Here is a 115,343-nt window from a genome sequence, read left to right as displayed (position 1 = left end):
TTACTGAACCAGCTATATATGGGGTTACTATTACAAATAAAAAGGTATTTGCATCAACTTGTATTGCTAGTGGTATAGGTGCAACAGTTATAGGGTTAATGCAAGCTAAAACTTATATTTTAGGTGGAATGGGTGTATTTGGATTTATGAATTTTATTAGTCCAGATGATTCAACTTCTATTGTAGCAGCAGTAATTGCAGTTATAGTTTCTATGGTAGCATCATTTGTAGCTATTTGGTTCTGGGCATATAAAACTGAAGAAAATGTAGTAGAAATGAATGGTGTAGAAAAAAGAAATAAAATAAATTCTCCAGTTGAAGGTACTGTTAAGTCATTAAAAGAAGCTTCAGATAAAACATTTGCAGAAGAAATGTTAGGAAAAGGTGCTTTAATTATTCCAAGGGAAGGAAAGATATTCTCTCCAGTAGATGGAACGTTAGAAACTTTATTTCCAACAAAGCATGCTATGGGATTTATCTCAAATGATGGGGTTGAAATTTTAATACATGTAGGAATGGATACAGTTAATTTACAAGGTAAATACTTTAAAGCTCATAAAAATGCTGGTGATAAAGTAAAAACAGGTGAATTAATTCTTGAATTTGATATTGAAAAGATTAAGGAAGAGGGATATTCATTAGAAACTCCTGTAGTAGTTACAAATTCTAATAGCTACAATAAGGTAGAACTATTACATGAAGGAATAGTGACAAAAGATCAAGAACTATTAAGGGTAGAGTAGGTTAAAAGACGTAAATTTTAATAAGTAATTTTAGTAGAAATCCTAGTAATGATTTTAGTATTTAATTTTAGTAATGAATTTTAAAATTGTAAGAGGTGTTTTAATGAATAATAATTATAATAAATTCCCAGAAAACTTTTTATGGGGAGGAGCTTTAGCAGCTAATCAATGTGAAGGAGCATATCAAGAAGGGGGAAGAGGTTTATCAACAGTTGATCTTTGTCCAATTGGTAAGGAAAGATTTAAAATTTCTTTAGGGAATCTTGAAAACTTTAAACCTGAAGAGGGTAAATATTATCCATCACATGAAAGTATAGATTTTTATCATAAATATAAAGAGGATATAGCATTACTTGCAGAGATGGGATTTAAATGCCTAAGAGTATCAATTGGATGGACTAGAATATTCCCAAATGGAAATGATATAAAACCAAATGAGGAAGGGTTAAAGTTCTATGATAATCTATTTGATGAAATGATTAAATATGGGATTGAACCCATAGTAACTATATGTCATTTTGATACTCCTGTAAACTTAATAGAAAACTATGGTGGATGGAGAGATAGAGCACTAATTGATTTCTATTTAGAGTATTGTAAAACAATATTTAATAGATATAAGGGTAAAGTTAAGTATTGGCTTACATTTAATGAAATAAATATGATATTACACTTGCCATACATTGGTGGTGGAATTACCTTTAAAAAAGGTGATAACAAATTGCAAGTAAAATATCAAGCAGCTCATCATCAACTTGTTGCAAGTGCATTAGCTACTAAGTTAGCTCATGAAATAATACCAGGATCTATGATTGGATGTATGTTAGCTGCAGGAAATACTTATCCATATACATGTAATCCAGATGATGTACAAAAAGCTATGGACAAGGATAGAGAAAACTTCTTCTTTATTGATGTGCAATCAAGAGGGGAATATCCAGCATATGCTAAAAGGGTACTAAGAGAAAATAATATAGAAATAAAAATGAATAATGATGATAAAGATATATTAAAGAATAATACAGTAGACTTTATTGGATTTAGCTATTATTCTAGTAGATGTGCAACAACAAATCCTGATTTATTAAAAGATATTACAGATGGAAATGTTTTTGCAACAGTTAAGAATCCTTATTTAAAGGCTTCTGAATGGGGATGGCAAATAGATCCTAAAGGCTTAAGAATAACATGTAATACCTTATTTGATAGATATCAAAAACCATTATTTATTGTAGAGAATGGCTTGGGAGCTGTTGATAAAGTAGAGGATGATGGCTCAATTAATGATGAGTATAGAATTGTATATTTAAGAGAACATATTAAGGAAATTAAAGAAGCAATAGCAGATGGAGTTGATTTAATAGGTTATACTCCATGGGGATGTATAGATTTAATTTCTGCATCAACAGGAGAAATGAAAAAACGTTATGGATTCATTTATGTTGATAAGGATAATGAGGGTAACGGAACTTTAAAAAGAAGTAGGAAAAAGAGCTTTTTCTGGTATAAAAATGTTATAGAAAGTAATGGAGAAAATATTTAAATTAGTTTCAGGGAAATTTGGTTATTATTTTAGGATAGGCGTAAAAGTCTATCCTATTTTTTTTGGTGAAGGAAAATGATCGATTCCTTTATTAAAGCTGATATTATATATGAATAATTCCCACTATTTTAGGAAAAGGAAAAAACATTTCTTGGGAAATAATACCAAAATTTATATAAAACTTCAGGAGTATTCAGTTGAGAATGGGGTTGTAGTGACGCGGTATTATGGTTTTAGATTAGGAAGTTAGGAAACTAACTTCCTTTTTATTTATGTCTAAGAATGAGTGTACACTAATTGTTGAAAGTGTGTGATCTTTTGAAGAATTAAAAGTCAATTAAGTATCGATCAATTGATTGGTGAGTATTAATAATGGTATCACTATTTAACTTACGTTGTCTTAGAGTCTTATCATCTCTTAATAATAATCCATAAATCAAGTCAATTGTGAATAATAACATCAAGCTATTAGATAATGCAAGCGAGTTATTAGCTATAATCTTATCAGGGGTAATTAACTTAACATCAACTATGTCATTAAACTTAGGTGAGTCAGTACTTGTTATTGAGATTATTTTAGCCTCACGATCCCTAGCCGTAATTAAAGATGGATAAATATCATTACAAAGTAATGTTGGAACAATTACAATTAATAAGTCCTTAGAGGAAAGATTAGAAGTACATAAATGAATATCTAATTTATCTATATGTGTTTTTACTTTTAGTCCTATTAATGATAGTTTAAAGGCTAATTCATTTGCAATGAAGGAGGTATTTATTAATGAAATTACATGAATTGTTTCAGCATTTTTTATTAATTCTACACTATTATTTAATGATTCCTCGCTTAACATAGCAGAAGTGTTTTTTATAAGTTGCGTATAATCAAGAGACATAGATTCAATAATGCTAGAGTCTGCATTTGAAGAATTCTCCTTTTCCATATTACTATAATAACTATTTTGAGCTAATGCTATTTTAAAATTATTAAAGCCTTTATAACCAACCTTTTTACAAAAACGATTAATACTAGCCTCTGAAGTACCTATCTTTTTTGCTAAATTAGTTATTGTATTAGTTATTACAAAATCTGGATTGTTAATTACAAATTGACTAATTTCGTTTTCGCTTACTGTAAAACTCGATTGCAGTGATATTATTTTAGAAATAACAACTGATGCCATGTTATGCCTCCTATATTTACCTATAATCTTCTACATATATAATATCAAAGTTTTCAAATATAAACAATATATACAAATATCAATAATATATATATGTATTGAAAAAAAATTTCAGATTATATCAAAGAAATTGATTTTTACTAGATAAAATGGATAAAAATGTGATATATTTTCAAAAAGTATGAAATGTTTTGAAAAAAATATTCAAAATCATTGACTGGCTTTGAATAATATGGTAAAATTTGATTAAATGTTAACGTTAACAAATATAAAAAATTACACTTAAATTCCAGTATTAACTTTATCTAGATAAATTCATATGGAGGAATGCTTAATGGTAAATATTAAAACTAATAGTAAGGTGTATGATTTAATTGTAGCTGGAGGAGGTATTTCAGGTACAGTTTCAGCTATCTCAGCTGCCAGAAATGGTGCGAAGGTTTTGATTGTTGAAAAGAACGGCTATTTAGGAGGTGCTTTAACTGCGTGTGGAGTAGGACCAATGATGACCTTTCATGCAGGAGAAAAACAAGTCATCTTAGGAATTGGCGAAGAAATTGTGCAAAATTTAAAATCTAAGGGATATTCACCAGGTCATATTCGTGATACTACAAACTATATCAGTTATTTGACTCCTTTTAGTAATGAAGGTATGAAAATAACATTAGATGAGATGGTAAGTGAAGCTGGATGTGAGGTTCTATATCATTCTTTTATTACTGATGTTGAATTTGAAGGAGATGAATTAAAATCCCTTTATATTTGCAATAAGGATGGATTAACATCATATAAAGGAAAAGTATTTATTGATGCAACAGGTGACGCCGATATTGCTAATCTTTCTAAGGTGCCATGTGTATTAGGCAGGGAGTCAGATGGGGCAATGCAACCAATGACAATGAATATGAAGTTATACAATGTAGATAGTGAAGAATTAAGAGTCTATGGAAGAGCACATGCAGAGAAATTGCCTAGATTAAATAAGGATATAACATTATTAGATAAGGTTGAAAGATTATCCTTTGTAGGTTTTGATGAAGAATTTAAGGAAGCAAAGAGAAAAGGTGAATTATCAATACCTAGGGAGGACATTCTGTTTTTCGAAACATCTGTGCCTGGTGAATTTATTATTAATACAACAAGAATTATTGAACATAGTGGAGTAGATGCAAAAAGTCTTTCAGAGGCTGAAACAATCGGACGTAAGCAATGTGAGGAATTATACAGGTTTCTAGTTAAAAAAATACCAGGGTTTAAAAATGCAAAAGTTGTATTGACAGGACCTTCGATTGGAGTAAGAGGAAGTAGACAAATATGTGGTAGGTATACATTAACTGCAGATGATATTTTGGATAAGAGAAGATTTGAAAATGTAATTGCTCATTCAGCTTATCCAATTGATATTCATAATCCTAAAGGAGAGGGAACCATGAGTATTCATGCTAAATCTTTTGATGATTATTACAGCATTCCATATGATATTATGGTCGTTAATGAATTTAAGAATTTATTAGTTACAGGAAGATGTGTATCAGCAACTTTTGAAGCTCAAGCAGCAATTAGAACAACTCCAACATTGACAGCATTGGGACAAGCAGCTGGAGTAGCTGCAGCATTAGCAGTAAAAAGTGGTGATACTAGAAATATAGATATTAAGAAATTACAATCTTTATTAATTGAACAAGGAAGTTATATTGAAATATAGGAGGGATTAATTATGGATAATACAATTCAATTAATTTTAATTCTAGTGGTATTCGCAGGGTTAGTAGGTTTGATGGTAGGAAGAAAGATACCAACAATTCTAGCATTACCAATTATGGCAATAGCAATAGCTTTTATAGCTGGTATACCGTTTCTTTCGGAAGATCCAGAAAAGTTCACAATAGCAAAAAATGTATTAGAAGCAGGGTCTATGAGGATGGGGACAGCAATTGCTGGTCTTATATTTGGATCTTGGTTTGGTAAAGTTTTAAGTAAAGTTGGTATTACAAATACAATTATAAAAAAAGCTGCTGAACTTGCAGGGGATAAACCATTACCAATAGCGTTGGCTTTTTTAGCAGTATCTTCAGTAATATTTGCAGCATCTAATGGTCTTGGTATGGTAATTCTAGTTGGCACTATTATTATACCAATTATGATATCAGCAGGATTAAGTCCATTAGTTAGTGGAATAGTTTTACTACTTGCAAATGGAATCGGAGTAACATTCTCAGTTGGTACATTAGGCGTTTACATTGATGTTTTAGGGTTATCGCTTGAAACAGTTACAAAGTATTCGTGGTTATGTGGTATACCGTTAATAATTGTGTCAGTTCTTATGATAGTATATTTTGTTAAATATCAAGGAAAAACAAGAAAAGCTTGGGCAATGCCTACAGGAGGACAATCAGTAGGAACAGAAAAAAATGTTAGAACTATTGCATTAATTAGTCCAGTTATTCCAGTAATATTAGTATTTGCCTTTAAGTTACAATTAGTACCAGCTGTTTTAATAGGTATCATAATAGCAATGGCTTTATCTACTCCTAAAAATCCTATACATGTAGCATCAAGTGCATTTGTAGAAGGTATTCAAGATGTTGCAGGTGCTGCAGCGTTAATGATTGGTATTGGTATGTTATTAAATTCAGTAATGGCACCAGAAGTTGCAATAATACTTCAACCTGCTATTAATCTATTAATACCATCAAACCCAATTATGTATGTTTTAGTATTTGGTTTGTTATCACCACTTGCAATTTATCGTGGACCTTTAAATGTATGGGGACTAGGAAGTGGAATTATAGCTTTACTTGCTGCTGGAGGAATGAATCCTATAGCTGCTATGGTAGCTTTACGTTTAGATTCCAATGTACAAGCTGTATGTGATCCTACTAATTCTCATAATGTATGGGTTGCAGATTTCGTAAAACAAGATGTAAACGAAATAATTAAGAAAACAATGGGGTGGATTTTTGTATCGACAATAGTTGGATTAATAGTAGCAGCATTTATACTTTATTAGAATTATATTTTATCTAGGCTTCCACCAAAAGAGATGGGAGCCTTAGATTAACTATTATAGGATAAGATAAAATTAGGAGGAATAATTATGAGCAAAGTTAGAATTGGCATAGATGTTGGTGGAACATTTACAGATGCTGTAGCAATAGATAATGAAACATATGAATTAATAGCAAAAATGAAAATTCCAACTACCCATGAAGAAGGAGTAGCTATAGGAGTTGTAAAAATAATAAAAGCAATATTAGAAGAGAATAATATTTCTCCTGATGATGTTGTATTCATAGCACATGGAACAACACAAGCTACAAATGCTTTATTAGAAGGTGATGTAGCAAGTGTTGGTATTGTGGGTATGGGAACAGGTTTTGATGCAAGGAGTGCCAAGAAGGAAACAAACTTAGAAAATATTGAATTAGCTCAAGGTAAATATTTAAGATCAGAACATCTATTTATTGATTCAAAAGATGTAAATGATAATTCAATAAATGAAGCAATTAATACTTTAATGAAGGATAAATGTGATGTAATTGTTGCTTCAGAAGCTTACAGTGTAGATAATCCTGAAAATGAGCAGAAAGTAATTCAGATAGCAAATGAAAAAGGATTATTTGCAACAGGTGGACATGAAATTTCTGAGTTATATGGATTGAAAATGCGTACAAGAACAGCAGTAGTAAATGCAAGTTTAATACCTAGAATGATGCAAACTGCAAATATGACAGAACAGGCTGTAATAGATACTAATATAAAAACAAACTTGATGATTATGCGTTGTGATGGCGGTGTAATGAGTATAAACGAAGTTAGAAAAAGGCCTATTTTGACTATGTTATCTGGACTTGCTGCTGGAGTTGCTGGTGCACTTATGTATGAAAAGGTTTCAGATGGAATATTCTTTGAGGTAGGTGGAACAAGTGTTGATATCTCTATAATAAAGAATGGTAAGGTAATGATTAAATATGCTCAAGTTGGAGGCCATAAGACCTATTTAAGATCCTTAGATGTTAGAACATTAGCAGTTGCTGGTGGTAGTATGATACGTGTTAAGGATAAGAAAATAGTGGATGTTGGACCAAGAAGTGCTCATATTGCAGGAATTGAATATGAATGTTTTACTGATGAAGGGAAGTTTACATCACCTAAAATCAAATTTATTTCTCCTAGAGAAGAGGATCCTAAGGAATATGCAGTAGTTGAAAGTGGAACTGGAAAGGATTATTCATTAACCTTAGCAGGAGCTGCAAATATTTTAAATTATGTTCCAGAAGGAGATTATGCAAGAGGTAATGTTGACAGTGCAAGACTAGCTTGGGGGGCTTTAGCAGAATATGTGGGCTTAAGTATAGAAGAAGCTGCAAAGGAAGTAATGAACATTGCAATGAATAAACTAGCTGTAGTAATTGAAGAGTTAATTCAAGAATATGAGCTAGATAGAAAGTTTATAACACTTGTAGGTGGAGGAGGAAGTGGTGCAGTTATAGTAAATGCACTAGCTGAACATTTTAATTTCAAATGGAAGCTAGCAAAAAATGCACCATATATCTCAACTATAGGTGTTGCGCTTGCAATGGTAAGAGAGCAGATAGAACGTACTATAGCTAATCCTAGTGAGGAAGATATTAAGCGTATACGTGCGGATGTAATTGAGAAGATTGTTAAATCTGGTGCTAACGAAGAAACAGTAGATGTCAACATAGAAATTGATAGTCAAAAGAATATTGTACGTGCAGTAGCAACAGGTGCTACTGAATTTAGAAATAAGGACTTAAATGCAAAGTCACTAAACAAAGAAGAATTATTAAAAATTGCTTCTGATGCTCTAGGTAGCAACTTAAATAATGTGTCTTCTATTTTTAGTACAGGAAGATGGCATTTAATTGAATCAAGGGTTTCTGAAAGTAAGCTATTTGGATTGATAAAAAGGAATAGAAGTAGTTGCTGTGTAATAGATCGTGAAGGTGTAGTTAGGTTTAAAAAGGAAAAAGTTTATTATATTAAATTCCCTAAGTCTCAAATCCATGGTAAGTTTCATGAGTTTGTTGATGAAAATACTACATTCTCTGATGCAAATGCAACTATACCTAAAGTATTTCTATTCTATAAGGAAAAGATGATTGATTTAACTGGTATGCAAAATTTAGAGCAATTATTATCAATCACTGATTTAGAAACAGAATTTCTAGGGGATAATGATGAGATTATTGCTGTAGCGTATAAATAATTTTGAAATGAGGGAATATCATGACAAGAATTGAGAATTTAGACCAAGTGCTAGCCTTTGGTGAAATATCTGAAGATTTACTTTTTCATAAGATAGAAAAGAGTAGGGTAAAGAATTATATATTGAGAAGTTTAGAAATTGGACATGAGGTAGCTGATAAATATAAAGACAAGGATATCTTCAAATTATATAAGGATAATGGAATAGATATTGAATACTCACAAAATAGTGGAAGTTTTTATAAAGTTAAATTTAGAGCACAATTTGAGTGGGGAAAAGGCAAAAAAAGCAAAGTCATAATTTATAAAGATTCTATAAAGGAATTAGCTGATATTAGTGGTATATCAGAAGATTTATCTTTAAAGATTCACCTTTGTCATGAATTTTTTCATTATCTTGAGTTATCAAATAATAGAGTGGTTTCAGAGGAATTGGATTCTGTTGTTACAATGAAGTTTATATGTTTAGAGCGTAAGGCTAATATTAGTAGATGTAGTGAAATAGCAGCTCATAGTTTTACTAAAAGGTTACTAAAGCTAGATTATCTTCCAAACATTTATGATTATAAGTATCTTATGAAGATTGGGGAGATGAAAGAAACATATCTAGATGAATTAGCTAAGATATACAAAAGTTATTGTATATCTTAGCTAAGATTATATGAGGTTTTTACTAATGTTAACAATACTAATAATGATTTGTAAAGAATATTGAAAAAATCTAAAGGAGAGAAATATGAAGAAAAGTATTTTTAAAAGAGCAAGTATACTTTCCCTTGTAATAATGATATTTTTTAATTTTACACATGTTTATGCTTATAACATTGGACAACAGGATGTATGGAATATAATAAATAAGAACATGTTAAACTTAGGTGATTGGAGAACTATTGGTGCAGGTGATGGTAAAGTAGAGTTTAATCAAGAAGAGGGGGTTGCGAATATCTCCAAATCAACCTTAGCTGAGGATGAAAAAGGAAAATACTTATGGCTTGCCTCACCTACAAAACTAGATTTGCCTGATAATGGGGCTTTTACAGTTAAGGTAGAAGCAAGAGTTCCAGCCGATGTAACTGGTATTGGAAGTGAAATATCAATAAGGGCTAAGGGTATTGATAATAATGAGAATGGAAGAATCGCAAAGATATTTTTAACCTACGGAGATAAAAATACAGGTAAGGTTACAGCAATTAATGGTAATGGCGATGATCTTACAGTTAATATAGATACTTCTATTTGGCATGAATATACATTTCTAGTTGGAGAACGAGATAAAACTACTGGAGATAGAGATTTTACTTTATACATTGATAATAATAAAGTATTCGAGAATGTATCTGCTAAAAAAATGAAAGATGGAGATTTAATAAGGTTAGGAGCAGATGTGGGAAATCTTTGTAATTTAGATGTTAAATCAGTAAAAGCAGGGACAGGCCTTATCGAACCAGAAGAACGTAAAGAAATATCAGAGATATTGCTTTCCTCTTACAATCATAAAGAGGGAAAGGAAGAGACTATAAACACATCAATTAAAACTAATTTAATTGATGATGGTACAGTTTTTGAAGCTATACTTGTAGATTCAAAAAATGTACCAGTTAACGGAATAAGAAACACAGGAACTATTATGAATAATAAAGGTGAGGTAGATTTAACTTTGCCAGCTTCCCTTTCAAAAGGAAAATACTATGTACAAGTTAAAGCTGATGGTCTATCAAGAAATTCTGATTTATATACAATATCTGAAAACTTGGAAGCACCAGTTTTTCCAAAGTTCTATTCAGTAGATGAGATTATAGAAATGGAGGATTATAAGTATAATCCAACAGAAGAATTTAACTTTCCATCAATTGTAGATACAAAAGTTCATCCAATAAAAAATCCAATAGACCGTTACTATATGTTCTATGCTCCACATGATGCTCCAGCAGGAATATGTTTAGCTACGGCACCAACTTTAGATGGTCCTTGGACTGAATATGAAAGTAATCCTATTATTTCTAAGAGTTGGAAAGATGAAAGTGGAAAATACTATTATAATGTAAGTCATGTTTCGTCTCCAGATGTAATGTGGAATTCTACTTATAATAAGTATTTTATGTATTTTCATGGAGAGAATACAGTAACAAGATATGCTACATCAGATGATTTAGTAAATTGGACATATGGTGGGGAAGCAGTGAAAGCTAATGATTTTTCACCAACAGGTACAGGATTGACAGAAGCAAGCTATGCACGTGTTGTAGAACACGAAATTCCTGGCTTAGGTAATAAGTATATCATGACAATTATGGTGAATAACAAAGCGAATATGAGAAAAATCTATTATGCTCATTCAAAGGATGGAATAAATTGGACTGCTGTAAAGGAACCATTGGTATCTCCAGACAGTGATCCAAATATGAATTATGCTAACAATGTATCTGGGGCATATTTTATGGAATGGGAAGGTAGATATTACGTAATATGTCATGGAAGTACAGGTAATATATATTCAGTTGAGGTTGGAGAGAGTCTAGATAAAGAAATTCATTGGGGAGTAATGTATGATTCATCCGATGATTTCCCAGACTATACAAGAGCTGGTGCACCTGTATTTATGAAAGATGATAATGGTGTTTGGCACATGTTTTATGAGGGAGGCAAGCGTCTTCATGCCAATATAATTCATGCAAAAGAACTAAGTGATGAAGAGAAAAAAGAAATTAAATATGTTTCTTTAAAAATCAATAAGCCAAGTTTAGTAGCTGGTGAAACTGTAAAAGCACAAGTTGAAGTATTATTAAAGGATAATAGTATTTCAGATTTAAAAAATGTGGAGCTTAAATTTAATAGTAGTAATGAAAATTTACTAAAGTATGAAAATGGGAATTTAATTGCTTTGGCTCCAGGAACAGTGGAGTTATCTGTTACTGCAACTTATAGTAATAAAAGCGTAACTAGTGATGTATTAACTATAGAAATTTTTGAGGATGTAGATTTACCTGAATTTGAAACTGGTGAAATAATTTTAGATAGTGATGAATTAACAGGAAGAACAGGAACAAATATTGAGCTTCCTTCAGTAATTAAAGCAGAAAAATATTTTGAAGAACCTATTGATAAATATTACATGTATTTTAGCTATGCAAGTCAAAGTGGAGGAATTGCTCTAGCTACAGCTCCAAGCCCTGAAGGACCATGGACTCCATATAATAACGGAGAACCAATTATAACTAGATCTTTAAGTGGTGACTTAAGTGGAGAGGTGACAGGTGCAGCTCCAATATGGAATAAGATGACTAATGAACTTAATATGTACTATAGTCATGCTAAGAATTCAGTAATGTTGGCTACTTCTAAAGATGGTATTAACTTCAAATTTGAAAAGAAAGTTATAGATTTAAGTGATTTTAATGGAAAGAGTAGTCAAGCTTATCAAGTAAGCGTTTATGAAAATGAAATAGCTAATAATGGAAATAAATACACAATGCTAATAACCGGAAACAAAGGCGGAAAGAGACAAGTTAATTATGCAACTTCTAATGATGGATTAGATTGGGAAGTAAATGAAGAGGCATTAATCACACCAATAGATAAGGATAAAGGGAATATTGCATCACCAAGGTTAATGATATGGGATAACAAAAAATATATTGTATTTCATAATTCAAAAGGAGATATAGAGATTCAATCTATAAGTGATGATTTCAAAACGTCAAAGAGAATTGGTACACTATATGATTCAGTTATAGAAGAACCTGATTTAAACAGATCAGCAGATGCTTGGTTTTATGAGGAAGATAATACCTTACACATGTATTATACTGCAGGAGCTAATAATGGAGGAGGATCAAAACCTAGCTCAAGGATTGCTCATACTTCAGTTAAGATGGATGAGAAGCCAACAGATCCTGACGTAAAACCAATAGATCCTGATGATGAATCAAATGAAAATGTAGATACACCCAAAACAGGTGATACAGTATCAACACTACCTTATGTATTAAGTATGTTTGCAGGATTTGTAATACTTTTCCTTGGCAGAAAAAAGCCTATAAGTTTAAAGGATAAATAAATTTAAATGAAAAGATCATATTAAGAAGATTTAAGTAACTTCCTAATATGGTCTTTTTTAAGGAGGAATATTAAAATGAAGCCTCGTTGTACAATTATTAGTAAACCATTAAGCCCTTCAGTTTATCAAAGAAATAGTGAAAATAAAGCTATAATACCAATAGAGGTTATTTATATTTGGAGATACCTTAACAAAAAGTAGTGATCCTAGAGTTTTATCTTTGAACCCACAAATTAACAGGTGGGTTAATTGTGAGGATCCGCAACCCTGTGATATTGGACCTGAGGTGGATATGGGAGTAGGAGCCTCGGGTAATAGCAAATGTTGCTTATCATCCAAAGGCACAGACTAATAATGAAAAAGTTATACTAAAGGCTCAAAAAAATTGTTGTAATTGTACTAATATTATATTAGGACCTAATACAGATGAGCTTCTTGGGGATAATCGTATAACAAATAGTGCTCATTTTACGAAAAAAGGGTTAGAAAAACATGGAAAATTTTGGCTTTTAACCTTAAAAAGAATATTTTTTAATTTCTAGGAGGGAAATGTTTATGTTATATACGTTAAAACTAAATGAATTTACTGCCATAGTGGATTCATTTGGGGGTGAACTAATATCTTACAAAGATGGAGATGGATTAGATTATTTATGGGGAGGTGACAAAAAGTACTGGATAGGTCGTTCTCCTCATCTTTTCCCTATTATAGGGACTTTGAAAAAAAATGTGACTAAGATAGAAGGAAAAAGTTTCACAATGAATAAGCATGGATTTGCTCGAAATAGTGATTTTACAGTGGCTGATAGAGGAAGCAACTATATAGTATTTTTACTTAAAAGTAATGAGGAAATTTCTAAAGTGTATCCTTTTGAATTTGAGCTATATATAAAGCATGAGTTAATAGAAGATGGCTTTAAAACCTCATATTGTGTAAAGAACATAGATAATAAGCCAATTCATTTTTGCATTGGAGGTCATGTGGGATTTAGAGTACCTTTAAAAGAGGATGAAAGTTTTGAAGACTATTCTATTATATTTGATAGAGAAATTAGGGGGGAAGCCTTTAATCCTCCTAATGATGAAGCATTTGATAAAGGGTCAGCTATACATTATTTAGAAAATACTAATATATTGCCACTGAAATATGAGGACTTTGATAAGGGGGCAATCATATTTGATAAAATAGAATCACACTTGATTTCTCTTAAACATAACAAAAAAAATCAGGGAATTAGATTTTGCTTTGATAAATTTCCAGTATTAGCATTATGGACTTTTCCAAAAAAGAAGGCTCCTTATATTTGTTTAGAACCTTGGCATGGATTACCTGCCATGACTACAGATGGAGAAGTTTTTAAGGACAAGCCATATATAATAACTTTAGATAAGAACCAGAAATTTGATATTGGCTATTCTGTAAGCATAATAGGAAATTAAGTTGAACTTAATATTTCATGTATGAGTTTTTAGAAGGACTAAATTATATCAAAATTTAATTGATAGTCTAAGTTTAAGGCAATGTATAAATGTAATTTGTTTTTAGATAGAGAAGATTTGAAATTGATTATTATAAAAATTATGTGTAGGAGGAAGTTATGAGTTATTATTTAGGTATTGATATAGGTGGAACAAACTTAAGAGCAGCTCTTATAGATGAAGATGGAAAAATCCTTGAAAAGTTTAAGGTAGATAATGAGGTTATTAAGGGGCCTGAATATAATATAGATAAGCTGGTTTTAGGCATTAAGGAAAGATGGGAAAATAAAAAAATAAAATCCATAGGCCTTGGATGCCCTGGTCCATTAGATATTAAAAGAGGAGTTATTTTAGTTACTCCGAACCTTTCATCTTGGGAATATTTTAATATTAAATCCTATTTAGAGAGAGCCTTTAATTTGCCAGTTGAAGTAAATAATGATGCTAATATGGCAGCATTAAGTGAAGCTTTAATTGGAGCTGGAAAAGGCAAAGAATGTGTTTATTATATTACACTTTCAACAGGTGTAGGAGGCGGCTTTATCTATAAAGGAGAAATTATAGGTGGAGCAAATAGTATTGCAGCAGAAGTAGGTAATATGATTATAAATGATGATAAATATAAGCATTCTAATATGAATTGTGGTGGAGTTGAGGGGCAATGTAGTGGAGTAAATATTGCTAGAATAGCTAGTGAAAGATTAGGAGAATATGTTACGACAAAGGAAGTGTTCCAGAGAGCGAAAGAAGGAAACAAAATTTGTGATAATGTATTAAAGGAATGGCAAGTAAATGTTGCTAAAGCAATGTCTAATATAATTACAACAGTAGATCCTGATGTAATTGTTCTTGGTGGGTCAGTTATAATAAATAATCCTGAATATTTATGTGGAATTATTGAAGAAACTAAAAAGATGGTTTATGATGGAGTAAATGTTGATATAAGATTAGCTCAAATAGGTGACGATGCAGGTTTAGTTGGAGCAGGATTATTAACAAAAAATAAATACAAAGATTAAGATGGCTAATTGTAAAATGAAATTGAACTAATAAAAAATCCATAGTTGATTATTCTGTATTATGATTTAATCGTTAAACAAAAACATACACGGAGGATAATCACTATGGATCACTCAAATATTAACTTAAGTAACTTCAAGTGTTTAAATCATAAATACAGAATAGTTCAATTTGTTATTGCAATTTATAAAATTAAAAAAATTATCGTCATGGGCTGTATCAGAATAATTTATAGTTTTGATACAGCCCAGTTATTTTTATTCTAATTAAGTATTTATTTATAATAGAAAAGTATTTGAAAGTATTTACTTCTAATGGCATCATGTGGTATAAAAAATAAAGAAAAATGTTAGGATGTTATGAAAATTATAACAATAATTTTATATAACTTAACAGATAATATCACGTGAGGAGGCGAATAAGATTAATAAAAAATTGACACAAAAGAGTATTTCTATTTTTATGGCATTTATTATGGTATTTCAAATGAATACACTAAAGATATATGCTATAGAAGATGAAAAAGAAGTACAAAATACAATAGCATCTTATGATGAAAGCTCAGATAAAATAAAAGAAGAACTTTCACAAAATGGAAATGTAGTTACTCAATATAAAAATGAAGAAGATGGAAAATTAAAGACTATCATTTGGACAAAAGGTATCAACCCACCTAAAATGGGGGGGACAGATAGTGAATTTCGTAAAGAGACAACTAATGTAAATGGAGAGGTTGCATATATTGAGTACAAAGCTCCTTATAGTGCAGGTAAAGGATGGTATGATGTTAATAAAACTGAAAACAGAGTGCAAGACTTAAATCTATGTTTTGCAGCAGCAGCTTCAAATGCACTTCACTGGTGGCTTGCTCAGAATTCCAATTATATTGATAAATATTTAGCTGAAAATCCAGATTACTCTAAAGCTAAAGAACTATCTAATCTTAGAGATTCATTTAAAAGTCAGCAGGATAGTGAAGTATACAAACTATTTCTTAAACAATTTGCATACAAAAAAGAAGGATACTGGTCTGATATATTGGAAGATCAATTTATAAATGGTTATTATCCCAAAACAAATGGAGGCACAAATGACTCAGATGCTGATAGAGAGAAGCTTTTAACAAGTGGCCCAGATCCAAGAGGGGGATTTTTCTACGATATATTTGGAACTACTTTGTTGACCCAAAGACGTAATTACAGTTGGAGTTATGACACTTTAGCTAAGGATTTAAAACAACTTTTTCTAGAAGGAAATATAGTTCTTATGGATTATAGTATGGGAAGAATATCACACGTTGTTACCCTTTGGGGAGCAGAATTTGACTTAAATGGCCAAATAAGTGCTGTATACTTATCTGATTCAGATGATGATAAAGGTCAGGGAATGGTACGATATATGGTTAGAAATTCAGGAGGAAAGCCAGTAATTTCTACTCATGTTAGTAGAGGAGGAAGTGTAATAGAAAACTTGCAAGTCCTATCATTGGGAAAAGAAATATGGGAGGACAAGCTAAATATATCTAAAAAGGCAGTTGATCTTGTATGGGGAGATACTGATTTTACATATAACGGCAAGGCACAAAAACCTACAGTTACTGCAACAAATATAGCAGAGGGTGATGATGTAACAGTTTCCGTAAAAGGTGAGGAAACAGATGCAGGTACTTACACTGCAACAGCAGTTTTGAGTGGGTCAGCAGCTAATAAATATGAATTGCCAAAGGAACATACTAAGACATTTGTTATTAAGAAAGCACAACCTAAACTTAATCTTAGTTACCATACTCAGTCTGATAAAAATAGCAATACAGTAATACTTAAAGCTAATGTATCTGGCTTAAATGATGAAAAGCCAGATGGAACCATTACATTTAAGGATGGAGATAGGGTAATTGCAAGTGATATTAATGTATCAGATGGTGAGGCAAGTTATTATTGGACCAACCCTAGTGTAGGAAACCATAGTGTTACAGCTGAATTTTATCCATCAACTGAAGGTATAGGTAAAAATTATATGGACTCTATCAGTGATGTATTAAGTGTAAATATTTCTAAGATTGACCAGAGCAAACTTTATATTAAGCCAGTTACAGGTAAAAAGTTTGGTGATGGAAGTTTTACGCTTGAAGTAACTGGAGGTAGTGGTAATGGTGAAGTTATCTATTCTTGTGATAAAAATGACGTGATTTCTATAAGTGGAAATAAGGCAACTATTGTAGGCGCAGGTACAGCAACTATTACAGCAACTAAATTAGGTGATGAAGTATACAACAGTGCAACTGCAACATATGAGATTAATATTCTAAAGGCACCAGCTCCATCTATTAATTATCCAACTGCAAGTAATCTAATTTATGGTCAGAAGCTATCAGATAGTGTTTTAACTGGAGGTAGTACACAATATGGAAGTTTTAAATGGGATAATGAAAATATTGTTCCAACTGTAGAAAATAAGGGTTATAGTGTAGTATTTACACCAAATGCTTATACATTGAAAAACTATGAAACAATTCAATCTAGAACAAGCAATGTAAAAGTTAAAGTAACTAAGGCTAATACTAAAGTAAATTTAACTTCAAGGATTTCAGATGATATAGGTTCTAGTAAAATAGTTTTAACTGCATCAATAGATAAAGTTGGAAATGGAGATAATGTCACAGGTACAGTAAGGTTTGTCAATTGCACAGATGGTATTGATTCAGATATTGAAGGTGCAACATCTGTTTCTATTAAAAATGGAGTGGCAACATATACTTGGACAGGCATGCCTGAACAGTTGTATAAAGTAAAAGCAGTATATAGTGGAGATAAAAACTATAACTCAGCATTTAGTGAAGAAATAAGTGTTGATATTAGTAAGAAGACTCAAGAAAATTTTGCAATTGATCCAATTGGTTCAAAAATATATGGTGATAAACCATTTACTCTTTATACAAAAGGAGGAAATGGTAGTGGAGAAGTGATATTTGAAAGTTCTGATTCTAGTATTATTAGTATTTCAGGAAATATTGCTACTATTCATAAGGCTGGAAATGTAATAATAACTGCAAAAAAGCATGGAGATGAAAATTATAAGGAAGCAATATCATCTATTCCAGTAGAGGTAGATAAAAAAGTATTAACAATTACAGCAGAAGATAAATTAAATATTATAAAAGGTTGTGAAATTCCAGAACTTACTTATAAAGTAGAAGGTTTAGTAAATGGTGATAGACTTATTTTAGAGCCAACAATGACTACTTCTGTAAAAGATACAAATGAAATTGGTGAGTATGAAATTATAATTAGTGGTAGTAATTTAACTAACAGTGAAAATTATAATATTGTTTATGTAAGCGGTAAGATGACTATTATTAATAAAAAATATGAAGCAATGACGGAAAATACTATAGTAAGCTCTAATGATTCAAATAGTACAGATAATGAGACTATACAAAAAGATTCTAAAGAAGAGCAGATAGATGAAAATAAAAATGAAAATGGAAATAATAAAATTCTTTTAAAAATGTTATTAGCATTTTCTTTTGTCTCTATTTCTATTTTTCTTGCTGTTTTTTATTTGAGAAATCGAAATAAACTTAAAAATTAAATATAATAACAAAGATACTAAAAGTAAGTGCTAGGAAGTTAGGAAACTAACTTCCTTTTTTACTGTCTAGGAAATTATAAAGTTTCAATTAGCTATAAATCAAAGGTATTATTACATTTTCATATTAAAAAATATAAAATAAAGGATAGTAATTTTATAATTTCCTTACCTTTAGTAGGGGTGGGGTGGATATTTGTTTTGATGTGACTTGGAGCTTGCGACGGAACAAGCAAAATAAATATCCACCCCAACTTTTTTATACAAGATATTTGGAAAATAATAAAATATTTAGGAGGAATATGGGATTATATATAGAATTTTAATAATAAAAATAAGGTATAAAAGGCAAGTATTAGCTTATGGGGAGAGTAGGCCATTATGAAGAAGAAAAAGCGTGAATTATATCTTGAACTGAATGTAAGAATGTTTGGAGAGTTTCGAATATCAAATGAAAATGGCATGTTAAATACAGAGAGTATTCGTTCAGAGATGCTCACAAGGTTATTTACTTATATGTTATGTAATAGAAACAAAAGAATAACAGCTCAGGAACTTATAGATAATCTATGGTCAGAAAATGAAAGTGAAAACCCAACTGGAGCCTTAAAAAATTTAATGTATAGACTTAGAAATTGCTTAAAAAAAGTATGGGGTGAGTATGAGTTTATATTAACAGGAAAGGGTACATATACCTGGAATCCAGAAATTATTTTAAATGTAGATACAGAAAAATTTGAATATTGCTGTAAGAATATGATTAATGCTGAAAGTGTAGAAGAACAATTGTGCATGGGAAAAAAGGCAATTGAATTATACCAAGGAGTATTTCTTCCTAAGTTATCAGAGGAATATTGGGTAATATCTATGGCAACATACTATCATTCTATGTATTTTGATACAGTAAAAAAGTTATTAAGACTTATGGAGGAAGAAAAGAGATATTCAGAAGTGGAAGAGATATGTCAAAAAGCTTTAAAGACAGATTCATCAGATGAAGAAATTCATTGTTTTATGATGAGAGCTTTAATTGCCAATAACAAACAAAAATTAGCTTCAGAACATTATAAAATGACATCAAAATATTTATATGATGTAATAGGGGTACGCCCTTCAAAAGAAATGCAGGAGATTTATGAAAAGCTACAACAGATACAGCATGACCATGAAAGTAATATAGATGTTATTAAAGAAGAATTGAAAGAACAAAAACTTCCCACTGGAGCATTTTTGTGTGAATATGGAGTATTTAGGAAAATATATATATTAGAATCACGTAGTGGCAAAAGGATGGGAATTTCTATTCACCTGGCATTAATTAGTTTATATCCTAATTTTCAAATATCAAAAGAAGATGAGAAATATATTAGTGTTATAAGAGAAGATATGGATATTTTAAAAACAACCTTGCTTAGTTGCACGAGGTCTAGTGATGTTATTTGCAAATATAGTGTGAATCAGTTTTTAGTAATGCTTCCAGCTTGCAAATATGAAGATGCCAAGGTGGTTATTGAACGGTTAAAGGATCAGTTTTATAAAATGGAAAAAACAAATAAAGTGATATTACAATATAGTATTTGTGAAATTGATGATATATAAATTAATAATATTATTATTTAGAACTGGAAATATTCCAGTTCTTTTTTTGATGTGACTAAGCAAAATAAATATCCACTTCACCTTATTTGTGACCGTCATGTGACTTTTTGCTAATATATTATATCTATAAAAGTTAAAAATGTAATTGTTTGTTAGGGTTTAATAAATATTGAGCAAATAGAAAATGATTGGGGGAAAAACCATGAAAAGTAATAAGATGAAAAGAATATTAGTAGCCATACTTTGCATGGTAGTGATGTTGTCTGGTAGTATTTCCGTGTTGGCAGAAGGAAAAGGTGATATAGCAAGAACTTATGAACATTATGGAGAAAACCCAGATTTATCATTAGGAATTTATCCAGAGGGTTATAAAATTTGGAGAGATGAAACTAACAGAGATCACTCAAATGAGGGGGAGCTAAATAGATATACCTTTGGTGATTTTGGTGAAAGCTACGATATATTTAATATATTAGCTAAATATAATGCCTTTACATTTGATTCTTATGTAGGTACACATATTGTTGGTCCAGTTGCAGCTGGGGGAAAGGTTAAGGTTTCTATAGGTGGAACTACACCAAAAGGTGGAACTACACCAAATGTAGTTTATCCACATACAGTTCCTTGTTATATTGGGGGGAGCGCTGAGAATGGAGAGACAATTAAAACAGAGTCTAATATGCCACTGTTTATTAATGGAAACATAGAAGGGAACCAGAAAAAAAGATACATGGAAGAATCTGGTAATACGTATTACAATTATTATTATACAAATGATAATTATAAATATATTGATATGGAAGTAGCAAAAGCAAAAATTACTCAGCAAATTCAAGACTTAAAAGATTTTCAAGGGATTGATGTAACAGGACATTACATGAAGAAAATTGCAATTACTGATAAAGATATAGAAGAAATGAAAAGTTTACCTAAAGGTGGAGTTGTTGAAAAAGAAGGATATACCTTGGAGTATTATGGAGGAGAAGGTTTTAATTATGGAATTCGTTTAAAGCTTGGATATAACTTCGAAATTTCTTCAGTTAAAGATATTAATTATATTATTTATGATTATGAAAACTTAAATGAAGTAGGTAATATGACAACATTTATAAGTATCTTAGATGCTGGAGAATTTAATATGCCAGCTATATTTAAATCAGTTTCTGATAAATTAGGAGATGATTTAGCTATTAATGGAGAAGGAAATATAAAGCCTGCTTATCAATTTGATTCTATTGAGGTTGAAGAGGCCTTTAATATTGTTGGTTTTTTCCCTAATGCAACTAAGATTGATGTGGTGGGTGGTCTTAAGAAATATGTTGGACATTTAGTAGCACCCAAAGCTCATGTTCAAATAGGTACTGGTGATTATAATGGTACTATGATTGCCAATAGTATTACATCAGGTGCAGAAGGACATATGTGGCCATTTAATGTTAAGTCTTTATTGGGATTTAGAAAAACAGTAAATGGATCAATACCAAATGAGAAGGAAGTGTTTAAATTTAAAATAGAAAATATCTCAAAGCCTGAAACTGCAGGGAATATTCCAATTCAGTATGCTGAAAATACTTCAAATGGTTTAGTTACATTTGATCTTTCAGGTTTAACAGAACGAGGGGAGTATATTTTCAAAATTTCAGAAGAATATACCAACACTCAGTACATTAAAAATGATAATGTGTATTATTCTAAATTTAATGTTTTACCATCAACCAGCACAGTAGGTGGTGTTAATATGTCAGCAAAGCTTGAAGGCTTTTATGATGATAAGGAATGTACAATAAAGCATGATATGAATGGTAGTGATGTATTGTATAACAATTTTCGAGATCTTAAGGTTCAAAAGAAGTGGACTGACACAGAAGGAAATGAGTTGGACAAGCAATATTGGAAGCCAGTATCAGTTGAAATTCATAGAAAAGCAACTAAAGATGAAGCTTTTCAGCCAACTGAAGGTACTGTTGTAGATAATGTAGACATTAATGATTTAAAAAATAATACCTTGGTAGAAAAGGTTACACTAAATGAGGAGAATGACTGGAAGCAAACCTTAATAGGAAATCAATATTTCTCATCAAAAATCCTAGAGGAAGATGGAAAGATAGTAAAATATGACTTTACTTATTATGCAAAAGAAATAGATGTACCAAGCAATGCTACTGTAAGCTATGAAAATAATAATGGAATTATTCTTGGGTGCATCACTGTTAAAAATCAAGTGGACTCAGTAGACTTGACTATACAGAAGAAGAGTAGCACTGGTAATAATGACTATCTATCTGGTGCAGAATTTAAACTATTTAAATCAAGTGATTTAAATGCACCATTAAAATTTACATTAAATAATGGTTATTATGTATTTAATGAAAATGGGGACAAGGAAACATTATTAACAGATGGTTCAGAAACTGGTAAAGACAGTGTGGGATTGTTAAAAATAAAAGACTTGCCTATTGGTGATTATGTTATACAAGAAACAAAAAATCCTGAGGGGTTTGTAATCAATAGTGAATTTATATTTATTCATGTTGATAGTAATGGAAGCTATTATCAATTAATGGGTAATGAAAAAGTTCCTAATGATAGCATGGAGAAAGTAAACATTAATCATACATCTACTGATTCAAGTATTCAGTTAGAATTTGCAATTGAAAATACGCCTAAAATTGATGTTCCAGAAACAGGTGGAACACCAAATGATAGATATAAAAAAATGGGGTTCTTACTTACTTGTTTAGGGCTTGTAATGTTAACAGTATATGAAATCAAGTGTAAGAATAATAGAAAAAAAGTATGTTTTAAGTAAGAAAGGGAGGAAAATAAAATGAAATTATTAAAAAAGGTAAGTGTATTAGTGGTATCTGTGGCTATGATGGTAGGCATAATTTCACCTACATTTACAGCTGCAAGTGTAGTAGGAAAGGGCTCTTTACAGATAAATAGAGAAGGAGCTACATATGAGCTATACAAAATTTTAGATTCTAAAACAGAAACAATTGGAAATGAGGATATTGCTATTTATTCAGTAAATGATAATTTTAAAAATTTATTTAATGGAAGTAAGGGTTATACCTTTGAAAGTGATAAAGGTATTTTAAAAGATGGAACAGTAGTTATCTCTTCTGACCAATTACGTACAGATGATAGCAAAGATGAATATAAACAAAGTCCAGAAATGCAAGATCTTACAAAAGCACTTGCTGAGTTTATTTTAGCAAATAAAATCTCTGCTACAGAATTAAGTGGTAATACTAAATTAGAATTAGATCAAGGATATTATTTAGTATTAGAAAATGAAACAACAATTACACCTAATGGAAATTCAGGGCGTGTACCTTCACAGGCAATGTTAATTAATATCACTAAAGATGAAAATGTAAGTATTTTCCCTAAGGATTCTGAACTTACACTTGATAAATCAGTTGAAGAAGGAAATGATAATATAGCTCAAATTGGTACTGAAAAGAACTATAAAATAACATCTTTCGTACCTACTTACGCACCTAATTATAAAGACATAACTTATAAAATAACTGATACAATGTCAAAAGGTTTAACATTAAATGAAACTTCAATTAATGTTGTGGTTGGGAATACTCCTGTTATAGAAAATGGTGTGAAAAAACCAGAATATTTTAAAACATTTAATATTGCAAAGAATACAGATGGTACTACTACAACTACATTTGATTTTAATTATGATACATTAAAATCAGCTGCATTAGTTGGACAACCTGTTACAATTACTTATACAGCTAAAATTAATGAAAATGCTTTAGTTTATGATCCAAATACAAACCAAGCTAAGTTGGATTATACTACATCTCCAGATGGAAGTACTACAGGTGGTATTATTACAGACGAAACAGAAACTTACACTTATGGACTTGATTTGCTTAAGCTAGATGGTAGTAATAAGACAACAGTATTAGCTGGTGCTAAATTTGAAATAAGAGATAATGCAGGTAATGTAGTTGGAACTGTAACAACTGATAAAAATGGTAAGGCATCATTTGTAGGTTTATCAGAAGGTACTTACACAATTACTGAAATAGAAGCACCTAACAGTGAATATGCCCTATTAGATGGACCAATTACTATTAAAACTACTGCTGATGCAAAGAATAAAGCAAATTGTAAAGTAGAGATTATAGATGGTAATAATGAAATAGTTGATAATGTAACAGTAGAAAATGGAACAATTTCATTTAATGTATATAACTACAAAGGTATCAACTTACCAGAAACTGGAGGAATGGGTACAACAATCTTTATGGTTGGTGGAGCAGCACTAATTCTATTAGCAGGTGTAATGTTAGTAGTTTACTCAAAGAAAAGTAAAAATGCTTAAAATAAAATTGTAAATGTGTATAAGAGCCGATGAGGAATCATCGGCTTATATGGTAGTTTTTATGGGAGTGTGCTAGTATGAAAAGACGTTTAATCATGGGATTTATTATTTTGATTATGGTTTTGGGTATAGGCTTAATGGCTTATCCAAGCTTGGCTAATTTTATTAACAATCAATTTTCTATATCTACAATAGGTGATTATAACACCAAGGTAGAAAAATATAATAAAGAGGAAATTGATAAAATAATGAAAGATGCTTATGATTATAACAATTCATTACCTGGTGCATTCCCTGCAGACCCCTTTAGTGGAAAAAATATTTCTAGAAAATCCATCAGTGATTTTAAAGATTTCTTCATGGTACAAGAAGGGGCAATGATTGGATATATAGAGATTCCTAGTGTGGATATTTACCTTCCAATATACTATGGAACAAGTGATGCAGTGTTAAAGAAAGGAGTTGGATTAATTAAAAATTCATCCTTGCCTGTTGCAGGAGAAAGTTCACATGCTTTGCTTTCTGCACACACTGGATTACCTTCCCAAGAATTGTTTACTGGAATAGAAGAGCTAAAAGATGGAGATGTTTTCTTTATTCACACTATGGATCAGGTTTTTGCCTATAGAATAAATCAAAGGAAGGTAGTTTTGCCAGAAGAAACTAGTGATTTAATGATTGAAGAGGGAAAAACATATATAACATTAATAACATGTACACCATATGGCATTAATACTCATAGATTACTTGTCCGTGGAGAATATGATCCTAATTTTGATTTTTCATCTGAGGAATATTCTTTCACCTATGAAAAGCATAAAAATGACTGGTTATGGATGATACTTGTTAGTGGATTTGTTGTTATTGGCATTGTGGGCTTTATCATCTTTAAGAAGAAGAAAAAAGAAAGCAAAAAGGAGGAAAACTAAGAAAATGAAGAAACAAAATAGTGTGCATATAAAGTTATTAACTGTTGTATTAATGTTCCTTACTGCATTTTCATTGCCAGTTAAAGCAGCTCATAAGGGCTCAATTACAATAGTTAATAAGACCTATGAAGGAAAGCTATTGGAAAACATAGATGTTCAACTTTATAAAATTGCATATTTTACTGATGATTCAAGAAGGGAAATTGTCATGGAAGATGCATTTAAAGATTTTGAATTAACCATTGATAAATTGGTTTACTCTGATGCTTTAGAGGATAGTGCTAGTCTTTGTAAGAGTTTTATTGCAGAAAATTCTATTCAGCCTCTAGATGTTAAAGCAACAGATGAGAATGGAAAAGCTGTATTTTCAGATGTAAGTGATGGTATTTATTTTGTTATGCAGAATCAAATAAATTCTCATGAATATACAGTAACTTCTGTACCATTTTATATACAGGTTCCTTTTGAAGATAAGGATGGAAATTCAAATTATCAAGTTACAACATATCCTAAAAATGAAGTTTTATATCATAAGGAAATGGATGAATTATCTGTTGTGAAGATATGGAAAGATAATAATAACAAAGACAAAATGCGTCCAGATTATATTGAAGTGGGCTTATATGGAAATGGACAGCTGAAGGAAACAGTGGAGTTAAGTAATCTTAATAACTGGTCATATACTTGGACTGATTTATCAAAGGATGTTGTTTGGAATGTAGAGGAGATTAAGGTTCCAGATAATTATCTTATGACAAGTGAAAGAAATGGAAATCAGATTACCATTACCAATGAGTTTCATAGTGATGGAGATAGTTATGACATTGCAGATACAGGGGATAAAATGAGGATAGGATTTTATTTTATGTTATTTGCAGTTTCTGGGGTGTTACTTCTGATTTACGTAAAGTGTTGTAGAAAAAGGGATTAAAAATAAGGGGTAAATAAATATATTTTAGATTAGGAAGTTAGGAAACTAACTTCCTTTTTTAAGGTCTAGGGAATTATAAAATTTCTGGAAATTCATAAGATATTTAGAGGAATATGGAACTGTATGTAGAGTTTTAAAGATATGAATGAAATGTTAACAAACAACTTTTAAGAGACAGAAGAGTGGGAGATGAGATTTATGATTGAGGCTATGGAACAGCAGATGGTTAATTAAGATACTGGAAGTGAGTAGATGAAAAACAAAAGTTTTACTGCAGTATGCATAATAGAAATCAATTAAAGGAGCCCCATTATATCTATAATTTAAGTATTTAACATATTCTTATTTTGTAGTTGGAGCATCTTTTGATGAAGTATTGATATAAGATGCTGTGTTATCATCACCACAGCCAACAAGATCTAACATTAATACAGATAATGCGATTAGCAGAATTGATTTTAGTTTTTTCTCATTTGCTTTGCCTCTTTAATAAAATTTATATTTATAGTTTGCTTAGAATAAAGTTTTATATTCTAATTTGAATCTTATTTGTAATATACAATAGACTTTTTATGTGAATTCGTGATAAACTATAGATATTATTTCACAGCAAGTTGTGAATTTTAAAAGAAAGGGAGAAATATGATGGGGCATAATGAAAGAAGAGAATGGATAAAGAAAAAGATAGAAACAGATAAAAAGATAGAGATAGCAGCTCTTAGTAAAGAGCTTAATGTTTCTGAAATGACCATAAGAAGAGATGTTGAGTATTTAGAAAAGGAAGGTATACTTACAAAGGTTTCAAAAGGGGCTATATTAAATTCTGTAAGAAATAAGGATGATATAGATGACACTTTGAATTCTAGAAATCTTCAAAATGTAGAGGAAAAGAAGGTTATAGCAAGGTATGTAAGTGGACTTATAGAAGATGGGGATGTAATATTTATGGATGCTTCTACAACAGTATATGAATTATGTCCATATATAATAGATAAAAAATTGACCATTATAACAAATTCTATAAGAGTAGCACAGCATTTCAACATGTCTAAAAATATAACACTAATACTTGCTGGAGGAATTTTAAGATATGCTACACTTTCATTAATAGGTGCTGATGTAGAGCAGCTTATTTCAAAATATAATACAAATAAGATTTTTATATCAGCCAAGGCTTTATGTCATGATAATGGACTTACAGACATAAATATGTTTGAAATAGATACTAAAAAAGCAGCCATGAAAAATACTCATGAAGTAATAGTCCTTTTAGACCATACGAAAATCAATAAGACATCTCTTACAAAGGTATGTGATATTAAAGATATCTCTAAGATTATTATAGATGAAGAAAGCAATCTTTCAGATGAGCAGAGAAAAGATTTGAAGTTAATTAAAGAAGAAAATATAGAAATTATATTTGCGAAATAGAGAATCTATTAAAAGTAGTTGATACTTTTAATAGATTTTTTTCACATGTTTGTGTAAAAAAATAACATAAAAGTAAAAATAAAGAAAGATAGAGCGTTTTATTAAAAACACGAGGAATATAGGGATAAATTTCTTTAAAACATAAATGAAAATGTTTGCAAAAATAACGTATGGATTATATTATATAAACAAGGGTGTTGATAAAAAACATTTTTGTGTTAATAAAAAACATGTGTGTTGTTAATTAACATGATGAAAGATTGTAAATTGGAGGGGTTTTTATGAATGGATACAAAGAAATGACAAATGAAACAATTGCTGAGTACATTAAGAAATTAAAATTATTTCCAGAAGGTCATAAACTTTCAAGTAAGGAAATAGGAGATGGAAATTTAAATTACGTTTTTAGAGTTAAGGATGAAACAGATGATAAAACAGTAATTGTTAAACAAGCTTTACCTTATTTAAGAGTGGCAGGAGATGGATGGAAATTAACTCTAGATAGAAATAGAATTGAAGCAGAAGCTATGAAATGTCAAAATCAAGTGCACCCTAACTCAGTTCCTAAGGTTTATCATCATGATGATGTTTTTGCATTAACAGTTATGGAAGACCTAGGAGATATGAGCGTTCTTAGAAAAGGTCTAATGGAGATGAAGAAATATCCGAATTTCCCAAAACAAATAGGAAAATTTATGGCTAGAAACTTATTCTTAACATCTGACTTTGGAATGGGACCAATGGAAAAAAAGGCTAATGCATCTAAGTTTATAAGTCCAGAACTTTGCGATATAACAGAAAGATTGGTTTTAACAAATCCATACATGGATGCTGAAGATAATGATATAAATGAATATATAAAAGATTTTGTAGAAAAAGAAATTTGGTTATCAAATGATATTAAGCTTGAAACAGCAAAACTTAAGACAATATTTATGACTAAAGGTGAATCTCTTCTTCATGGAGATCTTCATACAGGATCTATTTTTATAGATGATACTAAATCAATTGTATTTGATACAGAGTTTGCTTTCTATGGACCTTACGGATATGATGTAGGATTATTATTTGCTAATATAGTTTTGAATTATATTTCATGGGAAGGAAGAAAAGATAAGACTCAAGAGGAAATAAGAGAATATAGAAAATACTTATTACAGCTTTGCCAGGAAATATGGGATGAATTCTATAAGAATTTAGATTACCTATGGAATAATGAATCTAAAGATGTAATAACAAAGGCTGAAGGATACGAAGCATATTATGTAAGAGAGCTTTTACATGAAACTGTAGGTTTCTGTTGCTGTGAAGTTATGAGAAGAATAATAGGTATGGCCCATGTTCCAGATTTAGATGCTATAGAGGACCTTAAAGATAGAGCAAAGGCTCAAATCTTTGGATTAAAGCTTTCTAAGAAGCTTATCGTAGAAAGAAACAATATGAGTTCATTTAAAGAATTTGTAGAAATAATAGATGGTGAAACAAAATAGTTAAGGGGTTGAGAGTATGTCAGAAGAATTATTAGCAATACAGTGGAATGAAGAAAAGGACGAGCTTATTTTATTAGATCAGACAAAGCTACCTAATGAAATTGAATATATAAACTATAGTACAGTTGAAGGTGTATATGATTCTATAAAAACTATGATAGTAAGAGGGGCTCCTGCTATAGGGGTAACTGCTGGTTATGGAATGTACTTTGCAGTAAAGAATGCGCCTGAAACATCATTTGAAGAGTTCTATGCTCAAATAAAGAAGGATGGGGAATATTTAAATTCTAGCAGACCAACAGCTGTAAATCTTTCATGGGCAGTTAAGAGAATGCTTAAAAAAGCTGAAGAAGTTAAAAATCTTTCTATTAAGGAAATAAAAAAAGTTTTAAGAGATGAAGCAAAATTAATCCATGAGCAAGATATTGAAATATGCAAAACTATAGGGGAAAATCTTCTTACATTATTAAAAGATGAAATGGGAATATTGACTCACTGTAATGCTGGTCAGCTTGCAACTTCAAAATATGGTACTGCAACAGCACCGATGTATCTTGGAAAAGAAAAGGGCTGGCACTTAAAAATATATTCTGATGAAACAAGACCTAGGCTTCAAGGATCAACACTTACAGCATTAGAGTTATATATGGCTGGTATAGATGTTACTACTATTACTGACAACATGGCTGCAATGGTTATGTCACAGGGTAAGATAAATGCAGTAATAGTTGGTTGTGATAGAATTGCAGCAAATGGAGATACAGCCAACAAGATAGGAACTTTTGGAGTTTCAATTTTGGCAAAATATTTTAACATACCAATGTATATAGCAGCTCCAACTCCAAGTATAGATCTTAACACTTTAACAGGAGAGGGGATTCCTATAGAGGAAAGAGATCCAGAAGAAGTTACTTGCAGATTTGGAGTGTGGACAGCACCAAAGGGAGTAAAAGTGTACAATCCATCTTTTGATGTAACACCACATGAAAATATAACAGCAATAGTCACAGAAAAGGGAATAGTATATCCACCTTTCAAAGAAAATTTAGAGAAGCTACTAAAAGAAGACTAAACTATACAAATTAGGAAGATGCATTTGGGAATCCTGCGTCTTCCTAAAAAATAGAGTACAGCTTTAGAATAAAACTAGATTTAAAAGGAGAGAAAAAATATGGGGGACATAATACAATATATTTTAGACCTAGGTGCTGCTGTGTTTTTGCCATTAATTATGATAATAATAGGCTTAGCAGTAAAGATGAAACCTAAAAAAGCAATAATATGTGGCTTGACATTGGGAATTGCTTTTACAGCAATAAATGTTGTACTTACTTTTATGTTTGACACAATAAGTCCTGCAGCTAGTGCATTTGTAACTAACACAGGAATTAATCTTAAAACCGTAGATGTGGGCTGGTCTCCAGTTGCATCAGTATCATGGGCTTGGCCATATGCACTTATGGTTTTCCCAATTCAAATAGGAATAAACCTTCTTATGTTAGCATTTGGATGGACAAGTTGTCTAAATGTAGATATGTGGAATGTATGGGGAAAGATATTTACAGCAATTCTTGTTGTATCCTTAACTGGTAGTGTGCCATTAGCACTTATTGCAGCCGCAATACAAGTTATATTTGAGCTTAAGAATGCCGATGTTGTAGAAAAATCAGTTTCTGATTTATCAAAGATACCTAATGTCACTTGTGCCCACGTAATGAATTTACAATGTGTACTACTAGCTCCTATAAATAAATTATTAGATCACATACCAGGCATTAATAATATAAATCTTGATGCAAATAAGTTAAAAGAGAAGATTGGTGTATTTGGAGAAAATAGTGTAATGGGATTCCTTGTGGGAGTATTTATAGCAGCACTTGGAAAATGCAGCTTAAAAGTAATACTTCAAACAGGAGTAGGAACAGCAGCAGCTTTGGTTCTATTTCCAATAGCAGCAAACTTTTTTATAGATGCGCTTGGACCAATAGCGGAAGCAGCAGGTAATTTCATGAAGAGCAAATACAAAGGAAGAGATTTTTACGTTGGAGTTGACTGGTCAGTACTTGGTGGAAGAACAGAATTATGGGTTGTATCAATACTTTTAGTACCGGTAGAACTGCTATTTGCTATACTTCTTGCAAAAGTAGGGGTAAACAGCGTGCTTCCATTGGCCGCAATTATTAATGTAGCGGCTACAGTTCCAGCATTAATTGTTACAAAAGGAAATATACTTAGAATGTTTATAATGGGAGTAGTGACAACCCCTATATACTTAATGGTTTCATCACAATTTGCTCCTATGATAACTAAGCTGGCTATTGCACAAAATACATTAGATGTTCCTGCTGGACAGCTATTAACATATTACGGTGCAGAAGGACCAGAGTTTAGATGGGCTTTAATTCAAGCTTTTTCTGGTAACAATAAGTTATTAGCAATATTGCCTTTCGTTGCTTTTGTAGCTCTTTTCTTATGGTACAAGAGTTATATGAAGAAAAAAGATGCAGAGATGACTTGTGGAAAACATTAAGGGATGCGTTAAAATAGAAGAGAATGAATAAAGATATAATAAGCAGCAAAGGGAGAAAAAAATATGTTAGAGGGATTAAAAGTTAAACTCACTGGAATCGCGAAAAGAGCAGATGCTGATGGATTATGCAAGCATAAATCAGGAAATTTCAGTATAAGAGATAAAGCTACAGGATATATATTAGTTACACCATCAGGAGTATCTAGAGAAGAACTTACAGCAAACCATATCTGTGTTGTAGATATGGATATGAATTTGATAGAAGTTAATAAGGATGTCCGTCCTACTAGTGAACTTCTTATGCACATAGAAGCATACAGATGCAGACCTGATGTAAATGCTATAGTACACACACATTCAAAATTTGCTACAGCTTTCTCAGTGCTTAATAAGGAGATACCACCTATAGTTTATGAGATAGTGAATATTGTTGGAGGAGAAGGTATAATAAGAGTTGCACCATATGAAAGACCGGGAACAGAGGCTCTGGCGAAGAGCATAGTAAAACCTATTGAAATTGCAGATGCATGTTTAATGGCTAATCACGGAGTTTTAGCTGTGTCTAAAGAAGATATAGAAGATGCTTTTTTAAAGGCTGCTTATGTGGAAGAGGTTGCAGAAGTTTATTATAGAGCTCTTCTTATAAATGGAGGAAAAGAACCAAACACAATACCACAAAGTGAACTTGGCAAATGGTCATATCCAGAGCAGATAAAATTAAATAACAAAACTAAAAAGTAGTTTCAAAAAGGTATTTCTCAATTAAAATGGGGGAGTACCTTTTTTATTTATGTGAAATAATTTGTAACATAATAAAGTATTTGGAAGGAATATGGAGACGTGTATAGAATTTTATATATGAATAAATTGTTAAAAGGTTAAGTGAGATATGGATAAAGAACTTATTAGGAATATAGCAGAAAAAGAGATAGCCATAGGGGTAGATGTTCCCTATAGCAGAGAAGTAGATTACATAACTTTTTCTAGAGTTTTAAAGGATGATAGAGTGGTTGCTAGTTATAAAATGTATTGGCTGCTAGCAATTTTAGATGAGGTTCAAGAAGGAAATATTGAAATAGAATTTAGAAAACTAATAACTAGAATGATTGCCTATGCATGGTATCCTATATCAAAATTCAGACTATACTTTGGAGCATGGGATAACCTAGGAAAGGTTGTTAATTATATTTCAGATACCTATAATTTGAAACCAAACATTAATAAAAGTGAATTAATAGATTTTATTTATAATTCCAATGATAAAGAATTAAACAAAATGATAAAAAACTTAACATATAATGTACCACACAAGTTTTTATCACCATTTTATGATGGTATAGCTAAGGAGCCTTCTTTAAAGACTGTAATGATGCTTTCTAAGGAGCATAAGAGATGGATATATGAGATTTATAGAAATAGTGATGAAGAAAATTGTATCAGAATTAGAGAAGGTTGGGATGATTATTTAAAGTATAACTATAAGATCATTCAAGGATGGGTTTATTATAAGTTGGTTTGTTTCTTGCAAAAAAGGAATCCTAATGTTCCAGGAATTGCAATGAAGCTTGAAGCACCACTAAATAGAAATCTTACCACTCAAACAAAGATTTGGACTAGCATTATTGAAAGAAAAAATATCATTGATTTATATACAGGACTACCATTTACACAGGAAAACTATAAAGAGCATGGTAACTTAAGCATGGATCACTTTATACCATGGAGCTTTGTACTTCATGATCAAATGTGGAATTTGGTGCCTACCTTTAAAAATATAAATAGTAAAAAAAGTGATAATTTATTTAAATATGAAGATTATATAGAAGGTTTAGCTAAATTGCAGTATGATGCTTTTTGCTTTGTGGTAGATGAGAATAAGAAAGAGGAGATTGAGGAATATAGGGGCATTTTAAGAGTTCCAGATGCAGTAGCTTTTAAAGCTGAAGGAAGCTATGAAGAGTTCTTTAAAAGGTATAAGGATGGGACATGCCCTATTTATAACATTGCTGCTAACCAAGGATTTAAGGTGGTTAATGGGATTTATATAAGAAGTTAAGTTTGAACAGGAGAAGAATTATGAAGGAATATAATAAGTTAGTAAGAGATAAGATTCCTGAAATTATAAGAGCTGATGGCAAGGAATGTGAAGTTAGAATAGCTGAAGGTAAGGAAAAGTGTGAGTTACTTGAGAAGAAACTTATGGAAGAGGTTAATGAGTTTTTAGAAGATAAGAATTTAGAGGAACTTGCGGATGTTATGGAGGTTCTTTTTGGACTAGCTAGAGAGATTGGATATAGTGAAGAGGATTTGATTAGGAAGAGGGAAGAGAAGAATAAGGAGCGTGGTGGATTTAAGGATGGAGCTATATTGAGGTATGTAAAGTAGAATATGGAAAGATATTATAAGATTCGATTATAGTAAGTATTGGCATCAGTACCATCTTGCCTCTACCATGAAACCCTTGACAATACAAATTGTGTTGTCGAGGGTTATTGTTGTATTTAGAGAACCACAGGTTATACCTGTGGTTCTAGATAGCTTTTAACGGTGAGTAGAAAAATAAAACTTCCAATGTAGAATTATAGTAGGGTTACTGAACACTACATACAAAGGATGTTAATCTAAAATCGATAATAGTAGTTTAGTACATAGAAAGTGGAATTGTAAATATCACATAGTATTTGATCTAAAGTATAGAAGACAAATAGTATATTGGAAAATAAATATATATAAGTATTGTGTTTTAATACAGCATATTATAAAATGAAATGAGTTATGCTGTATTTGGAGATGTTTTATGAATAATGTTGATGTAATAAAGAATAAAAAAGATATAGAAAAAATTAAAAAAACTCTTATAATGGGGGATTACAGAAATTATCTTATGTTTATTATAGGGATTAATACTGGATTGAGAATTACACAAATATTGTCATTAAAGTTTTCGGATTTAATTGATAATGAAAATAATATCCTAAGTAAAATTTACTTTAATGGGATTGAATACAGAATAAATGACTGCATTAAAGATGCTCTTAGAATTTATATATGTACTAGTGGAGTTAAAAATAAAAATACATTTATTTTTAAAAGTAAAAAAGGAGAAAATCCAATAGAAAGAACACAAGCTTATAGAATATTAAAAAATGCCTGCAGGAAAGCTGAAATAAACTTAAATTTTGGAACACATACTTTAAGGAAAACATTTGGATATCATTTTTATAAACAATATAAAGATTTAAAGTATTTACAAAAATTATTCAATCATTCATCGATAAATATAACTATGGAATATATAGATTTAGAGAGCAAGAATGATGAAGTAAAATATAGTTCGTTTAATTTATAACTTAGGAAAAGAGGTAGAATATATGCTAAATGTGATAGATTTATTTTGTGGATGTGGAGGGTTGAGTCTTGGGTTTAAACTTGCTGGATATAACATAGTTGGTGGAGTAGATATAAACAAAGAAGCAATTGATACATTTAATGCTAATTTTTCAAATGCAAAAGGTATCTGTTTTGATTTGTTAAAAATGGATAGCGATAATATAGTTAAAGCTTTTGGAGATTTGAAAAATATAGATGTAATTATTGGAGGGCCGCCTTGTCAAGGTTTTTCTTCAGCTAATAGATATAAAAAGGAAGAAGAGGATGATAGAAATAAATTGTTTTTTGAATTTGTTAAGTTTGTAGATTTAGCAGAACCTAAAGCAATAGTTATTGAAAATGTTAGGGGAATAGTAACAAGCAACAATGGATATGCAAAAGATAGAATTTATGAGATATTTGAAAGCAGAGGATATGAAGTTAATCATAAAATTCTAGATGCATCATTATATGGTGTTCCTCAAAAAAGACTTAGAAACTTTTTTGTAATTACAAAAGGAGTAAAATTCGATTTTGAATTATTAAGAAAAAAAGAAAATATTGTAACTGTAAAAGAGGCAATAGGAGAATTATACAAATATGATAAAGAATCTGGGAAAGAATTTTATAAAATCGACACGGTAGCAGAAACTGAATATCAAAAGTATTTAAGAAATAGAGAAAATATAATTTATAATCATGAAATAAAGTATCCTGCAGAAATTGTTCAAAAGAGAATGTCATTTGTACCTCAAGGTGGGAACTGGAGAGATATTCCACAAGAGTTATTTGAAAATAATAGAAATAATAGACATTCATCAGCTTTTAAAAGATTAAATGAGAAAGATACATCAGTAACTATTGATACTGGGAATGCTCACAGTAATTATTTTCATCCATTGTATAATAGAATACCTACTGTTAGAGAAGCAGCAAGATTACAATCATTTAATGATACGTTCATATTTAAAGGTTCTAGAACAGCTCAATATAGACAGGTTGGAAATGCAGTTCCCCCATTACTGTCTAAAGCAATAGCAGACGCATTAAAGGAGGTACTAGGGGATGAATAAACCAAAGATTTTAGATTTATTTTGTGGTTGTGGAGGATTAAGTTTAGGTTTTGAAAGTGCAGGTTTTGAAGTGGCTTTAGCTATTGATATATGGAATGATGCTATTCAAACATATAATAAGAATCATTCTAAACCAGTGGCTATATGCAAAGATATACATGAATTAGATAATAATTATTTAAGGGAGTTTTCTCAAAAGGAAAATATAGTAGGAGTAATAGGGGGGCCACCTTGTCAAGGATATAGTACTGTAGGGACTAGAGATGTAAATGATCCTAGAAATCATTTATATTTAGAATATTGTAGGGTTGTAGAAGCTATAAAGCCTAAATTTTTTGTTATAGAGAATGTAAAAGGATTATTGACATTAAACAACGGAATGTTTAAAGATGATATTATAGATAGATTTAGTAAGTTAGGATATAATATTTCTTTTAAAATTCTAAATGCATCTAATTATGGCGTACCCCAAAATAGGCAAAGGGTATTTTTTGTAGGACTTAAGGAAGATGAGTTTGATTTCCCTATAGAGAAGAACTATAAAGTATCAACTTTTGAAGCACTAAGTGATTTACCATCATTAGATTTGATGGAAGAATGTTTAGAAATATATCCATATAAAGATGATGAAGTTAGTGAATATCAAAAGCTAATGAGAAAAGATAGTGATATGATTTATAATCATAATGAAACTAAGCATACAGAACAAACAAAAAAGATTATTTCGATGATTAAAGATGGAGGCAGAATATCTGATTTACCAGAAGAATATTGGGGAGTAAGAAAATATAATAAAGCTTTTCAAAGGATGAATAGTAAAGAACCATCCCATACTATAGATACAGGTCATAGAAATTATTTTCATTATAAAGAAAATAGAGTTCCGTCAGTAAGAGAATGTGCTAGAATACAGTCATTTCCAGATAAATTTATTTTTGTAGGAGCCAAAACAAGTCAATATAAACAAGTTGGAAATGCAGTTCCACCATTATTGGCATATGAAGTAGCTAGTGCTATAAAAAAACAATTGTGTTATAATATAGAAGAAGATTGAAAATGCAAAATGGATGTAGTATACTACATCCATTTTATTAATATTGTTTTTAGTTATTTTTAATATATGAAAGGAAAGTCTAGTAATAATTAATATTACTAGACTAGAATAAGGTGTAATAATGAATATAGTAATTGAAAATTGTTCATCGCCAGGAGCTAGTTTTACAGAAAACACCAATAGTGTAATTCTAAAATGTTATAGTTGGATTCAAGAGCATCCTAATTGTAAAAAAACGTTTAAGGAGTTTAGACTTGACTTGCAAAAGGAAAAGGGGATTAATGATAATAATGCACGAAATATATACCCATTTTTAAAAAATTGTGGATTTATTAGATATAATAGAAATGAAATTGTGAATTATAACAATTTTTTTACCAATAATGGGTTGGCATATATTAGAGTATTAGAAGCTATTAAATTGCTTAAGGATGAAGGGTTAAATAGTGTTGAAAAGAAAGAAGCACATGAAAAGTTAATTCTTATCAAACAAGATATTATTATGGAAGGTTTAAAAAAACTCTTAAAAGTTCCAGATAGTAATTATAAAATGGAATATGTATCATGCATAAGGTTTTTATTAAAATTTGAAAGGATAAATAAAATAGAATTTGCTTATTTATTATATGAGAAAAATCATGATATGATTTCTTATTTAGATAATATGAATAATAATATTTTATCATACAGAAATGGAGATATTGATATTGAAGTAAGTATTAGTGTAAGAAATGATATTAAGTTAAGAAAGGAAACTGGTCGAGAGCGAAGATTAGAAACAATCAGTTTTTTAACAGCTTATACATATATATTAGGAACATTAAATCAAGCTGGAATAGTAAAAAAACATAATAATACTTTTGAATTTAATGAAAATAAACGTACTTGGGTAGAAGAATTATTAATGGAGGTCTTAAAAAATGAGTGATATTAGTAGAAATATTGCAACTGATATTGGGGGGAAGATGGAGGAGATAAAAAAGCTACTTAATATATGTGATGATGGTAATAAAAAAAAGGATAATAAAATGTTAAATACATATAATAGAATAATTTTTGGAGCACCTGGAACAGGAAAAAGCTTCAAAATTAATAAAGATATTGAAGAGAATGAATTAAAAAAGTCATTTAGAAGGGTAACATTCCATCCTAATTACACATATGCACAATTTATAGGATCATATAAACCAGTAAGTAAATTAAATAAAATTACAGGTGAAAAAGAAGTGTTATATGAATTTGTTCCTGGACCATTTTTAAAAGTTTTAGTAGAGTCATTAAGGGATGAAAAAGAAGGAAAACCTCATCTATTAGTTATAGAAGAAATTAATAGAGCAAATCCTGCAACTGTATTTGGGGATGTTTTTCAATTATTAGATAGAGACGATAAAGGTAAAAGCTGCTATACAATATCTTTATCTATGGAATTAAAAGAGTTCCTTGAAAGCGAAGAAGGACTAGGCAAAAGATTTGCTGAAATATTAGGAGAGGGTAGTGAAGATATATATATACCTAATAATATGTATATATGGGCAACTATGAATAGTGCTGACCAAGGAGTTTACCCAATGGATTCTGCTTTTAAGAGAAGATGGTCATTTGAATATATAGGAATTGATAAAAATGAAGAAGAATTAAAAGGTAAGGAATATGAATTTATTAGTTTAAAGGATAAGGGTAACACTTATTCTGTATATGAATGGAATACAGTAAGAAAAGCTATCAACAAAAAACTTAAAGTAGATGGGAAAGTAAATGAGGACAAGCTTTTAGGACCATTTTTCTTAAGTAAGACAGAGTTGTTAAAATGGAAAGAGAACCAAGAAGAATTTGATGATATATTTAAAAGCAAGGTATTAATGTATTTATACGAGGACATATTGAAGTATAAGAAAATAGATTTTTTTGTTGAAGGTGTACAAACATTATCAGATATAATGAATGCATATGATAATGGAAAAGTATTCAACTTTGAAATAGAAAAAATACAACTAGAAAGTTTAGACGACGATTTTAAGGCTGCTGAGGAGCAAAGCTCATATGAAACAAAGGAGTAATTTGAGCTATGATATTGTTGAAAGAGCTTAAGGCTTATTCTGAAAAAGATTTAATGAATAAGCTTGAAGTAGGAAATGAAGATTTACAAAAAATAATTAAAGTATTATATGAGAAAAGAATATTAAAATATAATTATAAAGGTGAAATACAGTTTTCATATGTTGGAATAATCATAATAAAAGGGAAAAGTATTTTCGTTTTTCCTAAGTATATAAAGAGCGAAAACGAAATAAATCAAAGGCAAGTGGTAAAGCAAGTTATAAAATTATTAAATGAATTTAGTGAAAGAGAAAAATTAGATAAGAATAACTTAGAGAGTTTTTCACTTGAAAAAGAAACGTTAGAGGATAATTTAATACCTATAATTTGCTTTTTATTAGATGATTATATTGCAAATAATATATACGAAAATGAAATAAGTTCCGACGAGTTAAATGGTGATGGTGAAATTAATTGGGATAAAACGATAGAGTTAATTGACCCAATAGTAATAAATAATCAATGGTTTTATTCAGATTTAATTACTAATAGAACTACAGTTGATACTGGTAGATATATAACTAGATTGCATGGGGCAGTAATAAATGAATGCATGACTTTTTTAGATAATACTGGATTAAATTCTATTTTAGCATATAATGTGGAAAATATAGAAAACTCTCTTGAAGATCTAGATGAAGTAGATAGAATAGATAGAGAAATTGAAAATGAGATGACGGTACAATTTAATGATAGAAAGAAAAGAGTACTATATGCTATAAAGGCATATTTAGATAAGCGAAGTGATACTGGTGAATTAAATCTATTATTATATGGGACAAGAAACTTTAAATGGGTTTGGGAGGTAATATGTGGATATGTTTTTCATAATGAATTTGTAAGGTGTGGGAATAAAGATAAGTATAGTATTTATGAAATAGAGTCTCCAAAGTGGTATATAGATAATAGTGATAAGTTAGAAAATGATGCCTCGAGTGAGTATGAAATGAAAAAAAACAGGTTGACTCCAGACATATTAAAAGTAATATTAAATAATGGAGAAAAAGTTTTATTAATTTTAGATGCTAAATATTATAATATAAGAGTTCAAGATAGTATGGTAAAAGGAAATCCAGGCATAGAGGATATTACAAAACAATATTTATATCATGCTGCACTAAAGAAGTATATAAGTAAAAATAAAATAAATAAAGTTTTTAATGCATTTTTATTTCCTAGTGATTTAGAAACTCATATACAGGGAGTAGTTGTATTAGAGTTTATGAGGATTTTTTCTGACATAGATATAAATTTAATCCAACTAAATGTAGAGGAAGTTATAAAGTTGTATTGTAATAATAAAAGATATAATTTAAATGAGTTCGTATCACTTATAAATGGCTATACTAATAAGGAGAAACAATTGAATATATAAACAATGACAGACTTCATATTATTGTTATGAATATATAATGTTTATAACAATTCAAGGAGTTAAAGGGATAAGTTGGGATTTATACTAGATTAGTCTGATTAATAATTCAAGTATAGAGTGATTTGGAGATAATAATTAAAAATCATTAGTGCGATTACATAGGAGAAACATTAATATTATTGATTGCATTATAAAACTTAATTTAGACACTTGAAATTTATTACTACATATAGTAGAGAAGAATGATTTGAAAAGACACTTAGGATACTAGGTGTCTTTCATTATGTCTATATGAGAAAGTGGAGTAAATATATAAATAATAATATATCCTCTTAATAGTTCTATTCATTAAATTTTAAGCGATAAACACAAAATAATATGGAAAGTAATAAGTGGTATGGAAGGAAAAACAAGTTATCTATAGAATTTTAAATTATAAACAAATTATTAAATATGAAATTGGAAATAAAGAATTTAGGGGGATACTATGGAAAATTAGATAACCATTGGGTTTCCTATAGTAGAGAATTAGATTACATTTACTGAAGAAAATTAGAAAGGTTTTTTTTATAAGTGTGAGTGTAAGTAGATAATAGAAATGTATTCAAAGTGATAACTAGAAGATTACTTGATAGAATTTATTATAAGTAAATTTATAAAAGTGTATATAAAGGAGAAGAAAATGAGAGAGTTATTTGAAAAGTGGTTATATGATAACACTAATTTAAAAGAAGGAACTATTAATTCATATGGTTCTGCTATAAATTCTGTTACAGAATTTATAAAAGAAAACAAAATTATAGATAAAGATATTTATAGGATTAATGAAATAAATGAATTGAAACAAGTTATTAACATAATAAATAGTTCAGAATTATACAAAAAAAGAATGACGAAACACATAAAAGATGGAGTAATGCTATCGATAAATACGAAAAATATATGGAGGGTAAATCTAATAATAAAAGTAGTATCATTAAAAAAATTAAAGAAACATATGAAAAATTAAAGGATGAAAAGAAATTATTAGATATAAAAGAATTAGAAGAAGGATATAGAAAATTTTATGATAGATTCAATCCTGAAAAGTTAAGTATGCTTGAGGGAGAAGAGTTAGCGGAGACAATTTTTAATATTAGTAATAAGGATAGTTTAGTTTATTGGTTAGAATTTAAGAATGATGACGAATTTAAGACAAGTACGAAGAGTTATGGAAGTATTTCTGGTGGAAGTTCATATAAATATATACTTTATAAGAAAAGCAGTGAGGATAAATGGATAACTGGAAGTCCACACAATTCTATAATATTAACTAAAGATCAAGCGATAGATACTGCTGAAAAAATAAGAAATGAATTAGTAGAAGGTGCAAAAATAATTGGAAAATTATCACCTGATTCTGGAGTTGAAGAATATAGAATTTTACAAAATAAATTAGAAAATGTTTTATCTGATAATAATATGTGTAGCTTAGGATGGGTACATAAGTATTATCATATGATATATCCTGATAAAATAGATACATTTCATAATACTAGATGGCAGAAGCATGCATTAATTTCTTGTAATATAAAACCTGAGAAGGATAAATTGTACGTAATGGCAGGGCAGTTGATGCAAGTTGTTAAAGAAATTGGGATTCAAACAAGTTATGTAATGATTTCAATGATCGAGTTATTTGGAGAGCCTTTGAATTATTATAGAATTAATACAACTTCTATAAGTGGTGATAAAAACTGTTGGGATGAGATGAGGAGTAATAGTTATGTATCAATTGGATGGTCAGAAGTTGGAGACCTACGAAAATATGATAATCAAGATATAAAAGAAGTAAAAAATAATATATCTTATGTTTTAGAAAGTAAATATAAATACGAGTCACCTGTAATTGGTAGAATTTCTAATCAAATAAAAGTTTTTTATAAAAATATTGAGGTTGGAGATATAGTTGTTGCGGTAAGGGAAGATATAGTACTTGGAATTGGACAAGTAGAAGGGAAATATGAGTATTTAGAAGACAAAGATTTTCCACATATAATAAGAGTTAATTGGATTAATTTAAGAGAAAATAGGTTACCTAATTCAAAAGAAGGATATGGAACAACAGTATATCAATATAGAGATATAGATAATATTTTATATATAAATCAATTAAGTGAAGTAAAATATGTAGATATGGTAAGTAGCGATAGGAATGATAGTGAGTGTGCGAGTTGTAGTAATTGCGAAAGTAAGAATCAAATATTATACGGACCTCCAGGAACAGGAAAAACTTATAATGTTATAAGTAGAGCATTAGAGATAATTGATAAAGAAAAGTACAAGTCACTTATAGAAAATGAAGAAAATAGAGATGAAGTTGTCTTAGAATTTAATAAGCTTTTAGAAGAAGGACAAATAGCCTTCTGTACATTCCACCAATCCTATGGTTATGAAGAATTTGTGGAGGGTCTTAGAAGTGATGAAGAAGGAAAAGGATTTGTAGTTCAGCCAGGTATATTTAAATTAATTTGTGAGAAGGCATCTGCAAAGGCTCAAGAGTGGTTACCTAAATATGATTTTGATGAAAATAAGATAAACTTTTATAAGATGGCATTAGGAAATAAGTTAGATAATGATGAGTCTATATACAATTACTGCATTGATAATAATTGTGTTGCACTTGGATGGGGAGAAAATATAGATTTTTCTAAATGCAAAGCAGATTGTGATGTTAAAGAAATGTATAGTGGTGTAAGTGGTGGAGCATTATCAGCTGTAAAATGTTTTGTTACAAGCGTTAAAAAAGATGACATAGTTATTATAGGGGATGGTATGAAAAAGGCAAGAGCTATTGGAAGGGTTATTGGGGACTATGAATTTAATGAAGATACTCCAATAGGATATAATCACTTCAGAAAGGTAGAGTGGTTATATAAAGATGGTAATTTAGATAAGACAGATATATTAAAGTCAAAGAGTTTATCTCAAGGTTCTATATATAAGTTTAAAACTGAGGATTTAAATTTAAGCAGAATAAGAGAATTAATTTCTCATAAAAGTGAACAATCAGAAAATGTTAAAAATTATGTTCTTATTATAGATGAAATAAATAGAGGAAATATATCAAAGATATTTGGGGAATTAATTACTCTAATTGAAGAGGATAAGAGGCTTGGTGAAAAAAATGAACTTAAAGTAACATTGCCATATTCCAATGATAAGTTTGGTGTTCCAAGTAATGTTTACATTTTAGGGACAATGAATACAGCAGATAGGTCAATTGCATTATTGGATACAGCCTTAAGAAGAAGATTTACTTTTAAAGAGTACATGCCTGATGTAAGTAAGATAAGTGTTGATGTAGATGGTATTAATGTTGGTAGATTTTTAGATGTTATAAACAAGAGGGTTGAGTATTTATTTGATAGGGATCATACTATTGGGCATGCTTATTTTATGAAAGATAATTTAACTTTTGAGGATTTAGTATTAATTATGAAAAATAAGATAATACCACTTCTTCAAGAATATTTCTATGGTGACTGGGAAAAAGTTGAACTTATTTTAGGTGGGGCAGGAATAAATAATGATTACTTTATAAATAAAAAGAAGGTTAATGTAAGTGGATTATTTAAAACAAATATTATAGATAATTATCAAGAACAATATATTTATTCAATAGTAGATAATCCAACTAAAGAAGCATTTCTAAATGTTTATGAAGGAATAACTGAATGATAATGAGGAGTAGTAATATGAGGCATATAACTATTCAGGAGTGTTTTGAAAGTTTAAAGATAGATAATAATGTAGATTGTAAAACAATAAGCCAAGAAGAAGCAGATGAGCTTAGTGAGTATATAAAAAGTAACCTTGATAGAGATAATTTTATATGGGATAGGAATACAATTACTATTATTAATTACGTTGGATACATTAAGTTGTCAACTGTTGATATAGAAATATTACCAAAGGTAAGTATAAATAATAATAGTCCTGAAGAGGAAAGAAAAGCGCTATTAAATATGCTTGCTAGATGCGGAATTATAAAAGTTAATTATTCAGAAATTAATCATCTTAATATGTATAAAATGAGTTTAGATGAAATACTTTCTTATCTTTTTGCAATAAAGCTTCAAAAGGAACTAAGTAAGGGACCATATCAGGAGTATATATCTACAGAGGAGAATATAGGAACATTAAAGGGGAAGCTTGTGGTTAATCAGCAGATTAAGAATATAGCTTCTGCAAAACCAAAGGCTTTCTGTAGATATGAAGAGTTTTCGATAAATAATACTTTAAATCAGATTTTTGTATATTGTATAACAAATCTAATTAAAGGAATAAGAAATCAGCAAACTATAAAAATTCTAAGGCATATGCAAACTTACTTTACTGAAGTTACAGAAAGAGAGATAGGTAATTTAGAAGTTAATAATTATAAATTTACTAGATTAAATGATAGATTTGAGGAAGCATTTATTTTAGCTAAAATGCTACTTAGGGGATATTCATCATTAGGAAGTAGGGGAAATGATAAGGCATTTTCTATATTGTTTAGGATGGATGAAGTTTTTGAAAAGTATATAACTAAGTTATTGTATATTACACTAGAAGATGGAGTGATTCACTCTCAACATTCTAAATATAAACTTCTTGTTAGTGAAAATACTAATAAAGGAATATTTCAGTTAAAGCCTGATATTGTTATTGTGAAGGATGGTAAAGAGCAACTTATAATGGATACAAAGTGGAAAAGGATATCTAGTGCCTACAATAGGCATGGTGTAAAAAGGGAGGATCTTTATCAAATGTATGCCTACCTTACAAGATATAAGGATGTACATAATGTTATTCTATTATATCCCCATAATATCCTTGTGTCAGGTGAGGAGAATATATATCATGAATCATGGTTTTTAGAGGATGACAATAAAAAGAAAATTAGAATTTATACTATTAACTTAGAAAATGAGAAAGTAACTATTGAAAATTTAAGGGGGATTATTCAGTCAATAGAAAATTGAATTATAGGGGGTGAATGTATGGGCGGATTGATAAATTTTGTACAGATTTTTGTATTAATTATTGGTGGATTATTTGCAGCAACTTATTTAAGAAGAGTGATTGGAGAAGAGAATATTAGTCCTCGTTATGGTATATTTGGCGGAATATTAGTAGGAGCTTATTTCTTTTGGTCAATATATGGATTAATGTTCAAACTTTCAGGAATAGAGTGGATAGAGAAATATTCAATTATTCCAGTTTATATATTTATGCATTTAATTATTTTTGGAGGTTTATTTTTTATTTTTACTTATTTAATGATAGTGCCTTATGAAATGTATTATTTAAGTCAGGATAATATTATTAGAAGTTTAATAGAAAAGTTAATGAATAAGGTTATCATTTTTTTTAATAATCATAGTAAAGCAGAAAAGTTTTTAAAGATACTAAATAGAATAATGAATCCTTTTAGAAAAATAGGTGATAGCGCAAACATAAATTTAGCTAAGTGGATAAAAACTTTAATGTTAATAAGTTATTTAATATCAGGGGTTATTCTATTATCTTACTTTACGAATCAAATGGAAGCAAATGGAGCAGTATTAGATGCTCAGTCTTTTAAGCGTGATTATGAATTATATAAAACTGTGTTTGTAACTAGTTTGATTCCTTTTACTATTAATTACATAAAAGATATAGGTAAGGAAGCATCACAACAATAAAACATTAAAAAGTAATTAAACTACTTCTAAATAACTAGGAGTAGTTTTTTATATTTTCACAACAAAGCATAGAAACGAAACCAGATGACAGGAGTTGGTCTAAATAGGTATAAATATGGCAATAGACAATTATATTTTAAGGAATATTATGTTAATACAGTAGTTAGAAATAAAAAAAGTTATACAAGAATATATAAAAAATCAAATACAGGAACATATAGCATATGAACAAATGAGTTTAAAAGAATATATCTACCTCTTGATTATAGAGGTAGTATAACCACTTTCAATTGGCTTAATTAATTCAGTGAAAAATTTAGGTTAACAATTCATGTATTTCTTTTTAAACTCATAATATTTAAGAGTAAGAATTATATAAGGAGAATACAAATTGAAGATTATTTCAGTAATAAATTATAAGGGAGGAGTTGGAAAAAGTACTTTAGTATCAAACCTAGGTGCACTCTTATCTGAAAAATATAATAAAAATGTTCTTTTAGTTGATTTAGATCCTCAAGCTAGTTTAACTTTTCTACTAATGTCTGTTGATGACTGGAGAAAATATTATAAAAATGAGCGTACAATAAGGACATGGTTTAATAACTCAATAAATTCCAAAAAAGAGTGTGATATAAATGAGTTTATTACGTATGATTTAAAAGTAAATAGGATACTAGAAGAAAGAGGTAAAGGATCTATAGCATTGATTCCATCTCATACAGATTTATATAGCATACAAATTGATCTTGCAAGAAACATAACAGGAAATAAACCTAGAAATACCGCTAGAAGTTTCATGAAATGTATATCAAAGTTAAATAATGGTTTTAAGGGGATAAAGGATAATAAGTTTGATTACATATTACTAGATTGTCAACCAAGCTTTGATATAATTACTCAAAGTGCAGTTTATTCAAGCGATGCATTTATAATTCCGACAAAATTAGATTATTTATCTACAATTGGAGTACCTACTTTGCAAGAGCATGTAAATACTTTATTTAATAAAATAGAATATTGTATACAAGAGTATGAATTTAAAAGTTATAAGACAGGTAGAGCTAAGTTACTTGGTGTGGTAGGTACAATGGTTAAATTCAGAAGAAATAGAGAAGTAATATTAAATAGGCAGTACAGGGATCAGTTACAAAAACAGGGTATAAGAGTGCTAAATAATAGTATTAAAGTATGCGAAAGAGAAATAGATAATGATATTCAAATCCCTTATGTTATGAAAAGTGGAAATCTAAAGAATGATGAGCTATATAAGGAATTTGAAGGGGTATTAGAGGAGATATTATATGAGCTATAATATGGATAAAAATAAGGTGATTAAAATAAGTAAACTTGTATTTGACTATGTTTTAAATATGGATGATAAATCAATAGATAAGCTACTTTATGGGCAAGCAAAGTTAGAAATTAATGAAAAGGAAAAAAAAATAAAAACTAATGAAAAAAGAATAAAGATAAGTAGTTTTATTAATATGGTAGTGGAACTAAGTGATAAGAATGATGTTAGAAATTTAATTAATAAAGAAAAACTCACAGTTAAAGAACTAAAGGATATTGCCAAAGCTCTGAATATATCATTAAGAAGTAAGGCTGTTAAAAGTGAAATTATTGATAAAATAGTTGAAGGAACAGCAGGAGCAAAAATAAAAATGAATATATTAAAAAATGATAATTACTAAATTCTAATTTACAAAGAAAGAATAAAGAATATATTAACTACTTCTAAGTAATCAGGAGTAGTTTTTTTATTTTCACCACAAAGCATAGAAACGAAATCAAATGACAGAAGATAGTCTAAAGTTACAAAATATGGTATAATTTTGAAAAAAGTATTTACTACTGGGGGGATAATATGTCTTTTATAAAGAATTTGTTAGATATTAGGGAGATAAAAGGTCCAGAGTTCTATAAAGATTTTGAAAGTGAAAATAAGCAATTATATGATCTTGAAGAGCTCTTTTCTAGAGTAAAAAGCGAAAAAAGAAAGAAAATACAACGAGACATAATAAATCTAAAGATAGGTCTAGAAGGGGAAAGGGCAGTAAGCTATGAGCTAAAAAATTCTTTTATTCCAATGATTTGTTTACATGATATAAGAATTGAAAATGCTGGTTATGTTGCTCAAATGGACTATATCTTGATTACAGAATATTTTATTATGGTACTTGAAACTAAAAAACTTAATGGAGATATTGTAATAAATGAAGCAGGAGAGTTTATAAGAAGATTTAAAACTAAAGAAGGAAAGGTCTTTAAGCAAGAGGGAATGTATAGCCCAATTGCTCAGAATGAAAGACATATAAGAATACTAGAAAATTTCTTAAAGGGTAATGGAATAATTAAAAGAGTGCCAATTTATTCTACAGTAATAATTGCAAATCCTAAAGCTATTATAAATAGAAGTAAAGCACCTTATGCTATAAGAAATGGCATTTATAAATATGATCAAATAACAAATATGTTAAAGAAAAAGATAAGTAAATGCCAAAAGGATGGCAAGATGTTTGAAAGTCACATGGTTAAAATAGCTGAATTCTTATTAGAGAATAATAAGGAGATAACTTTTGATTATAATGCTAAGTATGGATTAACAGAAGAGGATTTTAAAGAATCTATAGTTGAAGAGGCTTCTGAGGTTTTGGTAGATGAAGAAGTCATTGCTAGTGAAGCAGTTGAAAATGAGCAAGTAGCAGATAATGCAAGTGATTTATATGAAGAGATAAGAAAGTATAGATATAATAAATCAAAGGAAGAAGGAAATAAGCCATATTTTCTTTTCAATAATAATACCTTAGATTTATTGGTTAAGGAAAGACCAAAAACAAAGGAAGAGCTTTTGAAAGTTCAAGGCTTTGGACAGGTTAAGGTAGATAAGTATGGTGATGATGTGTTAAACATAATAAATAAATATATAAATATGTAAATATGTAAATAAGAAAAAAATCCCTTTAGATTTATCCAAAAGGGATTTTTATATTTAAATTTCAAATTCTATTTGAGCCATTTGATTAACTGCATCTATAATTTGATAAAAACCTAATCTATTTATTTTAAAATGTCTATAATTATATATTTGAACTATATCCGCCTTGTTTGATGTTGATAACTCTCCAACGCTTGTACAAATTAGAGGGAAGTTCATTTCTTTTTGCTTTGTAATATATATTTCTATATAATGCATAAGATTAAATTCTTGATTAAAATTAGTTCTAAATGGAGTTCCCATATATACACTTATTTTACTTCCATCTAATCCTTTTAAATCTAAAAATATTTCATCTGAATAGATTCTAATTCCATCAATAATTCCATGAATTTCTTTAAAAGTATTAATATCTTTTGAGGAAATTTCAGCTACCTCCCTCTTATAGATAAAAGGTTCCTTTCCCTCAATTATATTTTTTCCTTGTCCAGTTGTAACAGGAGTACCAGATAATTCAATAGAAGCAGCTAATGTATTATCTTGAATTGAAACTATCTTCTTTTTTCTCTTTATCATTTGAGTTGTTTTATCTTTGGATGGATATAACTTATTGAGAAATGTTTTATAAGCATCATCAAGTACTTTTTGAATATGAGATTCTGAGATGTTTATATCATCCCCGCCTATATGAAGCACCGGCTTTTTACCTTTTTTATGTTTAATCTCATTAGGACAGCCCTTTTTATGATTGCTTCCTTGTAGGGTACTAAAGTATCTTACAAATTTACCTTTCTGTCTTTCATTAAATACTAACTGAGCATCACAATCTTCTTGTTCACAATATAGCTTGCCACGATAAGTTCTTTCATACTGTTTTGGTGTAATTGACTTTGCTTCTATTAAAATATTCTCCTCTGTAGATATATAACGTGCTTTTTTCATATTATCTCCTTTTTGAAAATATTCTGATAACTTAAGGGTAAAACAATAAAAATAAAATGTCAAATATTTGAAGATTTTTGGTGAAATATAATATGGATTTTTCAATATAGTAGAATATAAGTTAAAATGGTAAAATATAGATGTAAAGTTTATATTAAGGAGAAAGACTGTGGATATAAATAAAAACCTAATAATGGTTAAAAATAAAAATGGAGAATTTGAAGACAAAACCCAAAAGATAAAATGGATTAATGATTATAAGGACACGTGGAAGCGTAAAGTTACATATACAAATGATAAATCATACACTTACAACTATGACAATGTGAAATGGTTTAAAGATCCTACGGAAATAGATTCCAAATCTAATGTAGTATTCCACAAAGGAGAGCCAAGAAATGGAGCATTAAAAATCCTAGATTTTAATGAATATATAAAACTCTTTTTCAAAAATGATTACACTGAAGTTTATAAAAAAAGATACATAAGAATAGAAAAGTCATCTCTAGACAGTGCAAAATCTAAAAACTGTTTTAAGTATTTAAAGCAGCTATCCTCACTAATAAAGATAGAAGAAGCAAGTTTCCTAGAAAAACAATATGAAAAAATAGACTTTATAAGTCCTAATAGTGTTTTATCAAAATATCTTCATGGTGAAAATCCAAAGGAAAGAAAAAAATATGATAGTTTTATATATCCCTTTGGATTTAATATAAGTCAAAAGGAGGGGACAGAAAAGGCTCTAAATAGTGAAATTAGCATAATTGAGGGGCCTCCTGGTACAGGAAAAACTCAAACAATTTTAAATATTATATCCAATGCAATAATTAATAATAAAACTGTAGGAGTTGTATCAAACAATAACTCTGCAACCTCAAATGTTATAGAAAAGCTTGATAAATATGGTGTTGGCTTTATAGCTGCCTTTCTTGGAAATACAGAAAATAAAGAGAGGTTTATAGATAGCCAAGATGGATCTTATCCTTCTATGGAAGGATGGTTCCTTAATTTTAGTGATGAAAAGGAACTTAAGAACAAGTTACTTCAGGTAGAAAAAGATTTAAACCAAATGCTAAATAGAAAAAATGAATTAGCAAAGCTAAGGGAAGAATTAGATGGAATAGATGTGGAGAAGGAGCATTATTTAAGTTCTACTGAAAAGTCTAATATACTTCCTTATAGGAGCTTCTATAGAAAAACTCCAGATAGAATACTTACTTTATGGAATAATATCCAGTATCACATAGAAAATAAGGGTGATTTTACTATCTTAGATAAGGTTAAGTATTTAATTAAGTTTGGTATATATTCCTTTAAGTTTTATGATAACCCTAGTGAAGAGGTGGTTTTATTATTACAGAACTTATATTATGCTATGAAAATTGAAGAGGGTGAGAAAAGAATCACTGAAATAAGCAAGTCCCTAGAAAGATATAAGTTTGAAGATAAGATGAAGGAGTATACAGACCTTTCTATGAAGTTATTTAAATCTAGTTTATATAAAAGAAAGGGAAACAATAGCGTAAGAAACAAGTTTTCTAAGAATGATTTATGGAAGAACTTTGGAGAGGTGGTTAGGGAGTATCCTGTAATTTTAAGTACCACTCATTCCTTAAGAAATTCCATAGGAGAAAACTATTTATTTGATTATGTAATTATAGATGAATCCTCACAAGTTGATATTGTTTCAGGGGCTTTAGCCCTATCTTGTGGAAAGAATGTTGTAATTGTTGGAGATGAGAAGCAATTGCCTAATGTTGTACCTGAAGAGTTAAAAATGAAAACGAATGAGGTGTTCAATAGCTATGATTTAGATGGGGCTTATAATTATAGTGAAAAGAGCTTGCTTACCTCTATAAAAACATTGTATCCAGAGGTTCCTTACACTCTTTTAAAGGAGCATTATAGATGTAATCCTAAGATAATAGGCTTTTGCAATGAAAAATTTTATAATGGGAAGCTTATTCCTTTAACTGAAAATAATATAGATAATCCTCTAATGGTTTATAAAACAGTGGAGGGGAATCATGCAAGAGGTAAGTTTAATCAAAGGGAGCTTGATGTTATCTTTGATGAAGTAATTCCTAAGGAAAATCTACAAAATTTAAATGAATCCATAGGGATAATATCTCCCTATAGACTTCAAGCAAATGAGGTAAAGAAATATATTGGTGACTTAGATATTGAAGCAGACACTGTTCATAAATTTCAAGGGAGGGAAAAGGATAATATTATTATTTCTACTGTTTCTAATGAGATGAATGACTTTGTAGATGATCCAAATTTAATTAATGTTGCAGTTTCTAGAGCTGTTAATAGATTAATTCTTGTGGTTTCTGGAAATAAGGAATTTATTGAAACTAATAGCAATATTGGAGATTTAATTAGATATATTAGCTACAACAATGTGGAGTGCATAAAGGAAAGCAAGGTTAACTCTGTTTTTGATTATTTATATAAATCCTATAATGATAAAAGGTTAGAGCTATTAAAGAACACAAATAAATCAATGTATGATTCTGAAAATCTTATGGTAAATTTATTAGAAGGGATTTTGGAGGATGAGAAATATTTAAGCATAGGCTATGATATGCATTATCCTTTGAGAAACTTAATAAAGGATACTTCTTTACTTAATGATAGGGAGAAAAGCTATGTAGGAAATATTAATACTCATGTGGATTTTATATTGTTTAATAAGCTTGATAAAGCTCCTGTTTTGGTTATTGAAGTTGATGGATTTAAGTATCATGATGAAAATGAAACTCAGCTAGAACGTGATAAGATTAAGAATTCTGTTTTAGAAAAGTATGATATTCCTTATTTAAGATTGAAGACTAATGGTAGTGATGAAGAAAATAAGGTAAGAAAAGTGTTAAATGGCATTCTAAAATTAGAAGAAAATATAAAATAAAGGATAGTAATTTTATAATTTCCTTACATTTTTAAAATTTATTTTATCAAAATCCATTCAAACCCGCATTTTTACTATAACTTCTTAAGAACTTAAGAACTTAAGAAGTTAAGTTTTTTTCTTTATCTTTAGTATAAGTGGGGGATATTTGTTTTTATGGAGCTTGCGACGGAACAAGCAAAATAAATACCCCCCAACATTTTTTAGATTAATCTTGTACTTCTCTGTTTGATTCTATAGTTTTATGTTTTCCAATTGGTTTAACATTTATATTAGATCTATATTCTGTTTCTGCCCAGTATATATTTTCAGCAACTAAGGCTTCAGGGTTTAGTTCAACTCCATCTAAAATTATTTCTTTAAACCTATGATATCCAGCCCTATCTATTAAGTGGCCTCCATGTAAGTATTCAGGTTTATAATCCAAAGCCCAAGCAGAAAACTTTTGCCAGTTTGCAAACATTCCTAATACTACATCTTCAGTAACAAAGTTTAAGAAAGTTTTACCCATTCTAGGAGTTTGCTTTCCAGTTCTTCCACCTATAACAACCCTATAGAATTTTTGAGGACTTCTTGTCCATGCACTTGCAGGGCAAGCTAGAACACATTCACCACAACCAACACAGCAGCATGGGTCTTTATCTACAAGTCCATTTTTATTTAAGCTTAAAACTCTAGTTGCATGATGTTCACATGCTTTTACACAAGCACCACAACCAATGCATCTTTCAGGATGATATATCATTCTAGCTTGACCAATAACACCAAAGTCTTGGAAATGAGCTTTAGCACAATCATTTGGACAACCTGATACTGAAACTTTAATATGGTAGTGAGAAGGGAAGACTAGGCTTTCTATTTTATTTGCTAAATCCTTAGTGTTAGCATTTGCTTTTATACAATGAGAATTACCTATACATGCCATAACATTTCTAGCACCTATTGTAGGATATCCATTTTCATCTACTGTCATATTACAGTTACACTCATCAACTTCAACTTCTTTTAAATAATTAGAAATATACTCATTAACAGAAGGAATGTTTTCATATTTAATTCCAGGGATACTGAAGGTTTGTCTCATTCCCATATGAAAAGTACCATTTCCATAAGTTTCTGCAATGTATTGAATATCACTTAAATATTTAGCATTAACAAGACCTCCTGGTACACGCATTTGAAGCATAAATTCTCCAGGAACCTTTGATTGACGAAAACAATTTAATCTAACCTTTTTAATATCTATATCATGATTCATAAAAGTATCCTCCTAGTCTAATAATGATTTAGCCTTAGTATAGTTAAATACAGGGCCCTCTAAGCATACATAAGTTTCATCAATTCTACAGTGTCCACATTTACCAACAGCACAAGACATTTTTCTTTCAAAGGATACCCAAATTTTTTCTTCAGGAACACCAAGTTTTAGCATTTCAAGAGCTGTAAAGTGCATCATTACTGGGGGACCAACTATAATAACTTCATAGTTATCTTCAAAAGAGTCTAAAGGAAGTTTTGATAAATGATTAGTTACAAGACCTTGTTCCCAACCATCTTTTTCACCCTTATCTAGTGTATATATTGTATTAAATTTCTCTTTCCATTTATCTAATTCAGGTTTGAACAATATAGAATCTGCATTCTTAAAGCCAAAGATTAAATTTAATGATTTAACATAATCTTCTTCAATGTAAAATTTATTAATCATGCTTCTTACAGGGGCAACTCCTGTACCACCAGCAATTATAACTAAATTTTTATTTTTGAACTTTTCAACTGGCCAGCCTTTGCCATATGCTCCTCTTAAGAAGATTTTATCTCCTGATTGTAATTTGAAAAGCTCATCAGTTACCTTTCCAACAGCTCTTATTGTAAAGTCCATATAACCTAGTCCAAATCCACTTACAGAAATAGGGGCTTCACCGATTTTAGGAAGGGATAGTTGTAAGAATTGTCCATGTTCAGGAACTATATCAGTTGCAACTCTAAAAGTGTATTCACAATTAGTTTCATGAGTAACGCTAATAATTTCATATGATTTAGGTGTTAATATATTGTTTTCCATATTATTTTCCCTCCATAATTTCATTAACTGCATTATTTACTTTGTTTATTGTAGCTGTAATTGAAATATGTTCAGGGCATCTATCAGTACATCTACCACAACCAACACACATATGCTCATCTCCAAATTGAGCTTTATAATCATGAATTTTATGAAGTACTTTATATCTCATTTTATCTGCCTTAGTTGTTCTAAAGTTATGCCCTCCAGCCATCTCATCAAAACCATCTATGTGACAGGATGCTTGTACTCTTCTTCTTTCACCAATTTTACCTAAAGAGTCATATACAATATCACGTGTAGTGTAGCAAGAACATGTGCTACAAGCTATTGTACAACTTCCACAACCAAGGCATCTTTTGTTGTATTCATCCCACATTGGATGATTTTTAAGTTTTATTAATATTTCTTTATCATTAATTTCAGGAATTGTTACCTTTGCTTGGTTTTCTTCAATAAATTTTAGTTCAAATTCTTCTTCTGTTTTATCATTGAAAAATTTACTAAATTCCTTATCTTTAACATCAAAAAGTAAAGAAGATTCATTAAATCTTACAGCTAAAGAGTAATCATCAGTTTTATTACTGTTCATTGATACGCAGAAGCAAGTATCAAAACCATCAACACATTCAATACAAATAAATTTAACTCTTTCTCTTATCCTTTTATAGAAGGTATCTTCAAAGTTACCATTGTGAAGATAAATCATGTCTTGTCTTCTTTGTGCATTAATATCACAAGGTCTAGCAAAAATTAATATCTTTTTGTTATGGCCTACAGAACTTTCTCTAAATTCATCTTCTGTAAAGTAATAAAGGGTTTGAGTAATAGGGGTTATTACTTCCTTTACTGGATAGTGTGATTTTTCTTTAAACTCAATTTCTTCTACAGTAGATATTTCATCATACTTTATAATGTCTGTGTCTGAGTATCTACCTTGCTTTTTAAATCTCTTTGGTGCATAAATCTTGTATTCTTTCTTTAAGTCTTCAAATAAAGTATTTACTTCTTGGAATGATAGATTATATCCCATATAATACCTCCTAAAATAGTTTTATTTTTAACAATCTTTCTAATTTGATTATATAGCTACATGTGAAAAAAATATAATATCAAAAAAATGTGGTAATCATAAGGAAAACCTATAATAAAAATATTAGTATTTGTGTAGAAGAATTTGTAAAGGAAGTATTGAATAATACTACGAATAATTATTATTAAATAGTATTGACACAATAGTAGAAGTACATATAAAATATTAAAGTAAAAATTTCAAATGGAGGTAATTTATGCAGAGAAATGGTAAGATTGCCATAGTAGTTGGAACGATAATAGTTATGGCGTTGACATCTGGAGTTTATTATTTTACTCAATCTAAAAATACTGTTAATAACTTAAATGGTGAAGAAGATACAATTGTTCAAAATGATTCTGAAAGTAATAGCAATGATACTACTATTAATGAAGAATCTTCATCAAAAGAGGAACAAAATTCAAATAGTTTAACAAATGACAATGCTGGTAGCAATATAGGAAGTTCATCTTCAACTAGTGGACAAGTTAATAGACCTAACCAAGATACTAGTGAAAAACCAAATGAAAAGCCAGGAGCTTTGGAAGATTCAAGTGAAATAGAAAAACCTGAAAAGCCAGAAGAACCTGAAAATCCAGAAGAACCTGAAAATCCAGGGGAAGAAGAAAAGCCAGAGGAGCCTGAAGTACCTGAAGTACCTGAAGAAACAATAGGTGATCTTGAAATAGCAAAGGATGATTTAGTAGATGGTGTACTAACAATATCAAACAAGTCATTTAATAATGTTTCAATAGATTCATCTGTAGTTAATGGAAAAATAATATTAGACAATGTAGAGATTAAAGAAAAACTAATATTAAAGGATGGTGCAAAGTACCAAGTTCAGCTTAAGAACTCATCAGTACCAAATGTAAAGTTAGAAAGCAAGGAATTAGGCAGATATCGTAATGTATCACTTGATGTTAATAAAAATATAAATGGTCCAACTCTACATTTAGAAAATGTTAAAGAAATAAATAATGTAGACATTAATGGAAACATATCTATTTTAGGTGATGGAAGTATTGATAATGTAAATATTCAAAATGGTACATTAGTTCTTGAAGCATCTACAAAAAACTTAAACATAGATAAAAACTCAAATAATGCTGACATAACAATTAATAAGACAGTAAGTGAAGTTAATGATAATGGTAGCAACACAATTCTTGGAGTTAATTCTAATGTAGAAAGGGTTAATTCTAATGGTTATAAGAGCAGTATCTATATTAAAGATGGAGCTATGGTGGGACAAGCAATTATCAATGGTGATTCATCAAAGGTAATGGGAAATGGTAAAGTTAATTCAGTAAAGGTTAATGGAAATAATGCAGGTATCTATACTGAAATACCTAAAGAAAATATCACAATAAATGAAGGCGTTAATAATACCTTTATTGGTAGAGAAGAAAAATATGAAATAAGCAATATTACTTTAAAACAACAAGGTATAATTGAATTTACTTTAAATGAAGCTACAAGTAGAGCAATAACATTATCAGAACTTTCTATTATATGTCATGGTGGAAACACTATGAGTGTACTTAATGTATCAACAAAAGATAATAAAACATACACATTAAATACATCATATTTTAAAGATAATACATATGAGTTATATCTTACATTACCAAATGGGAAAATAATAAGTAAAGAATTTGTTTATAGCTATAATCACCCAATAGCTTCAAAGGTTGTTGCAAGTAGAACTAGTGAAAATGAAGGAATTCTTGATGTTTATGGAGTTGATGAAGGTGGATATCTATACTATAAGGTAGAGAAGAAGAGTCTTTTCTCTTTCTTTAGAAATAAAAGTGTAGATAATATCAAAGAAGATGGTATTAAGGTACCTATAACTACAGAGTATAACGAGATAGCAATATCAAACCTAGAAGAAAATAGTGAATATGATGTTTATTATGTAATGGAAGGGTATGATGGAAGAACATCTCCAGTTTATGGTCCTATTAAACTAGGTAAGTATGATGAAAGTCAAGTAGATAGTGAATATAAGTTAGACTATGCTGAAGAGGTTGTAGCTAATAGATTCGTATTTACATTTAATAAGCCAGTTAAGGGAGAATTAAAACTAGAGGACTTTAGTATTATATGTCCAAGTGAATCTGCCCTTACAACTAAAGGTGCAAAGTTTATTGTAAGCTCAGATAAGCAAACTTATACAATTATTGTACCAGACAATTATGGACACAATGATAATAAATATACTGTTAAGGTAAATATGCCTGATGGAAGTGTTGTTGAGGGATCATTTAGATCACATTTCAATCCTCCTGTAATAGCTGGAGATTCTATAGATCATTATTCGAAGAACAAGATAAAGTTTAGCTTTAATTCAGATGAATATGGAACATTATATTATGGAGTATATGAGTGGAATAATTCAGTATATGCTGGGGAGTCAACTACACCAATGGCTGAGGATGTACTAAGTGGTAAGATTAAGGGCACAGAAGCAAAGTTAAATTCAGGATATAATGAGTTAGATATAGATTTGTCAGGATACAATTTAACTAATAAATCTAGATTATGGGTTTTATTTGTTGATTTTGATGGAAATTATCGTAGGGGATTTGTAGACCACTTTAAGATTCCAGAATTTAAGGGTGAACCTGATAATGGAGGAGAAGAGGATAAGTCTTCATTAGATATTATAAATCTTGAAGTATCAGAAGGTTGGAACGGTACGATGTTAAACCTAACATTTAATGAGGATTTAAAATATACATTTGGACAAAATGAGATAAAGTTACAATCATTAAGTGGAGCAAATTTACCAGGAAAAATTAATATGTCTGTATCCTTCCCATGGGATAAACTTAATTATGCAAGTGTTGAATTCAATCGAGTATACTTATCTGCTGGAGATTATCGTATAACTATTAATACTTACGATTCAAAGGATAGGCCAGTTAAGATAGTGAAAGAGTTTACTGTAGAATAATAAAGAATGAACTGTTACAGAATTATTTTTTGTAACAGTTCTTTTTATATACAAATTAGTGTAGGGGTTACTTATTTTTTCTTTTTAATAAATATATCTATATAATACATAAGATTAAATTCTTGATTAAAATTAGTTTTAAATAAAGTTTCAATATCTACACTTACAATTATAAATGATGTGTATAGCGCATGTATGAATAAGGATTGTTCTGTTAGTGATATTGATAAAGCTATTGGAGAGCTTTCGTTAGCTGTAGATAATGGTAAAAATCTTGAAACTTTAGAGGATTATCTTAATTTTTTTATGCACTATGATGAAGTAGATGAAGAACACACAGATATTGTAAATTTAAATGGTGTTCAATTAGAGATAAGTTTTCAGGATTTGCTAATAGATAAGGTTGGAAAATATATATTCTTTGAATTTACGAGAGAGTAGAGGTTAATAAAGAAAAGATTGCATTAACTATTTTTAAGTAATTAGAGGAAGTTTTTTCTTATACAATTATTTAAACAAGCTTTGAAATCTGTTAAAATGTAAATATTATGAAAGAGAAAATTTTCTTAGAGAGGATTTATACTAATGAAGATTGAAGAGTTAATAAATGGTCAATATAATAATTTAAATTCCAATGATATAATAATTGGGCGCTATATTACAAGGCATAAAATGGAGTGTAGTGAAATAAACATAGAAGAATTAGCAAAGAGATGTAATGTATCAAGAACCACAGTTATGAGGTTTTCTCAAAAGCTTGGGTTAAGTGGATTTTCAGAGCTAAAAACTATTTTAAAGTGGGAAATAAAAAACTACAGTGTTACTACAGATAACTGCATGGAAAATGTTTGTAGTAGCTACACAAAAGCTATAGCAGATATGGCAGATAGGAATTTTGATGATATTTGTGAAAAAATATATAATGCTAAACGTGTTTTAGTGTACGGCTCAGGAGCTATACAGTCCTCTGTAGCGAGAGAGATAACTAGAATATTCCTAAATGGTGGATATTATTTTTATAATTTAGAGGGCCAAGGTGAAACAGAGGTACTGTTAAATGCTATTAATCCTGGAGATGTAATGATTTTAATATCTCTTAGTGGAGAATCAAACCATATTATTAATTTTGCAAAGAAGTTAAAAATGAAGAATGTTACCATTATTTCTATTACAAAGCTTAAAAGTAATACCTTAGCTAATATTAGTGATAAAAACATATATGTTTCTACTTCAACAGTATTTTTAAACAATAATTTTGAGTATGAATCAATTAACTTGTATTTTATTGTGGTGGAATTACTATTCTTAAAATTTATTTTATATTGCAATACATTGAAAATAGACTCCTAAGGGGTCTATTTTTGTTTTCTAAAAGAAATGTGAATATTCACAGAAAATGTGAAGAATTCCTATGTGTGAAGAGGAGTTCCTAAAGGGGGTAAAACTATTGTAATCGATTTTATAATTGTTTATTATTAGTGTACAAGATATCTTGAACATAATTTTTAGGGAGTTGAGACAATGAAAGAAAAGATTCAGCGTTTTGGTGGTGCTATGTTTGCCCCTGTTCTGTTATTTGCTTTTGCAGGTATATCAGTAGGATTTTCAATTTTATTTATGAATCCTGATATTATGGGTAGCTTAGCTTCAACAGAAGGGTTATGGTATAAGTTTTGGTACATAGTGCAAGAAGGAGCTTGGACAGTATTTAACCAATTACCACTTCTATTTGTTATTGGTTTACCAATAGGACTAGCTAAGAAACAAAATGCTAGGGCTTGTATGGAAGCACTAGTAACATATTTAACATTTAACTATATGTTATCAGCAGTATTAAATCTTTGGGGACCAAGCTTAGGTGTTGATATGGCAGCTGAGGTTGGTGGTACAAGTGGTTTAGCCATGATAGCAGGAATTAAAACTCTTGATACAGGAATGATTGGCGCAATTATAATTTCCGCAATAGTTGTTTATTTACATAATAAGTATTTTGATAAAGAATTACCTGAATTCTTAGGAATCTTTGGGGGCGCTGCTTTTGTAGTAATGATTGGTTTTATAGTAATGATTCCAATAGCAGGAATCTTCGCTCTAGTATGGCCTAAGGTTCAATCTATAATGATGAATATGCAAGTATTTTTTGTTGAGTCTGGCGTATTTGGGGTTTGGATATTTACTTTCCTTGAAAGAATTCTTATTCCAACAGGATTACATCACTTTGTTTACTCTCCATTTGCTTATGATAATGCAATTGTTGAAGGGGGATATACAGCATATTGGGCAACACATCTACCAGAGTTTGCAACATCAAGTCAGAGCTTAAAAGAAATGTATCCAATGGGATTTGCTTTATATGGAATGTCAAAAATATTTGCTCCTTTAGGAATAGCTGGAGCTTTCTATACAACAGCAAAGAAGGAAAAGAAGAAAATAGTAGCTGGCTTACTGATTCCTATAACTTTAACAGCAATATTTGCAGGAATAACTGAGCCACTTGAGTTTACATTCTTATTCGTAGCACCAGTATTATTTGTTGTTCACTCAGTGTTAGCAGCAACAATGTCTACACTTTGCTATGTATTTGGAGTTACAGGCACTTTTGACTCAGGGTTAATTGAAGCTGCAGCTTTAAACTGGATTCCATTATTTAAGTATCATGCTTCAACTTATATCATTCAAATAATTATAGGATTCTCTTTTACAGTTATTTACTTTTTAGTGTTTAGATTCTTAATCTTAAAGTTTAATTTAAAGACTCCAGGTAGAGAAGATGATGATACAGAAACTAAATTATATTCAAAAGAAGATTATGAAAATAAGGTAAAAGGAAAATTAAGTGATGTTAAGGATGAATCAGCTATTAAGGCAGAATTATTCTTAGAAGACTTAGGAGGCAAAGACAATATAGCTGATGTAACTAATTGTGCAACTAGATTGAGAGTATCAGTTATAGATGAAAGTAAGTTAGCTTCGTTAGATATGTTTAAATCACATGGAGCTCATGGACTTGTACAAAACGGAAAAGCAATACAAGTAATAGTAGGATTAAAAGTACCAAAAGTTAGAGATGAATTCGAGAAATTGTTAGGGTAGGAGGCAGAAAAATGAATAAATTTTCAATAGTAATTGCAGGAGGGGGAAGTACATATACCCCAGGAATAGTATTAATGTTATTAGAAAACATGCATCGTTTTCCTATAAGAAAGATTAAGTTTTATGATAATGATAAAGAAAGACAAGAAATAATTGCTAAGGCATGTGAAGTTATAATTGCAGAAAAAGCACCTGAAGTAGAGTTTGAATATACTATTGATCCAGAGGTGGCTTTTACTGACATAGATTTTGTAATGGCTCATATTAGAGTTGGGAAGTATGCTTTAAGAGAAATGGATGAAAAAATCCCTTTAAAGTATGATGTAGTAGGGCAAGAAACTTGTGGGCCAGGTGGAATTGCATATGGAATGAGATCTATAGGACCAATTATTGAGTTAATTGATTATATGGAAAAGTATTCTCCAAATGCATGGTTATTAAACTACTCTAATCCAGCAGCTATTGTTGCAGAGGCATGTAGAAGATTAAGACCTAATTCTAGAATTTTAAATATTTGTGATATGCCAATCTCGATTGAGGCTAATATGGCTAAAATTGCAGGACTTAATTCAAGTAAGGAAATGGATGTTCACTACTATGGATTAAATCACTTTGGATGGTGGTCAAAGGTTACAGATAAAGAAGGTAATGATTTAATGCCAAAGATAAGAGAGTATGTAGCTGAAAATGGATTTTATATACAAGGGGAAGGCGTACAACATGTAGATGATAGTTGGGTAGCAACTTATAAAATGGCTAAGGATCTTTTAGCAGTAGATCCAACACATATTCCTAACACATATTTAAAGTATTACTTACTTGGTGATGAGGTAGTAGCTCATTCTGATAAGAATCATACAAGAGCAAATGAGGTTATGGAAGGAAGAGAAAAGACTGTATTTACTAATTGCAAGGAAATTGTAAAGGTAGGAACTTGTGAAGGCTTTGATTTACATGTAGATGAGCATGCAACTTATATAGTAGATTTAGCTTGTGCTATAGCCTATAATACTCATGAAAGAATGCTTCTAATTGTTGAAAATAATGGAGCTATTCCAAATTATCCAAAGGATGCCATGGTAGAAATTCCATGCTTAGTAGGAAAGAATGGTCCAGAACCATTATGTATGGGTGAACTTCCAATCTTCCAAAAAGCTCTAATGGAGCAACAACTTGGAGTAGAAAAGTTAACAGTTGAAGCTTGGATAGAAGGAAGCTATCAAAAATTATGGCAAGCTATTACACTATCTAAAACAGTACCAAGCTCAAAGGTAGCAAAAAAGATTTTAGATGATTTAATAGAAGTTAATAAAGAGTTTTGGCCAGAACTTAAATAAGGAGTGAAGAATATGCTAGTTTTCCAAAATATTTTAAGAAGATTACCAATGTTTAATCCATTAACAATAGCAAAATATATATTCATATTAATACCTTTTGTAGTAATAATGTTTATATCATTTTTCATAGGAAGAATAGATTTAAAAGCCTTATTACAGGATCCTATGACAATAGTATGGTTTATTATACTTATGACATTTCCTTTCTGTTATTTACTAACTAGTAAAATAGAAAAGGGTAGAGAAAGTAAAAATCTTATTTCTGGATTAGCAATAATATCATTTGTATATGGAAATATTATCTGCGCAGCATTATTAGGGATGCATGGATTTAAAAGCTATGGGAAAGGAATGTTTTCTTTAGAAAAAGTAAATATGAAAAAGTATAAAGTTGAATATGGATTACTAGCATTCTTATTCTTAGTTGGTTTATTAACTACAATAGTAAGAGTTAGATTAAATGGGTGATAGAAATGTTTAATATATTTAAGAAGAAAAAAGATTTAAAAGCTATTTGTAATGGAAAGTGCATACCATTAGAAAGTGTAAATGATGATGTGTTTTCATCTAAAATGATGGGGGATGGAATTGCAATTATCCCTACTTCAACTACTGTTGTATCACCTGCTAAAGGTAAGGTTACTATGATAATGGAGGCAAGTAAACATGCCTTAAGTATACTTTCTGAAGATGGATTGGAACTTTTAATTCATATAGGATTAGATTCAGTTAAGCTAAATGGAGAAGGCTTTAAGCTTTTAATTAAGGTTGATGAAGAAGTTAATGTAAATACCCCTCTAATAGAATTTGATGCTAAATTGCTTAAAGAAAATAATATTGATTCTACAATTATGCTTATAATTACAAATGATGTTGAAATCAAAAAGGCATGTATTGATGAAGATGTAATAGCCGGTGAATCAGTTATAGTACAATATTAGATATTAGTTATGATAGAAAAAACTTCAGGGCATTAAGTCCTGAAGTTTTTTCTTTATCTTATAAATTCGAACTATAGACTAGTTGAAAAAGTTATAATTAGTTCCTTGAAGGGTTGTTTTTCTTCATCCAACCTTTAAAAAAGAACAAATGTTTGCATAGGAATGAATTAAATGGAAATAATACTAATAGAGTTATTTGCAAATTAACATATTGATAAAGTCTAGTACTAGCAACTATAATGTAAGAAAGTAGGTTTACCATGACCATAAAAACTAAGGAATCAGTAAAACTAGACCAAATACTTAAACTTTTGTTTTCAACATCTGATAGAGTTTTATTAAGTATGTTGAACTCTATTTTTGATGAAAATTTACTATTAGATAAGGTTAAAATAAGGAAGTCTAATAATGAATTTATAAGCTATAGCCTTGAAGATATTCATGGAGATATTTTTTTTGAAATTGAAGATTTAGGAGTAGAAAAAAGTATTAACTTTCATATTGAGTTTCAAACAAAAAATGATAATTCAATGGTAATTAGAATGTTTGAATATGGCTTTAAAAAGTCCCTTGAAAGTATTGAAAGTGATGATTTTGGGGTAGTGATGACATTTCCCAAACAGCGAGTTATTTTTATTGAGGAGAATAGTTGTATAAAAGATAGTCTGGAGGCTATAATTATTTTACCTGATGGAAATGAATTTAAATATACAGTTCCTATAATGAAATATTGGGAGTATAATGATGAAATGCTAATTAAAAATAAAATGTATCCTTTGATACCATTACAAATATTTTTGTTAAGAAAGGAAATTGCTAAAGCAAAGAGAGGTAATGATGTTAATAAGATAAAGTACTTTTCAAAGGAAATATTGGATTTATCATGGAAAATTGGAAGTGAATCAACGGAACTGTTAAATAAGGATGTTATAGAATTTGAAGATTACGAAAAAATGTTAATTGCAATAAAGAGCTTGGTAGAATATTTTAAAGATAATTATATAGATGATGAAACCTTAATAGAGGAGGCAACTAGAATGATAAAAACCTTATATGATCCTGAAGTTGCAAGAAAAGCAATGGAAAAAGGAATAGAAAAGGGAATTGAAAAGGGAATGGCAAGAGGAATAGAAAAGGGAATTGAGAAGGGAATTGAACAAGGAATTGAAAAAGGTAAAATTCAGTATGCAAAGAAAATGTTAGAATTAGGTGTAGACATAGAGATTGTTGCAAAAGCAATGGATTTACCTGTAGATAAGGCAAAAAAATTACTTATGTAATTATTTCAATAGTTAATTGGTAAACAAGCAAAGTTAGCTAATATAGATTATAAAGCAACTTAGAAATATAAACTACTTCTAAAATTAGAGGTAGTTTTTTTATTTAGAGTAAAAAACTTACCACTTACTTTTGAAAAATTACCACTTGTTTTACTTTTGTTTACAAAAAGGTACCATAAGTTATAATTTATATTGTGGAGTGTGAGGAGATGAAAATAAGGATTGAAGTTGATGAAAATATTCAAGATGATGAAGTTATCATAAGATGTGCTAATTTAAATGAAGATATACAAAATCTTCAAGGTGCAATTAAAGATGCTTTATCTAAAAAGAATAGAATAATATTCTATAAAGATAGCACACAGTTTTATATATCTTTAGATGAAATATTGTTTTTTGAAACAGAAGAAACAAGTATTAGTGCACACACATTAAATAATGTTTATGAGGTTAAATATAAGCTTTATGAGCTAGAAGAAATATTGCCTAATAATTTTATGAGGGTTTCCAAATCAACAATACTAAATGTAAATTATATTTATTCCATAACTAGAAATCTTACATCCTCAAGTCTTGTTGAATTTAAGAACACACATAAAAAGGTTTATGTTTCAAGATATTATTATAAACCATTAAAAATTAAGTTGTTAGAAATGAGGAGATAAAATGAAAAAGGAAAGAGTTTTTTGGGGGCTATTTCTTGTAATAGCTGCAATAGCATTAATTGTTAGTAAGCTTGGATACTTTTCAGGTGTTAATTTGTTTAGTTTAGTTGGTACAGTATTTTTAGTTGCAATTATTATTAAAAGTATATTTAAGATGAATTTTGCAGGTATTTTATTTCCATTAGCATTTATAGGAATACTTTTTGATGATCAGCTTGGAATTACTGCAATAACTCCATGGACAGTATTAATTGCTGCAACATTAGGAAGCATAGGGTTATCAATTATATTTCCTAAGAAAAAGAAGTGGTATGGTAGAAAACATGATTATGACTGCAATGTTATTGATGTAGAAGATGATAGCCATATCAAATTAGAAACTTTATTTTCTGGTAGTGTTAAATATGTAAATTCAGATTCATTAGAACAAGTAGATATAAAATGTACTTTTGGTGGTAGTACAGTATATTTTGATAATGCAAAGCTAAATGGTGGAAAAGCTATTGTAAGGTTAGATGTTAACTTTGCTGGGGTAGAATTATATGTTCCTAAATCATGGACTGTTGTTAGCAATGCTAATATATCTTTGGGGGGAATAGATGAAAAGAATAAAGGAATAGGCAAAGGAGAAAATGTCTTAACCTTAGTAGGAAATGTTAGTTTCTCTGGTGTAGAAATAATTTATATTTAAAGGTAATTGAGCTACTTCTAAGAAATTAGGGGTAGTTTTTTCTATGTAAAGCTCAAATTTTAAAAGGGATTTTCTATAACACTGTAGAATTATATATTTACACAGATAATATTTTGAAGGGAGAGATATTTATGGAAATGAAGAGAGTTTTAATACCTGTTGATGGAACTGAAAGGAGTATGCATTCTCTAGATTTTATTAAAGGTATATTTCCTAAGGATTCAGTTCACATTACCCTAATGAATGTTAAAGAGTTAGTTTTTATTAATGGTATGGCAGTAGCTGAAGAGCTGAAGGATGCTCAGGAAATTGGCCAACAGATACTTAATAAAGCAGCTGAAAGAATGCAGGGATATTCCATATCAACATACTTTACCTTTGGATATGCAGGAGATGAAATATTAAAGAAAGCAAAAGAAGATAAAACCAATGTAATAATAATGACTAAGTCAACTAAAAGTGCATTAATAAGAATGATAGGATCAACAACAACACATGTGGTAAAAGGAGCTAAATGTGTTGTTATGATAGTACCAGAATAAAAAATATAAAATCAAGATAATAAATATTCTAGGCCGATATCATTAATATGAAGAAATAAATATGAAAAATAGTTAATATCACTTCATATATATTAATGAGGGGGGTAATATATATGAAATGGTATGAGGCAAATACTATAGATGAATTAAAATCTATAGGAAAGTTAACAGATGTAAAAAGAGAAATTAATAAGGATATAAAGAAGGTAACAGGATTAAAAGATTTAAAAGGGTTTATAAAAATGGGCAGTAACAGCTGGAAGGGCCAATATAATAAAATTCAAAACTTAAAGAAAATGTTCAATGAATTTTATGGGGCAGAGGAGGGCAGCCAAGAAAGATTCTTTAAAAATGAAGGGTGTAAATATATATTTTATCTACTAGAACTTCAAGGTTCCTCTAGAATGGAGAAGCTTAAAATATATAAAGCTCATTATATAAACAAGGATTTAGCAAAGGAATGGTATAAGGAAATAGCAAAAAAAATTCATCCTGATGTATGCAAAGTGGATGGAGCTGAAGAGGCAATGGCAGAATTAACAAGCATTTATAATAAGATGGTAAATAATGAATAATAATAGTTTGATAGTGTTTAATTCTGATATAAAAGATATAAACTATAAGATTCCTCAAAGAGCAAAGGAATTAGATAAAACAACTGTTAAAAAGATTATTAATGCAATAAATCGTGGTAAACCAGATAGTAGAGGGCTTATTTGGATAAATTGTTCAACCCTTCATACCGTATTAAGGGTAAAGACAAAAGTGGATGCAAGGTATTTATTAGAAACTATTGATAAAAAATATAAGACAACCTATGAAGGTGAAGAATATGTATTATGGTCAAGCATTATATCTATAGTTGAAAAAAGAAGGGAAGAAAATCCTAAAAACAGATATTTATCATTAGTAATGGATATATTAAATGAAATAAATGAGTGTGATGAGATACAGTTATTAAGGTTAAAGACCAAAAATTTAATGGAACAGAGGGTTAAAAAGCTTAAAAATAAAAGAATAAGGAGCTATAAGTTAAAAGATGATGAGTTAACTAATGCTCCTTTAGATAAGAAAAAGGCTGAGTTTTCCCATATTAGAAGTGTTGCAATGTTTCCAGAGCTTGCAGAAATGATGTGGAATGGATTAATTGTAAATAAAGATACTCATTTCATAATTACTCAAGAGGGAGTAAATGATGAGGAAGAATTGTATAAGTTATGCTATGAAAAAGGATGGAATACAGACTGGTATGAAACATATAAAGAAAAATTAAATAAATAATGTCAGAAAGTCCTAAATGTAAATAAAATATGAATATATTATTTTTCCAAGAAACTAAAATTAAGTTTGATTTTAGTTTCTTTTTGTTTTTGAATTTAAAAAATATAATTTCATATAATAATGGTTATAAAAAGTATAAAAAATAAGAGGAGGTGATTAATTAGTGTATACTAATTAATCAATATATAGTATACAGACAAGAATTATTTGTAAAATAATATCTATATGTGCTATTTGAATTATTGAAAAATTATAAATTTATTAAAAGAAGTGTTCATTTATCGGAAAAACTGTATTAATATTATTAATTAGTTAAATAATAATTATAAAGTGTTAAAATAATAGAGATAATCTTGTAAAAGTATGCTGAATTTAGTATATTATGAATAGGACTGTTACAATTCGGTAACAAGTTTTTGTGATATTTAATAAGTCTACTAAGAAAACTCAGTAGGCTTAAAGAAAACTAAAAATTACTAGAGGTGAAACATGATACAGATTGAAAATCTAAAAAAAGTTTATAACAACGGTTATGAAGCTTTAAAAAGCATTAATCTCGAAATTAACGACGGTGAACTTATTTGTTTATTAGGACCAAGTGGTTGTGGTAAAACTACAATTCTTAATTTATTAGCTGGATTATTAGATCCAACAGATGGAGATATCAAGTTTGACAATGAATCAGTTATTGATAAGCATCCTAAGGATAGAAATATAGGCTTAGTATTCCAAAACTATGCATTATATCCACATATGACTGTTTTAGAAAATGTTATGTTCCCTCTTACAGTTGGAAATAAAAAGATGCCTAAAAAAGAGGCTGAAGAAATCGCAAGAAAATATATGAAGATAACAAGTATAGAAGAGCTTGCTAACAAAAAGCCAGGGGAAATGTCTGGTGGACAACAACAAAGAGTTGCTATTACAAGAGCGCTAGTTCAAAATCCTAAGATTCTTTTACTAGATGAACCATTAAGTAATCTAGATGCAAGATTAAGATTAAAGATTAGAGAAGAAATCAGAAGACTTGTAAAGGAAATTGGTATAACAACTGTATTTGTTACACATGACCAAGAAGAAGCTTTATCAATAAGTGACAGAATAGTGTTAATGAATGAAGGTATAGTACAACAATTTGATGTACCTCAAAATCTTTACTTAGAACCATCAAATCTTTTTGTTGCAAAGTTCATGGGTAACCCAATTATAAACATCTTTGAAATGGAGAAGGAAGGTAATGCTCTTAAATCAAAAGATTTTACAATTGATTTAAGTTTACTAAAGAAAGATAGATTCAAGGGTGAATTAAATGAAAGTAAGTACTTTGTAGGAATTAGACCAGAGTACTTTGAATTAAGTGAAAATCCATTATTCAAGGCTAAGGTTGAATCAGTAGAATTAATAGGGAAAGATTGTATAGTAAATTTCAATGCTAATGATATTCATGCTAAGTCAATTACTGATATTACTCGTAATGTATCTCAAGGTGATGAGTTAGGATTTGAAATTGACTACAATAGTATATACATATTCCAAGAGAATGGAGTTAGAGTGTATTAAAATGAGAAAGTTAAAGTATAGAGCCGAGAATTCACCACAGGCATGGTTTTTCTTACTGCCTGCATTAATAGTAATAGGAGTATTTAGCGTATTCCCATTAATCAGAACATTTATAATGTCCTTACAAAAAGGTACATTAAATAACTTAGAGTTTAATGGATTTAAGAATTTTGAAGTAGTATTAACAGATCCAAAATTCCATACAGCAATAGGTAATACATCCCTTTATGCCTTTGTTGTTGTACCAGTTGGATTAATTATTTCAATGTTTATTGCAGTTACAATATATGAAAAGATTAAGCATAAAGATATATTTGAAACAATTTTCTTTATACCTTATTTAACAAGTGTTATAGCGGTAGGGGTTGTATTTAGATATTTATTAAATGGAGAGTATGGATTCGTTAACTATATATTAGGATTATTTAATGTAGGACCATTTAATTTCTTAGATGATCCATCAATGAGTATGATTACATTAATTATATTTGGTATATGGTCAGGACTTGCATTTAATATAATAATACTTCTTTCAGGTTTAAGAAATATTGATGATAGTTATTACAAGGTTGCAGACATGTTTGGAGCAACTAAGATGCAACAATTTTTCAGAATAACTTTACCTCAAATGATACCAATTATTACATTCTTATTAATGGTTAACTTCATTAATGCATTTAAGGTATATGCACAGGTATACTCTGTATTCAATGGAAAAGCAGGTATAGCAGATAGTGCAACTACAGCAGTATTCTATATCTTTAATAAGTTCTATGTAGAAAATAGATATGGTCAAGGTATGGCAGCAGCAGTTATCTTATTTATACTAATTCTATTGTTTACATTAATTCAAAATCGTATATTAAAAAGAATATCTAAGTAGGTGAAGAGATGAAAAAGTTTAATTCAGTTTTGTCAAAAACATTCATTCTTATAATGGCATTAATCACGTTGTTCCCTTTTGTATATATGATTCTAGCAAGTTTCATGACATACCAAGAGGCAACAAGTATACCACCAACATTGATTCCTGAAAAGTTCAACTGGGGTAACTTCTCAGAAGCAATGAAACAAGCGCCTTTTGTTAGATATTTCTTTAATACAATTTTAGTTGCAGGAGTATCAACAATAGGTACAGTTTTAACTTCTATATTAGCATCTTTTGCTTTAGTTAAGTTAGAATTTAGATTTAAAAATGTTTTAGTTCTATGTATGGCAGCTTTATTAATGGTTCCATACGAAGTTACAGTATTTACAAATTATCAAACAATTGCACAATTTGGATTATTAAATACATATACAGCTTTAATAGTTCCATCACTTGCAAGCGTATTTTATATATTCTATTTAAAAGAGTATTTAACTAGCATTCCAATATCTTATTATAAGGCAGCAAAGGTAGATGGATGTGGAGACTTAGAATTTATAAGAAGAATTTTAGTTCCATTAGGTAAGCCAGCTATATTTACAATGTCAATTTTAAGTTTTATAAGTGGTTGGAATTCATTCTTATGGCCAATATTAGTTACAAATAGTAAGGAAATGAGATTATTAAGTAATGGGTTAAGTGCCTTTACTACTGAAAGTGGTACAAATGTTCAATTACAAATGGCTGCTTCAACTATAGCTATAGTTCCAATATTAATTTTATATTTAATATTTAGAAAGCAGATTATCAGAGGAGTTGTTAAGAGTGGCGTTAAAGGATAAGAAAACGAAGATTACCTTCCACAATGGTATTTTAACTATAGGTGGAACAATTATAGAAATTGCATATGAAGATAGTCATATCTTCTTTGACTTTGGTAGTGAATATAACCCAAAGGCACCAGTGCAACCAACAGACTTACAAGGATTATTAGATGAAGGGTTAGTTCCTTATTTAAATAATATGTATGATCCAAGAATTCCTTTAAAGGGATATGAATCAAAGGAAGATAGTTTTAAGAATACAGCAGTATTCCTATCACATGTTCACTTAGATCATTCAAAGATAGTTAACTATTTAAATCCTTCAATTCCTTTATATACATTAGAAGGAACAAAGTCTTTATTAAACACTTTAAATATTAATGATGATTTCTTATTCCCTCTTCATGTTAAAGAAGGAAAGAACACAAGAGACATAATTGGTGTTAAAGAAAATGAAGTAATAAGAGTAGGAGACATTGAAGTAAAGGTAATGCCTGTTGACCATGATGCTTATGGAGCCTCAGGTTTACTTATAAAAACTCCTGATTTAGTTATATCTTATACTGGTGATATTAGATTACATGGATATAGAGAAAATGATACATTAAACTTCTGTAAGGAAAGTGAAGGCTGTGATGTTCTTTTAATTGAAGGTGTTTCAGTATCATTCCAAGAGTTTGATGAAGATGTAAGTGATAGAGAAATATCTAATGAACCAGAATTATTAGATAAGATTAATGAAATTGTTAAGAACAATCCAGACAAACAAATAACTTTCAATTATTATATTTCTAATATTGAAAGAATTAAAAACATAATAGAAACTAATCCAAGAAAGGTTGTTTTAGATGCTTATTATTCTTATGTAGTTAAAGAAGCAACTGGATATCAATCATACTACTATCAATTAGATGATAAAGATTATGGATTAGATGAAGCTTATAAAATTGATTTTGATACCCTTTTAAATGACCAAGGTGCTTTCTTCTGGCAATTAGATACTCTTGCCTTAGAACATATAGATAAACTTAAGGAAGGTGGAATTTATATTCACTCTAATGCTGTTCCATTAGGTGATTTTGATCCAGCTTATGAGAAGTTCATAAACAATATTGAATCACACAAAATTGAATTTGTAAGAACTTCTTGTAGTGGTCATGCTCATCCAAATGACTTAATTAAGATAATTAACTTAATTAAGCCTAAGCTTTTAGTGCCTATACATTCATATCGTCCAGAGAAACTTTATAATGAAAACGGCGATAGACTATTACCAGAGAAAAAACAAACAATATAAGTATGCGGAGGGAAGACCATGAAATTTAAAAGATTATTAGCTTTAGGTCTAGTATTTATGTCTGCTGCTATGGTTGGATGTGGATCAAAAGGAAATGACACATCAAGCGCAGATATAGTAACTGAAATTAAAGAGCCAGTGGAAATTACTTTCTGGCATGCCATGAATGGAGATTTAGAAAAAACTCTTACAAGCTTAACAGATAAGTTTATGGCAGAAAATCCAAACATAAAGGTAACTTTACAAAACCAATCAAGTTATAAGGATTTACAACAAAAGATAACTGCAACAGTTGCAAGTCCTAAGGATTTACCAACAATGACTCAAGCTTATCCTGACTGGATGTTCAACCCAATAAAGGATAACTTAGTTGAAGATTTAACTCCATATATTGAAAATGAAACTTTAAAGTTTGATAACTATGAAGACATATTACCAAGCTTTAGAGAAGCAGTTAAAATTGATGGAAAAATCTATGGAATGCCTTTTAACAAGTCTACAGAAGTTTTATGGTACAACAAAACTTTACTTGATGAACTAGGATTAAAGGTTCCAACAACTTACGATGAATTAGTTCAAGTTGCTAAGACTATCAAAGAAAAGAAGGGTATAGCTGGTGCAGGATTTGATTCATTAAACAACTACTATACAACTTTCTTAAAGTCAGAAGGAAAGACTTTTGATGCAAACTTTGATGTAACAGATGAAGCATCAGCTAAGGCTGTTAACTACTACTTAGAAGGTGTTAAAGAAGGTTACTTCAGAATTGCAGGAACAGACAACTATTTATCAGGACCTTTTGGTAATGGAACTGTAGCTATGTACGTTGGTTCAAATGCTGGTGAAAACTTTGTTAAACAAGGTGTTGGTGACAAGTTTGAAGTAGGAGCTGCACCATACCCAACAAACGCTTCATTACAACAAGGAACAGATTTATATGTATTCTCAAGTGCTACAGCTGAACAAAAGACTGCAGCATACATGTTCTTAAAGTTCTTAACAACTAAAGAAAACCAAATTACTTGGGCTTCTCAAACTGGATATATGCCTGCAAGACAAAGTGCTATTGATTCTGAAGAATACAAAAATTCAGGAAGCTTAATAGCTCCAATACTTTCAGATGCAACTAAGAATCTTTACACTAATCCAGTTGTTTCAGGTGCAGATGCTGCATACCGTGAAGCAGGTACAGTAATGGAAAGTGTATTAGCTGAACCAGATAAGGCTGATGTAACTAAGACTCTAGAAGGATTTAAGACTACTTTAAAATCAATCTGGGAATAAAATAATTTAGGGCTGTATCAATAGAGATACAGCCCTTTTGTAAATAGGAGGTTTTTTATGAAGATTGCTATATATCAAACAAGCGATTTACATGGATTTGTTTATCCAACTAATTATGTAACTGAAAAGCAATTAGGAATACTTAAAATAGGAAGCTATATATTAAAGGATAAGAAAAATTATGATGCTTCATTAACTATAGATTGCGGAGACTTAGTTCAAGGTTCTTCCCTAACTCATTATTTATCAAAGAAGAATCCTGAGGTGAACCCTATAGTTCAATGTTTAGAAAAAATAGGTTATGATGCCTATGTCCTTGGTAATCATGAATTTAACTATGGGTTAGATTATTTAACTAAAGCTTATACTCCTATTTCAGAAAAAGTTATTAATGCTAATATTGAAGGATTAGCCTTTAAGTCAAAACCATATAAAATATTTGATTTTAATGGATTTAAAATAGGGTGTATAGGTCTTACAACCTCCTTTATACCAAACTGGGAACAAGAAAAAAACATTGCGGGAATTAAATTCTTAAATCCTGTTGAGATGTATGGAAAATATGAAAAAGAGCTAAAAGAAAAAGCAGATTATATTATTGTTTGTTATCATGGTGGATTTGAAAAGAGTTTAGATGAGAATATGACTCCTACTGAGAAGTTAAATAAAGAAAATCAAGGAAGCGAGTTATTAGAAACTTATGACTCTATAAATATGATTTTAAGTGGACATCAACACAGATCCTTTGCTACTAAAATTAAGGGAGTAGTTTGTACTCAACCTTTAAATAATGGTCAAAACTTTACTAAGATAATTTTTGATACAGAAACAAAAGAAACTACCTTTGAATTAGTGGATGTTAGTAAATTAACTGATGATATTAATCCAGACTTAGAAAGTCTTTTTACAAAGGTAGAAGGGGAACTTCAAGAGTACTTAGATAAGGAAATTGGGGAGTTTGATAAGGATATTTTAATGGATGATATATTTGAAGGAAGATTAAAAGGGCATCCTTTTATAAACTTCTTACATCAAGTGCAATTAGAAGAATCAGGTGCTGATTTCTCTGTTTTATCACTATTTGATAGTGCTATTGGTTTTAAAAGAAATGTTTCTATTAGAGATGTACTAATTAACTACCCTTACCCTAATACAATGATGGTTCTTAAGGTAAGAGGTGATAAGTTTAAGGAAGCAATGGAAAAGAGCGCTACTTATTTTGTTGTTAATGATGGTAAGGTAGAAATAAATGAAGAGTTTTTAGTTCCAAAGGTGCAAAATTACAACTATGACACTTTTGGGGGATTAACTTATGAAATAGATTTATCAAGAGATTTCTATGATAGAGTTGTTTCTATAAAGAAAGATGGAAAAGAAATAGATTTAGATAAATATTATACAGTGGTTATGAATAACTATCGTGCAACTAATACTTCAATTTACCCATCTTATGAAGGGGCAGAGGTAGTAAAGGAAATTACAAAAGAGATGAGTGAACTTATAATAGATTACTTTGAAAAGCATCATACTGTAAAAGCGATAGAGGAAAGTAATTACATAATTAAATAATGGATATATTTACATAGAATGCAAAATGTGTTATTATATTAACAGAGTGATTAAGGTATCACGAAGGGGGACACCACCAAGGGTGTCATTTCTTCGTGATACCTTTTTTTATTTTAAAAAAGGAGGGATAAGATGATTAAGGTAAATGGTGAAATTATTAATGGATATGAAGGTAAGACATTAAATGAATTCCTATGTAATGAAGGATATGAAATTACTAGAATTGCTGTTGAATTAAATGGAGCAATAGCAAGAAAAAAGGATTATCAAAGTATTATTTTAAAAGAAAATGATACCTTAGAAGTTGTAACCTTTGTAGGAGGGGGCTAAAGATGAAAATAGTATTAAATGGACAAGCTATAGATACTAATTGTAAAACTCTTTATGAACTAAAAAGAGAGTATTATGGAAGCAAGGATAATATAGTAACAATAATTGAAGGCTTTGCTACAAATGATGATGTAGAATTACATGAAAATAGTGAAGTAACATTTATTGAGAAGGGAAAGCTTCCTTCAAAAGAAGTTTTTGAGCATATGCTTTGTGCAAGACATACTCCAAAGGTTCATGAAAAAGTAAAGAAATCAAGGGTAGCAGTTGCAGGCCTTGGAGGTTTGGGATCTAATATAGCAATAAGTTTAGCTAGAACTGGAGTTGGAACCTTACATTTAATTGATTTTGATGTAGTTGAACCCAGCAATTTAAATAGGCAGCAGTATAAAATATCTCATTTAGGAATGTTTAAAACAGAGGCTTTAAAGAAGGAAATATCAGAAATAAACCCTTTTGTGGAAGTAATAGTAGATAGGGTTAAGGTAACAGAAGAAAATTTAGAAAGTCTTTTTAAAGATGATGATATAGTATGTGAGGCCTTTGATAATCCAGAGGGAAAAGCTTTGTTAGTTAATAGTATCTTACAATATTTCCCAGGAAAAAAGGTTGTTGCATCCTCTGGTATGGCTGGATTTGAAAGTAGTAACACAATAAAAACAAGAAAAATAACCAATGATTTTTATCTTTGTGGAGATGGAGAAACATCAGCAAGGATTGGTAGAGGCTTAATGGCACCACGTGTAACTATATGTGCTGGCCATCAGGCTAATATGATTTTAAGATTAATTTTAGAGGAAAAGGATGTGTAAGTTAAATGGAAAATAGAGATGATAAATTAATTATAGGTGGACATGAGTTTAATTCAAGATTTATTTTAGGTTCAGGTAAGTATTCTCTTGATTTAATTAAAGCAGCTGTTGAAAATGCTGGTGCAGAAATAATAACTCTTGCCTTAAGACGTGTTAATAATGGTGGAAAAGAAAATATTTTAGACTATATTCCTAAGGGGGTAACTTTATTACCTAATACATCTGGTGCAAGAAATGCTGAAGAAGCAGTAAGAATAGCAAGGCTTGCAAGGGAGCTAGGTTGTGGAGATTTTGTAAAGATTGAAGTTATAAGAGATAGTAGATACCTGCTTCCAGATAATTATGAAACAATAAAGGCTACAGAGATTTTAGCTAAAGACGGCTTTGTAGTTATGCCTTATATGTATCCAGATTTAAATGTAGCAAGGGATTTAATGAATGCTGGAGCTTCTGCAATAATGCCACTTGCAGCACCAATTGGTTCAAATAAGGGATTATGTACAAAGGAATTTATTAAAATTTTAGTAGAAGAAATAGATTTACCTATAATAGTTGATGCTGGAATAGGTTCACCTTCTCAAGCTTGTGAAGCTATGGAATTAGGGGTAGATGCAATTATGGCTAATACTGCAATAGCAACTTCAGGCAAAATACCATTAATGGCACAAAGCTTTAAGAAAGCAATTGAGGCAGGACGTGAAGCATACATAGCAGGCCTTGGACGTGTTTTACATAAGGGTGCTTCTGCTTCATCTCCATTAACAGGATTTTTAGAAAAGTAGGAGGGGATTAACATGAGAGAAAGAACAAATCATATGGAATATACCCTTGGAATGGAAATAATAGAACATGATATTTTTAATAAGGTAATATCTGAAATGAACTCTTATGACTATGATTCTTATACTGAAGGGGATGTAAAAAGAGCTTTAAATAAGGATAGTATTAATTTAGATGATTTTAAGGCATTGCTATCTCCAGCTGCTTTTCCATTTTTAGAGGAAATGGCAATAAAAGCACAAATAGAAACAAAGAAGCACTTTGGAAATTCAATATATATGTTTACTCCTCTGTATATATCTAATTATTGTGAGAATTACTGTATTTACTGTGGTTTCAACTGTTACAATAAGATTCATCGTGCTAAGTTAAATGCAGAAGAAATAGAAAATGAAATGAAAATAATTGCAGATACAGGACTTGAAGAAATCTTAATTTTAACTGGTGAAAGTCCAAGTATGTCTGATGTTAAATATATAGGAGAGGCTTGCAAAATAGCACGTAAGTACTTTAAGGTAATAGGTCTTGAGGTTTATCCAATGAACTCTGAGGATTATGCTTATCTTCATGAATGTGGTGCAGATTTTGTTACTGTATTCCAAGAAACTTATAATTCTGATAAGTATGAAACTCTACATTTAGAAGGTCATAAGAGAATATTCCCTTATAGATTCAATGCACAAGAACGTGCAATAATGGGTGGAATAAGGGGAGTAGGTTTTGCAGCACTTTTAGGGCTAGATGATTTTAGAAAGGATGCCTTTGCAACAGGAATGCATGCATATATGCTTCAAAGAAAGTATCCTCATGCTGAAATTGCTTTTTCATGTCCAAGGTTACGTCCAATAATTAATAATGATAAAATTAACCCTAAAGATGTACATGAGCCTCAATTATTACAAATAATAGCTGCCTATAGATTGCTTATTCCTTCAGCAAATATAACAATTTCAAGTAGGGAGTGTGCAAGGTTTAGAGATAATATTATAGATATTGCAGCAACTAAGATTTCTGCTGGGGTTGATGTTGGAATTGGAGGTCACACAGGAGAAAATAAGGGTGATGAACAATTTGAAATATCAGATGGGCGTACTGTAGATGAGGTTTATAAAGCAATAGTTGAAAAAGGTCTACAGCCTGTAATGAGTGATTATTTATATGTTTAAGATAATTGCTGTTACTAATAGGAAGTTATGCCATATTGATTTTTTAGAAAAACTTGAAGCTTTGGCAAAATCAGAGGTGGATTCAATTATTTTAAGGGAAAAGGATCTTAGTGAAGAGGAGTATTATAATTTAGCTAAGAATGTCCTTAGAATATGTGAAAAGTACAATAAGGAGTGTATTCTTCATAACTTTGTAGGTGTAGCTAAAAGGTTAGGCCAAAGCAAAATTCATCTATCCCTTCCAATGTTAGAAAAACATCATAATGAAGTAAGGAATTTTGAAAAGGTAGGAGTATCTATTCATTCACTAGAGGAAGGGGAAAGAGCAGTAGCCCTTGGAGCAACTTATATTACAGCAGGTCATATATTTCAAACAGATTGTAAAAAGGACTTAGAACCAAGGGGGGTAAGTTTTTTAGAGAATATCTGTAGAGCTGTGAATATACCTGTTTATGCTATAGGTGGAATTTCAAAATATAATATAAATTTAGTTAAAGAAGCAGGGGCTAAGGGTGCCTGTTTAATGTCTTCTCTTATGAAGGCAGAAGCAAAATAAATATCCACTCCACCTTTTTTAATAAGTAATGATTTCGTTTACAAAAAGTGCTATGATATAAGTGGAGAAAGAATTATGCTTTAAGAAAGAGGGGCTTTTATGAGATATCAAGATTATAAAGAAAAAGTATTAAATCATTTAAAGGAGTACAAGTTAAACTCCTTAGGTTGTGTAAAAAATGGACTTTATCAAAATAAGGAATATGGACATATATTACCAAGTGGATTTAGGCCATTAAATTTTCTTTTAGGAGTTAATCAGCCTAAAGATATACATTATCACATGTATTCGCACCATTTAAATTCATCTCAAATTATGTGTATAAACTTTTTTGAGCCAATAATGAAAGACAATTTACTAATTGATATTTTAAAAGATACTCTAAATATTAATATTCCAGATCACACAAAGATAATATTTTCAAAATTTGAATATGGAGATCCAAAAGGAAAGGATGGGACAACCTTTGATTTCTTTATAGAGCTTATAACAGGAGAAAAAATATATTTTGAAGTTAAATATACTGAACAAGGCTTTGGAAAAATCAGTAAAAGTAAGGAAACTAATAAGCTACCTGAAAAGTATGAACATAAATTTACTGATGTTTATATGAAGCAGTTAGATGAAAGTATGCATTTAAAAGAATTAGTTAATGATAAGGACAAGTTCTATTTCAATTATCAACTATATAGAAATGTTTCATATATAAAAGGGGATAAAGATTATGTGGTTTTCTTGTATCCTTATGATAATGAGAATTTAGCCCAAGAAATGAATGAGGTAAAGGATTTAAAAAATGTCTATTCTTTAGATTGGAAGGAGCTTTCAACAAAAGCATTAGAGCATACTAAAAACACCAACAAATATAGAGTATATAAAGAGTTTTACAATAAATATATGGATATATAAAGGGACTAACACATAAAAAACAACAACAGGGAATATGTTGTTGTTTAAAGAGCATAAAGCTAATAAAAGGTTGAAGTTTTCTTCAACCTTTTACTTTTAGAATATAAACATAGAATTTTAGTTAGGTAGCTTAATGCTATGGAAGTTTAGTTTAAGTTTAGTGTTAAATCTGGAATAGATTTAATTTGAATTGTATTTTTATCTAACCACTGAATATCCTTATCCATATCAATTTTATATGATGACACAAAATAAGCTTTTGGTATGGGCTTTTTAAGAAAATGAAAATGTTTTTCAAAAAAGCTATACTGAAATTTACCATTAAATGATGAAGTTTCTGTTACAATTAGTGAAGAATTTAACTTATCATTTTGTATAAGATAATTATATGTAGGATTATTCAGAATTACAGTACAAAGAATCGTTAGTATTATTAACATAACACCCACTTTGGTAAAGGTCTTATTATTTACTAATTTAAGAAATATTAGAAATATAATTGAATTAATAAACAAGTAATAAGAAGAATTTATAAAGTAATATTGATATTTATAAGTAATAAGTTCACAAATTAAAATTATAAATAATATTATATATGCAATTTTCTTTTTCAAATAATTATTCCCCTTTCGTTAAACAAGTTCTTTTGCTCACATGCATTTCCAAAAGCCAGAGTGCGCTGAAAAATATAAAATTTTAATTAGCTATAAATTAAAGTTATTATTACAATTTATAAAGTTAATGATAAAAAAATATAATTTCCTTACCTTTAGTAGGAGTGGGGTGGATATTTGTTTTGATGTGACTTGGAGCCCGCGACGGAACAAACAAAATAAATATACATGAACCCCGCGACGGAACGAGCAAAATAAATATCTATCACACCTTATAATTATATTATAAATGATTTATGGATTATAATTCCATATGGATGTATTGTTTTAAATATATAAATACATAAAGAAACAAATATAAAAATATATAAATATGCAGCAAAAAGGCTGCCTTAGAGAGTTTTCTTTGAGATTGAGATTGAGATTGCTATGAAAAAGGAAAATATAAAATTCTCATTTGGTACAATTCAGAGTTATGATGATATTTTAAAATAAAAAAATTATAAGAACAAAGATAATAATTTTATAATTTCCTTACCTTCAGTACGGAGGGAAATGTATATTTATTTTGGTGTGACTTGGAGCTTGCGACGGAACAAACAAAATAAATATACATGAACCCTGCCACGGAACAAACAAAACAAATATCCATAAATCTTACAAAACAAACATATACATAAGCTATAAGAATAATTTTAAGGAGAAAAGTTTTATGTATTCATTTGAAAAGCAATTTATTTCATTAGGAGATTTTAAAGAACCAGAGAGAATAAGAGAGTTAATAAATAAATGCAGTAATATATACTTAATAGTTGATTACGAACCAAAGTATGCATTAGTACCAATTGAAGAAGCAAAAGAAACAAAAGAAACTAAAGTAAAGGATGTAGTAGAGGGCAAGGAAGAGAAAAAAATAGGAAAATATATTAAAGACACCTTATTTGATCTTATAGAAAAAGAATTAATACCTTTTGAAGAAGTAGAAAGGCTAAAGGATAAGAAATATTCTAAAAAGGCCCTAAATTCTAATTATCCTGTATTAAAAGAAATAAGTAATGATGCAAGTGAAGAAGAGGTTGATAAGGCTAAGAGAGATGAAAGAGGATATGGTAGATACTACAAGACTCCAATAAAAGCTTATGGAAGAACTTATCTTTTAGTTTCTCAATGGGTAGAGAACCAACATAGAAAGTATTTTAGTAAATGGATAGAGACCTTAAAAAATAGATAATGTATTGTTTTAAATATATAAAGAAATAAATATATGAATATCCGTGGACCTTGCGAAAGCTAAGTAAAAATGCTATCCTCAAAGTATTGAACAAGAGAAAAAATAGGAGTGGAGTCATGAACTTTGAGGAGAGAGTTTTATTAAATGAGTTAAGATTAACGGATACAGATGATCAAGTAGTAGATTATATACGAGAAGATTATAATAGATTTGTAAATCAGTCTGTTCAGAAAGTAGCTGAAGATTTATTTACTGTACCTAATACTATAGTAAGATTATCTAAGAAGCTAGGTTATAAAGGTTTTTCAGATTTAAAGTTTTCATTACGTGCAGAGCTTGAAGGAAAGACTGGTGAATTAAAAGGAGAGACATTTAAAAATCTAGAACTAATTCCTGATACAATTAAAAAAACCTTAGATATTTTAGATAATAAAATAATTGATAAATTAGTAAGCCAAATAAAAGAAGCTAAAAATGTATACTTCGTAGGAATTGGGGATTCAATATATTTTTGTGAGATGTTTGCAAAGAATATAAGATGCATTGGAATAAAAGCTGAGTATTTTAATCATAGACACGATATGATGTATGCTGCAGAAAATTGTGATGATAAGGATTTGTTTATTGCTATAAGTGTAAGTGGTGAAAGCAAACAGATATTAGATGTGTGCAAAATTGCAAAAGAAAGAAATGCAAGTATAGTTAGCATGACTCATTTTAATAAGAATTCACTTATGGATGTTGCTGATATAAATATTTTCTTTTGGGCACCTAGAGTTGAGATACATAAATATAATGCTCCAGATAGAGTAGGAATAATGCTTATTATAAGAATCATAAATGAAGCTTTATGGAAAGATTATAATTGTGTATAAATACACAATGTATTAAAGAAAAGAAAATATTTGTGTAAAAATAAGAAGAATCAATTCTTCTTGTTTTTTTTTGATAATATAAGTTTGTAAACGTTGAGCAAATCGGATTTGTTGAATATGAATGGGAGGAATAAAAATGAATTTAAGAAATCTAACAAATGAGAAACTTATTTCAATTGGTCTAGATTTAAACAAAAAAGAGGATGTTATTAAGCACTTAGTTGAAAAATTATATGAAGAAGGAAAGATTACATCTAAAGAAGCATTTTTTAAAGATGTATTAGAAAGAGAAAAACTTTCTCCTACAGGTTTTGAAGGTGGACTAGCTGTTCCTCATGGAAAATCTAATTCTGTAAAAGAAGCATCATTTGCAGTAGCAATTCTAAATAAACCTATGAAAGACTGGGAAAGTATAGATGAGAATAATGAAGTTGAAATTGTATTCTTATTAGCTATACCAACTGAAGAAGCAGGTTCAACTCATATTCAACTATTAGCAGAGCTTGCTACAAGAATAGCAAATCCAGCTTATAAAGATTTGCTTAAGAATTCAAAGAGCAAGAAAGAACTTTACAATAATTTAGATAAAGAAATTATAAAAGAAAATATAGATATAAGTAAGTTTAAAAAATCAATCGTTGCTGTAACAGCTTGTCCTGCAGGAATTGCACATACTTATATGGCTGCAGAAGCTTTAGTTAATGCAGGTAAAGAAATGGGAGTAGCTGTTTATGTTGAAAAACAAGGAGCTAACGGTATAGAAGATAGACATACAAAAGAACAATTAAAAAATGCAGATGCTGCTATATTTGCAGTGGATGTAGCTGTAAAAAATGAAGAAAGATATTCACATTTGCCTACAGTAAGAGCTAAGGTGGCTACTCCTTTAAAGGATGCAAAGGGACTTATAGAAAAGGCACTTAAGGCAGCAGAAAACAAAGGAAAAGGAGAATATGTAGAAACTTCTGATGATGAAGAAAAAGTTTCATTTAGAGAAGAGGCTAAGAAGTCAATTCTTACAGGTATATCTCATATAATTCCTTTAATAGTTGCAGGAGGTATGATTCTAGCTTTCGCGGTATTAGTATCTCAAGGTTTTGGATTACAAGAACTATATGAAACAGATGGTTCTTGGATTTGGATGTATCGTAAGCTAGGTGGTAATTTACTTGGAACAATAATGGTTCCTGTATTATCTGCATACATGTCATACTCAATTGCTGATAAGCCAGGTTTAGCACCAGGTTTTGCAGCTGGTATAGCAGCTAATATGATAAACGGTGGATTCCTAGGTGGTATGCTTGGAGGTTTCCTAGCAGGTTATGCAATTAAATTATTTAAGAAGTATATACCAGCAAAAGGTACTTTAGCAGGATTCGTTAGTTTCTGGGTATACCCTGTATTTGGTACATTATTAGTTTCAACACTTATGTTCTTTGTAGTTGGTAAACCTGTAGCAGCATTAAACCAAACATTAATTGATTGGTTAGGTTCTATGGGAGGAACAAATGCAGCACTTTTAGGTGCAATACTTGGTATCATGGTATCATTTGACCTTGGTGGTCCTGTTAATAAAGCAGCTTATACTTTCTGTGTAGGTGCAATGACTGATGGAATTATAATGCCATATGCAGCTTTTGCATCAGTAAAAATGGTTTCAGCATTTGGTGTAACATTTGCTACTTTATTAGCTAAGAAGTATTTCAATAAAGAAGAACAAGAAATAGGTAAGTCAACTTGGATTTTAGGACTAGCAGGTATTACAGAAGGTGCTATTCCATTTATGATAGAAGACCCATTAAGAGTAATTCCTTCATTATGTGCAGGTTCAGCAGTAACTGGTGCTTTAGTAGCAATGTTTAACATAGGACTTGATGTTCCAGGAGCAGGTATATTCTCAATATTTATGCTTAAAGATGGTTCAACTATGTTAATGAATATAGCTGTATGGCTTGGTGCAGCAATACTTGGAGCAATTATATCAGCAATATTATTAGTAATAACAAGAAAAATGAAACTTAAAAAGCAAGGACTTTTAAAATAATATTTTGCGAGAGGAATTTCCTCTCGCAAAGCTATATCATGGAAAAATATAAAGTTAAATCAGAGCAAGAGGTGTAATAAATGAGTAAAAAAGTTCATGTTGTGCCCCATATGCATTGGGATAGAGAATGGTATTTTACAACGGAAGAGTCAAGAATTCTTTTAGTTAATAATATGGAAGAAATAATGGAGATGTTAGAAAATAATCCTAACTACCCTAATTATGTATTGGATGGACAAACAGCTATATTAGAAGATTATTTTGCGGCAAAGCCAGAAAATAAAGAAAGAGTAAAAAAATTAGTTAAAGAAGGCAGATTAATAATAGGGCCTTGGTATACTCAAACAGATGAAATGGTTGTAGGTGGAGAATCTATAACTAGAAATCTGCTATATGGATTAAAGGATTGTGAAGAATTTGGTGATGCTATGATGATAGGATACCTTCCAGACTCTTTTGGACAATCTGCTCAAATGCCACAAATATTAAATGGATTTGGAATAAATCGTTCTATATTCTGGAGAGGTGTTTCTGAAAGAATGGGAACAGATAAAACTGAATTTTACTGGGAAGGTGAAGGGGATTCTAAAGTACTAACTCAATTATTCCCATTAGGATATGCAATAGGAAAGTATTTACCAAGTAATATGGATGATCTTAAGAAGAGGATGGATAAGTATTTTCCTGTACTAGATAAGGGAGCTACAACAGAAAATATTATACTTCCAAATGGTCATGATCAAATGCCTATACAAAAGAATATATTTGAGATATTAGAAAAGTTAAAGGAATTATATCCAGAAAGAGATTTCTTCTTAAGCAGATATGAAAAGGTATTTGAAGAGCTAGAAAAAGAAAAGAATTTACCAACATTAAGAGGGGAATTCTTAGATGGAAAGTATATGAGAGTTCATAGAAGTATTTTTTCAACAAGAATGGATATTAAGGCTGCTAATACAAGGATAGAAAATAAAATAACTAATATATTAGAACCTTTAGCTTCACTTGCTTATTCATTAGGTTTTGAATATCATTCAGGGCTAATTGAGCTTATTTGGAAAGAGATAATGAAAAACCATGCTCATGATTCTATAGGATGTTGTTGTTCTGATAAGGTTCATAAAGAGATAATGAATAGATTTTTCTTAGCTGAAGAAAAGGTAGATAGATTAATAGATTTCTATATGAGAGTTATAGTTGATGCTATGAGCAAAGATATAGCGTTAGATAAATTAACAGCATTTAATCTTCTTCCATATGAAAGGGAAGTTGTAGTTAAAGGCGAAATCATTACAAAGATGAAAAACTTCAACCTTATTGGTGAGGATGGGGAAGAATATGATTTCCAAGTTATAAATAAAGAAGTAGTTGATGCAGGGTTAATTGATAGACAAATTGTTCACTATGGAAACTATGATCCTTTTGTAAGATATACTATTGAATTAAAGGATGTTGTTCCTTCAATGGGATATAAGACTTATTTAATTAAAGAAGCAGAAGGAGTTATAAATTCTGAAGAAGGTAAGAAAACAGATAAGATTGAAAATAAGTATTTTAATATAACTGTAAATGAAAACGGGTCATTAAACATACTACATAAAGATACAAACACATTATATGAAAATGTACTTTTAATAGAAGATGGTGCAGATGACGGAGATGAATATGATTTTTCACCATTAGAGGATGATTTTATTGTTAAGAGTGATTTAGTTAAGTGTAACTACAGTATAAACACTTATAAAAATAGCAGTGAGATAGCTATTAACTATACTTTAGATGTACCAAAGGATTTAGATAGCAGAAAGCATAAGAAAATTGATGGTTCTATGGATATATCAATAATTGTTAAGGTTGATAATTGCAGTCCATATTTAAATGTTAAGATGGATATAGATAATAGAGCAAAAGATCATAGAGTAAGAGCATACATTCCAACTGGAATAAAATCTAATTTCTCATTCTCTGATAATCAATTTGGAGTTATAAAAAGAGATGTATATGATGGTGCTATGGATGTATGGGAAGAGGAAAACTGGGATGAAAGACCAGATTCTATTTATCCAATGCTTTCATTTGTAACTTTAAAGAATGAAGAAAGAGGAATGGCTGTATTAACTAATAGTACTAGAGAGTATGAAATAGTTGGAGAAGATTATGATACAATAGCCATAACTTTATTTAGAGGGGTAGGCTTCCTTGGTAAAGAAGAAATGTATAGAAGACCTGGAAGACCATCAGGAATTAAATTAGAAACTCCTGACTCACAAATGCTTGGAAAAGTAAGTTTAGAATTTGGAATATATCCATATGTATCTAGGGAAGATAAGGTGTCAAGAGTTGCAAAAGAATACTTAACTCCAGTGTATACTTACAATAAAATGCCTCACAATGCTATGAAACTAAATTCTGTAGACTTTGAAACTCCATATAATTACTCTCTATTAAAAGAAGAGAATGATAATGTGACTTTAAGTGTATTAAAGAAGGCTGAAAATAAAAAAGGCTTAGTTCTTAGATATTTCAATGGAACAGATTCAGAAAAGAAGGTTCAGTTTAGCATTAAAGGAAGTAACTTTAAGAAGGTTAATCTTAAGGAAGATGTACTAGAGGATATAGAAGATTTTAGCAAGTTAAATTGTAGTAAAAATAAAGTAGATAATATATACTTTGAATTAGTGTAAAAGGTTAGTAACTCTCTTAGTTAAATTTAAGGGAGTTACAATAATTTTATTTAGAGGTGAATAATATGAAATTTATTTTAGCACCAGATTCATTTAAGGAGAGCATGACAGCTAAGGATGCTTGTATATCTATGGAGAAGGGAATAAGAAAAGTTTTTAAGGATGCTACATGTATACATGTTCCTATGGCAGATGGTGGTGAAGGTACAGTGTATGCTTTAATAGAATCTACCAATGGAAATTTACATGAGGTAGAGGTGACAGCTCCACTAGGAAATAAGGTAAAAGCAAAGTTTGGAATATTAGGTGATGGAAAGACTGCTATAATAGAAATAGCAGAAGCAAGTGGAATTCACTTAGTTAAATTAGAGGATAGAAATCCACTCCTTACTACTACCTTTGGAACTGGTGAGCTTATAAAGCATGCTTTAGATATGAATGTAGAAAGAATAATTATAGGCTTAGGTGGAAGTGCAACTAATGATGGTGGAGTTGGTATGCTTCAGGCATTAGGGGCAAGCTTTAAGGGCAGTGATGGAAAAGAGATAGCTCTTGGTGGTGGAGCCTTAAAAGACTTATGTGAAATAGATTTAAGTGGTTTTGATAAAAGAATTTATGATGTAAAAATAGAAGTAGCTTGTGATGTAAAGAATCCATTAACAGGAGAGAAGGGTGCAAGTTTTGTATTTGGGGCTCAAAAGGGTGGAAACAAAGAAACTTTAGAGGTTTTAGATAGTAATTTAAAACATTATGCAGAAGTAGTAAAAAGAGATATGGGAAAAGAAATTGATAAGGTTGAAGGTGCAGGTGCAGCAGGAGGCCTTGGTGCAGCTTTAATAGGTTTTTGTAATGGAAAATTAGAATCAGGAATAGATTTAGTAATTAAGTATTCTAATTTAGAAGAAAAAGTAAGAAAAGCAGATTTTGTATTTACAGGGGAAGGAAGTATAGATTTTCAAACTAAGTTTGGGAAAACTCCTATAGGAGTAGCTAAAATAGCTAAAAAGTATAACATTCCAGTAATAGCTTTTGGGGGAAGAATTGGAGAAGGAATAGATGAATTATATTCATTAGGAATAGATTCTGTAATAGGAATAACTCCAGGGGTAATTTCTTTAGAGGAAGCATTAAATAAAGGGAAAGATAATCTTGAGATATCAACTGAAAATGTAGTTAGAATTATAGATTTAAAGTCATACTAGTTCAAAGTATGACTTTTTTGTTATTTACAATTAAAGGAATTCATCTTTTCATATAGAATTAATTAAAAGCAGGGGGTGTTCATTCACATGGGAGAGAAGAGAAATTTAAAAAATGGTAGATTAATGATTATAGCAATTTTAATAACTAATATAATTTATTCTGCTGATATGATATTTAATATACTTAATGGGAATATTGGATTCTTTGAAAGGTTAGGAGTTTATGATGATGTAATTCTAGATATGAGTTCTGCTTGTATAATAATTCTCCTAGTAATTTGTGTTACTGCCCCAAGGAGTTTTAATTCAGAAGAAAGAAGGAAAGAAGCTAACACTAAACTTATACCATTTTACCTTATGAATGGAGTATTTCTTTTGTATATTCCAATTTCTTATGTATTATTTCATAACATGAATTTATTAAAGTCCTCAGCATTAATGTGTATTTATTCTATAGGAGTTACCTATATAAGTAGAGGAATTATGACAATGCAGTTAAGTGAATCACAAATAAATTGGAAGAAGCAATGGGATGAAGGCTTTTCTGAAGATAAAGTAGAAAGTAAATTTTATTGGAGGTTTAAAATTTGGTTTTTTCCTCACGAGGAAACAAGTTTTTTTATAAGATGTAGAAGAATAAGCACATATGCTATTTTCTTAATATTATTGTTTTTTATTTTATATGAAAGAGTTGATAATATTGTTGGAATAGAATATATAACAATTTACCCTATTCTTATATCCATTTTATTATTTTTTATTGAATGTTTATTTGGTATAGAAACAAGCCTAACGGGTGTTTGTACAGGAATAATAGCTGTTGAAACTGAGCTTAATTATACTAGGTTTACAGTATATGTTACTGATTTTAATAATAAACGTGAAATAAAGTTTTCTGTTAAAGCAAATTATTTACCTATAACAGAGGGAGAAGTTATCACTGTAGTTCATGGGGTATTTTCAAAAAGAGTAATATATGTTAAAGGACATAATTTAGATATTATATAAGGAAATATACAAAGAGAAAATAATGAGAAGATGGAATAATAGGCATATACTTAATGGATAAAGGAATAAATAACTGGACATCCTATCCTTAGGGAGGGATTAAGTATGAATGATAAGAATGTGTATAACAAAGAAATTCAAGATGTTGTTAAAACGGAACTTAGAATGGATGAGGTGCATGAAAATTTAAAACCAACTGATCCAGATAAGATTCAAAAAGACGGAATTAAAATAGGAACTATTTAATCAAAAATACCTATAGAGGAATTCTATAGGTATTTTTTTGTAAGTATACTAATATAATTAACAGTGTATTAACAAAATATTCAGAATTTTATGTTAATATTGGTAGTATAAAGTAGAAATAGAGAAAAAAGGAGGAGAGGTTATGGAAACAAAATTCTTAATTTGTAAGCATTGTGGAAATATTGTAGAGGTGATTAAAGAATCAGGAGTATCTATAGTATGTTGTGGAGAAAATATGAGTGAGTTAAAAGCAAACACAACAGATGGTGCTTTAGAAAAGCATGTACCAGTAATTAATGTAAATGGTAATAAAGTAGAGGTAGTTGTAGGAAGTACTTTACATCCAATGGTTGAAGCTCATTATATTCAATGGATATATTTAAAGACAGATAGGGGTGTTCAAAAGAAATATTTATCACCAAGTGATGAACCAAAAGCAGAGTTTACTATAGGTGACAATGAAAAAGTAATTGAAGCTTATGAATACTGTAATTTACATGGTCTTTGGAAAAAAGAAATTTAAATATTTGATGAGGTGATTTTTAATGAAGGATTTAAAGGGTACAAAAACAGAAGCTAATTTAATGGAAGCTTTTGCAGGAGAATCAATGGCAACTAATAAGTATATGTATTATGCATCTAAAGCTAAGAAAGATGGTTATGTTCAAATAGCATCTATTTTTGAAGAAACTGCAAAAAATGAAAAGGAACATGCAAAACTTTGGTTTAAGTTATTACATGATGGAATTGGACAAACTACTACTAATTTAAGTGATGCAGCTGATGGAGAAAACTATGAATGGACAGACATGTATGATAAATTTGCAAAAGAAGCAAGAGAAGAAGGTTTTGAACATATAGCTAAGCTTTTTGAAGGTGTTGCTGCAATTGAAAAGGAACATGAAGAGAGATATAGAAAGCTTTTAGCTAACATAGAAGGAGATTTAGTATTCTCTAAGGATGAAGATGTAATTTGGCAATGCTCAAATTGTGGACATATCTGTATTGGGAAGAAGGCTCCAGATGTATGCCCAGTATGTGCTCATCCACAATCATATTTCCAAGTAAAAGCAGAAAATTATTAATATAAATAATTAATGGAGGGGAGTTGCAAAGCAATTCCTCTTTTTTTGATGTCTAGGAAAGTATAAAATTTCAATTGACTATAACTCAAAGGTATTATTATAATTTCATATTAAAAAAATATAAAATCAAGGATAGTAATTTTATAATTTCCTTACCTTTAGTACGCGTGGGGTGGATATTTGTTTCCATGTGACTTGGAGCTTGCGACGGAACAAGGGAAATAAATATCCACTCCACCTTTTTTTATGGTAAAATATATCCAAAAACAATAAAAAGTGGGGATTGATATGAAAAAGCTAAAAGGGGTAATAATATCAGTTTTAATTAGTATTTTTATCATTAACATTGTAGAAGTAAGGCCTAAAGCAGAAGATGAAGGATATTATATAAAAAATATGCAAGTGGATGTAGAGGTTAATGATAAGAGACAGTTTTTTATAACAGAGACAATAGATGTTTACTTTAATGAAGATAGACATGGTATTAAAAGAGATATAACTACTTCATCAGGTACAGAGGACTGTAGCATTTCAGATATTTCTGTAATAGGAGCACCCTTTGAATCAACTAAGGAATCAGGAAACGTAAGTTTAAAAATAGGTGATGAAGATGAAACTATAGATGGAGATAAAAGATATATAATAAAATATACTTTAAATTACTATGATGATGAAGAAGTTGATGGAGACTATATTTATTTAAATTTATTGCCAAATTGGGATACAAGAGTTGAAAACTTTAGAGCAAATATAACTTATCCTAAAGAAGGAAAGCTAGAGAATATCACCTTAACAGATGGGGAATATGGAAGTAAAGAAAATAAGCTTTCTAAATATACAGTTAAAGATAATGAAATTACAATTGAATCTACAAAAGAAATTAAAGAAAATAATGGGATAACTATAAATGCAAGGTTAGAAGAAGGAACATTTAAAAATGTAAAAGAAAGAAAATATCCTTTCAATATAAATAAGGAAATAGTTAATATTAAGATTACAAAAGAAAAGGAATACTTGGTAGAAAGAGAATTTGAAATAAAAGTTACATCACAAAACTATGACTTTGGATCAAATGAAATAAAGTTATGGGATGATAATAAATATGATAAGGTAAGTGAAATAAGCTGTGATAATTCCCAATTTAAAGTGTCAGAAAAATACTCTTCAATTTATGTGCCTAAAGAAGTTGGAGTATATAAGGTTAAGGTATCCTATAAGGTTAGACCAAGACTTGCAGATGATATTTATTTAAGTTTAAAGAGTAATAATTATGAAGGTAAGATTGATAATCTTATTGTAAATGTAGAATCTGAGGTTCCTATAGAAAATGCTTTGGTAAACTTTTTAGATAGAGGTATTGGTAGTAATAAGGATAGATATACCCTAGATAGAGAGAATAAAAAGATTACATTTAATAATACAAATACCATTTATCCAAGAGAAAAGGTATTTATATCACTAGACTGTGATAATAGTTTATTTAAAAGAGAGATGGATAAGTCAGAAATAAAAACTATTGTTTTATCATTAATAGTAGCAATAATTTCAGGAATTTTATTTTTAGTATTTAAAGAAAAAAGGAGATACGAACCAGAGTTAGAGTTTTATCCTCCAGATGGAATGAATAGTGCAGAATTAGCCTATGCTTATAAAAATAGTTGTACACCTAAGGATATTACTTCATTAATTTATCTTTGGGCAAGTGAAGGCCATTTAGAAATTAATTTTGATGAGAATAATGAGTTTAAATTGATAAAAATTAGTGAGTTAGATAGTGAGCATAAAAAGTATGAGAAAACTTTGTTTAAAGGGCTCTTTAAAAAAGGTAATGAAGTAACAGAAGCTAAACTAAGGAATGGAGAGTTAGAAAATAAAATATCCTCAGCAATTAATTCAGTTCAATCAGCATTTAAGGGTAAAAGAAAGAAGCTAACAGATGCAAAATCAAGAAAGATTTCAGTGTTATTATTATTTTTATCATTTGTTCCAATGGTATCCTTCTATATCTCTGTCAAGTATACAAGTAATTTAACCCCTGGAGATGTTATGGGCTTATCCTTAATATCAGCTGGAATAATAAGTGTTGTGTATACTATACTTTATGCGTTAAACGTAAATAACTTAAATAGAATTGTTACTAATAAAGCTAAATTAGGGTTTTTTATTGCTTTATTTATATATTTATTATCAGCCTCTATTATAGTATTAATCTTTAAGATAGGATCTCATTTTATAACTAATATTGTAGTAGTTATATCTATATTTTCTATAATAACTATGGCAGGGCTTTTACCAAAGAGAAGTGAGTATGGAAGAATGATATTAGAAAAAATATTAGGATTCAGAAAATTTTTAGAAACAGCAGAAAAGGAAAGGTTAGAAGCTTTACTAGAAGAAAATCCAAATTATTTTTATAATATACTTCCTTATGCTCAAGTATTAAATATAACAGATAAATGGGCAAATAGATTTGAGGGGATAGAAGTAGATAAATCACCATATTATACTGGGTATACAGATTTAAATAGTTATACTATGATGAGAATAATTAGTACTAATATGAATTCAGTATCTGATACTGTAGGATCTCATAATACAAGTTCTTTTGATGGAGGTTTCTCGGGTGGAGGTTTCTCAGGAGGAGGAACTGGTGGTGGAAGTGGATCAAGCTGGTAGGCTATAGGATTTAACTTTAATATTACAATTAGTTTACAAAGATGTAATCTGATTTAATAATGTTATGTTATCATAAGATTGTAGCAAGCAATTGATAAAATTTCTTTGGTTTCGTGTTTCATCCCACTTAAAAAGCGTCGCAAAAAATGCGACGCTTTTTTCTATTTATTTTTAAAAACTAAGTAGGTATCAAAAAAAGTAAAGTTCTTGAATACTTAATCTTATTAGCACTCCAACGACAATAGCAATTATATTACTATAAATAATCCAGTGAACTATGTTAAAGGATTGGGTAAAAATAGAGTTTTTAAGGTTATCCCCAATGTATAGTGTTAGTTTTAGGTATACCACAATATATAGTGAGATTTTCTTATCATAACCCGATATTTTGTGCAAATGATGACATAATGCAATAATTAGCAAAAATAATAGAAAAACGAAGAAAGATGAAAATAGTTATAAATATCTATTAATTTAATTTCTGAAAACTATTTTTTTATAAGTTATAATAGCAATAGTTGATTTATAAAATTAAACATATTAAACCATAAAAGGTAAATTATTGTAAGGGGAATGTACATGGAAGTAATAAAAAGAGATGGAAGCATAGTTGAATTCAACAAACACAAGATTAGAGAGGCTATTTTAAAGGCTATGAAATATGGAAGTGGTATTTATTTACCAGATATAGCAAAATTAATAGCTAACGATGCGGAGAAGTATTTTAAAGATGAAAATGAAACTCCAACAATTTATAAAATTGAATCTTATGTTTATGAAAGACTTGTGCATTATGGTCAATCAATAACAGCTAAATCATATGAGGGGTATAGAGCTGTTCAATCATTTAAGAGAAATATTAATACAACAGATGAAAGTATATTAGGGTTAATTCAAAAGACAAATGAGGATGTACTAAAGGAAAATTCCAATAAGAATTCTGTAATAGCTGCAACTCAAAGAGATTTAATTGCAGGAGAAGTATCTAAGGATATATCAAGAAGAAGATTAATTCCACCACATTTAGTGCAAGCTCATGATGAAGGTGCAATTCACTGGCATGATATGGATTATACTTTATCACCAATATTCAATTGTTGTCTTATAAATCTTGAGGATATGCTAAACAATGGTACAGTTATAAATGATAAATTAGTAGAATCACCAAAATCCTTTGGTACAGCTTGTACAGTAACTACACAAATTATTGCTCAAGTTGCATCTAACCAATATGGTGGGCAAAGTATAACAATTAAGCATTTAGCTAAATTCTTAAGAGTAACCTACGACAAGTATTATAAATTCTATATGGAAAAATACAATAATGAAGAATTAGCAAAAGATTTAGCTAATGACATGAAGATGAAAGACTTAAGGGATGGAGTACAAACTATAAGATATCAACTTTCAACTCTTCAAACAACTAACGGACAAGCGCCATTTAGTACAATTTACCTTGAAATTGAAGAAGGTAACGAGTATGAAGAGGAAATGGCATTAATATGTGAAGAAATGATTAAACAAAGACTTGAAGGTATGAAGAACTATAAGGGACAAGAAATAGGTGAAGCCTTTCCTAAATTAGTATACCTTTTAGATGAACATAATTGCCTAGAAGGTGGAAAGTATGATTACATAACTAAGCTTGCTGCAGAATGTACTGCAAAGAGATTGGTACCTGATTATCAATCAGCTAAGATTATGAGAATGAACTATGAAGGAAATACATTCCCACCAATGGGATGTAGATCTCACTTAAGTCCTTGGAAGGATGGAAATGGAGACTATAAGTGGTATGGAAGATTCAATCAAGGTGTTATAAGCCTTAACCTTCCACAAATAGGTATTATATCAAATGGTGATATGGAGTTATTCTGGGAGCTTTTAGATCAAAGATTAGATTTATGTAAGGAAGCATTAATAACAAGACATAACATGTTATTAGGTACAGTTTCAGATGTTTCACCAATTCACTGGCAGCATGGTGCAATTGCTAGACTTGAGAAGGGTGAAGCTATAGACAAGCTTCTTAATGAAGGATATTCAACATTATCCCTTGGATACGTAGGAATTCATGAAATGGTTCAAGCAATGTTAGGGGTAAGTCATACAACTCCAGAAGGTGAAAAGTTTGCACTTGAAGTTATGAACCATATGAAGGATGCATGTGATGAGTGGAAGAAGGAAACAGGATTAGGTTTTGGTTTATATGGAACACCAGCAGAAAACTTAATTTATAGATTCTGTAGATTAGATAAAGCTAGATTTGGAGAAATAAAGAACGTAACAGATAGACTTTATTATACAAACTCATATCATGTTCATGTATGTGAGGAAATAGATGCTTTCTCTAAGCTTAAGTTTGAATCTCAATTCCATGGTATTAGTTTAGGTGGTTGTATTTCATATGTTGAAGTACCTGATTTAACAAGAAATGTAGAAGCTGTAGAAAGCTTAATCAACTTCATTTATCACAATATTCAATATGCTGAAATAAATACAAAACCTGATATATGTTATAGTTGTGGATATACAGGAGAAATTAAGTTAGATGAAAACTTAGAGTGGTACTGTCCATCATGTGGTAATAGAGAAGAAAGCGAAATGCAAGTAATGAGAAGAACTTGTGGTTACATAGGAACAAATTTCTGGAATAAAGGAAGAACGGCTGAAATAGGAGATAGAGTACTTCATTTATAAGAAGGTGTTTTCATGAGATATGCAAAAATAAGAAAATTTGATGTAGCAAATGGACCAGATATAAGAACAACTCTCTTTGTTACAGGATGTACAAATAACTGTGAAGGGTGTTTTAATAGGGATCTTCAAGATTTTAATAGTGGAGAGCTTTGGACAAAAGAGATAGAAGATGAGTTTTTATCCTATGTTAAGAATCCTAATGTTAAGGGAGTAAATATTCTAGGTGGAGAGCCAATGGAACAAACTATGGATGATTCATTAGTAAATCTTTTAAAAAGAGTTAAAGAAGAAACAGGGAAAGATATTTGGCTTTGGTCAGGCTATATTTATGAAAAAATAATTAATGATGAAAAGAAGAGAAGAATTCTTGAGGAAGTTGATGTTCTTATTGATGGACGCTTTCAGCTAGAAAATAGGGACATAAAACTAAAATATAGAGGATCAAGTAACCAAAGAGTTATTGATGTTAAAAAGACCCTTGAAGCTGGAGAAATAAGTTTAATAATAAAAGATGAATAGTTAATATTAAAAGGAGGAATTGCTTTGCAGTTTCTCTTTTTTAATTTAGGAGTAATCACTGTTTAGTTTTACTTTCATATAATGCTATAATGAGTAATTATAAGAAGGGATAGTATGACTCCTAATAAATTGTTAAAGCTATACAATATAAGTGATAGAATACCCTTTGATAGAGAATCTAAAATAGTTGTAATTAGCGATGTTCATAGAGGAGATGGAAGCTATGCTGATTCATTAATGAGCAATAAAAATATATATGTAGCAGCTTTAAATTACTATTATAAAGAAGGATATACACTTATTGAAGCAGGAGATGGAGATGAACTATGGAAAAATAAATGTTATAGAGATATTTCTTATAATTATAGGGATGTTTTTCAGATATTAAATAAATTTAATAAACATGGAAGACTTCATATGCTTTATGGGAACCATGATGGTAAGAAAGCATCTAAAGAATATTTAGAAAAGCAAAAAAGAAAGCTTCATAAAATAGACAGAGCCTTTGGTGAAGACTTAATATATTTATTGGATAACATTAAATTTAAAGAAAGTATAGTTTTAAGACATGAGCCAAGTAAGAAGGAGATATTCATAACCCATGGACATCAGCTAGATTTTATGAATTATGAATTTGCACCAGTAAGTAAGTTTTTAGTAAGACATCTTTGGAGATATATGGAGGGAATTGGGGGATTTAAAGCCCCAACTAGTCCAGCCAATAATTATAAAAAAGGTGGTAAAGTAGATAAAAAATTAGCTAATTGGAGCAAAGAATATAATAAATTTATTATTTGTGGACATACTCATGAAAGTAGGTTTCCTAAGTTAGGAAAAGGGTTGTATTTTAATGATGGATGTTGCGTTTTGCCCTATTCTATAAGTACAATAGAAATTAATAGTGGACTTATTGCATTAGTTAAATGGATAATAGATGTTAGAGATGATAATACCTTATACATAAGAAGAAATATTTTAGGTGGTCCAGAAAGGGTGGAAGAATATCTAAAATATTTAAAAGAGTAAAGAAAAAAGGGGAAATAGCTATGAAGTATATTGATTTACATTGTGATACAGCTGGTAGAATGCTATATGAAAATGGTGGGCTAAAAAGTAATAGTTTTAAAATTGATATTGAAAAGATGAAAAAGGGTGGAGCTTTAGCTCAAGTATTTGCATTTTTTATAGACATAGGAGAAGTTAAAAATCCATTTTTAGAGTTTCAAATTATGTACAGAAACCTAGAAAAAGAGTTATCTAAGAATAAAAAAGATATAACTTTAGTTAGGAATGTAGAGGAATTATCAAAAGCTGAAAAGGATAAAAAGATAGGAGTATTTCTTTCAATAGAAGAGGGAGAAACTCTTGAAGGGAACATAGATAATATTCAAAAGGTTTATGACTATGGAGTTAGATTTATTACCTTAACATGGAACTATAAAAATAGTTTAGGATACCCTAACTATGAATTTTTATATAAGGACAAGGGCCTTACACCTAAAGGTATAGAAATGGTGGAGGAGATGGAGAGATTAGGAATAGTTCCTGATGCATCACACCTTTCAGACAAGGGATTCTATGATTTGGTGGAAAATTGTAAGAAGCCATTTATAGTAACACATTCAAATAGCAGAAGTATAAAAAGACACTCAAGAAATTTAACTGATGATATGATTAAAAAGTTATCAGAAAAAGGTGGAGTTATGGGAATTAACTTCTGTGCAGACTTTGTTGGCTATGAAAAAGTTACTCAAATAAGTGACTTGGTTTCTCATATTAAGCACATAAAAAATGTTGGTGGAATAGATGTTATATCATTAGGTAGTGATTTTGATGGTATAGGAAATGAAGTGGAAATTAAAGATGCTTCTGAAATGGGAAAATTGGCACAAGTTTTAGAAAAAGAAGGTTTTACAATAGATGAAATAGAAAAAATATACTATAAAAACGCATTAAGATTTTTTATAGAAACATTAAAGTAAGGATAGGTAAAGAAGGATGTCAAAGTTATTAGGTAAGGTAGCCATTATTACTGGTGCCTCAAGAGGAATAGGAAGAGCTATAGCTATTGAATTAGGAAAAGAGGGAGCTAGCGTTGTAATTAATTACTCTAAGGATGAAGAGGGTGCAAAGGAAACCCTAGAAGTTTTAAGAGAACTAGGAGTAGTAGCATATTCAATAAAGAGGGATGTTTCTTCTTTTGAAGGAGCAGAGGAGATAATTAATAAAACTCTAGAGCATTTTGGTAAGGTTGATATAGTTGTAAATAATGCAGCTAGAAGTACATTAGGATTATTTATGGATGCAACTAGAGAAGATATTGAAGGATTAATTAGCACAAATCTTTTAGGAGCAATGTATCTTACAAAGTTAGCAATACCTCATATGCTTGGGAAAGGTGGAGCAGTTTTAAATATTTCTTCTATGTGGGGAGAAGTAGGAGCTTCCTGTGAGGTTTTATACTCTACATCAAAGGGTGGATTGAATTTATTCACAAAAGCTTTAGCAAAGGAAATGGCTCCATCAAATATAAGAGTTAATGCTATAGCGCCAGGTGTTATAGATACAAAGATGAATTCATTTTTAAGCCAAGAGGAAAGAGAAGAGCTAGAAAATGAGATTCCAGTTGGAAGGTTTGGACTACCTGAAGAAATAGGGAAGACAGCAGTATTTTTATGTTCAGATGATTCAAGCTATATTACAGGACAAATCCTTAGAGTGGATGGTGGATATATTTAAAATAAAAGAAGAGAAATTGCAAGGCAATTTCTCTTCTTCATTCCTATTATCTTTGACTCACTGCAGCTGCAATATTGTTTGAATGGTCTCCAATTCTCTCTAAGTTACTTATTAAATCAAGGAATATTGTACTTGAGTTTGCAGAGCAAGAGTGTTCATTTAATCTTCTAATATTATTTTCTCTAAGATCTTTTTCGTATTTATCTATGGATTCTTCTATCTCTTTAATATTTAATGCTTCTTTATTATCTTCCTTCTTATAGCTTTCAATTGCTAAAGTTAAAGCTTCTAAAGTCTTCTCGTACATAGCTAGTAATTCGTTTCTTGCATCAGTACCAATAGAAATATTATTGTTTATTTTATCTGTAGCCAATTCAACTATATTTTCAGCATGATCACCAATTCTTTCAATGTCATTTATAACATGGAAAGTAGCACTTAAGTTCTTGCTATCTGTTACAGGTAAATCATAAGATGATAATTCTACTAAGTAGTCTGTTATTTCTCTCTCTAGGATATTTATTATTTTTTCTCTTCTATAGATTTGTTCTATATTTTTTTCATTATTATTCAAGAAGGCATCCATTGCTTCTTCTATATTTTTCTTAGCTATTTCACCCATTCTTATAGTTTCTTTAAAAACTTGGGCACTTGCTACAACAGGTGTTTCAAGTAAGTTTTTATCTAAATAGATAGCACCATCTTTTTCAATAACTTCATCACCTGGTAAAAGTTTATTAGCAAGTAAAACTAGGTATTTAGCTAAAGGCAACAGCACTATAGTTACAGAAATATTAAATATAGTATGTGCATTTGCAACTTGTCTAGCAACATTACTTGGATCTATGCTTTCAATTAAAGAAATTAATGGTGTCATAAATGGAATGAAAATAACTACACCAATAACGTTAAAGAATAAGTGAATAAGAGCTGCTTTTTTTGCAGTTCTATTAGCACCAGCTGAAGCAAGTAAAGCTGTTACACATGTACCTATATTACATCCTAAAATTATTGGAAGTGCTACATTCATATCTATAGAACCAGTTGTTGCTAAAGCAACTAAAATACCAGTAGTAGCAGAGGAACTTTGAACTATTGCAGTCATTCCAAGTCCAGCTAAAACACCTAAGAATCTATTATTTCCAATTATATAAATTACATTTTTAAAGGCATCTGATTGGGTAAGAGGATTTAATGAAGATGACATAACTCCCATTCCCATAAATAAAATACCAAAACCTAAGGCTATAGATGAAATATCCCTAGCTCTTTTTTTCTTTAAGGCTAGTAAACCAATAGCACCAAGGCCTATAAATATTGGGGCTATTTTATCTAAATCTAAGGAAACCATTTGAGCAGTAATGGTTGTCCCAATGTTAGCACCCATTATAACACCTACAGCTTGCATTAATGTCATTAGTCCAGCATTTACAAAACTAACAACCATAACTGTAGTGGCACTAGAACTTTGAATAACTGCTGTTACAATAGTTCCTATAAGTACACCAATATATTTATTACTGGTAACCCTCTCTAATATACTTTTTAGTTTTTCTCCTGCGGCATTTTCTAAGCCGTCTCCCATAAGTTTCATTCCGAAAAGGAATAAACCTAAACCACCAAATACTTCAATGAAAATATTAAACGTGTCCAAAATTTTCGCTCCTTTGAATATATAATTTTTTACATAAATTTAATGTACAATACTATTTTATAACTAAAAGTTAACAATTCTAAGAGCTTTAACCTACATTTAACAATACGTATAATAAAAAGTTACAAAAATTATGTCAAATAATAAAGAATAAAAAAGCTCCAAGTCACATCAAAACAAATATCCACCCCACGCGTACTAAAGGTAAGGAAATTATAAAATTACTATCCTTTATTTTATATTTTTTAATATGAAAATGTAATAATACCTTTGATTTATAGATAATTGAAATTTTATACTTTCCTAGACAGTAAAAAAAAGATACTACCTGGGAGAGTAGTATCTTTATGATATAGGGTTATTGGGGAGTTATAACGGTTTGTAAACTTCCATATCTACTAGGAATAATCTTACAATACAAGTATATATAACTAAGTTACAAAACTCAACAGAATATGATTAAATTAGGACCTTTTTCCTTAAAATAGGGACTAACTTACTATTTGCCTACTCTTCAGGGGGATTTTCTACAGGTAATAAGAATTTAAATTCTACAGCATTTTCAATGTTATTTAAAGAGTAATTAAAGCTATGAATATCTAGTATGTTTTTTACTATAGACAAGCCAAGACCTGTGCTATTTTTACTTCTACTACGAGCTTTATCTATTCTATAAAATTTATTGAAAAGTTTATCAATATGATTTTTATCTATTTGGATACCGTAGTTTATTACAGATAGTTCATAAAAGCTATCTTTCATGGAGATAGATACAACGATATCGTTATTTTCAGGGGTATATTTTATTGCATTGGTTATAAGGTTTGTTAAAACCTGTTCCATTTTAAATCTATCTGCCTTTACATAGGAGAAGTTAGTTTTTTCATCAAAAATTATTCGTAATCCATTTTCATTTGCTTCAACAGTAAATTTATTAACTAAGTTTTTAATTAATCTATTAATATTAAAAACTTCTAGGTTTGGCTTTATAACACCTGATTCAAGTCGAGATATTTCAAGCATATTTGTAACTAGAATACTCATTTTTTTTGATTCATCAATTATTGTTTCTAGGTATTCTAGAGCATTATTTCCAGAAACAATACCATCTTTAAGACCTTCAGCATATCCTTCAATTATACCTATTGGGGTTTTTAGTTCATGACTAACAGAATCAACGAAGTCTTTCCTCATAATCTCTAGTTTTCTTTCCTTTTCTATATCTTCTTCAAGCTTCTTATTCTTTTCTTTTAAATCTTGAAGTGCTCCATCTAGGTTACTTGATAAAAAGTTTAAAGTACTAGCAAGATTTCCAATTTCATCTTCTCTGTCAATTGTACATTTTTCATTAAAGTTCATTTGGGACATCTTTTTAGCAACATTATTAATTTTTATAAGTGGTTTAGATATAAGGTTAGTGTATACAGTAGAAAGTAATATTGATATAAATATGAAGCCTATAAATATGTAAGAGTAAAATTCTCTTATAACATCAGAAGCTTCCTCAATAGGTTGAATAGATGTAACTGAAATTAATATTGAATCATTAGTAGAATATAAACTCATAGGAGCTAGAACACCAATTTTGGTACTGTTACTATTAGGATCTATAAAATCTATTGTTTGAGGTTTTCCAGATGCAATAATCTCTTTTCTTAAAGTATTATTCTTTAATAGCTGTTTTAGTGTTCTAACATAGGCTGTATCTTCGCTGTAAGGATCAGAGATATAAAGTGTCTCCCCAGTAATGGAAGAGAAGATACCTATTCTTGAATTTGTTTCACTTTCTAATATAATTAATGCTTTGCCAATGTTATTATAATCTTGAGTTTGATTAGCATATAAGGAAGTAAACCTATTAATATCTTTAACTAAATTATTCTTTTTCTTCAATTCATAAAAGCTTTGAAAAAAGAATGTTTGAAATATAAATATAACAATCATCAACCCAAGTAGAAGGCTAAGAGTAATGACGAATATTTTTTTTGATAAGTTATGCTTCATTATTTCACCTCAAATTTATATCCGCTACCTCTAACAGTAACTATATAGTTAGCCTTATCTCCCAATTTTTCTCTTAATCTTTTAACATTGGTATCTACTGTTCTAATATCTCCATAGTAATCAATTCCCCAAACATTATCTAATATATTATCTCTAGTTAAAGCAATACCTTCATTAGAGGTTAAATATATAAGAAGTTCATATTCTTTTGGGGATAATGAAAGTATATTTTCATATATTTTTACTTCTCTAGAAAGTTTATTTATAACTAACCCATTAAAATCTTGGGTGCTTGAATCTACTTTTTCACTAGTCCTTTTTAATAAAGCCTTTACCTTTGCAACTAAAACTTTAGGGCTAAATGGCTTTGTAATATAATCGTCAGCGCCAAAGTCATATCCTTGAAGTTTATCTTCTTCTTGCCCCTTAGCAGTAAGTAAAATAACAGGAATTGTTGATACTTCTCGTATTTTTTCTAATACAGTTAATCCATCCATTACAGGCATCATTATATCTAAAATTATAATGTCAATTTTATTATTTTTAAATATTTCCAAAGCTTCTTTGCCATTTTCAGCTTCATATACTAAAAAGCCTTCTTTTTGGAAATAATCTCTTAATAGAAATCTTATTCTTATTTCATCTTCTACAATTAAAATATTTTTTTTCATAGTATAAAAACTCCTTTCATCCTTGCTAATATAAGAAGTTAAAGTTATTATCATACACCTTATGTACATTATATAGAAAATTCCAAGGATATAAAATAGAATAATGTAATTATATATTGTAAAGTTAGGTAAAAAAGCTTATATTATATAGATACAATGATTGATAAGGAGATAATTGATGCTTAAGCTGAATTTTGATGTAAAAAAACACTATTTAGATAATGGTTTAGAAATATTAACTATAAAGAAGGATACTCAAATAGCTTCTATAAATTTAGGAGTTAAAGTGGGTGCAATATATGAGTCCTTAGAAGAAAAGGGAATAAGTCATTTTATTGAGCATATGCTTTTTAAGGGGACAAATAAAAGAAATAATGAAGAGCTTAATGATGAGCTTGAATCTTTAGGTGGAGAATATAATGCATATACAGATTATAATTCTACAGTATATACAATAAGTTGCTTAAGTGAAGAATTAGAGAATGCTTGTATATTATTAGGAGATATGATTACTTCATCTAATTTCCCAGAGGAAGAGATTGAGAGGGAAAGAGGGGTAATTCTTGCAGAAATGAGAACAAGCAAGGATGATATAGAAGATTTAAGCTTTAAAAGAGTAAATGAAGTGGCTTTTAATAGTAGTCCATTAAGATATGATGTTACAGGCTTAGAAGAAGTTGTAAAAGGATTTAAAAGAGATGATATTAAAAAGTTCTATAAAAAGTACTATACCCCTAAAAACAGCTTAATAACAATGGTATCATCCCTGGAACATGAAGATGCTAAGGAGTTAATTAGTAGAGAATTTTCTAATTGGCAAGGGGAAGAGGAAGTAGAACATCCTGTAATTTGTGAAGATAATATTCCACTAAGGAAAGTAAGCTATAAAAATGATATGGAGCAAAGTACTATAGTTTATTTATATACATTTTATCATTTAGATAAAAATGATGAGTTAGCACTTAGAATACTAAATCATAGGTTAGGTGAAAGTTCTAATTCATTGCTTTTTAGAGAGGTAAGAGAAAAAAAGGGACTTGCTTATGATATTTATACACATTTAGATATGACAAAGAATGTTAAGACTTTATATATATATACTGCAGTTTCTGATGAAGATGTGGAAGAGGCTATAAGGGCAATTGATGAAACACTAAATAATATAGTTAATGGAAAGGTAGAAATAGGCCATAAGGACTTAGCTATAATGAAAAAGGTTCATAAGACTGCTGTAATATCAACTTTAGAGGACTCTGCTGAACTTTGTAACTATATATTACATCAGGAACTTGAAGGTGAAGATATTTATGAGTTTGTTAAGGATATGGAAGGTTTAAATAATTTAAATAGGGATAAAATTTATAAAGTATCAAAGTTGGTACTAAAAGACCCTACAATTCATATTTTAACATCTCCAAAGGAGTAGATTATAAATGAGCAAAATTACTAAGATAGAAGCTCAAAAAAGAACAAAAGATAGGGTTAATATTTATATTGATGAATCCTATGCCTTTTCTGTAAGTACGGAACTAGTATATAGGGAGGGATTAAGGAAAGACTTAGAAATAAATGAAGAAAAGCTTAAAAAAGTAGTTAAAGAAGACAATATAATAAAATGTAAGAATACAGCTTTAAGAATAGTAGAAAGAAGCTATAAAACTGAAAAAGAAATTATAGAAAAGCTTTTTGAAAAAGGTTATGAAAAAGATGAAATAGATAAAACATTAGAGTTTTTAAGAGAATACAAATTTATAAATGATGAAGCTTATACAAGGATGTATGTTAAGGATAGGGCTAAAACCCAAGGTAGGGGGAAAATAAAATATGCCCTTATGAAAAAAGGGGTAGACCAAGAGGACATAGAAAGTGCTTTAGAAACAATAGATAAAGATGAAGAAAAAGAAGCAGCATTAGAGTTAGCTAGAAAAAGATACCTAGTAATTTCTAAAAGAGAAAGTGATAAATATAAGCTTTGGAATAAACTATGTAGATTTTTAGTAGGTAGGGGATACGACTATTCTTTAGTAAAAGAGATAGTTAAGGAAGTTGTCAATGTAGAAGAATTAGAGTAAGGGTGAGCCTATGGATTTATTTAACTTAGATATTCAACAGCTAGTCTGTTTAGGTATAATTATTTTTTCTATAATTACATGTGTTAGAAAAGTAGTTTATAGTAGGGATATAAATGAAGCAGTAGACCCAATTTTATCAGGTTGTTCAACTATAGTAACATTTTTCATAATTCTTTATTATTATGAAAAGTTTGATGTTATGGTTAGTAATTTATTAGATCAAGTGTTTCAAAATTCAATAAGAGATAATGGATTAGTTCATGTTGTTTTTTTAGTGGGAATATTTGCTGTAGTTAAATTTATTATATATTCATTACTTAAATTAGTTCACTCATTTTCACTAAATTCTGCTTTAAATAAACTAAGATACAATAGCCCTTTTCTTATAATCTTTTCTGTTATATTTGGATTTATAAAGGGAGTTATTTTTATTGTTTTAATATGTATTCCTTTAGTTTTATATAATAATTTAGTAGGGTCAAACTATAGGATAGGTATATTAGATGGACTTAAGCCCTATGATGCACTAGAGGAAATGGTAGATAGTAAAAAGGTTCAAGTTATTTCAAATGGATTAAGGGAGAATATATCTAGCAACAAAATAATTTATTATAATGGTATTACCTTAGATGAAGGGGTTAAATCTAATGAAAGCATAGATAATAAAGCAAAAGCATTAGTTTCTAGAGATAGTAGTGATAGAGAAAAAGCTAGAAGTCTTTATAGATGGGTTGGAAGTAATGTAAGTTATGATGATGAAAAGGCGGATGCTATAATGGAAAACACATCCTCCTTTGAAAGTGGAGCAATACCAACTTTTAGAGATAAAAAAGGAATTTGTTTTGATTATGCTTGTCTTTATACAGCTATGTGTAATGCTGTAGGATTAAAAAATAGAATTATTGTAGGTGATGCTTACAATGGAAGTGAGTTTGTAAGTCATGCATGGAATCAGGTATACCTTGAAGATGAAGGCAAGTGGATAAATGTAGATCCAACTTTTTATATCTCAGGTAATTATTTTGATTCATTAAACTTTGAGGAAACACACAAAACTAAAAGTATAGCAGGAGAATTTTAAATTAAAAAATAAAAGACACCAAGTTTAAAGAAGCTTGGTGTCTTTTATTTTGCTCAATATTAAGAGCGTTAATATAAAAGGAGCTATACATTAATTAGTTAGTGCAGTAGCCTTGTGAAACATTATTTATTTTTTTTAATCTTAGATATTATTAGTTTAATTGCTTTTTCACAGTCATCATCATCATTATTTAATGCCCAAGCCATATTAAAGTTAACTAATGCTTTATTAGAATCCTCTTTCATGGCATAGCAATACCCTAAATTAAAATAATATTTGCTATCTTTTTGAAGAGATAAAGCATTTTGTATCATGGAAATAGCATTATCATAATCTTTAAGCTTAATGAAACAAACTCCGGCATTATAGTAGGAGCAAGCTTCATTTTCTTTTTTAGAAACAGCTTTTTTATAACAATCTATAGCTCTTAAATAATCTTGAGAGTTGTAAAGTTTATTGCCTTCGCTAAAAAAATTCATAGTTTCCTCCATAAGTATAAAATATAAGTTCATTATGATTATAGACATGGGCAATATAATATATACATATTTTTCTATCAATATTCATAATATAAATAAATATTTTTAATAAATGTATAAATGTTACAAATTTTTAAATCATTCTTAAATTTTTGTTGCCTTTCTTGAAATAAGTTTCAAGGAGTTTATAATATAGTTTGGGGTAAAATTTACTAAAGTAGGTGTATTTATGAAGAAGTATAATATGGGGCTAGATGTAGGATCAACTACAGTAAAATTAATAGTATTAGATGGTAATGAGAATATTGTTTACAGTGAGTATAGAAGGCATTTTTCAGATATTAGAAGCACAATAATTAATTTAATTAAAGAGGCTTATGATGTTGTTGGAGAGTGCAAAATTACAGTAGGTGTAACAGGTTCTGGAGGACTTTCTGTATCAAAGTGGTTAGATGTAGACTTTATTCAAGAGGTAATAGCATGTACTAAAACAGTAGAAGAACTTATACCAGAAACAGACGTAGCAATTGAATTAGGTGGGGAAGATGCAAAGATTACATACTTTAAAGGTGGAATAGAACAGAGAATGAATGGTACTTGTGCAGGTGGTACAGGTGCATTTATAGATCAAATGGCAACCCTATTGAATACTGATGCAATGGGGTTAAATGAATTGGCAAAGGGACATAGTGTTATATATCCAATAGCTTCTAGATGTGGAGTTTTTGCTAAGACTGATGTTCAACCATTAATTAATGAAGGAGCTAAAGCAGAAGATATAGCAGCATCGATACTTCAAGCTGTTGTTAATCAAACTATTAGTGGACTAGCTTGTGGGAAACCTATAAAAGGAAATGTAGCATTTTTAGGAGGGCCATTATACTTCTTATCTGAATTAAGAGAGAGATTTATTGAAACTTTAGGATTAGAGGATCATGAAGTGATTTTTCCTGAAAACTCTCAGCTTTTTGTTGCTATAGGGGTTGCACTTTTATCAAGAAATAAAGAATTTATTAGCTTTAAAGAATTGTGTAAGAGAGTTGAAAACATCTCAAATATAAATGAAGAAGAAGTAGATAGATTATCACCACTTTTCAAATTACAAAGTGATTATGATGAATTTGAAAAGAGGCACTCTAAAGCAAAAGCAAAAAGAGGAAAACTAGAGGATTGTATAGGTGGTGTATTCCTAGGTATAGATGCAGGGTCCACTACAACAAAAGTGGTGTTAATTAATAAAGATGGAGAAATAGTTTATGATTTTTATGGTGGTAATGGAGGAAATCCTTTAAAGAAGGTTATAGAGATATTAAAAGACCTATATTCCAAGTTGCCACAGGGAGTAGAAATTATTAATTCAACAGTAACAGGATATGGTGAGGCTTTAATTAAAGCTGCATTACATATAGATATAGGAGAAATTGAAACAATTGCACATTATAAGGCAGCAGATTACTTCTTGCCAGGAGTTGATTTTATACTAGATATTGGTGGACAAGATATGAAATGCCTTAGAATAAAAAATGGAGTTATAGACTCAATTTTACTTAATGAAGCATGTTCATCGGGATGTGGTTCTTTTATTGAAACTTTTGGTAAATCTCTAAATATGAAGGTAGAGGATTTTGCTAAAGAAGCAATAAAGTCAAAATCACCAGTTGATTTAGGATCAAGATGTACTGTATTTATGAATTCAAGAGTTAAACAAGCCCAAAAAGAGGGTGCAGAAGTAGCAGATATTTCAGCTGGACTTTCATATTCAGTAATAAAAAATGCATTGTTTAAGGTTATTAAAATACGTGATGAAAAAGAAATGGGAGAAAAGATAATAGTTCAAGGTGGTACATTCTATAATGATGCCGTTCTTAGAAGTTTTGAACTTATATCAGGAAGAGAAGCAGTAAGACCAGATATAGCTGGGCTTATGGGAGCTTTTGGAGCAGCTCTTATTTCTAAGGAAAGATATGTAGAAGGAGAAAAGTCTACTATTCTTTCAAAGGAAAAGGTTGATAGCTTCCAAATGACTTCTGACTTTAGAAGATGTGGAGGTTGTGGAAACAACTGTCTTTTGACAATTAATAAATTCTCTACAGATGAAGAATTTATTTCTGGAAACAGATGTGAAAAAGGATTAGGGGTAGATAAGATAAAAGAAGAAGTTCCTAATATGTACAAGTATAAATTTAAAAGAACTTTTAATTATATTCCATTAAAAAGGGATGAAGCCAAAAGGGGAATTATAGGATTACCAAGGGTTCTTAATATGTATGAAAACTACCCATTTTGGTTTACACTTTTAACTAGTTTAGGATTTAGAGTAGAGCTTTCTCCAGTTTCAAGTAAGAGTATATACGAGCTTGGAATAGAAACAATACCATCTGAATCTGCTTGTTATCCAGCAAAAATTGCTCATGGACACATTATGGCATTAGTAAATAGGGGAATAAAAAATATATTCTACCCATGTATTCCTTACGAGAGAATAGAGTTTAAGGATGCTAATAATCACTATAATTGTCCAATGGTAACATCCTATCCAGAAGTAATAAGAAATAATATGGATGTGTTAAAAGAGAAGAATATTAAGTTTATTCAACCATTTTTAAATTTGGAAGAAAGAGATGCATTACCAGAAAGAATGGTTGAAGAATTTAAGGACTTCAATGTAACAATGGATGAGGCAAGAAAGGCAGTTGAAGAAGCCTATAAAGAAAGAGAAAACTTTGATAATGATATAAGAAATAAAGCTAAAGAAGTATTAGGTTATTTAAAGGAAACTGGAAAGAAGGGTATAGTTTTAGCAGGAAGACCATACCATATTGACCCAGAAATTAATCATGGTATACCTGATATAATTAACTCCTTTGATATGGCTGTGTTAACAGAGGATAGTGTGGCACATTTAGGTAAGTTAGATTCACCATTAAGAGTTGTTGATCAGTGGATGTATCATTCAAGATTATATAGGGCTGCGAGTTTTGTAGCTAATAATGATTCATTAGAATTAATTCAACTTAATTCTTTTGGCTGTGGTCTAGATGCAGTTACAACAGATCAAGTTTCAGAAATTCTTTCTTCTAAAGGAAAGATATATACATGCCTAAAAATTGATGAAGGTAACAATCTAGGAGCTGCTAAAATAAGAATAAGATCTCTAAAGGCTGCTATGGAAGAAAGAGAAAGAAATGGATATGTGCCTGTAGAGGAAAAAATAGAGTTTAAAAATCCTACATTTACAAAAGAAATGAGGAAAAGACATACTATTATTGCTCCTCAAATGTCTCCAATTCATTTTGATATAATAGAGCAGGCAGTAAGATCATGTGGATATAATTTAGAAGTACTTCCTGCTATAGATAGTGAGGCTGTAGAAGAAGGGTTAAAGTATGTTAATAATGATGCTTGTTATCCATCAATAATAGTTGTAGGACAAATAATACATGGTTTAAAATCAGGCAAATATGATGTTAATAATACCTCTGTAATTATTACTCAAACAGGGGGAGGATGTAGAGCAACAAATTATGTTGGGTTCTTAAAGAAAGCATTAAAGGAAGCAGGATTCCCACAAGTACCTATACTATCTTTAAATACTGTAGGACTTGAAAAACAACCAGGTTTTAAAATCACATTACCTTTAATTAATAGAGCTATCATGGGGCTGGTTTATGGAGATTTATTCATGAGAGTTCTATATGCTACAAGACCTTATGAAAAGGTAAAGGGCTCTGCCAATGCTTTATATAAAAAGTGGAATGAAATAGCTAAAGACAATGTTAAGAATGGTAGTAAAAGAACATTTAATAAAAATATAAGACAAATAGTTAGAGAATTTGATGAGTTAGAGTTATTAAATATAAAGAAACCTAAGGTTGGTTTAGTAGGAGAAATTCTTGTTAAGTTCCATCCAACAGCTAATAATAATGTTGTTGATATAATTGAAGAAAATGGAGCAGAAGCTGTAATGCCAGATTTAATGGATTTCTTCTTCTACACAGCATATGACGAGGACTTTAAGTATAGATACCTTGGTGACAGTAAGGCTAAGAGAAATATATATATGATGGTCATAGAGTTCTTAGAAAGATATAGAAAAGCAATGAAGAAAGCTTTAAATGAATCTAAGAGATTCCATGCTCCAGCCCATATTAAAGATTTAGGAAGAATGGCATCACAAATACTTTCCTTAGGAAATCAAACTGGAGAAGGATGGTTTTTAACAGGAGAAATGATAGAACTTATTGAAAGTGGTACATCTAATATAATTTGTATGCAGCCATTTGCTTGCTTGCCAAATCACGTAACAGGTAAAGGAATGATAAAGGCACTTAAGGAAAAGTATCCTGAAGCAAATATAGTAGCAGTAGATTATGATCCAGGAGCTTCAGAGGTAAATCAATTAAACAGAATTAAGTTAATGCTTTCTGTAGCATTTAAGAAGCTTGAAGGTGAGATGTTTATAGACTTACCAGCACATAAAGAAGCTAGTATAACAGAAGAGACTTTAATAACAATAGAATAAAAATGAAAAGCTGTATCAAAATAATTATTACTTTGATACAGCTTTTTTAAAATTTTCTTACCTTTAGTATGAAGGGAATAGATATTTATTTTTCTGTGACTTAGAGCTTGCGACGGAACAAGCAAAATAAATATCTATTCCACCTTTTTAATAAGTTATTTCTTCAGTACTGATTTTGTAATTATCCTCTTTATAAGTTTTTGCAAAAATTGATATTGCAGAAATTACTGTGAATAAATAGCTTACACCTAAATCTTTCAAGAAAGCACTTTTTATTTCAGCAATCTGTAACAATTCAGGAATATCTGATAAACAGTCTAATAAAGAAGCTCCTATATTTTTGAATTCTGAATATAATGAAATTCCAAGAGACAAGTAATTTGCAAGGAAAACCATAAATATAATAATAACTGAAGTTATTATAACACCTGAAATGTTAATTCTACCTCCAAACTTTTTATATCCACCTATACAACAAAATACAAGCAGTATTGCACAAAGTGCAGAGATATATCCTAAATAGTTTACAAACATCCATACTGCAACACCTATTAAAGAACCAAGACTTCCACCAATTATTCCTAGAGGAATGTTATTTGGAAGTTCTTTTACATATTCTTGTTTATAAGCTATATCTGCATGTACATTATTTTTGCAGTTATCACAGCATAGCACTAGTGTTCCATCAATTACAAAGGGTGAAATACTAGCTACTTCCCCGCATAGGCCACAGCAACTTGAAAGATTGTTAATTGATAGTTCATTAGTAATTTTCTTTAGTATTTCAAGAAATTCATCTACAAAAAGATCATTTATCTTTTTAGGTGTATAACTAACAATAATGTTTGAGTTAGAGTAAAGTGCATCATTTATTTTATCATAATCAATTTTTAAGTTATCTAAGAAATATAATAATTTCACCTGTGTATAACTTTCTGAAAGCTTTACTGGTAATACAAGATTATATGTATTTTTGTTAGCAACTATAGTAAAGTTAAAGCCTTCTATAGAACCAATAACAGCCTCTTTATTTCCCAAAGGATTAAGATTAATTTTCCCACTTAGATTATTAAGAAATTTGTCTTTCATATTTACCCCCCTAAAAATACAAATATTACCTTTAGATTATATAACAATATAAAGTATATTTGCAAATATATGTAATCAATTTAATGTTGATATAAGGTTATCTTAAGGATATAATGATTTATCATAAAGTAATAGGAGAAGAAGATGGAGAAAGTAAAGTTTACTTTAAATGAAATAATTACTATAGTAATGGCTATGATAGAGCAAATTGAGGTGTATGAGATTTCTGGAATAGATGAAGAGATATATTTACCTAAACCTATAGAAGATAAAATGAATTTATTAGGTGAAGATGAAATAGAAAAGTTTTATAATAGTATAAATTCAATAGTTAATGAGGTAAGAGATTTAAAAAGTGGCGAATTAAATATGTTAAACAATTTAAGGAGTGAAATCTCATATATTGCTAATGAATATTTAGAAGATTATATTATAAATTAGTATAGGTTTAAAAAAAAATATGGTATTATTATATTAATAAGTTATTTGGAGGCGATGAAATGGGTATTTATGATAAGCTAGTTGGCAATGCTACTATGGGAGCAGATTTAAAATATGTTAATGATCATATTTTAGATGGGGAAGAAGTAATAGCTTCATTTCAATTTATAAGAGATTCTATAATTCTAACTAACTTAGGGTTATATTTAGTTGATGTACAAGGTGTAACTGGTAAAAAAG

The 115,343-nt window shown here is 29.7% G+C and carries 94 protein-coding genes and 1 pseudogene (2 of these 95 cut by a window edge); 84 read left to right on the top strand and 11 right to left on the bottom strand.

The features are described from left to right. Both KIB46_RS01690 and KIB46_RS01685 read left to right on the top strand, forming a co-directional pair. Positions 1-743: the 3' end of a beta-glucoside-specific PTS transporter subunit IIABC gene (locus KIB46_RS01690; RefSeq protein WP_291670323.1), read on the top strand. The gene continues 1,114 nt to the left of window position 1, outside the view; 743 of the gene's 1,857 nt are visible here — the last part of the coding sequence; its start codon lies off the left edge, out of view; its stop codon occupies positions 741-743. Positions 744-846: 103 nt separating this feature from the next. Beyond that, the gene (locus KIB46_RS01685; protein WP_291670320.1) at positions 847-2,286 is read left to right on the top strand and encodes a 6-phospho-beta-glucosidase; all 1,440 of its coding nucleotides are present in this window, start codon (positions 847-849) and stop codon (positions 2,284-2,286) included. Positions 2,287-2,612: 326 nt separating this feature from the next. Here KIB46_RS01685 and KIB46_RS01680 read toward each other — a convergent pair whose 3' ends face one another. Continuing rightward, the gene (locus KIB46_RS01680) at positions 2,613-3,470 is read right to left on the bottom strand and encodes a MurR/RpiR family transcriptional regulator (RefSeq protein WP_291670318.1); all 858 of its coding nucleotides are present in this window, start codon (positions 3,468-3,470) and stop codon (positions 2,613-2,615) included. Between the two features lie 334 nt (positions 3,471-3,804). On the opposite strand from KIB46_RS01680, the gene KIB46_RS01675 reads away from it, so the two are divergent. The 35 genes and pseudogenes from KIB46_RS01675 to KIB46_RS01505 all read left to right on the top strand — a co-directional run bounded on the left by KIB46_RS01675 (position 3,805) and on the right by KIB46_RS01505 (position 49,727). Continuing rightward, positions 3,805-5,175 (top strand): FAD-dependent oxidoreductase, encoded by a 1,371-nt coding sequence (locus KIB46_RS01675; protein ID WP_291670317.1) that lies wholly within the window; start codon positions 3,805-3,807, stop codon positions 5,173-5,175. Between the two features lie 12 nt (positions 5,176-5,187). Then, positions 5,188-6,480 (top strand): citrate transporter, encoded by a 1,293-nt coding sequence (locus KIB46_RS01670; protein ID WP_291670314.1) that lies wholly within the window; start codon positions 5,188-5,190, stop codon positions 6,478-6,480. Positions 6,481-6,567: 87 nt separating this feature from the next. Beyond that, a complete protein-coding gene (locus tag KIB46_RS01665; protein ID WP_291670312.1) occupies positions 6,568-8,703 on the top strand; it encodes a hydantoinase/oxoprolinase family protein in 2,136 nt (711 codons plus the stop codon). A 20-nt stretch (positions 8,704-8,723) separates the two neighbouring features. Beyond that, complete coding sequence (locus KIB46_RS01660; RefSeq protein WP_291670311.1) at positions 8,724-9,353, top strand: hypothetical protein; 630 nt, start codon at positions 8,724-8,726, stop codon at positions 9,351-9,353. 85 nt (positions 9,354-9,438) lie between these two features. Further along, positions 9,439-12,759: a hypothetical protein gene (locus tag KIB46_RS01655; protein ID WP_291670309.1), complete on the top strand. Its 3,321-nt coding sequence runs from the start codon at positions 9,439-9,441 to the stop codon at positions 12,757-12,759. Positions 12,760-12,834: 75 nt separating this feature from the next. Beyond that, the gene (locus tag KIB46_RS01650; protein ID WP_291670308.1) at positions 12,835-12,960 is read left to right on the top strand and encodes a hypothetical protein; all 126 of its coding nucleotides are present in this window, start codon (positions 12,835-12,837) and stop codon (positions 12,958-12,960) included. 354 nt (positions 12,961-13,314) lie between these two features. After that, the gene (locus tag KIB46_RS01645; protein WP_291670306.1) at positions 13,315-14,199 is read left to right on the top strand and encodes an aldose 1-epimerase family protein; all 885 of its coding nucleotides are present in this window, start codon (positions 13,315-13,317) and stop codon (positions 14,197-14,199) included. 158 nt (positions 14,200-14,357) lie between these two features. Further along, positions 14,358-15,257, top strand: a complete 900-nt coding sequence (locus KIB46_RS01640) for an ROK family protein (protein ID WP_291670304.1) — start codon at positions 14,358-14,360, stop codon at positions 15,255-15,257. Between the two features lie 463 nt (positions 15,258-15,720). Next, positions 15,721-18,849, top strand: a complete 3,129-nt coding sequence (locus tag KIB46_RS01635; protein ID WP_291670302.1) for an IdeS/Mac family cysteine endopeptidase — start codon at positions 15,721-15,723, stop codon at positions 18,847-18,849. A 378-nt stretch (positions 18,850-19,227) separates the two neighbouring features. Continuing rightward, positions 19,228-20,445 (top strand): BTAD domain-containing putative transcriptional regulator, encoded by a 1,218-nt coding sequence (locus KIB46_RS01630; protein ID WP_291670300.1) that lies wholly within the window; start codon positions 19,228-19,230, stop codon positions 20,443-20,445. A gap of 202 nt (positions 20,446-20,647) precedes the next feature. Next, the gene (locus KIB46_RS01625) at positions 20,648-23,254 is read left to right on the top strand and encodes a collagen-binding domain-containing protein (protein WP_291670298.1); all 2,607 of its coding nucleotides are present in this window, start codon (positions 20,648-20,650) and stop codon (positions 23,252-23,254) included. 18 nt (positions 23,255-23,272) lie between these two features. Further along, complete coding sequence (locus KIB46_RS01620) at positions 23,273-24,799, top strand: SpaH/EbpB family LPXTG-anchored major pilin (RefSeq protein WP_291670296.1); 1,527 nt, start codon at positions 23,273-23,275, stop codon at positions 24,797-24,799. A gap of 77 nt (positions 24,800-24,876) precedes the next feature. Further along, entirely contained in the window at positions 24,877-25,728 is an 852-nt protein-coding gene (locus tag KIB46_RS01615; RefSeq protein WP_291670294.1) for a class C sortase, read from the top strand. A gap of 4 nt (positions 25,729-25,732) precedes the next feature. Beyond that, a complete protein-coding gene (locus tag KIB46_RS01610; RefSeq protein WP_291670292.1) occupies positions 25,733-26,659 on the top strand; it encodes a Cna B-type domain-containing protein in 927 nt (308 codons plus the stop codon). A 645-nt stretch (positions 26,660-27,304) separates the two neighbouring features. Continuing rightward, entirely contained in the window at positions 27,305-28,090 is a 786-nt protein-coding gene (locus KIB46_RS01605; protein WP_156563204.1) for a DeoR/GlpR family DNA-binding transcription regulator, read from the top strand. 281 nt (positions 28,091-28,371) lie between these two features. Next, positions 28,372-29,580: an S-methyl-5-thioribose kinase gene (gene mtnK / locus KIB46_RS01600; protein ID WP_156563203.1), complete on the top strand. Its 1,209-nt coding sequence runs from the start codon at positions 28,372-28,374 to the stop codon at positions 29,578-29,580. 16 nt (positions 29,581-29,596) lie between these two features. Further along, the gene (mtnA, locus tag KIB46_RS01595) at positions 29,597-30,652 is read left to right on the top strand and encodes an S-methyl-5-thioribose-1-phosphate isomerase (protein ID WP_156563202.1); all 1,056 of its coding nucleotides are present in this window, start codon (positions 29,597-29,599) and stop codon (positions 30,650-30,652) included. A 99-nt stretch (positions 30,653-30,751) separates the two neighbouring features. After that, positions 30,752-32,110 (top strand): PTS transporter subunit IIC, encoded by a 1,359-nt coding sequence (locus KIB46_RS01590; protein WP_156563201.1) that lies wholly within the window; start codon positions 30,752-30,754, stop codon positions 32,108-32,110. A 63-nt stretch (positions 32,111-32,173) separates the two neighbouring features. Next, on the top strand, positions 32,174-32,851 hold the full coding sequence (locus KIB46_RS01585) for a class II aldolase/adducin family protein (protein WP_291670287.1): 678 nt from the start codon (positions 32,174-32,176) through the stop codon (positions 32,849-32,851). A 148-nt stretch (positions 32,852-32,999) separates the two neighbouring features. Further along, positions 33,000-34,166, top strand: coding sequence for an HNH endonuclease domain-containing protein (locus KIB46_RS01580; protein WP_291670285.1), 1,167 nt, complete (start codon positions 33,000-33,002; stop codon positions 34,164-34,166). Between the two features lie 20 nt (positions 34,167-34,186). Beyond that, complete coding sequence (locus tag KIB46_RS01575; RefSeq protein ID WP_291670283.1) at positions 34,187-34,495, top strand: nucleoside triphosphate pyrophosphohydrolase; 309 nt, start codon at positions 34,187-34,189, stop codon at positions 34,493-34,495. 241 nt (positions 34,496-34,736) lie between these two features. Then, positions 34,737-34,832 (top strand): annotated as a pseudogene (locus KIB46_RS01570) (IS200/IS605 family transposase); the annotation flags it as partial. Between the two features lie 75 nt (positions 34,833-34,907). Further along, on the top strand, positions 34,908-35,459 hold the full coding sequence (locus KIB46_RS01565) for a tyrosine-type recombinase/integrase (protein WP_291670281.1): 552 nt from the start codon (positions 34,908-34,910) through the stop codon (positions 35,457-35,459). A 22-nt stretch (positions 35,460-35,481) separates the two neighbouring features. Further along, positions 35,482-36,552: a DNA cytosine methyltransferase gene (locus KIB46_RS01560; protein WP_291670279.1), complete on the top strand. Its 1,071-nt coding sequence runs from the start codon at positions 35,482-35,484 to the stop codon at positions 36,550-36,552. Beyond that, positions 36,545-37,606 (top strand): DNA cytosine methyltransferase, encoded by a 1,062-nt coding sequence (locus tag KIB46_RS01555; protein WP_291670276.1) that lies wholly within the window; start codon positions 36,545-36,547, stop codon positions 37,604-37,606. The genes KIB46_RS01560 and KIB46_RS01555 overlap by 8 nt, the downstream gene beginning before the upstream one ends. Before the next feature lie 121 nt (positions 37,607-37,727). Continuing rightward, complete coding sequence (locus KIB46_RS01550) at positions 37,728-38,534, top strand: hypothetical protein (protein ID WP_291670274.1); 807 nt, start codon at positions 37,728-37,730, stop codon at positions 38,532-38,534. Next, positions 38,527-39,663, top strand: a complete 1,137-nt coding sequence (locus KIB46_RS01545; RefSeq protein WP_291670272.1) for an AAA family ATPase — start codon at positions 38,527-38,529, stop codon at positions 39,661-39,663. Before KIB46_RS01550 ends, KIB46_RS01545 begins: the two co-directional genes overlap by 8 nt. A gap of 8 nt (positions 39,664-39,671) precedes the next feature. Continuing rightward, positions 39,672-41,078: an LlaJI family restriction endonuclease gene (locus KIB46_RS01540; protein ID WP_291670271.1), complete on the top strand. Its 1,407-nt coding sequence runs from the start codon at positions 39,672-39,674 to the stop codon at positions 41,076-41,078. Between the two features lie 682 nt (positions 41,079-41,760). After that, complete coding sequence (locus tag KIB46_RS01535) at positions 41,761-42,087, top strand: hypothetical protein (protein WP_291670269.1); 327 nt, start codon at positions 41,761-41,763, stop codon at positions 42,085-42,087. Further along, positions 42,021-44,798, top strand: a complete 2,778-nt coding sequence (locus KIB46_RS01530; protein WP_291670267.1) for an AAA family ATPase — start codon at positions 42,021-42,023, stop codon at positions 44,796-44,798. Before KIB46_RS01535 ends, KIB46_RS01530 begins: the two co-directional genes overlap by 67 nt. A 17-nt stretch (positions 44,799-44,815) precedes the next feature. Further along, positions 44,816-46,087 (top strand): McrC family protein, encoded by a 1,272-nt coding sequence (locus KIB46_RS01525; protein ID WP_291670265.1) that lies wholly within the window; start codon positions 44,816-44,818, stop codon positions 46,085-46,087. Between the two features lie 18 nt (positions 46,088-46,105). Continuing rightward, the gene (locus KIB46_RS01520) at positions 46,106-46,789 is read left to right on the top strand and encodes a hypothetical protein (RefSeq protein WP_291670263.1); all 684 of its coding nucleotides are present in this window, start codon (positions 46,106-46,108) and stop codon (positions 46,787-46,789) included. Between the two features lie 391 nt (positions 46,790-47,180). Continuing rightward, the gene (locus tag KIB46_RS01515) at positions 47,181-48,101 is read left to right on the top strand and encodes an AAA family ATPase (RefSeq protein ID WP_291670262.1); all 921 of its coding nucleotides are present in this window, start codon (positions 47,181-47,183) and stop codon (positions 48,099-48,101) included. Continuing rightward, entirely contained in the window at positions 48,091-48,483 is a 393-nt protein-coding gene (locus KIB46_RS01510; RefSeq protein ID WP_291670260.1) for a Rho termination factor N-terminal domain-containing protein, read from the top strand. The genes KIB46_RS01515 and KIB46_RS01510 overlap by 11 nt, the downstream gene beginning before the upstream one ends. 173 nt (positions 48,484-48,656) lie before the next feature. After that, positions 48,657-49,727 (top strand): NERD domain-containing protein, encoded by a 1,071-nt coding sequence (locus KIB46_RS01505; protein ID WP_291670258.1) that lies wholly within the window; start codon positions 48,657-48,659, stop codon positions 49,725-49,727. A 54-nt stretch (positions 49,728-49,781) separates the two neighbouring features. Here the strand turns inward: KIB46_RS01505 and KIB46_RS01500 are convergent, their stop codons facing one another. Further along, positions 49,782-50,669: a hypothetical protein gene (locus KIB46_RS01500; RefSeq protein ID WP_291670257.1), complete on the bottom strand. Its 888-nt coding sequence runs from the start codon at positions 50,667-50,669 to the stop codon at positions 49,782-49,784. 169 nt (positions 50,670-50,838) lie between these two features. Between KIB46_RS01500 and KIB46_RS01495 the strand changes: the two genes are divergently transcribed. Further along, entirely contained in the window at positions 50,839-53,583 is a 2,745-nt protein-coding gene (locus KIB46_RS01495; RefSeq protein ID WP_291670255.1) for an AAA domain-containing protein, read from the top strand. Positions 53,584-53,791: 208 nt separating this feature from the next. Here the strand turns inward: KIB46_RS01495 and asrC are convergent, their stop codons facing one another. The 3 genes from asrC to asrA are packed head-to-tail and all read right to left on the bottom strand — an operon-like array spanning position 53,792 to position 56,681. Beyond that, positions 53,792-54,841 carry a sulfite reductase subunit C gene (asrC, locus tag KIB46_RS01490; RefSeq protein WP_291670253.1) on the bottom strand — a complete coding sequence of 350 codons (1,050 nt, stop codon included), beginning with the start codon at positions 54,839-54,841 and terminating at the stop codon, positions 53,792-53,794. 12 nt (positions 54,842-54,853) lie between these two features. Next, a complete protein-coding gene (gene asrB, locus KIB46_RS01485; RefSeq protein ID WP_156563189.1) occupies positions 54,854-55,648 on the bottom strand; it encodes an anaerobic sulfite reductase subunit AsrB in 795 nt (264 codons plus the stop codon). Between the two features lies 1 nt (position 55,649). After that, positions 55,650-56,681 carry an anaerobic sulfite reductase subunit AsrA gene (gene asrA, locus KIB46_RS01480; RefSeq protein WP_291670249.1) on the bottom strand — a complete coding sequence of 344 codons (1,032 nt, stop codon included), beginning with the start codon at positions 56,679-56,681 and terminating at the stop codon, positions 55,650-55,652. A gap of 256 nt (positions 56,682-56,937) precedes the next feature. On the opposite strand from asrA, the gene KIB46_RS01475 reads away from it, so the two are divergent. From KIB46_RS01475 to KIB46_RS01355, 25 genes are all read left to right on the top strand, one after another. Next, positions 56,938-59,682 carry a hypothetical protein gene (locus KIB46_RS01475; RefSeq protein WP_291670246.1) on the top strand — a complete coding sequence of 915 codons (2,745 nt, stop codon included), beginning with the start codon at positions 56,938-56,940 and terminating at the stop codon, positions 59,680-59,682. 195 nt (positions 59,683-59,877) lie between these two features. Then, positions 59,878-60,123 (top strand): hypothetical protein, encoded by a 246-nt coding sequence (locus tag KIB46_RS01470; RefSeq protein ID WP_291670244.1) that lies wholly within the window; start codon positions 59,878-59,880, stop codon positions 60,121-60,123. A gap of 144 nt (positions 60,124-60,267) precedes the next feature. Next, a complete protein-coding gene (locus tag KIB46_RS01465; RefSeq protein WP_291670242.1) occupies positions 60,268-61,032 on the top strand; it encodes a MurR/RpiR family transcriptional regulator in 765 nt (254 codons plus the stop codon). A 171-nt stretch (positions 61,033-61,203) separates the two neighbouring features. Then, complete coding sequence (locus KIB46_RS01460; RefSeq protein WP_291670240.1) at positions 61,204-62,775, top strand: alpha-glucoside-specific PTS transporter subunit IIBC; 1,572 nt, start codon at positions 61,204-61,206, stop codon at positions 62,773-62,775. 11 nt (positions 62,776-62,786) lie between these two features. Continuing rightward, positions 62,787-64,112, top strand: a complete 1,326-nt coding sequence (locus tag KIB46_RS01455) for a 6-phospho-alpha-glucosidase (protein ID WP_291670238.1) — start codon at positions 62,787-62,789, stop codon at positions 64,110-64,112. A gap of 12 nt (positions 64,113-64,124) precedes the next feature. Continuing rightward, the gene (locus KIB46_RS01450; RefSeq protein ID WP_291670236.1) at positions 64,125-64,580 is read left to right on the top strand and encodes a hypothetical protein; all 456 of its coding nucleotides are present in this window, start codon (positions 64,125-64,127) and stop codon (positions 64,578-64,580) included. A 5-nt stretch (positions 64,581-64,585) separates the two neighbouring features. After that, positions 64,586-65,053 carry a PTS glucose transporter subunit IIA gene (locus KIB46_RS01445; RefSeq protein WP_291670234.1) on the top strand — a complete coding sequence of 156 codons (468 nt, stop codon included), beginning with the start codon at positions 64,586-64,588 and terminating at the stop codon, positions 65,051-65,053. Between the two features lie 260 nt (positions 65,054-65,313). Then, positions 65,314-66,333, top strand: a complete 1,020-nt coding sequence (locus tag KIB46_RS01440) for a hypothetical protein (RefSeq protein WP_291670232.1) — start codon at positions 65,314-65,316, stop codon at positions 66,331-66,333. Between the two features lie 209 nt (positions 66,334-66,542). After that, positions 66,543-66,998 (top strand): LytTR family DNA-binding domain-containing protein, encoded by a 456-nt coding sequence (locus KIB46_RS01435; RefSeq protein WP_291670230.1) that lies wholly within the window; start codon positions 66,543-66,545, stop codon positions 66,996-66,998. Position 66,999: 1 nt separating this feature from the next. Continuing rightward, entirely contained in the window at positions 67,000-67,689 is a 690-nt protein-coding gene (locus KIB46_RS01430; RefSeq protein WP_291670228.1) for a hypothetical protein, read from the top strand. Between the two features lie 131 nt (positions 67,690-67,820). Continuing rightward, complete coding sequence (locus KIB46_RS01425) at positions 67,821-68,231, top strand: universal stress protein (protein WP_156563183.1); 411 nt, start codon at positions 67,821-67,823, stop codon at positions 68,229-68,231. A gap of 113 nt (positions 68,232-68,344) precedes the next feature. Further along, positions 68,345-68,806 carry a hypothetical protein gene (locus tag KIB46_RS01420; protein ID WP_291670225.1) on the top strand — a complete coding sequence of 154 codons (462 nt, stop codon included), beginning with the start codon at positions 68,345-68,347 and terminating at the stop codon, positions 68,804-68,806. Next, complete coding sequence (locus KIB46_RS01415; protein ID WP_291670223.1) at positions 68,799-69,512, top strand: hypothetical protein; 714 nt, start codon at positions 68,799-68,801, stop codon at positions 69,510-69,512. Before KIB46_RS01420 ends, KIB46_RS01415 begins: the two co-directional genes overlap by 8 nt. Before the next feature lie 489 nt (positions 69,513-70,001). Further along, positions 70,002-71,072, top strand: coding sequence for an ABC transporter ATP-binding protein (locus KIB46_RS01410; RefSeq protein ID WP_156563177.1), 1,071 nt, complete (start codon positions 70,002-70,004; stop codon positions 71,070-71,072). Position 71,073: 1 nt separating this feature from the next. After that, a complete protein-coding gene (locus tag KIB46_RS01405; protein ID WP_156563176.1) occupies positions 71,074-71,955 on the top strand; it encodes a sugar ABC transporter permease in 882 nt (293 codons plus the stop codon). Between the two features lie 8 nt (positions 71,956-71,963). Further along, on the top strand, positions 71,964-72,782 hold the full coding sequence (locus KIB46_RS01400) for a carbohydrate ABC transporter permease (protein WP_291670220.1): 819 nt from the start codon (positions 71,964-71,966) through the stop codon (positions 72,780-72,782). Next, entirely contained in the window at positions 72,766-74,061 is a 1,296-nt protein-coding gene (locus KIB46_RS01395; protein WP_291670219.1) for an MBL fold metallo-hydrolase, read from the top strand. Before KIB46_RS01400 ends, KIB46_RS01395 begins: the two co-directional genes overlap by 17 nt. Positions 74,062-74,079: 18 nt before the next feature. After that, complete coding sequence (locus tag KIB46_RS01390) at positions 74,080-75,345, top strand: ABC transporter substrate-binding protein (RefSeq protein WP_156563173.1); 1,266 nt, start codon at positions 74,080-74,082, stop codon at positions 75,343-75,345. Positions 75,346-75,402: 57 nt separating this feature from the next. After that, complete coding sequence (locus tag KIB46_RS01385) at positions 75,403-76,914, top strand: bifunctional UDP-sugar hydrolase/5'-nucleotidase (RefSeq protein WP_156563172.1); 1,512 nt, start codon at positions 75,403-75,405, stop codon at positions 76,912-76,914. A gap of 132 nt (positions 76,915-77,046) precedes the next feature. Then, complete coding sequence (gene thiS, locus KIB46_RS01380; RefSeq protein ID WP_156563171.1) at positions 77,047-77,244, top strand: sulfur carrier protein ThiS; 198 nt, start codon at positions 77,047-77,049, stop codon at positions 77,242-77,244. Between the two features lie 2 nt (positions 77,245-77,246). Next, positions 77,247-78,056, top strand: coding sequence for a sulfur carrier protein ThiS adenylyltransferase ThiF (gene thiF / locus KIB46_RS01375; RefSeq protein ID WP_291670210.1), 810 nt, complete (start codon positions 77,247-77,249; stop codon positions 78,054-78,056). A gap of 5 nt (positions 78,057-78,061) precedes the next feature. Then, positions 78,062-78,838, top strand: a complete 777-nt coding sequence (locus KIB46_RS01370; protein ID WP_291670208.1) for a thiazole synthase — start codon at positions 78,062-78,064, stop codon at positions 78,836-78,838. 12 nt (positions 78,839-78,850) lie between these two features. Beyond that, positions 78,851-80,002 (top strand): 2-iminoacetate synthase ThiH, encoded by a 1,152-nt coding sequence (gene thiH, locus KIB46_RS01365; protein ID WP_291670206.1) that lies wholly within the window; start codon positions 78,851-78,853, stop codon positions 80,000-80,002. Then, entirely contained in the window at positions 79,995-80,558 is a 564-nt protein-coding gene (locus KIB46_RS01360; RefSeq protein ID WP_291670204.1) for a thiamine phosphate synthase, read from the top strand. The genes thiH and KIB46_RS01360 overlap by 8 nt, the downstream gene beginning before the upstream one ends. A gap of 99 nt (positions 80,559-80,657) precedes the next feature. Continuing rightward, the gene (locus KIB46_RS01355; RefSeq protein ID WP_291670202.1) at positions 80,658-81,467 is read left to right on the top strand and encodes a hypothetical protein; all 810 of its coding nucleotides are present in this window, start codon (positions 80,658-80,660) and stop codon (positions 81,465-81,467) included. A gap of 146 nt (positions 81,468-81,613) precedes the next feature. Here the strand turns inward: KIB46_RS01355 and KIB46_RS01350 are convergent, their stop codons facing one another. Then, on the bottom strand, positions 81,614-81,907 hold the full coding sequence (locus KIB46_RS01350; RefSeq protein ID WP_291670200.1) for a hypothetical protein: 294 nt from the start codon (positions 81,905-81,907) through the stop codon (positions 81,614-81,616). 886 nt (positions 81,908-82,793) lie between these two features. Between KIB46_RS01350 and KIB46_RS01345 the strand changes: the two genes are divergently transcribed. From KIB46_RS01345 to KIB46_RS01275, 15 genes are all read left to right on the top strand, one after another. Further along, positions 82,794-83,312 (top strand): hypothetical protein, encoded by a 519-nt coding sequence (locus KIB46_RS01345; RefSeq protein ID WP_291670198.1) that lies wholly within the window; start codon positions 82,794-82,796, stop codon positions 83,310-83,312. A 116-nt stretch (positions 83,313-83,428) separates the two neighbouring features. Next, complete coding sequence (locus KIB46_RS01340; protein ID WP_291670196.1) at positions 83,429-84,187, top strand: MurR/RpiR family transcriptional regulator; 759 nt, start codon at positions 83,429-83,431, stop codon at positions 84,185-84,187. Between the two features lie 136 nt (positions 84,188-84,323). Continuing rightward, positions 84,324-86,231 (top strand): PTS 2-O-a-mannosyl-D-glycerate transporter subunit IIABC, encoded by a 1,908-nt coding sequence (gene mngA, locus KIB46_RS01335; RefSeq protein WP_291670194.1) that lies wholly within the window; start codon positions 84,324-84,326, stop codon positions 86,229-86,231. Between the two features lie 80 nt (positions 86,232-86,311). Beyond that, the gene (gene mngB / locus KIB46_RS01330) at positions 86,312-88,915 is read left to right on the top strand and encodes a mannosylglycerate hydrolase (protein ID WP_291670192.1); all 2,604 of its coding nucleotides are present in this window, start codon (positions 86,312-86,314) and stop codon (positions 88,913-88,915) included. Between the two features lie 65 nt (positions 88,916-88,980). Continuing rightward, positions 88,981-90,117: a glycerate kinase gene (locus tag KIB46_RS01325; protein WP_291670189.1), complete on the top strand. Its 1,137-nt coding sequence runs from the start codon at positions 88,981-88,983 to the stop codon at positions 90,115-90,117. Between the two features lie 87 nt (positions 90,118-90,204). Continuing rightward, complete coding sequence (locus KIB46_RS01320) at positions 90,205-91,125, top strand: hypothetical protein (RefSeq protein ID WP_291670188.1); 921 nt, start codon at positions 90,205-90,207, stop codon at positions 91,123-91,125. 105 nt (positions 91,126-91,230) lie between these two features. Then, positions 91,231-91,371, top strand: a complete 141-nt coding sequence (locus KIB46_RS01315) for a hypothetical protein (protein ID WP_156558696.1) — start codon at positions 91,231-91,233, stop codon at positions 91,369-91,371. 142 nt (positions 91,372-91,513) lie between these two features. Further along, positions 91,514-91,894, top strand: a complete 381-nt coding sequence (locus KIB46_RS01310; RefSeq protein WP_156558695.1) for a desulfoferrodoxin family protein — start codon at positions 91,514-91,516, stop codon at positions 91,892-91,894. Between the two features lie 22 nt (positions 91,895-91,916). Then, complete coding sequence (gene rbr / locus KIB46_RS01305; protein ID WP_027097943.1) at positions 91,917-92,456, top strand: rubrerythrin; 540 nt, start codon at positions 91,917-91,919, stop codon at positions 92,454-92,456. A gap of 288 nt (positions 92,457-92,744) precedes the next feature. Next, complete coding sequence (locus KIB46_RS01300) at positions 92,745-95,132, top strand: DUF2207 domain-containing protein (RefSeq protein WP_291670184.1); 2,388 nt, start codon at positions 92,745-92,747, stop codon at positions 95,130-95,132. Positions 95,133-95,711: 579 nt separating this feature from the next. Beyond that, positions 95,712-97,832, top strand: a complete 2,121-nt coding sequence (nrdD, locus tag KIB46_RS01295; protein ID WP_156558694.1) for an anaerobic ribonucleoside-triphosphate reductase — start codon at positions 95,712-95,714, stop codon at positions 97,830-97,832. A gap of 12 nt (positions 97,833-97,844) precedes the next feature. Further along, positions 97,845-98,351, top strand: coding sequence for an anaerobic ribonucleoside-triphosphate reductase activating protein (gene nrdG, locus KIB46_RS01290; protein ID WP_291670180.1), 507 nt, complete (start codon positions 97,845-97,847; stop codon positions 98,349-98,351). 114 nt (positions 98,352-98,465) lie between these two features. Continuing rightward, positions 98,466-99,377 carry a metallophosphoesterase gene (locus KIB46_RS01285; protein ID WP_291670178.1) on the top strand — a complete coding sequence of 304 codons (912 nt, stop codon included), beginning with the start codon at positions 98,466-98,468 and terminating at the stop codon, positions 99,375-99,377. A 20-nt stretch (positions 99,378-99,397) separates the two neighbouring features. Next, complete coding sequence (locus tag KIB46_RS01280) at positions 99,398-100,333, top strand: dipeptidase (protein WP_291670176.1); 936 nt, start codon at positions 99,398-99,400, stop codon at positions 100,331-100,333. Positions 100,334-100,349: 16 nt separating this feature from the next. Then, positions 100,350-101,090 (top strand): SDR family oxidoreductase, encoded by a 741-nt coding sequence (locus tag KIB46_RS01275; protein ID WP_156558690.1) that lies wholly within the window; start codon positions 100,350-100,352, stop codon positions 101,088-101,090. A gap of 46 nt (positions 101,091-101,136) precedes the next feature. Here the strand turns inward: KIB46_RS01275 and KIB46_RS01270 are convergent, their stop codons facing one another. The 3 genes from KIB46_RS01270 to KIB46_RS01260 all read right to left on the bottom strand — a co-directional run bounded on the left by KIB46_RS01270 (position 101,137) and on the right by KIB46_RS01260 (position 105,419). Next, on the bottom strand, positions 101,137-102,744 hold the full coding sequence (locus KIB46_RS01270; protein ID WP_291670166.1) for a Na/Pi cotransporter family protein: 1,608 nt from the start codon (positions 102,742-102,744) through the stop codon (positions 101,137-101,139). A 507-nt stretch (positions 102,745-103,251) separates the two neighbouring features. After that, the gene (locus tag KIB46_RS01265; protein WP_291670164.1) at positions 103,252-104,748 is read right to left on the bottom strand and encodes a HAMP domain-containing sensor histidine kinase; all 1,497 of its coding nucleotides are present in this window, start codon (positions 104,746-104,748) and stop codon (positions 103,252-103,254) included. Beyond that, complete coding sequence (locus KIB46_RS01260) at positions 104,748-105,419, bottom strand: response regulator transcription factor (RefSeq protein ID WP_291670162.1); 672 nt, start codon at positions 105,417-105,419, stop codon at positions 104,748-104,750. Before KIB46_RS01260 ends, KIB46_RS01265 begins: the two co-directional genes overlap by 1 nt. A gap of 178 nt (positions 105,420-105,597) precedes the next feature. Here KIB46_RS01260 and KIB46_RS01255 point away from each other — a divergent pair, with 178 nt between their 5' ends. The 3 genes from KIB46_RS01255 to KIB46_RS01245 are packed head-to-tail and all read left to right on the top strand — an operon-like array spanning position 105,598 to position 108,572. After that, positions 105,598-106,845 carry a pitrilysin family protein gene (locus KIB46_RS01255; protein WP_291670160.1) on the top strand — a complete coding sequence of 416 codons (1,248 nt, stop codon included), beginning with the start codon at positions 105,598-105,600 and terminating at the stop codon, positions 106,843-106,845. A 7-nt stretch (positions 106,846-106,852) separates the two neighbouring features. After that, the gene (recX, locus tag KIB46_RS01250; protein ID WP_156559338.1) at positions 106,853-107,491 is read left to right on the top strand and encodes a recombination regulator RecX; all 639 of its coding nucleotides are present in this window, start codon (positions 106,853-106,855) and stop codon (positions 107,489-107,491) included. Between the two features lie 10 nt (positions 107,492-107,501). Continuing rightward, positions 107,502-108,572 (top strand): transglutaminase domain-containing protein, encoded by a 1,071-nt coding sequence (locus KIB46_RS01245; protein ID WP_291670158.1) that lies wholly within the window; start codon positions 107,502-107,504, stop codon positions 108,570-108,572. 122 nt (positions 108,573-108,694) lie between these two features. Here KIB46_RS01245 and KIB46_RS01240 read toward each other — a convergent pair whose 3' ends face one another. Then, positions 108,695-109,051 carry a CDC27 family protein gene (locus KIB46_RS01240; RefSeq protein WP_156559337.1) on the bottom strand — a complete coding sequence of 119 codons (357 nt, stop codon included), beginning with the start codon at positions 109,049-109,051 and terminating at the stop codon, positions 108,695-108,697. 229 nt (positions 109,052-109,280) lie between these two features. On the opposite strand from KIB46_RS01240, the gene KIB46_RS01235 reads away from it, so the two are divergent. Continuing rightward, complete coding sequence (locus KIB46_RS01235; RefSeq protein ID WP_291670155.1) at positions 109,281-113,573, top strand: 2-hydroxyacyl-CoA dehydratase; 4,293 nt, start codon at positions 109,281-109,283, stop codon at positions 113,571-113,573. 147 nt (positions 113,574-113,720) lie between these two features. On the opposite strand, the gene KIB46_RS01230 is transcribed toward KIB46_RS01235, so the two are convergent. Then, the gene (locus KIB46_RS01230) at positions 113,721-114,662 is read right to left on the bottom strand and encodes a hypothetical protein (protein ID WP_156559333.1); all 942 of its coding nucleotides are present in this window, start codon (positions 114,660-114,662) and stop codon (positions 113,721-113,723) included. Between the two features lie 144 nt (positions 114,663-114,806). Here KIB46_RS01230 and KIB46_RS01225 point away from each other — a divergent pair, with 144 nt between their 5' ends. Together KIB46_RS01225 and KIB46_RS01220 are read left to right on the top strand one after the other, a co-directional pair. Beyond that, on the top strand, positions 114,807-115,103 hold the full coding sequence (locus tag KIB46_RS01225) for a hypothetical protein (RefSeq protein WP_156559331.1): 297 nt from the start codon (positions 114,807-114,809) through the stop codon (positions 115,101-115,103). Between the two features lie 59 nt (positions 115,104-115,162). Next, positions 115,163-115,343, top strand: the 5' end (the start) of a protein-coding gene (locus tag KIB46_RS01220) for a PH domain-containing protein (protein WP_156559330.1). The gene runs 227 nt beyond the window's last position; 181 of the gene's 408 nt are visible here — the first part of the coding sequence; its start codon is at positions 115,163-115,165; the stop codon falls past the right edge of the window.

Source organism: Clostridium sp. (genome assembly GCF_018372875.1).
Taxonomy (GTDB): domain Bacteria; phylum Bacillota; class Clostridia; order Clostridiales; family Clostridiaceae; genus Clostridium.
Note: the sequence above shows the minus strand (reverse complement) of the source record. Positions and strands in the feature narration are given on the sequence as shown.

Excerpts from the sequence above, each read along its gene's own strand:
- KIB46_RS01310 (WP_156558695.1), top strand. The coding sequence starts at position 91,514 with ATGGAAACAAAATTCTTAATTTGTAAGCATTGTGGAAATATTGTAGAG.
- KIB46_RS01520 (WP_291670263.1), top strand. The coding sequence starts at position 46,106 with ATGGGCGGATTGATAAATTTTGTACAGATTTTTGTATTAATTATTGGT.
- KIB46_RS01685 (WP_291670320.1), top strand. The coding sequence starts at position 847 with ATGAATAATAATTATAATAAATTCCCAGAAAACTTTTTATGGGGAGGA.
- KIB46_RS01435 (WP_291670230.1), top strand. The coding sequence starts at position 66,543 with ATGAAAATAAGGATTGAAGTTGATGAAAATATTCAAGATGATGAAGTT.
- KIB46_RS01655 (WP_291670309.1), top strand. The coding sequence starts at position 9,439 with ATGAAGAAAAGTATTTTTAAAAGAGCAAGTATACTTTCCCTTGTAATA.
- KIB46_RS01225 (WP_156559331.1), top strand. The coding sequence starts at position 114,807 with ATGGAGAAAGTAAAGTTTACTTTAAATGAAATAATTACTATAGTAATG.
- KIB46_RS01325 (WP_291670189.1), top strand. The coding sequence starts at position 88,981 with ATGAAATTTATTTTAGCACCAGATTCATTTAAGGAGAGCATGACAGCT.
- KIB46_RS01370 (WP_291670208.1), top strand. The coding sequence starts at position 78,062 with ATGGAAAATAGAGATGATAAATTAATTATAGGTGGACATGAGTTTAAT.
- KIB46_RS01640 (WP_291670304.1), top strand. The coding sequence starts at position 14,358 with ATGAGTTATTATTTAGGTATTGATATAGGTGGAACAAACTTAAGAGCA.
- KIB46_RS01410 (WP_156563177.1), top strand. The coding sequence starts at position 70,002 with ATGATACAGATTGAAAATCTAAAAAAAGTTTATAACAACGGTTATGAA.
- KIB46_RS01275 (WP_156558690.1), top strand. The coding sequence starts at position 100,350 with ATGTCAAAGTTATTAGGTAAGGTAGCCATTATTACTGGTGCCTCAAGA.
- KIB46_RS01665 (WP_291670312.1), top strand. The coding sequence starts at position 6,568 with ATGAGCAAAGTTAGAATTGGCATAGATGTTGGTGGAACATTTACAGAT.
- asrC (WP_291670253.1), bottom strand. The coding sequence starts at position 54,841 with ATGAATCATGATATAGATATTAAAAAGGTTAGATTAAATTGTTTTCGT.
- thiF (WP_291670210.1), top strand. The coding sequence starts at position 77,247 with ATGAAAATAGTATTAAATGGACAAGCTATAGATACTAATTGTAAAACT.
- KIB46_RS01550 (WP_291670274.1), top strand. The coding sequence starts at position 37,728 with ATGAATATAGTAATTGAAAATTGTTCATCGCCAGGAGCTAGTTTTACA.
- KIB46_RS01440 (WP_291670232.1), top strand. The coding sequence starts at position 65,314 with ATGACCATAAAAACTAAGGAATCAGTAAAACTAGACCAAATACTTAAA.
- KIB46_RS01605 (WP_156563204.1), top strand. The coding sequence starts at position 27,305 with ATGGGGCATAATGAAAGAAGAGAATGGATAAAGAAAAAGATAGAAACA.
- KIB46_RS01560 (WP_291670279.1), top strand. The coding sequence starts at position 35,482 with ATGCTAAATGTGATAGATTTATTTTGTGGATGTGGAGGGTTGAGTCTT.
- KIB46_RS01400 (WP_291670220.1), top strand. The coding sequence starts at position 71,964 with ATGAAAAAGTTTAATTCAGTTTTGTCAAAAACATTCATTCTTATAATG.
- asrA (WP_291670249.1), bottom strand. The coding sequence starts at position 56,681 with ATGGGATATAATCTATCATTCCAAGAAGTAAATACTTTATTTGAAGAC.
- KIB46_RS01430 (WP_291670228.1), top strand. The coding sequence starts at position 67,000 with ATGAAAAAGGAAAGAGTTTTTTGGGGGCTATTTCTTGTAATAGCTGCA.
- KIB46_RS01415 (WP_291670223.1), top strand. The coding sequence starts at position 68,799 with ATGAATAATAATAGTTTGATAGTGTTTAATTCTGATATAAAAGATATA.
- KIB46_RS01425 (WP_156563183.1), top strand. The coding sequence starts at position 67,821 with ATGGAAATGAAGAGAGTTTTAATACCTGTTGATGGAACTGAAAGGAGT.
- recX (WP_156559338.1), top strand. The coding sequence starts at position 106,853 with ATGAGCAAAATTACTAAGATAGAAGCTCAAAAAAGAACAAAAGATAGG.
- KIB46_RS01610 (WP_291670292.1), top strand. The coding sequence starts at position 25,733 with ATGAAGAAACAAAATAGTGTGCATATAAAGTTATTAACTGTTGTATTA.
- KIB46_RS01530 (WP_291670267.1), top strand. The coding sequence starts at position 42,021 with ATGGAGGGTAAATCTAATAATAAAAGTAGTATCATTAAAAAAATTAAA.
- KIB46_RS01460 (WP_291670240.1), top strand. The coding sequence starts at position 61,204 with ATGAAAGAAAAGATTCAGCGTTTTGGTGGTGCTATGTTTGCCCCTGTT.
- KIB46_RS01630 (WP_291670300.1), top strand. The coding sequence starts at position 19,228 with ATGAAGAAGAAAAAGCGTGAATTATATCTTGAACTGAATGTAAGAATG.
- mtnA (WP_156563202.1), top strand. The coding sequence starts at position 29,597 with ATGTCAGAAGAATTATTAGCAATACAGTGGAATGAAGAAAAGGACGAG.
- KIB46_RS01650 (WP_291670308.1), top strand. The coding sequence starts at position 12,835 with ATGAAGCCTCGTTGTACAATTATTAGTAAACCATTAAGCCCTTCAGTT.
- KIB46_RS01230 (WP_156559333.1), bottom strand. The coding sequence starts at position 114,662 with ATGAAAGACAAATTTCTTAATAATCTAAGTGGGAAAATTAATCTTAAT.
- KIB46_RS01245 (WP_291670158.1), top strand. The coding sequence starts at position 107,502 with ATGGATTTATTTAACTTAGATATTCAACAGCTAGTCTGTTTAGGTATA.
- KIB46_RS01320 (WP_291670188.1), top strand. The coding sequence starts at position 90,205 with ATGGGAGAGAAGAGAAATTTAAAAAATGGTAGATTAATGATTATAGCA.
- KIB46_RS01545 (WP_291670272.1), top strand. The coding sequence starts at position 38,527 with ATGAGTGATATTAGTAGAAATATTGCAACTGATATTGGGGGGAAGATG.
- KIB46_RS01510 (WP_291670260.1), top strand. The coding sequence starts at position 48,091 with ATGAGCTATAATATGGATAAAAATAAGGTGATTAAAATAAGTAAACTT.
- KIB46_RS01315 (WP_156558696.1), top strand. The coding sequence starts at position 91,231 with ATGAATGATAAGAATGTGTATAACAAAGAAATTCAAGATGTTGTTAAA.
- KIB46_RS01615 (WP_291670294.1), top strand. The coding sequence starts at position 24,877 with ATGAAAAGACGTTTAATCATGGGATTTATTATTTTGATTATGGTTTTG.
- KIB46_RS01635 (WP_291670302.1), top strand. The coding sequence starts at position 15,721 with ATGGCATTTATTATGGTATTTCAAATGAATACACTAAAGATATATGCT.
- KIB46_RS01670 (WP_291670314.1), top strand. The coding sequence starts at position 5,188 with ATGGATAATACAATTCAATTAATTTTAATTCTAGTGGTATTCGCAGGG.
- KIB46_RS01385 (WP_156563172.1), top strand. The coding sequence starts at position 75,403 with ATGAAGATTGCTATATATCAAACAAGCGATTTACATGGATTTGTTTAT.
- asrB (WP_156563189.1), bottom strand. The coding sequence starts at position 55,648 with ATGGAAAACAATATATTAACACCTAAATCATATGAAATTATTAGCGTT.
- KIB46_RS01590 (WP_156563201.1), top strand. The coding sequence starts at position 30,752 with ATGGGGGACATAATACAATATATTTTAGACCTAGGTGCTGCTGTGTTT.
- KIB46_RS01260 (WP_291670162.1), bottom strand. The coding sequence starts at position 105,419 with ATGAAAAAAAATATTTTAATTGTAGAAGATGAAATAAGAATAAGATTT.
- KIB46_RS01660 (WP_291670311.1), top strand. The coding sequence starts at position 8,724 with ATGACAAGAATTGAGAATTTAGACCAAGTGCTAGCCTTTGGTGAAATA.
- KIB46_RS01240 (WP_156559337.1), bottom strand. The coding sequence starts at position 109,051 with ATGAATTTTTTTAGCGAAGGCAATAAACTTTACAACTCTCAAGATTAT.
- KIB46_RS01300 (WP_291670184.1), top strand. The coding sequence starts at position 92,745 with ATGAAAAAGCTAAAAGGGGTAATAATATCAGTTTTAATTAGTATTTTT.
- KIB46_RS01420 (WP_291670225.1), top strand. The coding sequence starts at position 68,345 with ATGAAATGGTATGAGGCAAATACTATAGATGAATTAAAATCTATAGGA.
- KIB46_RS01525 (WP_291670265.1), top strand. The coding sequence starts at position 44,816 with ATGAGGCATATAACTATTCAGGAGTGTTTTGAAAGTTTAAAGATAGAT.
- KIB46_RS01340 (WP_291670196.1), top strand. The coding sequence starts at position 83,429 with ATGAACTTTGAGGAGAGAGTTTTATTAAATGAGTTAAGATTAACGGAT.
- KIB46_RS01450 (WP_291670236.1), top strand. The coding sequence starts at position 64,125 with ATGCTAGTTTTCCAAAATATTTTAAGAAGATTACCAATGTTTAATCCA.
- KIB46_RS01620 (WP_291670296.1), top strand. The coding sequence starts at position 23,273 with ATGAAATTATTAAAAAAGGTAAGTGTATTAGTGGTATCTGTGGCTATG.
- KIB46_RS01280 (WP_291670176.1), top strand. The coding sequence starts at position 99,398 with ATGAAGTATATTGATTTACATTGTGATACAGCTGGTAGAATGCTATAT.
- nrdD (WP_156558694.1), top strand. The coding sequence starts at position 95,712 with ATGGAAGTAATAAAAAGAGATGGAAGCATAGTTGAATTCAACAAACAC.
- thiS (WP_156563171.1), top strand. The coding sequence starts at position 77,047 with ATGATTAAGGTAAATGGTGAAATTATTAATGGATATGAAGGTAAGACA.
- mngA (WP_291670194.1), top strand. The coding sequence starts at position 84,324 with ATGAATTTAAGAAATCTAACAAATGAGAAACTTATTTCAATTGGTCTA.
- KIB46_RS01350 (WP_291670200.1), bottom strand. The coding sequence starts at position 81,907 with ATGTTAATAATACTAACGATTCTTTGTACTGTAATTCTGAATAATCCT.
- KIB46_RS01500 (WP_291670257.1), bottom strand. The coding sequence starts at position 50,669 with ATGAAAAAAGCACGTTATATATCTACAGAGGAGAATATTTTAATAGAA.
- KIB46_RS01405 (WP_156563176.1), top strand. The coding sequence starts at position 71,074 with ATGAGAAAGTTAAAGTATAGAGCCGAGAATTCACCACAGGCATGGTTT.
- KIB46_RS01285 (WP_291670178.1), top strand. The coding sequence starts at position 98,466 with ATGACTCCTAATAAATTGTTAAAGCTATACAATATAAGTGATAGAATA.
- nrdG (WP_291670180.1), top strand. The coding sequence starts at position 97,845 with ATGAGATATGCAAAAATAAGAAAATTTGATGTAGCAAATGGACCAGAT.
- KIB46_RS01390 (WP_156563173.1), top strand. The coding sequence starts at position 74,080 with ATGAAATTTAAAAGATTATTAGCTTTAGGTCTAGTATTTATGTCTGCT.
- KIB46_RS01675 (WP_291670317.1), top strand. The coding sequence starts at position 3,805 with ATGGTAAATATTAAAACTAATAGTAAGGTGTATGATTTAATTGTAGCT.
- KIB46_RS01445 (WP_291670234.1), top strand. The coding sequence starts at position 64,586 with ATGTTTAATATATTTAAGAAGAAAAAAGATTTAAAAGCTATTTGTAAT.
- KIB46_RS01470 (WP_291670244.1), top strand. The coding sequence starts at position 59,878 with ATGAATAAGGATTGTTCTGTTAGTGATATTGATAAAGCTATTGGAGAG.
- KIB46_RS01360 (WP_291670204.1), top strand. The coding sequence starts at position 79,995 with ATGTTTAAGATAATTGCTGTTACTAATAGGAAGTTATGCCATATTGAT.
- mtnK (WP_156563203.1), top strand. The coding sequence starts at position 28,372 with ATGAATGGATACAAAGAAATGACAAATGAAACAATTGCTGAGTACATT.
- mngB (WP_291670192.1), top strand. The coding sequence starts at position 86,312 with ATGAGTAAAAAAGTTCATGTTGTGCCCCATATGCATTGGGATAGAGAA.
- KIB46_RS01475 (WP_291670246.1), top strand. The coding sequence starts at position 56,938 with ATGCAGAGAAATGGTAAGATTGCCATAGTAGTTGGAACGATAATAGTT.
- KIB46_RS01555 (WP_291670276.1), top strand. The coding sequence starts at position 36,545 with ATGAATAAACCAAAGATTTTAGATTTATTTTGTGGTTGTGGAGGATTA.
- KIB46_RS01575 (WP_291670283.1), top strand. The coding sequence starts at position 34,187 with ATGAAGGAATATAATAAGTTAGTAAGAGATAAGATTCCTGAAATTATA.
- KIB46_RS01535 (WP_291670269.1), top strand. The coding sequence starts at position 41,761 with ATGAGAGAGTTATTTGAAAAGTGGTTATATGATAACACTAATTTAAAA.
- KIB46_RS01680 (WP_291670318.1), bottom strand. The coding sequence starts at position 3,470 with ATGGCATCAGTTGTTATTTCTAAAATAATATCACTGCAATCGAGTTTT.
- KIB46_RS01355 (WP_291670202.1), top strand. The coding sequence starts at position 80,658 with ATGAGATATCAAGATTATAAAGAAAAAGTATTAAATCATTTAAAGGAG.
- thiH (WP_291670206.1), top strand. The coding sequence starts at position 78,851 with ATGAGAGAAAGAACAAATCATATGGAATATACCCTTGGAATGGAAATA.
- KIB46_RS01645 (WP_291670306.1), top strand. The coding sequence starts at position 13,315 with ATGTTATATACGTTAAAACTAAATGAATTTACTGCCATAGTGGATTCA.
- KIB46_RS01585 (WP_291670287.1), top strand. The coding sequence starts at position 32,174 with ATGTTAGAGGGATTAAAAGTTAAACTCACTGGAATCGCGAAAAGAGCA.
- KIB46_RS01580 (WP_291670285.1), top strand. The coding sequence starts at position 33,000 with ATGGATAAAGAACTTATTAGGAATATAGCAGAAAAAGAGATAGCCATA.
- KIB46_RS01540 (WP_291670271.1), top strand. The coding sequence starts at position 39,672 with ATGATATTGTTGAAAGAGCTTAAGGCTTATTCTGAAAAAGATTTAATG.
- KIB46_RS01505 (WP_291670258.1), top strand. The coding sequence starts at position 48,657 with ATGTCTTTTATAAAGAATTTGTTAGATATTAGGGAGATAAAAGGTCCA.
- KIB46_RS01565 (WP_291670281.1), top strand. The coding sequence starts at position 34,908 with ATGAATAATGTTGATGTAATAAAGAATAAAAAAGATATAGAAAAAATT.
- KIB46_RS01255 (WP_291670160.1), top strand. The coding sequence starts at position 105,598 with ATGCTTAAGCTGAATTTTGATGTAAAAAAACACTATTTAGATAATGGT.
- KIB46_RS01265 (WP_291670164.1), bottom strand. The coding sequence starts at position 104,748 with ATGAAGCATAACTTATCAAAAAAAATATTCGTCATTACTCTTAGCCTT.
- KIB46_RS01345 (WP_291670198.1), top strand. The coding sequence starts at position 82,794 with ATGTATTCATTTGAAAAGCAATTTATTTCATTAGGAGATTTTAAAGAA.
- KIB46_RS01465 (WP_291670242.1), top strand. The coding sequence starts at position 60,268 with ATGAAGATTGAAGAGTTAATAAATGGTCAATATAATAATTTAAATTCC.
- KIB46_RS01235 (WP_291670155.1), top strand. The coding sequence starts at position 109,281 with ATGAAGAAGTATAATATGGGGCTAGATGTAGGATCAACTACAGTAAAA.
- KIB46_RS01455 (WP_291670238.1), top strand. The coding sequence starts at position 62,787 with ATGAATAAATTTTCAATAGTAATTGCAGGAGGGGGAAGTACATATACC.
- rbr (WP_027097943.1), top strand. The coding sequence starts at position 91,917 with ATGAAGGATTTAAAGGGTACAAAAACAGAAGCTAATTTAATGGAAGCT.
- KIB46_RS01625 (WP_291670298.1), top strand. The coding sequence starts at position 20,648 with ATGAAAAGTAATAAGATGAAAAGAATATTAGTAGCCATACTTTGCATG.